The organism is Zhongshania marina, assembly GCF_002915595.1.
In the GTDB taxonomy this organism is placed as follows: domain Bacteria; phylum Pseudomonadota; class Gammaproteobacteria; order Pseudomonadales; family Spongiibacteraceae; genus Spongiibacter; species Spongiibacter marinus_B.
In genome coordinates, this window is record NZ_PQGG01000002.1 from 1 (window position 1) to 115,343 (window position 115,343).

At 49.0% G+C, this 115,343-nt stretch carries 101 protein-coding genes (1 of these 101 running past the window's edge); 57 read left to right on the plus strand and 44 right to left on the minus strand.

Annotated elements, in window-relative coordinates; all coding sequences use genetic code 11:
• Nucleotides 1-139: 139 nt before the first annotated feature.
• Nucleotides 140-1,279, plus strand: coding sequence for an epoxide hydrolase family protein (locus C0068_RS00055; protein WP_103682566.1), 1,140 nt, complete (start codon nucleotides 140-142; stop codon nucleotides 1,277-1,279).
• Between the two features lie 37 nt (nucleotides 1,280-1,316).
• On the opposite strand, the gene C0068_RS00060 is transcribed toward C0068_RS00055, so the two are convergent.
• The gene (locus C0068_RS00060) at nucleotides 1,317-2,231 is read right to left on the minus strand and encodes an alpha/beta hydrolase (protein WP_103682450.1); all 915 of its coding nucleotides are present in this window, start codon (nucleotides 2,229-2,231) and stop codon (nucleotides 1,317-1,319) included.
• Between the two features lie 86 nt (nucleotides 2,232-2,317).
• Complete coding sequence (locus C0068_RS00065) at nucleotides 2,318-2,950, minus strand: TetR/AcrR family transcriptional regulator (protein ID WP_233208693.1); 633 nt, start codon at nucleotides 2,948-2,950, stop codon at nucleotides 2,318-2,320.
• Between the two features lie 309 nt (nucleotides 2,951-3,259).
• On the opposite strand from C0068_RS00065, the gene arfB reads away from it, so the two are divergent.
• A complete protein-coding gene (arfB, locus tag C0068_RS00070; RefSeq protein WP_103682452.1) occupies nucleotides 3,260-3,673 on the plus strand; it encodes an alternative ribosome rescue aminoacyl-tRNA hydrolase ArfB in 414 nt (137 codons plus the stop codon).
• 14 nt (nucleotides 3,674-3,687) lie between these two features.
• On the opposite strand, the gene C0068_RS00075 is transcribed toward arfB, so the two are convergent.
• On the minus strand, nucleotides 3,688-4,449 hold the full coding sequence (locus C0068_RS00075; protein ID WP_103682453.1) for a sulfite exporter TauE/SafE family protein: 762 nt from the start codon (nucleotides 4,447-4,449) through the stop codon (nucleotides 3,688-3,690).
• A 558-nt stretch (nucleotides 4,450-5,007) separates the two neighbouring features.
• Here C0068_RS00075 and C0068_RS00080 point away from each other — a divergent pair.
• The 4 genes from C0068_RS00080 (at nucleotide 5,008) to C0068_RS00095 (ending at nucleotide 9,914) form a co-directional block, all read left to right on the plus strand.
• On the plus strand, nucleotides 5,008-5,358 hold the full coding sequence (locus C0068_RS00080; protein WP_103682454.1) for an Hpt domain-containing protein: 351 nt from the start codon (nucleotides 5,008-5,010) through the stop codon (nucleotides 5,356-5,358).
• Nucleotides 5,359-5,362: 4 nt separating this feature from the next.
• Nucleotides 5,363-6,253 (plus strand): diguanylate cyclase, encoded by an 891-nt coding sequence (locus C0068_RS00085; protein ID WP_103682455.1) that lies wholly within the window; start codon nucleotides 5,363-5,365, stop codon nucleotides 6,251-6,253.
• Nucleotides 6,254-6,330: 77 nt separating this feature from the next.
• Nucleotides 6,331-7,077 (plus strand): alpha/beta hydrolase family protein, encoded by a 747-nt coding sequence (locus C0068_RS00090; protein ID WP_103682456.1) that lies wholly within the window; start codon nucleotides 6,331-6,333, stop codon nucleotides 7,075-7,077.
• A 296-nt stretch (nucleotides 7,078-7,373) separates the two neighbouring features.
• Nucleotides 7,374-9,914, plus strand: a complete 2,541-nt coding sequence (locus C0068_RS00095; RefSeq protein ID WP_103682457.1) for a TonB-dependent receptor — start codon at nucleotides 7,374-7,376, stop codon at nucleotides 9,912-9,914.
• Nucleotides 9,915-10,002: 88 nt separating this feature from the next.
• On the opposite strand, the gene C0068_RS00100 is transcribed toward C0068_RS00095, so the two are convergent.
• Genes C0068_RS00100 through C0068_RS00110 form a run of 3 tightly spaced genes read right to left on the minus strand, consistent with a single transcriptional unit; the run spans nucleotide 10,003 to nucleotide 11,671 of the window.
• Nucleotides 10,003-10,683: a ChrR family anti-sigma-E factor gene (locus C0068_RS00100; protein ID WP_103682458.1), complete on the minus strand. Its 681-nt coding sequence runs from the start codon at nucleotides 10,681-10,683 to the stop codon at nucleotides 10,003-10,005.
• On the minus strand, nucleotides 10,680-11,243 hold the full coding sequence (locus C0068_RS00105) for a sigma-70 family RNA polymerase sigma factor (RefSeq protein ID WP_103682459.1): 564 nt from the start codon (nucleotides 11,241-11,243) through the stop codon (nucleotides 10,680-10,682). The genes C0068_RS00100 and C0068_RS00105 overlap by 4 nt, the downstream gene beginning before the upstream one ends.
• Before the next feature lie 23 nt (nucleotides 11,244-11,266).
• Nucleotides 11,267-11,671: a DoxX family protein gene (locus C0068_RS00110; protein ID WP_103682460.1), complete on the minus strand. Its 405-nt coding sequence runs from the start codon at nucleotides 11,669-11,671 to the stop codon at nucleotides 11,267-11,269.
• Nucleotides 11,672-11,861: 190 nt separating this feature from the next.
• Here C0068_RS00110 and C0068_RS00115 point away from each other — a divergent pair, with 190 nt between their 5' ends.
• The 5 genes from C0068_RS00115 (at nucleotide 11,862) to C0068_RS00135 (ending at nucleotide 16,379) form a co-directional block, all read left to right on the plus strand.
• Complete coding sequence (locus C0068_RS00115; RefSeq protein WP_103682461.1) at nucleotides 11,862-12,872, plus strand: cysteine synthase A; 1,011 nt, start codon at nucleotides 11,862-11,864, stop codon at nucleotides 12,870-12,872.
• 77 nt (nucleotides 12,873-12,949) lie between these two features.
• Complete coding sequence (locus tag C0068_RS00120) at nucleotides 12,950-14,197, plus strand: cytochrome P450 (RefSeq protein WP_103682462.1); 1,248 nt, start codon at nucleotides 12,950-12,952, stop codon at nucleotides 14,195-14,197.
• A 66-nt stretch (nucleotides 14,198-14,263) separates the two neighbouring features.
• The gene (locus C0068_RS00125; RefSeq protein WP_103682463.1) at nucleotides 14,264-14,836 is read left to right on the plus strand and encodes a LemA family protein; all 573 of its coding nucleotides are present in this window, start codon (nucleotides 14,264-14,266) and stop codon (nucleotides 14,834-14,836) included.
• A complete protein-coding gene (locus C0068_RS00130; protein WP_103682464.1) occupies nucleotides 14,837-15,709 on the plus strand; it encodes a GIDE domain-containing protein in 873 nt (290 codons plus the stop codon).
• Between the two features lie 64 nt (nucleotides 15,710-15,773).
• A complete protein-coding gene (locus tag C0068_RS00135) occupies nucleotides 15,774-16,379 on the plus strand; it encodes a TetR/AcrR family transcriptional regulator (RefSeq protein ID WP_103682465.1) in 606 nt (201 codons plus the stop codon).
• Between the two features lie 8 nt (nucleotides 16,380-16,387).
• On the opposite strand, the gene C0068_RS00140 is transcribed toward C0068_RS00135, so the two are convergent.
• On the minus strand, nucleotides 16,388-16,840 hold the full coding sequence (locus tag C0068_RS00140) for a DUF2489 domain-containing protein (protein ID WP_103682466.1): 453 nt from the start codon (nucleotides 16,838-16,840) through the stop codon (nucleotides 16,388-16,390).
• Nucleotides 16,841-16,976: 136 nt separating this feature from the next.
• On the opposite strand from C0068_RS00140, the gene mtnA reads away from it, so the two are divergent.
• Genes mtnA through mtnC form a run of 4 tightly spaced genes read left to right on the plus strand, consistent with a single transcriptional unit; the run spans nucleotide 16,977 to nucleotide 19,926 of the window.
• The gene (mtnA, locus tag C0068_RS00145; RefSeq protein WP_103682467.1) at nucleotides 16,977-18,026 is read left to right on the plus strand and encodes an S-methyl-5-thioribose-1-phosphate isomerase; all 1,050 of its coding nucleotides are present in this window, start codon (nucleotides 16,977-16,979) and stop codon (nucleotides 18,024-18,026) included.
• 11 nt (nucleotides 18,027-18,037) lie between these two features.
• The gene (locus C0068_RS00150) at nucleotides 18,038-18,661 is read left to right on the plus strand and encodes a methylthioribulose 1-phosphate dehydratase (RefSeq protein ID WP_103682468.1); all 624 of its coding nucleotides are present in this window, start codon (nucleotides 18,038-18,040) and stop codon (nucleotides 18,659-18,661) included.
• A gap of 10 nt (nucleotides 18,662-18,671) precedes the next feature.
• On the plus strand, nucleotides 18,672-19,217 hold the full coding sequence (locus C0068_RS00155) for a 1,2-dihydroxy-3-keto-5-methylthiopentene dioxygenase (protein ID WP_103682469.1): 546 nt from the start codon (nucleotides 18,672-18,674) through the stop codon (nucleotides 19,215-19,217).
• Nucleotides 19,218-19,239: 22 nt separating this feature from the next.
• Complete coding sequence (mtnC, locus tag C0068_RS00160) at nucleotides 19,240-19,926, plus strand: acireductone synthase (protein WP_103682470.1); 687 nt, start codon at nucleotides 19,240-19,242, stop codon at nucleotides 19,924-19,926.
• Nucleotides 19,927-19,948: 22 nt separating this feature from the next.
• Here mtnC and C0068_RS00165 read toward each other — a convergent pair whose 3' ends face one another.
• Both C0068_RS00165 and C0068_RS00170 read right to left on the minus strand, forming a co-directional pair.
• Nucleotides 19,949-20,338 (minus strand): DUF6491 family protein, encoded by a 390-nt coding sequence (locus tag C0068_RS00165; protein WP_103682471.1) that lies wholly within the window; start codon nucleotides 20,336-20,338, stop codon nucleotides 19,949-19,951.
• Between the two features lie 93 nt (nucleotides 20,339-20,431).
• Nucleotides 20,432-22,867 carry an ATP-dependent helicase gene (locus C0068_RS00170; protein WP_103682472.1) on the minus strand — a complete coding sequence of 812 codons (2,436 nt, stop codon included), beginning with the start codon at nucleotides 22,865-22,867 and terminating at the stop codon, nucleotides 20,432-20,434.
• Between the two features lie 241 nt (nucleotides 22,868-23,108).
• On the opposite strand from C0068_RS00170, the gene C0068_RS00175 reads away from it, so the two are divergent.
• Nucleotides 23,109-23,702 carry a TetR/AcrR family transcriptional regulator gene (locus C0068_RS00175; RefSeq protein WP_103682473.1) on the plus strand — a complete coding sequence of 198 codons (594 nt, stop codon included), beginning with the start codon at nucleotides 23,109-23,111 and terminating at the stop codon, nucleotides 23,700-23,702.
• Between the two features lie 91 nt (nucleotides 23,703-23,793).
• Here C0068_RS00175 and C0068_RS00180 read toward each other — a convergent pair whose 3' ends face one another.
• From C0068_RS00180 to C0068_RS00190, 3 genes are all read right to left on the minus strand, one after another.
• Nucleotides 23,794-24,978 carry an acyl-CoA dehydrogenase family protein gene (locus C0068_RS00180; protein ID WP_103682474.1) on the minus strand — a complete coding sequence of 395 codons (1,185 nt, stop codon included), beginning with the start codon at nucleotides 24,976-24,978 and terminating at the stop codon, nucleotides 23,794-23,796.
• Between the two features lie 36 nt (nucleotides 24,979-25,014).
• Nucleotides 25,015-26,448: an aldehyde dehydrogenase family protein gene (locus C0068_RS00185; protein WP_103682475.1), complete on the minus strand. Its 1,434-nt coding sequence runs from the start codon at nucleotides 26,446-26,448 to the stop codon at nucleotides 25,015-25,017.
• 68 nt (nucleotides 26,449-26,516) lie between these two features.
• Entirely contained in the window at nucleotides 26,517-28,040 is a 1,524-nt protein-coding gene (locus C0068_RS00190) for a class I adenylate-forming enzyme family protein (RefSeq protein ID WP_158249880.1), read from the minus strand.
• Between the two features lie 325 nt (nucleotides 28,041-28,365).
• Between C0068_RS00190 and C0068_RS00195 the strand changes: the two genes are divergently transcribed.
• Entirely contained in the window at nucleotides 28,366-29,592 is a 1,227-nt protein-coding gene (locus C0068_RS00195) for an acyl-CoA dehydrogenase family protein (RefSeq protein ID WP_103682477.1), read from the plus strand.
• Nucleotides 29,593-29,639: 47 nt separating this feature from the next.
• On the opposite strand, the gene C0068_RS00200 is transcribed toward C0068_RS00195, so the two are convergent.
• The 4 genes from C0068_RS00200 to C0068_RS00215 form a co-directional block, all read right to left on the minus strand.
• A complete protein-coding gene (locus C0068_RS00200) occupies nucleotides 29,640-31,070 on the minus strand; it encodes an aldehyde dehydrogenase family protein (RefSeq protein ID WP_103682478.1) in 1,431 nt (476 codons plus the stop codon).
• A 35-nt stretch (nucleotides 31,071-31,105) separates the two neighbouring features.
• Entirely contained in the window at nucleotides 31,106-32,239 is a 1,134-nt protein-coding gene (locus C0068_RS00205; RefSeq protein WP_103682479.1) for an acyl-CoA dehydrogenase family protein, read from the minus strand.
• 60 nt (nucleotides 32,240-32,299) lie between these two features.
• Nucleotides 32,300-33,904 (minus strand): GMC family oxidoreductase, encoded by a 1,605-nt coding sequence (locus C0068_RS00210; protein ID WP_103682480.1) that lies wholly within the window; start codon nucleotides 33,902-33,904, stop codon nucleotides 32,300-32,302.
• A 105-nt stretch (nucleotides 33,905-34,009) separates the two neighbouring features.
• The gene (locus tag C0068_RS00215; protein ID WP_158249881.1) at nucleotides 34,010-35,188 is read right to left on the minus strand and encodes an aromatic ring-hydroxylating oxygenase subunit alpha; all 1,179 of its coding nucleotides are present in this window, start codon (nucleotides 35,186-35,188) and stop codon (nucleotides 34,010-34,012) included.
• 371 nt (nucleotides 35,189-35,559) lie between these two features.
• Here C0068_RS00215 and C0068_RS00220 point away from each other — a divergent pair, with 371 nt between their 5' ends.
• Nucleotides 35,560-36,759, plus strand: coding sequence for a cytochrome P450 (locus tag C0068_RS00220; RefSeq protein ID WP_103682482.1), 1,200 nt, complete (start codon nucleotides 35,560-35,562; stop codon nucleotides 36,757-36,759).
• A 53-nt stretch (nucleotides 36,760-36,812) separates the two neighbouring features.
• Here C0068_RS00220 and C0068_RS00225 read toward each other — a convergent pair whose 3' ends face one another.
• Nucleotides 36,813-37,421 carry a glutathione S-transferase family protein gene (locus C0068_RS00225; RefSeq protein ID WP_103682483.1) on the minus strand — a complete coding sequence of 203 codons (609 nt, stop codon included), beginning with the start codon at nucleotides 37,419-37,421 and terminating at the stop codon, nucleotides 36,813-36,815.
• A gap of 262 nt (nucleotides 37,422-37,683) precedes the next feature.
• Here C0068_RS00225 and C0068_RS00230 point away from each other — a divergent pair, with 262 nt between their 5' ends.
• The 7 genes from C0068_RS00230 (at nucleotide 37,684) to C0068_RS00260 (ending at nucleotide 43,633) form a co-directional block, all read left to right on the plus strand.
• Entirely contained in the window at nucleotides 37,684-38,124 is a 441-nt protein-coding gene (locus C0068_RS00230) for a Zn-ribbon domain-containing OB-fold protein (RefSeq protein WP_146047810.1), read from the plus strand.
• Nucleotides 38,121-39,284: a thiolase C-terminal domain-containing protein gene (locus C0068_RS00235; RefSeq protein ID WP_103682485.1), complete on the plus strand. Its 1,164-nt coding sequence runs from the start codon at nucleotides 38,121-38,123 to the stop codon at nucleotides 39,282-39,284. Before C0068_RS00230 ends, C0068_RS00235 begins: the two co-directional genes overlap by 4 nt.
• A 142-nt stretch (nucleotides 39,285-39,426) precedes the next feature.
• Complete coding sequence (locus C0068_RS00240; RefSeq protein ID WP_103682486.1) at nucleotides 39,427-40,224, plus strand: enoyl-CoA hydratase-related protein; 798 nt, start codon at nucleotides 39,427-39,429, stop codon at nucleotides 40,222-40,224.
• A 27-nt stretch (nucleotides 40,225-40,251) separates the two neighbouring features.
• On the plus strand, nucleotides 40,252-41,139 hold the full coding sequence (locus C0068_RS00245) for a crotonase/enoyl-CoA hydratase family protein (protein WP_103682487.1): 888 nt from the start codon (nucleotides 40,252-40,254) through the stop codon (nucleotides 41,137-41,139).
• 73 nt (nucleotides 41,140-41,212) lie between these two features.
• Nucleotides 41,213-42,433, plus strand: coding sequence for an NAD(P)/FAD-dependent oxidoreductase (locus tag C0068_RS00250; protein ID WP_103682488.1), 1,221 nt, complete (start codon nucleotides 41,213-41,215; stop codon nucleotides 42,431-42,433).
• Nucleotides 42,434-42,456: 23 nt separating this feature from the next.
• Nucleotides 42,457-42,777 carry a 2Fe-2S iron-sulfur cluster-binding protein gene (locus C0068_RS00255; RefSeq protein ID WP_103682489.1) on the plus strand — a complete coding sequence of 107 codons (321 nt, stop codon included), beginning with the start codon at nucleotides 42,457-42,459 and terminating at the stop codon, nucleotides 42,775-42,777.
• Between the two features lie 190 nt (nucleotides 42,778-42,967).
• Nucleotides 42,968-43,633, plus strand: coding sequence for a TetR family transcriptional regulator (locus tag C0068_RS00260; protein ID WP_103682490.1), 666 nt, complete (start codon nucleotides 42,968-42,970; stop codon nucleotides 43,631-43,633).
• A gap of 271 nt (nucleotides 43,634-43,904) precedes the next feature.
• Here the strand turns inward: C0068_RS00260 and C0068_RS00265 are convergent, their stop codons facing one another.
• The gene (locus tag C0068_RS00265) at nucleotides 43,905-44,624 is read right to left on the minus strand and encodes an SDR family NAD(P)-dependent oxidoreductase (RefSeq protein WP_199176069.1); all 720 of its coding nucleotides are present in this window, start codon (nucleotides 44,622-44,624) and stop codon (nucleotides 43,905-43,907) included.
• Between the two features lie 232 nt (nucleotides 44,625-44,856).
• Between C0068_RS00265 and ppa the strand changes: the two genes are divergently transcribed.
• Nucleotides 44,857-45,384: an inorganic diphosphatase gene (ppa, locus tag C0068_RS00270; RefSeq protein ID WP_103682492.1), complete on the plus strand. Its 528-nt coding sequence runs from the start codon at nucleotides 44,857-44,859 to the stop codon at nucleotides 45,382-45,384.
• A 146-nt stretch (nucleotides 45,385-45,530) separates the two neighbouring features.
• Here the strand turns inward: ppa and C0068_RS00275 are convergent, their stop codons facing one another.
• The 3 genes from C0068_RS00275 to C0068_RS00285 all read right to left on the minus strand — a co-directional run bounded on the left by C0068_RS00275 (nucleotide 45,531) and on the right by C0068_RS00285 (nucleotide 47,632).
• Entirely contained in the window at nucleotides 45,531-46,007 is a 477-nt protein-coding gene (locus C0068_RS00275) for a hypothetical protein (protein ID WP_103682493.1), read from the minus strand.
• Between the two features lie 87 nt (nucleotides 46,008-46,094).
• The gene (gene cysE / locus C0068_RS00280; protein WP_103682494.1) at nucleotides 46,095-46,886 is read right to left on the minus strand and encodes a serine O-acetyltransferase; all 792 of its coding nucleotides are present in this window, start codon (nucleotides 46,884-46,886) and stop codon (nucleotides 46,095-46,097) included.
• Nucleotides 46,883-47,632, minus strand: a complete 750-nt coding sequence (locus C0068_RS00285; protein ID WP_103682495.1) for a M15 family metallopeptidase — start codon at nucleotides 47,630-47,632, stop codon at nucleotides 46,883-46,885. The genes cysE and C0068_RS00285 overlap by 4 nt, the downstream gene beginning before the upstream one ends.
• Before the next feature lie 97 nt (nucleotides 47,633-47,729).
• Between C0068_RS00285 and C0068_RS00290 the strand changes: the two genes are divergently transcribed.
• A complete protein-coding gene (locus tag C0068_RS00290) occupies nucleotides 47,730-48,773 on the plus strand; it encodes a patatin-like phospholipase family protein (RefSeq protein ID WP_199176070.1) in 1,044 nt (347 codons plus the stop codon).
• Between the two features lie 5 nt (nucleotides 48,774-48,778).
• A complete protein-coding gene (locus tag C0068_RS00295; protein WP_103682496.1) occupies nucleotides 48,779-49,111 on the plus strand; it encodes a Rieske (2Fe-2S) protein in 333 nt (110 codons plus the stop codon).
• 18 nt (nucleotides 49,112-49,129) lie between these two features.
• Here the strand turns inward: C0068_RS00295 and sfsA are convergent, their stop codons facing one another.
• Nucleotides 49,130-49,840 carry a DNA/RNA nuclease SfsA gene (gene sfsA, locus C0068_RS00300; protein ID WP_103682497.1) on the minus strand — a complete coding sequence of 237 codons (711 nt, stop codon included), beginning with the start codon at nucleotides 49,838-49,840 and terminating at the stop codon, nucleotides 49,130-49,132.
• Between the two features lie 255 nt (nucleotides 49,841-50,095).
• Here sfsA and C0068_RS00305 point away from each other — a divergent pair, with 255 nt between their 5' ends.
• Nucleotides 50,096-52,783, plus strand: coding sequence for an AsmA family protein (locus tag C0068_RS00305; protein WP_103682498.1), 2,688 nt, complete (start codon nucleotides 50,096-50,098; stop codon nucleotides 52,781-52,783).
• 8 nt (nucleotides 52,784-52,791) lie between these two features.
• On the opposite strand, the gene C0068_RS00310 is transcribed toward C0068_RS00305, so the two are convergent.
• The 4 genes from C0068_RS00310 to C0068_RS00325 form a co-directional block, all read right to left on the minus strand.
• The gene (locus C0068_RS00310; RefSeq protein ID WP_103682499.1) at nucleotides 52,792-53,868 is read right to left on the minus strand and encodes a class I SAM-dependent methyltransferase; all 1,077 of its coding nucleotides are present in this window, start codon (nucleotides 53,866-53,868) and stop codon (nucleotides 52,792-52,794) included.
• Between the two features lie 88 nt (nucleotides 53,869-53,956).
• The gene (gene rsuA, locus C0068_RS00315; RefSeq protein ID WP_233208694.1) at nucleotides 53,957-54,673 is read right to left on the minus strand and encodes a 16S rRNA pseudouridine(516) synthase RsuA; all 717 of its coding nucleotides are present in this window, start codon (nucleotides 54,671-54,673) and stop codon (nucleotides 53,957-53,959) included.
• Nucleotides 54,674-54,780: 107 nt separating this feature from the next.
• The gene (locus C0068_RS00320; RefSeq protein WP_103682500.1) at nucleotides 54,781-55,260 is read right to left on the minus strand and encodes a hypothetical protein; all 480 of its coding nucleotides are present in this window, start codon (nucleotides 55,258-55,260) and stop codon (nucleotides 54,781-54,783) included.
• A 152-nt stretch (nucleotides 55,261-55,412) separates the two neighbouring features.
• Nucleotides 55,413-56,999, minus strand: a complete 1,587-nt coding sequence (locus C0068_RS00325) for a peptide chain release factor 3 (protein ID WP_103682501.1) — start codon at nucleotides 56,997-56,999, stop codon at nucleotides 55,413-55,415.
• A gap of 363 nt (nucleotides 57,000-57,362) precedes the next feature.
• Between C0068_RS00325 and C0068_RS00330 the strand changes: the two genes are divergently transcribed.
• From C0068_RS00330 to C0068_RS00350, 5 genes are all read left to right on the plus strand, one after another.
• Nucleotides 57,363-57,944, plus strand: a complete 582-nt coding sequence (locus C0068_RS00330) for a DUF3015 family protein (RefSeq protein WP_233208695.1) — start codon at nucleotides 57,363-57,365, stop codon at nucleotides 57,942-57,944.
• An 88-nt stretch (nucleotides 57,945-58,032) separates the two neighbouring features.
• Nucleotides 58,033-59,892, plus strand: coding sequence for an Lnb N-terminal periplasmic domain-containing protein (locus C0068_RS00335; RefSeq protein WP_103682502.1), 1,860 nt, complete (start codon nucleotides 58,033-58,035; stop codon nucleotides 59,890-59,892).
• Complete coding sequence (locus C0068_RS00340) at nucleotides 59,858-60,295, plus strand: hypothetical protein (protein ID WP_103682503.1); 438 nt, start codon at nucleotides 59,858-59,860, stop codon at nucleotides 60,293-60,295. The genes C0068_RS00335 and C0068_RS00340 overlap by 35 nt, the downstream gene beginning before the upstream one ends.
• Before the next feature lie 232 nt (nucleotides 60,296-60,527).
• On the plus strand, nucleotides 60,528-61,838 hold the full coding sequence (locus C0068_RS00345; RefSeq protein ID WP_103682504.1) for a DEAD/DEAH box helicase: 1,311 nt from the start codon (nucleotides 60,528-60,530) through the stop codon (nucleotides 61,836-61,838).
• A 158-nt stretch (nucleotides 61,839-61,996) separates the two neighbouring features.
• Nucleotides 61,997-62,491: a TIGR00645 family protein gene (locus C0068_RS00350; RefSeq protein WP_103682505.1), complete on the plus strand. Its 495-nt coding sequence runs from the start codon at nucleotides 61,997-61,999 to the stop codon at nucleotides 62,489-62,491.
• Between the two features lie 11 nt (nucleotides 62,492-62,502).
• Here the strand turns inward: C0068_RS00350 and C0068_RS00355 are convergent, their stop codons facing one another.
• From C0068_RS00355 to C0068_RS00375, 5 genes are all read right to left on the minus strand, one after another.
• On the minus strand, nucleotides 62,503-63,021 hold the full coding sequence (locus tag C0068_RS00355) for an AAA family ATPase (RefSeq protein WP_103682506.1): 519 nt from the start codon (nucleotides 63,019-63,021) through the stop codon (nucleotides 62,503-62,505).
• Between the two features lie 60 nt (nucleotides 63,022-63,081).
• The gene (gene dbpA, locus C0068_RS00360; RefSeq protein WP_103682507.1) at nucleotides 63,082-64,470 is read right to left on the minus strand and encodes an ATP-dependent RNA helicase DbpA; all 1,389 of its coding nucleotides are present in this window, start codon (nucleotides 64,468-64,470) and stop codon (nucleotides 63,082-63,084) included.
• A 166-nt stretch (nucleotides 64,471-64,636) separates the two neighbouring features.
• Entirely contained in the window at nucleotides 64,637-64,843 is a 207-nt protein-coding gene (locus C0068_RS00365) for a cold-shock protein (protein WP_008251819.1), read from the minus strand.
• 249 nt (nucleotides 64,844-65,092) lie between these two features.
• A complete protein-coding gene (gtfA, locus tag C0068_RS00370; protein WP_103682508.1) occupies nucleotides 65,093-66,535 on the minus strand; it encodes a sucrose phosphorylase in 1,443 nt (480 codons plus the stop codon).
• A gap of 77 nt (nucleotides 66,536-66,612) precedes the next feature.
• Nucleotides 66,613-67,623, minus strand: coding sequence for a GlxA family transcriptional regulator (locus C0068_RS00375; protein WP_103682509.1), 1,011 nt, complete (start codon nucleotides 67,621-67,623; stop codon nucleotides 66,613-66,615).
• 192 nt (nucleotides 67,624-67,815) lie between these two features.
• Here C0068_RS00375 and C0068_RS19620 point away from each other — a divergent pair, with 192 nt between their 5' ends.
• Both C0068_RS19620 and C0068_RS00385 read left to right on the plus strand, forming a co-directional pair.
• Entirely contained in the window at nucleotides 67,816-68,004 is a 189-nt protein-coding gene (locus C0068_RS19620; RefSeq protein ID WP_103682510.1) for a hypothetical protein, read from the plus strand.
• Between the two features lies 1 nt (nucleotide 68,005).
• Nucleotides 68,006-68,407, plus strand: a complete 402-nt coding sequence (locus tag C0068_RS00385) for a hypothetical protein (protein WP_103682511.1) — start codon at nucleotides 68,006-68,008, stop codon at nucleotides 68,405-68,407.
• Here C0068_RS00385 and C0068_RS00390 read toward each other — a convergent pair.
• Both C0068_RS00390 and C0068_RS00395 read right to left on the minus strand, forming a co-directional pair.
• The gene (locus C0068_RS00390) at nucleotides 68,376-69,413 is read right to left on the minus strand and encodes an AraC family transcriptional regulator (RefSeq protein WP_103682512.1); all 1,038 of its coding nucleotides are present in this window, start codon (nucleotides 69,411-69,413) and stop codon (nucleotides 68,376-68,378) included. The two genes, C0068_RS00385 and C0068_RS00390, sit on opposite strands and share 32 nt — an antisense overlap.
• Nucleotides 69,403-70,365, minus strand: coding sequence for a GGDEF domain-containing protein (locus C0068_RS00395; RefSeq protein WP_103682513.1), 963 nt, complete (start codon nucleotides 70,363-70,365; stop codon nucleotides 69,403-69,405). Before C0068_RS00395 ends, C0068_RS00390 begins: the two co-directional genes overlap by 11 nt.
• A gap of 254 nt (nucleotides 70,366-70,619) precedes the next feature.
• Here C0068_RS00395 and C0068_RS00400 point away from each other — a divergent pair, with 254 nt between their 5' ends.
• Both C0068_RS00400 and C0068_RS00405 read left to right on the plus strand, forming a co-directional pair.
• The gene (locus C0068_RS00400) at nucleotides 70,620-72,833 is read left to right on the plus strand and encodes a TonB-dependent receptor plug domain-containing protein (RefSeq protein WP_103682514.1); all 2,214 of its coding nucleotides are present in this window, start codon (nucleotides 70,620-70,622) and stop codon (nucleotides 72,831-72,833) included.
• Between the two features lie 72 nt (nucleotides 72,834-72,905).
• Nucleotides 72,906-74,459, plus strand: coding sequence for a phytase (locus C0068_RS00405; RefSeq protein ID WP_103682515.1), 1,554 nt, complete (start codon nucleotides 72,906-72,908; stop codon nucleotides 74,457-74,459).
• 109 nt (nucleotides 74,460-74,568) lie between these two features.
• On the opposite strand, the gene C0068_RS00410 is transcribed toward C0068_RS00405, so the two are convergent.
• The 3 genes from C0068_RS00410 to roxB all read right to left on the minus strand — a co-directional run bounded on the left by C0068_RS00410 (nucleotide 74,569) and on the right by roxB (nucleotide 80,462).
• Nucleotides 74,569-75,810, minus strand: a complete 1,242-nt coding sequence (locus tag C0068_RS00410; RefSeq protein ID WP_103682516.1) for a cytochrome P450 — start codon at nucleotides 75,808-75,810, stop codon at nucleotides 74,569-74,571.
• A gap of 16 nt (nucleotides 75,811-75,826) precedes the next feature.
• Nucleotides 75,827-78,253, minus strand: a complete 2,427-nt coding sequence (locus C0068_RS00415) for a TonB-dependent receptor (RefSeq protein ID WP_103682517.1) — start codon at nucleotides 78,251-78,253, stop codon at nucleotides 75,827-75,829.
• A 112-nt stretch (nucleotides 78,254-78,365) separates the two neighbouring features.
• The gene (gene roxB, locus C0068_RS00420) at nucleotides 78,366-80,462 is read right to left on the minus strand and encodes a rubber dioxygenase RoxB (RefSeq protein ID WP_103682518.1); all 2,097 of its coding nucleotides are present in this window, start codon (nucleotides 80,460-80,462) and stop codon (nucleotides 78,366-78,368) included.
• Nucleotides 80,463-80,583: 121 nt separating this feature from the next.
• On the opposite strand from roxB, the gene C0068_RS00425 reads away from it, so the two are divergent.
• A complete protein-coding gene (locus tag C0068_RS00425; protein WP_103682519.1) occupies nucleotides 80,584-81,222 on the plus strand; it encodes a TetR/AcrR family transcriptional regulator in 639 nt (212 codons plus the stop codon).
• Between the two features lie 13 nt (nucleotides 81,223-81,235).
• Here the strand turns inward: C0068_RS00425 and ggpS are convergent, their stop codons facing one another.
• Nucleotides 81,236-83,509 carry a glucosylglycerol-phosphate synthase gene (gene ggpS / locus C0068_RS00430; RefSeq protein WP_103682520.1) on the minus strand — a complete coding sequence of 758 codons (2,274 nt, stop codon included), beginning with the start codon at nucleotides 83,507-83,509 and terminating at the stop codon, nucleotides 81,236-81,238.
• Nucleotides 83,510-83,902: 393 nt separating this feature from the next.
• Between ggpS and doeB2 the strand changes: the two genes are divergently transcribed.
• The 4 genes from doeB2 to C0068_RS00450 are packed head-to-tail and all read left to right on the plus strand — an operon-like array spanning nucleotide 83,903 to nucleotide 89,073.
• Nucleotides 83,903-85,096, plus strand: a complete 1,194-nt coding sequence (gene doeB2 / locus C0068_RS00435) for a N(2)-acetyl-L-2,4-diaminobutanoate deacetylase DoeB2 (protein ID WP_103682521.1) — start codon at nucleotides 83,903-83,905, stop codon at nucleotides 85,094-85,096.
• Nucleotides 85,097-85,149: 53 nt separating this feature from the next.
• Nucleotides 85,150-86,388: an aspartate aminotransferase family protein gene (locus C0068_RS00440; protein ID WP_103682522.1), complete on the plus strand. Its 1,239-nt coding sequence runs from the start codon at nucleotides 85,150-85,152 to the stop codon at nucleotides 86,386-86,388.
• Nucleotides 86,385-87,656, plus strand: coding sequence for an ectoine hydrolase (gene doeA, locus C0068_RS00445; protein WP_103682523.1), 1,272 nt, complete (start codon nucleotides 86,385-86,387; stop codon nucleotides 87,654-87,656). The genes C0068_RS00440 and doeA overlap by 4 nt, the downstream gene beginning before the upstream one ends.
• Before the next feature lie 55 nt (nucleotides 87,657-87,711).
• Nucleotides 87,712-89,073, plus strand: coding sequence for an NAD-dependent succinate-semialdehyde dehydrogenase (locus tag C0068_RS00450; protein ID WP_103682524.1), 1,362 nt, complete (start codon nucleotides 87,712-87,714; stop codon nucleotides 89,071-89,073).
• A 107-nt stretch (nucleotides 89,074-89,180) separates the two neighbouring features.
• Here C0068_RS00450 and C0068_RS00455 read toward each other — a convergent pair whose 3' ends face one another.
• Complete coding sequence (locus C0068_RS00455; protein ID WP_103682525.1) at nucleotides 89,181-89,546, minus strand: carboxymuconolactone decarboxylase family protein; 366 nt, start codon at nucleotides 89,544-89,546, stop codon at nucleotides 89,181-89,183.
• 198 nt (nucleotides 89,547-89,744) lie between these two features.
• Here C0068_RS00455 and C0068_RS00460 point away from each other — a divergent pair, with 198 nt between their 5' ends.
• The 5 genes from C0068_RS00460 to C0068_RS00480 all read left to right on the plus strand — a co-directional run bounded on the left by C0068_RS00460 (nucleotide 89,745) and on the right by C0068_RS00480 (nucleotide 96,751).
• A complete protein-coding gene (locus C0068_RS00460; protein WP_103682526.1) occupies nucleotides 89,745-90,158 on the plus strand; it encodes a MerR family transcriptional regulator in 414 nt (137 codons plus the stop codon).
• 38 nt (nucleotides 90,159-90,196) lie between these two features.
• Complete coding sequence (locus tag C0068_RS00465) at nucleotides 90,197-91,366, plus strand: isovaleryl-CoA dehydrogenase (RefSeq protein ID WP_103682527.1); 1,170 nt, start codon at nucleotides 90,197-90,199, stop codon at nucleotides 91,364-91,366.
• A 114-nt stretch (nucleotides 91,367-91,480) separates the two neighbouring features.
• Nucleotides 91,481-93,088 (plus strand): carboxyl transferase domain-containing protein, encoded by a 1,608-nt coding sequence (locus tag C0068_RS00470; protein ID WP_103682528.1) that lies wholly within the window; start codon nucleotides 91,481-91,483, stop codon nucleotides 93,086-93,088.
• Nucleotides 93,089-93,174: 86 nt separating this feature from the next.
• Nucleotides 93,175-95,193: an acetyl-CoA carboxylase biotin carboxylase subunit gene (locus C0068_RS00475; RefSeq protein WP_103682529.1), complete on the plus strand. Its 2,019-nt coding sequence runs from the start codon at nucleotides 93,175-93,177 to the stop codon at nucleotides 95,191-95,193.
• Between the two features lie 484 nt (nucleotides 95,194-95,677).
• Nucleotides 95,678-96,751 (plus strand): hypothetical protein, encoded by a 1,074-nt coding sequence (locus C0068_RS00480; RefSeq protein ID WP_103682530.1) that lies wholly within the window; start codon nucleotides 95,678-95,680, stop codon nucleotides 96,749-96,751.
• A gap of 85 nt (nucleotides 96,752-96,836) precedes the next feature.
• On the opposite strand, the gene C0068_RS00485 is transcribed toward C0068_RS00480, so the two are convergent.
• The gene (locus C0068_RS00485; protein ID WP_103682531.1) at nucleotides 96,837-97,940 is read right to left on the minus strand and encodes an NAD(P)H-dependent amine dehydrogenase family protein; all 1,104 of its coding nucleotides are present in this window, start codon (nucleotides 97,938-97,940) and stop codon (nucleotides 96,837-96,839) included.
• A 127-nt stretch (nucleotides 97,941-98,067) separates the two neighbouring features.
• Here C0068_RS00485 and C0068_RS00490 point away from each other — a divergent pair, with 127 nt between their 5' ends.
• A complete protein-coding gene (locus tag C0068_RS00490; RefSeq protein ID WP_103682532.1) occupies nucleotides 98,068-99,000 on the plus strand; it encodes a LysR family transcriptional regulator in 933 nt (310 codons plus the stop codon).
• Between the two features lie 22 nt (nucleotides 99,001-99,022).
• On the opposite strand, the gene C0068_RS00495 is transcribed toward C0068_RS00490, so the two are convergent.
• Both C0068_RS00495 and C0068_RS00500 read right to left on the minus strand, forming a co-directional pair.
• Nucleotides 99,023-100,510 carry a DUF3336 domain-containing protein gene (locus C0068_RS00495; protein ID WP_158249882.1) on the minus strand — a complete coding sequence of 496 codons (1,488 nt, stop codon included), beginning with the start codon at nucleotides 100,508-100,510 and terminating at the stop codon, nucleotides 99,023-99,025.
• Nucleotides 100,511-100,557: 47 nt separating this feature from the next.
• A complete protein-coding gene (locus tag C0068_RS00500; RefSeq protein WP_103682534.1) occupies nucleotides 100,558-101,754 on the minus strand; it encodes an alpha/beta hydrolase in 1,197 nt (398 codons plus the stop codon).
• Between the two features lie 318 nt (nucleotides 101,755-102,072).
• Here C0068_RS00500 and C0068_RS00505 point away from each other — a divergent pair, with 318 nt between their 5' ends.
• The 7 genes from C0068_RS00505 to C0068_RS00535 all read left to right on the plus strand — a co-directional run bounded on the left by C0068_RS00505 (nucleotide 102,073) and on the right by C0068_RS00535 (nucleotide 111,077).
• Complete coding sequence (locus tag C0068_RS00505; protein WP_103682535.1) at nucleotides 102,073-103,380, plus strand: amidohydrolase family protein; 1,308 nt, start codon at nucleotides 102,073-102,075, stop codon at nucleotides 103,378-103,380.
• Nucleotides 103,381-103,486: 106 nt separating this feature from the next.
• Nucleotides 103,487-104,350 carry an SDR family NAD(P)-dependent oxidoreductase gene (locus C0068_RS00510; protein ID WP_103682570.1) on the plus strand — a complete coding sequence of 288 codons (864 nt, stop codon included), beginning with the start codon at nucleotides 103,487-103,489 and terminating at the stop codon, nucleotides 104,348-104,350.
• Between the two features lie 60 nt (nucleotides 104,351-104,410).
• The gene (locus C0068_RS00515; protein WP_103682536.1) at nucleotides 104,411-105,592 is read left to right on the plus strand and encodes a lipid-transfer protein; all 1,182 of its coding nucleotides are present in this window, start codon (nucleotides 104,411-104,413) and stop codon (nucleotides 105,590-105,592) included.
• A gap of 37 nt (nucleotides 105,593-105,629) precedes the next feature.
• The gene (locus C0068_RS00520) at nucleotides 105,630-106,316 is read left to right on the plus strand and encodes an SDR family NAD(P)-dependent oxidoreductase (protein WP_103682537.1); all 687 of its coding nucleotides are present in this window, start codon (nucleotides 105,630-105,632) and stop codon (nucleotides 106,314-106,316) included.
• A 33-nt stretch (nucleotides 106,317-106,349) separates the two neighbouring features.
• Nucleotides 106,350-107,930: a GMC family oxidoreductase gene (locus C0068_RS00525; RefSeq protein ID WP_103682538.1), complete on the plus strand. Its 1,581-nt coding sequence runs from the start codon at nucleotides 106,350-106,352 to the stop codon at nucleotides 107,928-107,930.
• Between the two features lie 33 nt (nucleotides 107,931-107,963).
• The gene (locus C0068_RS00530) at nucleotides 107,964-110,309 is read left to right on the plus strand and encodes a TonB-dependent receptor (protein WP_103682539.1); all 2,346 of its coding nucleotides are present in this window, start codon (nucleotides 107,964-107,966) and stop codon (nucleotides 110,307-110,309) included.
• Nucleotides 110,310-110,372: 63 nt separating this feature from the next.
• Nucleotides 110,373-111,077: a spirocyclase AveC family protein gene (locus C0068_RS00535; RefSeq protein ID WP_103682540.1), complete on the plus strand. Its 705-nt coding sequence runs from the start codon at nucleotides 110,373-110,375 to the stop codon at nucleotides 111,075-111,077.
• Between the two features lie 91 nt (nucleotides 111,078-111,168).
• Here C0068_RS00535 and C0068_RS00540 read toward each other — a convergent pair whose 3' ends face one another.
• A complete protein-coding gene (locus tag C0068_RS00540; RefSeq protein WP_103682541.1) occupies nucleotides 111,169-112,773 on the minus strand; it encodes an aldehyde dehydrogenase family protein in 1,605 nt (534 codons plus the stop codon).
• Nucleotides 112,774-113,271: 498 nt separating this feature from the next.
• Between C0068_RS00540 and C0068_RS00545 the strand changes: the two genes are divergently transcribed.
• Nucleotides 113,272-113,682, plus strand: a complete 411-nt coding sequence (locus tag C0068_RS00545) for a hypothetical protein (protein ID WP_103682542.1) — start codon at nucleotides 113,272-113,274, stop codon at nucleotides 113,680-113,682.
• Nucleotides 113,683-113,738: 56 nt separating this feature from the next.
• Here the strand turns inward: C0068_RS00545 and C0068_RS00550 are convergent, their stop codons facing one another.
• Nucleotides 113,739-115,139 carry a WS/DGAT/MGAT family O-acyltransferase gene (locus C0068_RS00550; RefSeq protein ID WP_103682543.1) on the minus strand — a complete coding sequence of 467 codons (1,401 nt, stop codon included), beginning with the start codon at nucleotides 115,137-115,139 and terminating at the stop codon, nucleotides 113,739-113,741.
• A 52-nt stretch (nucleotides 115,140-115,191) separates the two neighbouring features.
• Nucleotides 115,192-115,343: the final stretch of a DHA2 family efflux MFS transporter permease subunit gene (locus C0068_RS00555; RefSeq protein ID WP_103682544.1), read on the minus strand. 1,396 nt of this gene lie beyond the right edge of the window; 152 of the gene's 1,548 nt are visible here — the last part of the coding sequence; its start codon lies beyond the right edge, outside the window — the gene reads right to left on this strand; the stop codon is at nucleotides 115,192-115,194.

Sequence of the window (115,343 nt, forward strand, 5' to 3'; positions counted from 1 at the left end):
ACTAATGATAACCTCTTTATGAGGGTGAGTAACTTACCTCCTTCCTAAATGCACTACGGGTTCTAGATATGTTTAAATGGTATTAAGCATGCGTACCAAAGCCGACGCTACTTTTTACGATAGCCAAAGAGTGGAATTTATGAAGCAATCAATAAACCCTTTTAAAATCGACATTCCGCAAGCGCAGCTTGATGACCTCAAAGCCAGGCTGGCCAATACCCGCTGGCCAAATGCTGAACCCGTTGACGACTGGAGTCAGGGAACACCACTTAATGCAGTGCAGGCACTTTGCGAATACTGGCAACACAGCTATGACTGGCGTCGCTGCGAGCGCGAATTAAACAGCTATCCGCAGTTCACCACGGAAATTGACGGATTAGACATTCACTTTCTACACATCCTCTCTCCCCACGACGACGCCATGCCTATGATCATGACCCACGGCTGGCCCGGATCGATACTGGAGTTTATGCGCGTTATCGAACCACTCACCAATCCCACCGCCCACGGCGGCAGCGCCAGCGATGCCTTCCATCTCGTCATTCCATCACTTCCCGGCTACGGCTTTTCAGGAAAGCCAACATGCACCGGCTGGGGTCTGGAACGTATTGCCAAAGCCTGGATCGCGCTCATGGCAAAATTGGGATATACAAAATATGTCGCGCAAGGCGGGGACTGGGGGTCAGGGGTAACCAGTGCGATAGGCTATATCAAGCCACCCGAATGCCTAGCAATCCACGTTAATATGGCGCTGGCACAACCGTCAGCCGAAGACATGGAGACCCTTACTGAGCGCGATCAAAAAGCCTTGGCGGATATTAAATATTATTTCGACTCGGACTCAGGCTACGCCATGATCCAAAAAACACGGCCACAGTCATTAGGTTATGGCCTAGCAGACTCTCCGGCTGCGCAGGCCGCGTGGATATATGAAAAATTCCATCGCTGGACCGACAATAACGGCCGCCCAGAAGACGCCCTCACTCTTGACCAAATGTTGGACGACATCAGCATGTATTGGCTGACCAATAGCGGCGCCTCATCTGCTCGCCTGTACTGGGAAAGCTTCGACAGTATTTTTGCCGAAGCAATGACTATTCCCTGCGGTATTTCAGTATTTCCAAAGGAGTTATTCCGTCCGGCACGCCAATGGGCTGAACGTATATATCAAAACCTAATTCATTGGAACGAACTAGAAAAGGGAGGACACTTTGCGGCCTTTGAGCAGCCCGAACTATTTGTAAACGAAGTGCGAACTTGCTTTGCGAGTATTCGCTAACTCGCCCCGCGTGGGGTTAGCAATAGCCCTGCGCAAACTACCAATGCTTGGCGATAAACTCACAAAGCTTATTAAGCGCAATTTTACTTTCTGGCAAAAAGGAGATGATCTGCATATCGTGACACTGGCCTGGCCAAATATCCAACTCCACAGACACACCTGCGGCGCGGGCTTTTTCCGCCCCCTCCACCGCCACGTCGCGCAGTAACTCGGTACTACTCGCGGTAAAATACATCGGTGGATAGCCATCAAATGGCGCCAGTAACGGTGATACGGCCGGATCACTAGCCTTATACCCAGCCAAATATAAACTGCGAAAAAACAAAAAGGAACTAAGGCGAAACATAGGATCGCGGCCTTCGTTCTCAAATAAAGACCTACCCGATAGGGTCCAATCACCCGCTGGCGAAAACAAACTCGCCGAGCTCGGCATGGGCAGCGCTGCAGCTCGAATTTTATCGAGAATAGACAGTACCAGACCACCGCCGGCGGAATCCCCAAGAAGCGCTATATGATGTGCTGGCACGCCCTTTTCAATAAGTGATTTATAACTTTCAAAGCAATCGTCAATCGCCGCAGGGTGCGGATGCTCTGGCGCCAAACGGTAATCTGGAAGCACACCTATCGCGCCTAAATTACTACAAATACCTGCGAGCATGGCACGGTATGTATTAGGCGAGCGCAGACAGTAAGCACCGCCATGAAAGAACAGAATATGCTTTGCGCCAATGAGATCGTCGCTAAATTCCAAGGGTTGCAGAATATCGGCCTGACAATGCGACAAGTCAATTTGACTAATACGGCACAGTAAATCGGCCTTGCCAATTGCCCGCGCATCGAGCTTGGCAAAACGTGCTCTGAGCGCCTTCAGCTGCCCCAAATTCCATATGGGACGTCTAAGCAGTTTTAGAAAAAAATTTAATATGCGGCTGCGAAAACTTTGCTTCATCATTATGTCCCTATAGGTATAAAGCGACGTCGATTTTACCCGTGCCGCTACGCGCCCCCTCAACAAACAAGCAAAACGCCATCATGATTCTATGGCGCAATATACTCTGCTACAAAAGAATTAATGGTTTTCTGCGCGGTTTTTGAGGTCGCGCCGCAGAACCGCATATGGGCTATGGTATGGGCCATACCCAAAATAGTTCGCGCCGCGTCAGCTGCTTGCAAGCTAGCCTTAATTGAATTATCGGCCCGCCCTTCTAGCAATAGTTTGCGCAAGGCAACCGTTGTTGCGGTATAGAACTCTTTATAGAGCTCCCAAATATGCCCCTTCGTCGAACCGCTCCACTCCAGCCATACCGTTACATAGTTCTTATCGGTATCCACCGCCTTGGCAAAGGATGACAACATATCTTCAACACGGACATGGACTGGCGCATCAACGTCAGTTCTCACAATAACAAAGCCTTCCAGCAGAAACCGGCGCACTTCCTTAATAACCGCTTCCTGCAAATCGTCAATCGTCGGGAAATAATGAAATACGGTGGGACTGGCAACACCAGCAAGTTTAGCAATATCCGCATGCGTTGCCTTTTCAATACCCTGTGAAGCAAACACATCAACGGCACACATTAAAATTTGATGCCGGCGCGCCTCAGGCGACATACGCTTTGCCCGCACTTTTGTTGGCGTCGTGTTATTCGCTGATTTTTTTGCCCCTGCCACGCGTCTACCTCTTCCAGTTTCTAACATACCCTTGTACTGCGCCTCCCTTGCTGGGAGCATCGAATATCGCAATATTAAGATACAAAACAATAACCACAGATTCTATAGCATAAACAAGGGTTTACACAGCTATGAATCGAACTATTCTCAAGCGATGGAAAGCCCAAATCATACCCCTTTTTTAAGGGGCTTGTCGCGTCTGTTACAATACTGGGCCGACGCCCGCTCTCAATATAGTCATGACTGTATTATTGAATGCTCAGGCAATGCGATTAACTTACAGACTATTATTTAAAAGGCAGATTACTCATGTTTTGCATCTCGCCGTCCGTAGCCATCCCCGACGACGAAATTGAGCTAAGTGCAATTCGCGCTCAGGGCTCAGGCGGGCAAAATGTCAATAAGGTATCGTCAGCCATCCACCTGCGCTTTGATATCCACGCATCCTCGCTGCCAGAATTCTACAAACAGAGACTATTGGATCGAAATGATCAGCGAATAAGTAAAGAAGGCGTCATTATCATTAAAGCCCAGCAGTTTAGAACCCAAGAAAAAAATCGCGAAGATGCCCTGTCTAGGCTGCTTGAGCTGATCAAAGATGCCACTAAAACTCTGCCACCCAGACGCCCCACCAAACCCACAAAAGGGTCCCAAAAGCGTCGCATGGACAGCAAATCCCAGCGCGGCAAGATTAAAGCGCTGCGCGGTCGTGTAGACGACTAAAAACCAAAAAAGCCTTAGCCCTTTAACAAGGCCGCGGTACTAGCGACAAGCGTCATAACAAACAAAAACCATTTAAGGCCTTTAGGGCTGGCTTTTATCGCTATACGCACACCAATTTTTGCACCAATGATGGTACCCACTGCCAGAATTAATCCCGGCACCCACGCCACCAAATCCTGCCAGATAAAAACCGCCAAGGCGGCTACGGTCAGCGCTGCCGTGCATACCATCTTTATCGCATTAGTTTTTACCAGGTCATATCGCAAACTGCCGGCAAGCGCCGCAATTAAAATAAACCCCACCCCCGCCTGCACAAAGCCCCCGTAGACGCCTGCCAGAAAAAGAGTCCAACGCGCATAGGGCGCTTCCTTCATAGACAGCGCCTGGGTCCCTAACGGTGGTGCGACAACATTAGGGCGAACCAAAATAATAAACGCCATCGATACCATCGCCAGCAACAAAGCGGGTTTAAGCCATTCACTTGGCGCAAATGCGGCAATGACTGCACCCAGTAGTGAACCAAGTAACGTGGGCTTTAAAATACCAAAGAGATCTTGACGTGCTAACTGGCCATGACTATCAAAGTCCTTGGCGGCGGTCACCGATTGCATTAATACACCAACACGATTTGTTGCGTTTGCAACGTCGGCGGGCAATCCCATCAGCATCAACGCCGGCAAGGTCAAATTTGATCCGCCTCCTGCTAGGGTATTAATAATCCCCGCAATCAAACCAACAATAAGCAATAAAGCGATTAATTCTGGACTTTGATACATTACACCCAATTTAATTACCCCAACAAATCAAGCTATATTTCTCGACCAACAGCTACTGTCATATGCCTTGTATTCGGCCTATTACCAAGTTAAATAAGTACATCTTCGCATCAAACAGCCCGCTTTTTAGCGCTACTATTGCTCAACATCCAGTCGTTTGATTCTTACGTAAATAGCCTGTTGATATTATCAATACTGCGGAGAATAAAATGACAAACGCTAAAGCCATAAATATAAATATCCCTATAATCGCAAATATTGTGCTATTGGGTGCATCAATTGCCATAACACAAGCTAGCATCGGAATACTGGCTGCTACCGCTCTTGCCCTCGCATTATTACTCAGCGCGACAGCACTTAGTAGCTAAACCAAGGGCTCGTACTACAATTCTTATCAAAGAACGACGGCGAGAGTATTGATACAAAATGCGGACGAGTTTGATTTTTCACCAACAGCTACCACTCATTACGATACGTGTACTATTCTTGTAACTAGGCAGCGAAAATGCGAATTGGTAGTTGCAATCGATTAACCGCAGTAGAAAATGAAGGGGCGATATGATACTGGACGAAGCCCGAGTTCAGGACATGACTCGGAACAATACGAAGTTAATTGCCTCTATATCACAACTGTTTCTAAATGAACTTCCTGATATGATCGCCAATATTGAGCGAGCTTATAATCAAAATGACTGTAGTGCCCTAGCAAACGCAGTGCACCGTTTAAAAAGCGCGCTTGGGAATTTCGCAAGTAAAAGTTACTACGATGAGTTCTCACAGCTAGAGTCTTTGGCTCTCAATGCTTCTACTGAAGGCAGCTCACTAGCGGAATGGTTCGCCGCGTGGACTGTAGCAAAACTGAAACTTGAGCAAATGGTCAACGAGCTAAAAAGCATGGCAGGTATCTAAATCCGTGGACGTTCTCATTGTCGACGACGACGCAATAACTCGCTTCGCTCTCTCTGCTGCAGTAGAAGAGTGGGGATTCGTACCCGTGCTTGCGGAAAACGCCGACCAAGCTCTTAAAACACTTGCTACCGAAACCACTCCTCACCTACTTATTATTGACTGGTCAATGCCTGGCATGAGTGGGCCAGATTTATGCAAAACCATACGCAAGCGTGAAGATGGTCAATTTTTCTACATTCTTATGCTGACCGGCAAAGAAGGTAACGAGGCCATAATTGAAGCGATGGAAGCCGGCGCCGACGACTTCCTCAGCAAACCCTTTGACCACCGTGTCTTAAAAGTACGGATTGCCGCCGGTAGCCGTATTGTCCGCCTAGAGCAAACCCTCAACCAATTAGCCTCTCGGGACGCACTCACCCAATGCTGGAACCGGCGCATGATCGACGAGCTATTTGCCAATAGCATTGCGGAATCGACCAGAAAGCGTAGTAAATTCTCAGTGATGGTATTAGATATCGATCACTTCAAACGAGTGAATGACACCTTCGGCCACTCTGGCGGTGATGCAGCCTTAAAACACGTAGTAAATATCTTAAATACTAATCTGCGTGAATATGATCAGGTTGGGCGCTACGGCGGTGAAGAGTTTGTCATATTGCTCCCCGCCACTGACCGCAATGAGGCCTGGGGCGTTGCTGAGCGAATTCGCTCTGCTATTCAATTTCAGCCTACAATCCTTAACGACGACCTCAAAATAGAATTAACCGTGAGCATTGGCATCGCAGAATTTGATCGCAGTCGCGACGCCAACCAAAGCGCATTTTTCGAACGTGCCGACAAAGCTCTGTATACAGCTAAGCAGACCGGCAGAAATCGCATTATTTGTTCAGAATAACCGTACTATAGGGTCGATTCAAAATCCGTAATGAATCGAATACGTAAAATAATAAAACCTAACACGGAAGCCAAACTGTGGACGCTATCACCCCACCACCACTGCATCTCTCGCTAAGTGAAACTTGGCGTGCTGGCATCGAAATCACCGAGCTTGCCTGCAAGATCGCCACTTTACAAAATACACCTAAAGGTGACGGGCACCCTGTCATGACCCTGCCGGGCTACGGAGGCGCCGACGGCTGCATGGCTCTCCTGAGATATTTCTTAAAAAGTCGTGGCTACCAGAGCTACGGCTGGGGCCTCGGCCGAAATATGCCACCAAATCGAATCACTAGCCTAGCTGAGATGAATGCGTTTCAAGCTAATTTACTACTACGGCTCAACCGGCAAATCGACACCCTATTTGAAAGCACACAGCAAAAAATCAGCCTTATTGGCTGGAGCCTAGGGGGTAATTACGCCAATTTGCTCGCCCAAAGCCGTCCAGACGCCATTCGCCAAGTCATCACCCTAGGTACACCCTATGGTGACCCAAGAGGAACAAGCGCATGGAAAATTTTAAAATGCCTAAATCGCGGCAAGCAATCTGACGCATCACAAAACACCGAAGCATGGGCTCACACCAATAACGGCCAGCGCGAAGTACCCACCACCGTCATATATAGCCCGATAGACGGAATTGTGTCACCGCAAATTGCCAAATTGAGCACCAAAAATACCGAGAATATCGCCGTCAATTCAAGCCATATCGGCTTCACCGCAAACGCCAAGGTCTATCGGATTATCGCGGAAGTATTGGCTCGCCCCTTGCACCCAATGTAAATTTGGCTCAAATAAGCACCTATAAAAATTGACATAAAAATAAGCACAAAATCGCGCATTACCAAAATATATGAACTATATTCATCATCTATACAAAAAATATAGCCATAAATTTAACGCATAACAAATATTAACAAAAGTTAACAAACATTGAACCCGCTCACAACGAGACGCTGTAAAGACATTCAGCCCAAACTAATTCAAGCGGATTATGCCTGCATTGTCTTTTAGTAGTTAATATGTTTTAACTAATGCAACGCATTAATAACAATAACGATCCTACACGGAGCGCCTAAGTGAAAAAATTAACTCCTATAGTCTCAGGACTGTGTGCTTTCACCGTTTCAATGAGCAGCCCAGTTTTTTCTCAGACCGAGGTTAAAAAATCAGGCTACGCCCTAGAGGAGGTGATTGTTACCGCCCAGAAAAAGGCGGAATCACTGCAAGACACTCCCATATCGCTGACCGCCTTTGGCGAAGAACGCTTAGAAATTGACGGTATAAATAGCCTCAATGATATCGGCTCAAAAGTGCCCAGCTTAACGATTGAGCCATTCCCAATTAATAATGCCACGCTGCGAATCTTTATTCGCGGTATCGGCCTTTCTGATGTACAGGTTACCCAAGACCCACCAGTCGGCATCTATGTAGATGGTGTGTATATTGCCCGCTCTACCGGCACGGCCCTCGATGTTGCAGAGCTGCAACGGATCGAGGTTCTACGTGGACCACAGGGCACTTTGTATGGCCGCAATACTACCGGCGGCGCGATCAACCTCGTCACAAAGCGGCCGACTACCGACGCTTTCGAATTAAAACAAAAATTCACTGTCGGTAATCGCGGTCTATTTACATCGAAAACCTCCGCCAATATTCCTTTAGCAGATACCCTTGCAGCAAAAGTAGCCTATCTCAGCACCAGATCTGACGGCTTTATCGAAAACACTGGCCCCGGCGGCGACTTTGGTGACCGAGAGGTTGAAGGCTATCGCATCGATTTGCGCTGGGACATCAGCGATAGCATGTCACTAGATTATGCCTACGATAATTCCGACTTCGAGTACTACAACTCCATGTACCAGTCGATTAATCCGGCGATACAAAACAAGGGGCAAGCGGAACCTATTCGCGAGTTTGCCGTAAGCGAGTCCAAACATAGCAGAAGCCGCTTTAGCAGCATGGCAACTGCCAGAAAATTTGAAGCTTCAACCACGGAAATCGAAGGTCACTCATTTATTCTGACCAAAGATTTCCAAAACGTACAATTCAAATATATCGGCGCCTTCCGTGAACTTAGAGATGCATCTTACGCAGATTTAGGGGGCGGTCTCGGCTCTGAGGAGTACCGCGTTGACTCACACGAATACTGTGGCGCGGCGGTAACCGCACAAACTGGCTCAGACTGTCTGCCCTTGGTCATACCCGTAATTTCACAAGAGCAGTATTCACATGAGTTTCAACTCAGCGGCTCACTATTCGATGACAGCCTGGACTACATCCTAGGCGCCTATTACTTTGAAGAAGAAGCCACCGAAAATAACTCGCCGCTACACCATCAATTTAGCGCGCGAATCAGTGATGGGATTATCCCCATTCCAGTGCTCGGTGAAATTCTCGGCGGCGTCCTCATCGGCGCAGGTGATGTGCATCTAGTGAATATGCTGTCACAGCGCTACGACATCAAAAACGAAGCGAAAGCAGTATTTGGTCAGTTCACCTGGACGCCAAACCTTTTCGACAAGCGTATGCACCTAACATTTGGCGCCCGCTACTCAGAAGATTCCCGCGAGGCACTCAAAAACCAAATTGATAAAACCTATTTAGAAGTACGCAGCCTGAATATGGCAATTGATACTGAAGACCTCAGCGCCCTATCGCCGGTACTCGCAGCGGCGGGTTTCCTGCTTCCAGGTGACCGTAGTTTTGACAATGTACTCGGTAAAAAAGACTTCGATGACGCCTCATTTAGTTTCATCGGCGAATTTGATCTTACCGATGATATAAACGTCTACGGAAAATTTGTCCAAGCCTATAAGTCAGGCGGCTTTAACACTCGTGATCCACAGCGCGGCGGCACAGGCTTCGCTGCTGGCACCCCCGGCAAAGGCGACGACACAGCAGTAGAAGCGCCCGACGGCAATGTTTACGGTTTCGGCTTTGCAGATGGTTTTGACGAAGAGCGGGTAGCGTCTTTTGAAGCCGGTATTAAAAGTGAGCTAATGGATCGCCGCCTACGTATCAACGCCAATATTTTCTACAGCGAATACACCGACATTCAGCTCAACTTTATCTTGGCAGGCACCGTCGCAGACACCAAAGTAGCTAACGCCGGCGAAGCCGAAATGCGCGGCTTTGAAACCGACATTACCTACCTTGCAAGCGAAAACCTCATGCTAATGCTGAACTATGCATTTCTTGATGCAGAAGTGACCAAGGCCGTTGATGAGTTTGGCAACGACCTAACAGACAGCTTTGGTTTTTATTCTGCGCCTAGCCAGTCTTACACCGCCTCTGCTGACTACACGGTAGGCCAGTATGACTGGGGACAGCTAGCGGTAAACCTAAGCTATAACTTTATGGATAATCGCCGTGGTGGTATTCGCGGTGCCAACTCTAAAAATGTTTACCTCGGCGAATACGGTTTAATAAACGGCCGAGTTAGCTTTAGCGAAATTCAAGTCAGCAAATACGGCACCCTCTACTTCGGTCTATGGGGTAAGAACCTAACTGACAAGGAGTACGAAATTACCGCGGTAGATAACCTTCCCCACAGCGACCGGACGGTGATTTGGGGCGACCCAAGAAGCTACGGCATCGACCTAATCTATCAGTACTAATCGCAGAGCAATAAAAAAGGCAGCTTCGCCTGCCTTTTTTGTTTCCAAGCCCTTCTTATAAAAGACCACTACTACCTTTAACCTAATATTACATTCCAACAAAGGGCTGTATTAATTTAGCTAACCAGCCCTTAAAGGCTAGCGGCGCATCCATCCCCGCCAAACAAATACAATCCATATCATCATCGGCTACCGGTTGGTGCTCAACACTGCCGTCTAAGTCCGCCACATCGCCGGCATTAAACTGACCGAGCTTATCACTGTAACCACCGCGTAAAATCAGCGTTAATTCACTGCCGCGATGACTGTGCACTGGCATCTTTTGCCCAGCAGCAATTCGCAGCAAACGCGCTTGCCCTTCGCCACAATCCAATACAATTTGCTTTAGCCCTGGCGCAATCGTTTTCTTCCACGGCAGCGCATCAAAATCCGCTTCCTTCAACATATTCCGCAATAAAGACGGCATGGTATCCTGTGCAGAATTAGCCTCTGCTGTTTTAAGCGAACCAACAGCCTCAGGCGCCGCACTCTGCGATTCCTGCAAAGCCAAGCGTTCTAACACATTTTCCCGTGCTCTATTAGACAACGCTTTGGGAGTGAGCGCCGACATCAGCTCACCGCCCAAACTTTCACCAGCACGCACCTGCGAACGACAATGCGGGCAAAACTGTATATGGCATCCCACTACCAAGGCCAAGGCAGCCGGCAGCGAGCCCGCCGCGTAGCTTAGCAAGGTGTCTTCATTGGGATGGTGCTCAATCCGGCTCATAAGCCATTTTCTCCAAAATACTGACGAAATGCTTTTATCGCCAGTCGTAAACTCGACTTCACACTACCGAGGGGCATTCCAGTTTCTTCGGCAATTTCACTGTGGCTTTTGCCTTCATAATACGATTTATAAACAACCTGAGCCTGATTCACTGGCAGCGTATCTAAAACCGCCTTTAGTCGCTCACCGTCAACATTTAGACGAACATCCGCGTCAACGGTCTCCTCTAAATTTTCATCTGACTCATACGCTATACCGCGCTGCTTACGTAATTTATCTATCCATAGATTTCTCGCCACCCGAAATAACCAGGTGCTCACTGCCGCCTTTTCGGCATTGTACAAATGCGCCTTATTCCATAATGCGAGTAAGGCCTCCTGAGCGAGGTCCTCCGCAATTGACGACGCCGCTCCCTGCCCCAATAAATAGGCATTCACACGGGGCGAAAAATGGTCAAACAACAACATAAAACTATCTTTATCGCGATTTTCTGCAACGCGGGCCATACAACCAGCCCAAAACTCGCCATTGCGTTCCTGCTCGACGGCATTATCTGCCATTGATAAACCCCTTCATTCGGACCCTATACGCTATCTGTCGACGTGTGGATCAACTTCTGATTATTTTCGCTGGTAGACCATAAAATAGCGGCAATCAAGACAAATTGCAGCGGAATACGTAACCATAGCAACTCTGGAGCAACTGGCCCGCCAAATATTGGCACATCACTGACGGCCTGATAGATATTAGCCGGTAGCACGAGCAAACAATACAGTGCCGCCAACTTTCCGGTGATTGATCGCAAACTCGGTGACAATATGCCGATTACCAGTAAAAACTCTATTATTCCGGTCGCCCAAACAATAACTTTTGGCCAAGGCAAAAAGGGTGGCACTATGCCAACAAAATCGGCAGTGACCACAAAGTGCGCAATACCGCCGAAAAAAAATACCGCACACACCAAAACCCGAACCACAACTTTAAGCATAAACGCCTCTCACCGCGCTCTGCATATCAGGCTGCGGCCTTTTTATTTAGTGACTTACCAGCCAATAGACCCGTAAACCAACGCGCTGTTACACGCAATAAGTAAGATTAGCACAGACAAGACGAATAATTAGCATTGCTGCTACCCGCTCCCAGCTATACCATTAAGACTGAAAAATACGGAGAAAAACATGCTTTTGCCCAGTGCTAAATCAATGCCAGACCTCATCGGCAACACTCCCTTGCTTCACTTAAAGCAAGTATCCGAGCTTACCGGCTGCACCATTCTTGGTAAGGCAGAGTTTCTCAATCCCGGCGGCTCCGTAAAGGATCGCACCGCGCTAGGCATTATTCGCGATGCCGAAAAAAAGGGTACATTAAAACCCGGCGGGACGATTGTTGAAGGCACCGCAGGGAATACAGGTATTGGCCTAACGCTAATCGCTAATGCACTGGGCTATCGCAGCGTGGTTGTCATGCCTCACAGCCAAAGCCGCGAAAAAATTGAACTACTCGATTTATACGGCGCCGATCTGCGCCTAGTTACCGCCACCAGCTACAGCGACCCCAACCACTATATTCACACCGCCCGCCGTTTAGCTGAAAGCCTTAACGAAACCGAGCCAAATGGCGCAATATGGGCTCGCCAATTTGATAATGTCGCCAATTGCGATATACACGAAACCACCACCGGCCAAGAAATTTGGGAGCAAACCGGCGGCAGTATAGATGGCTTTATCTGTGCAGTGGGAACCGGCGGCACCCTCGCCGGAGTAAGCCGCGCACTCAAAGCACACAAACCCGACGTGACCATCGGCATTGCCGACCCTATGGGCTCCTCGCTATACAATTACTTCACCAATGGCGAGCTACGCGGCGAAGGTCGCTCCATTGCCGAGGGAATTGGTATCAGCCTCGTCACCGACAATTTGCGCCGCGCATCCGTTGACGAAGCCTTTGAAATTAGCGATGCCGAAGCACTGCCTTATATATTCGATATTCTTCGTCATGAAGGCCTATGTTTAGGCGGCTCATCGGCCATTAATATTGCCGGTGCAGTTCGTTTGGCTCGCAAACTCGGCCCCGGCCACACCATTGTGACCATTCTATGCGATTACGGCGACCGCTATAAAAGCAAGCTATTTAATCCGGTGTTTTTAGAAAATATGGGCTTGCCCGCCCCCGACTGGACAAGAAACTAAGTTTATCGCGATCCATAATCTGGGCTGTGATTACAGCCCATGCCGGCAACACTCCTGACTACTGAGTTTATCTAGCTATGTCACAATGCCCCTTCGCCAATCTACTAAATCCAGACACCTATGCGCAGGGAATGCCCTACGAGGCACTCAAAGCCATACGCCAACAGGGGTCGGTGGTTAAAATTGACGACCCTATTACCAGCGTCCCCTATTGGGCAGTTGTCGGCCAAGCAGAACTCGATTTTGTCAGTAAAAACCCAGGCTTATTTTCCTCTGCAAAACGCACCGCGTTTCCCATGGAGTTCCCGCAGGACGAAGTTGACTTTATTCACTGTCACACCATTATCAATATGGACCCACCCCGCCATCAGAAAGTGCGGCGAATCGTCCGCGAAGCCTTCACCCCCAAGCGGGTAAACTCCTACGAGCCGGCGTTTCGCGCCCATGCCAAACGGATTCTCGACCGTGTTGTTGATCGTGGCGAATGCGAATTCGTCGAAGAGGTCGCGGCAGAACTCCCCCTAGTCGCAATATTAGAATTGCTCGGCGTGCCAATCGAAGATCGCAAACAATTCTTTGAGTGGACTAACACCATGATGTTTGCCGACGACCCCGATATGGCGGTCAGCGTGGAAGCCGGCCAAATTGCCGCCGGTGAATGTATTAATTACGCCCTCAAACTAGCTGCCTTGCATCGCGAAACGCCCATGAACAATATCACCAGTGCGCTGCTAGACGCCGAGGTAGACGGGCAAGCTATTTCCGAAGAAGACTTTGCTTGGATGTTTATTCTTATCCTCGTTGGCGGCAATGAGTCTACCCGAACGGTTATTTCCCATGGCATGCGTTTGCTGATGGAACACCCCGAGCAACTTGAATACCTTGTTCAACACCCCGACAAAATTACCGCCGCAATTGACGAAATCCTGCGTTACAACACCGCGTTTATTCAAATGCGCCGCACCGCGACGGAAGATATTGAACTAGGCGGCCAGCAAATTGCAGCTGGTGACAAAATTATATTGCACTACCACGCAGTGAATCATTCAGAAGCCGTATTCGGTGATGACGCCATGAGCTTTGACGTGCGCCGCAGTGAGCGCATGCCCAAATTGGGCCAGCAAATTCGCTCCTTCGGTATCGGCCAACATTTTTGTATTGGCTCCCATTTAGCGCGGCTAGAATTGCAAGTTATGTTCGAGGAGATCATTCCACGGCTGCGCAATCCGCGCCTACAAGACAATATTGCCTATACCCGCTCATACTTCGTTAACGGCATCAAAAATATGCATATTCGCTTTGATACGGCGGCCATAGCCGACTAATTCGCTTTTTACTCTGCCTCAAGGTATTTTAACGACGCCGCACAGTACACGGAAAAGGACTCTGTCATGGAAATTGGATTAATTATTAGCCTCTGCCTCCTCGTCTTCGCCATTGCCTATGTCGTGATGCTTTACAACGGCCTCGTCAACCTCAAACACAATGTCGCCAAACACCTTGCCAATATTGACGTTCTGTTAAAACAGCGCCACGACGAACTGCCCAAACTTATAGAAACCTGCAAACAATATATGCGCCACGAGCAAGACACCCTCACCAAGGTAATTGCCGCAAGACAGCATGTGGCAGATGCCCAATCGACTCATGATATGAAGGCCCTAGGTGCCGCCGAAACCGGATTGCGGGCGTCAATGGGACAGCTCTTTGCGCTGGCAGAAAATTACCCAGAACTCAAAGCAGATCGCACCTTCACAACATTGCAGGAGCGCATATCTGCACTTGAAAACGCCATCGCTGACCGCCGCGAGGTCTACAACGAGGCGGTTAACAATAACAATGTCCGCATAGAGCAGTTTCCAGATGTCATTATCGCCCGCTGGTTTAAGTTCGGAGCCTTTGACTTACTGCAATTCAAAAAAGAAGAGCTTAGCGACGTTGATGTGAAATCACTGTTTAGCTAAATGGAAACCGATTATTTTGCCCTAGCGATTTGCGCCCTCATCTCCCTCGTCAGCGCGGTAGGTAGCATTAGCCGCCTGAAAACCGCGAGGGTCATTGAAGACACCCCCACCTCTAAAATTCGCTCGGCCCATCAAGGTTATGTCGAACTCGTCGGCTTTGCCAAAGCCGGCCCCGAACAATTGTTGTTAAGCGGGCTAAGTCAAACCCCCTGTCTGTGGTATCGCTACAAAATTGAACGCTATGAGTCCTCAGGCAAAAACAGCAGCTGGCGAAGTATTGAGAGTAAAACCAGTGAGCAGGCGTTTATCATTAACGACGGCAGTGGTGACTGCTATGTCATGCCCAATCGCGCCGAGGTAAGCACGATCCGCAAACGAAGCTGGCAGGGCAACTCGCGTCACCCCAGTAAAACAAGCGGCATTAGACTATTTGGCCAACGTTATCGATATACTGAAGAATTGCTCTGCGCCGACGACCTGCTTTATGTCATTGGTCTCTTTGAAACCCGTCACCCACCCAGCCCCACCGCTGTGCGCGACGCTGAAATGACTAAAATTCTTACGGAATGGAAGCAAGATTACGATAAACTTACTGACCGCTTTGACCGCAATGGCGATGGAGAAATTGACCTGCAGGAATGGGAGCTAGTAAGAGCCGAGGCATTACGTAAGGCAGAGCGCCAACAGCGCGCGGCGGGGCCAATTAACCCAGTACACACCATCAGCTATTCGCCCAGCCGCAGACAACCCTATATTATTGCCAGCTCAGAACCCGAGTCGCTCAGCCGCCGCTACCGATGGCAGGCCTTGGCACTCTTGCTTGTCAGCGTGATCAGCGCTTCAATATTAATTTGGATGCTAAGATCGCACTAGCGAAAAAGCAGAGCAAAAATGAATAACGACAGAATGACAAAAATAGAGAAACAGGAACAACACTATGGCTAACCGCCGCAATACCAAAGAGCGCATTCTTGATATCGCCGAAGACCTCTTCGCCCAGCAAGGTTTTGGTGCCACGTCGGTAAGTGAAATTGCGGCGCTGGTCGGCATTAGCAGCCCTGGTATCTACAAGCACTTTAGCAATAAGCTCGACATCTACGAGCAGGTCTGCCAGCGCTTGTTTGAGCCCCTAGCAGAGGCTACCCGCGGCATGGCTGCCGACGCAGATTTTGCAGAAACCCGTCAGCAAATCCATCAAGTAATGTCGCTGCTGGCGAACAAGCCCAACACCGCCAGAATTGTTCAGCATGCCACCCTCGCCAGAGATGAAACGCTGGATCTACTGAGTGACCGCTGGTATCGAAAGTTTTTTTCCACCATCAGTGACCCCGCCAGCAACCCCGACAAAGAGTGGATTAATGTGCCCACCGCAATGGCCTTCCACTGCATGATACTGGGCTACGTCACCCTAGCGCCGCTGCACAAATCCATCTTTGGTGTAGACCCGCTCTTACCGGAGCAGCTCGAAGCGCAACTGCAATTCCAGCAAGACATGGTTGATGGTTTAAGTAGCTTGGTGCAGCGTCCAATCAAGAAAAAATAGCGCCGCGCCTACTCTACTATGGCTGTGGCCGCCGCTCGTATTTGCTCGCTGTACTTCCCTTCCAGCAAGGCCATTTCGGTGCTGTATTTTGCACGCTGCTCGGCCGATAAACTTTTCCAAGCCTGATGCGTTGGAATGTGGGCCAACGCGGCGGCCATCTCACTAAATACCGCCGTGTCCTTTAGATAATTTCTATCTCGTCTCGCGGTCTCTGCTAATACCGCAATACGCAAGGCCAATTCACTACCACCTACTTGCCCTCCCAAATAACAGCGCGCCAAAACTTCTATACCCTGCTGCGCATCAATTTGTTCCGCCAAGGACTCCTGTTCTGCCTGCTGTAAAGCCGCTTTCTCGGCCTGTGTTTGCAAACGCAAACGCCATAGCAAATTCCCTGCAACAGCGGCTAACACAGCAATAATAAATGCAGCCAGAATCAACCACAGCACATAATTCGACATTCAAATCCCCTTTCAAACAAATACAAAGCCCACCTCAGCGTCATCTTCTTTCGCAAGCAGGAACTTAGCGGCGACAAACCTAGGAGCAAAGCCCTCACTGCCTTATAATTACGGCCCCAAAAACTGGAGGTAATCAGTGGCTACTCCTAGCGCTATCATTTGGTCAAACAATCAACTGCAATTGCTGGATCAGCGTATTCTGCCTGTGCAATGCGAATACCTCCACTACCAAGACCCCTTTGCGGTTGCCGATGCCATCCGAGCGATGGTGGTTCGCGGCGCACCCGCCATCGGTATTACCGCCGCTTACGGCATGGTGCTAGCAGCCCAGCAAATCACCAACACACCCGCCAGTGTCGCCGCATGGTGCAGCGCCCTAGCACCGGCAAGAGAAGCCCTAGCCAACTCCCGCCCCACCGCGGTGAATTTATTCTGGGCACTAGACCGCTGCGACCGCGTGATTGAAGAACAAGGTAATGGCGGCAAGCTACTGCAGGCGCTGACCGAACTCGCCGTGCAAATCCATGCCGAAGATATTCAAATTAATCAGCGCATTGGCGACTTTGGCGCTAGCTTAATTCCCGCCGACAGCATTGTGTACACCCACTGCAACGCCGGCGCACTCGCAACCGGTGGCTACGGCACCGCCTTAGGGGTTATCCGCTCAGCCCACCGCGACGCTAAAATTCGCGGTGTTTTTGCTGGCGAAACCCGCCCCTGGCTGCAGGGTGCCAGACTAACAAGCTGGGAGCTAATGCAGGACGGCATCCCCGTCACATTGGCCATCGAAGGCGCTGCCGCCCATATCATGCGCGAACACCAACCAAGCTGGATTATTGTTGGCGCAGACCGCGTGGCAGCCAACGGCGATGCCGCCAATAAAATTGGCACCTACAACCTCGCCATTATTGCCAAACACCACGGCGCTAAAGTCATGGTCGCAGCGCCGACCAGCACCTTTGACGCCAATATCGACGGCCCACAAATCCCCATTGAGCAACGCCCAGCTGAGGAGATCACCCACAGCTTTGGTAAGCGGATTGCTCCAGAGGGCGTGGTGACAAGCAACCCTGCCTTCGATGTCACACCCGCGCAACTCATCGATGCTATCGTTACTGAACACGGCATTATTCATCAGCCAAATCGCGACAAGGTTCTCGCACACCTTGCGGCCGCGCAAAAATAGCAGGTAAGCACATGATTGATAGTAAATATTTTTATCAACAGGCCATTGCCCTCGCCGCCGCTGGCGAAGATTTATATCAACGTGGTTGGGTTCCCGCTACCAGTGGCAATTTTTCTGCACGGCTCGACGCCTCCTCCGCGATTGTCACCGCCTCGGGTAAGCACAAGGGCCGACTAAGCCCCACCGATTTCATTGCCGTGGATTTACAGGCCAACCCAATTAGTGAAGGCAAGCCCTCAGCCGAAACCGAACTGCACACCCAACTGTACGCGCGCTTTCCCGAGATTGCTGCAGTCTTGCACTGCCATTCACCCAAGGTAACGGTAATTTCAAAAGCGAAGCCAAATACAAAAGCCATCCACTTAGAAGACTATGAGCTTCTCAAAGCCTTTGACGGCGTTGACACCCACGCCACCCGCGTCGATATTCCGATCTTCGACAATACCCAAGATATCAGCGCACTCGCCGCCGAGGTAGACACTTATTTAGCTCTTCACCCGACGTGCCCCGCCTATCTAATTCGCGGCCACGGTGTGTATTGCTGGGGAAAAGATATCGACAGCTGTATGCGCAATCTTGAAGCCTTAGATTTTCTTATAGAATGTGAATTAGAACTGATGCGCCTTGCGCACTAGGAGTAACGCCATGAGCCAACTCACTATTTTTTCAGACGGCAATGCCAAACAAGCGCTGTCTAGCAGCCGCGACCCACAGCAAATTAGCGAGCAACTCAAAGCGGTAGGTGTTCGCTTTGAACAATGGCAGACCCGCAACGACATCGTTGCCGGCGACAGCCAAGAAGCTGTGCTGCGCGCCTACGATAACGACGTAAAACGACTTATCGCGGAGCAGGGTTATCAAAGCGTCGATGTCATCAGCATTGCCAGCGACAATCCACAAAAGGACGCGCTGCGCCTAAAGTTTTTAGACGAACACACCCACAGCGAAGACGAGGTTCGTTTTTTTGTACAGGGCCAAGGATTGTTCGCCCTGCACATTGGCGACAAAGTCTTTGAAGTTTGGTGCGAGAAAGGCGACCTATTAAGCGTACCTGCCAATACCACCCATTGGTTTGACCTTGGGCCACAACCCGACCTAGTCGCGATTCGTTTCTTCAATAATCCCGACGGCTGGATTGCAAACTACACGGGCGATGACATCGCCAGTCGCTATTCGCGGCTCGATGCCTAGTTCAGCCTAAAAGGAATATTTTGTGATCAAAGCTATCGTTACCGACATCGAAGGCACTACTAGCTCGATTCAATTTGTGCATCAGGTGCTCTTCCCCTATGCCGCAAAAAATCTGCCTGAGTTTGTTCGTCAGCATCGCGGTGACGACGCCGTTGAAGCCGCCTTAAATGAAGTCGCAGACCAAGCTAAACTCGACATCGACAATACCGAGCAATTAATTCAGCAGTTACTCGAGTGGATCGCCGAGGACAAAAAAGTCACCGCGCTAAAAGCGCTACAGGGACTCATTTGGGATCACGGCTACCGCAACGGCGACTACCAAGCCCACATTTATCCAGACGCGCTTGATGCACTAACAGAGTGGCATAAGCAGGGCATCGCGTTATATGTGTATTCATCTGGCTCTATTCACGCCCAGAAGTTATTTTTTGGATTTAATGAAGGTGGCGATCTTCAATATTTATTTAAAGATTACTTCGACACCACCACCGGCCCCAAACGCGAGGCCGCGTCCTACAGCTTAATACAAAAGGCTATAAACCTAGCGGCGGAAAACATTCTGTTTTTGTCAGATATTCGCGAAGAAGTGGATGCAGCAGCAGAAGTCGGCATGCATACCGCGTGGGTACAACGCGACACCGCCGCTCTGGTTTCAGACCCGCAGCATCAGTGTGTCGGTAGTTTTGCCGATCTACAACTACCGAGCTAAGACTAAGTTTGTATCGCGCAGATTATTCAGCGCGATCCAGCTTAGAAATTGATTCAATACTGCAACGTTTAGACACGCCCGCTTCTGGCACAATAATCTCATCAAATTTGGTAAGCGTATTGGTTCGGGTTTTAAACACTAATGCTTCAGTACTACGCAGCTGATCACAGCGGTTTTTTAAGCTAATTAGGTAATGCTCAGAAATACCATTGCTAAACATAAAATGCCGATTGTCTAAATACGTCCAGTCGCTGATTCGATACGATTGAATTTGATCAATATTTTCACCTGGACGAAAGCCGTAGTCAGCCAAGCGTTCGTCTAGACCCTTGGCATCCTCTTTTACACCGCCACACGCCAGCAAAGAAAAAGCCATCAATATCAGAAGATTAGGTTTTATTATCGTGCTCATATTCACCTCCAGATGAATGTTCGCCACATTAGCGCTGTGTTTATCAGACTCTGTATTCGCTATTAGGTTCGTCCCGCAACAACACCGCCACTACTATTTATTGGCGGCGATACGTGTAGCGCGAAACAAATCTCGCCGAAAAGTTTTACTGCCATCACGAAACCGAATATGGATAAATCGCGAATCAATATCTGTGACCACGCCGCGACCAAATTTACTGTGCGCCAAAATATCACCCGCCGCGAACCCACCCAACTCCTGCAATGCCGGCAACACATCGTCTGGAGGTAGATCAATAACACTCAGCGCTTCATCAAGCACTAAAGACGAAAAATACACCTGCTTGCCGTTAAACTGGACCACCACGCCGTACTCATCGACCCCGACGATTCGACCGCGACCATGAAGTTTGTGCACAAACCCTACACCTAGATCGTATTTCTTCTGCCAAGGGATATCAGTGGCAAAATCACCGTCGATTTCCAAAGCGCTAAGATAGCGCCTAGCGATGTCGCCGAGACCGATATCAGACTCAATAGCGCCTGCTGCCAAAGAATTGCCCAGCCGAATTGATTGGGTGAGATTCATTTCCTGTAAAAATGGACTTGGCAGTACATTTAATTCAGGCCGCACGCCGCCGTTAAAGCCGTTTATGCAATCCAAATTTGGCGAAAATAAATACAGCGCGTCAATTGCGCGGGTCATGGCAACATACATCAAGCGCCGTTCAGATTCCTGCTGTTCAGCGTCGGGGCGTCGCCTTTTCCCCGCTTGGTAAGGCATATAATATGCGCTCAAATTTGGCAAAATAACCACCGGCCATTCCAAACCTTTACTGCGATGCATGGTGGTAATCGTTACCGCATCGGTGGCTAATTGACTGGTCTTGGCATTCGACTCCGCGCCGCCAAAACCTAAGCCCTCGACCATGTCGATAATCGCCGCCGGCGTCTGATCTTGCTGCATAGCGACAAAGCTCACAAATGCACTAATCGTTGCCGCTCGGTTTTCCCCGTCTTCACTATTTAAGGCGTTTTCACGAATCGATTTCAACAAATCTAAATCGGCTAAAAAGGTGGCCAATCCATTGCCGGCAAGGCGGGATTTTTCAACACCCTCAAGCGCAGCCGCCACCCGCGATAATCGCTGCTCCTGATATACCGTCAAGCCCTGTGCAGACATCCGCAGCGCATTAAAGCCGATGCCGTCGCTGAGAATGCGCCGCGCATAGCCACGCAGGTCCTCATGCTTAATTTTGAGTTCGCAGAATCGCAAACAATCGAATAATTGCTGCTCGCAATCAGATGAAGATTGCTCATAAAAACGCCCCGCCATTATCCGCAACAAGACAATCAATACCTTGGTCTCTCTGCGCTCCAATACCCGACTACCACCGCTAATGCGATTGGGTATGCCACGCTGCAACAGTACTAATTCCACCGGCGCCGCCTGCGCCCAGGTCCGACATAAAAACACCATATCTCGAAAAGGCCGACCCGCTGCGTGCTCTGCTAAGCACACCTCCGCTAAGCACAAGCCGTCTGCGGATTGAGCGCGCAATTCTATTTTGGTGGTCGGGGCATTCTCAGCGCTGATACACAATACCGGCTCGCGGCGTTGATTATGTGAAATCAGGTGGGCCGCCGCTAAAGCCAAACAGTGGCCGTAACGGAAGGTACGCGACATTTGATAATTAATATGGGGATAACTCGCACCAAAGTGTTCGAGCATATACTCGGGGCGAGCACCGCGAAATTCATAAATACACTGATCGCTATCACCCACCACATGTAAGCGGGCACGATCACCGGCGAGGGTTTTTAAAAGAAAAAACTGGATATCATTTATATCTTGGAATTCATCAACAACAAATAACTCGACGCGATTTGCGAGAAAATCTGCCAAGTCGGGCTTGGCCGCAATCATCATACAGGGGTCATAAAGATAGTCAGAGAAGGTCACCCTGCCAGCGGCCTTCCGCCACTGTTCAAATCGCGCAAAGGCTTCAATAAACAATTGATATTGATCTGGATAGTAAGCGGCATAGAAAGTAGTTTCTGGCGTTTGCAAACTAGATTTAGCCAAATCGACAAAGCCCGCAAAGGCATCCAACCACTGCTGCTGCTCATCGCGAATGGCCTCACGCTGGGCAGAGGTACCCGCCGACGCCTGCAAGGCCCGCAACATTTCAAGAGCTGCCTGTGCGTCTCCTAGTGGAGTGGGATCAAAAGCCGGCAAATGCCCTTCCTTTGCCAAGGCCAATGCTAAATTTCGGCCCATTGCGTGAAAGGTTCTTACCGGCGGCAAGCCCATCGCCGTACCGGCGACACCTAGTAATTTATGGCTAAAATCCTCCTGCGCCGCTTTATTAAACATGACTACACGCACTAAGCGCGGGTCCATGCCGGCCTTGAGGCGCTCGAGCACGTAACGCACCATCGTCGTGGTCTTACCCGCGCCGGCAACTGCGGTCACCCTTGCGTGGCCACGAGTATGACTGGCGACTATGCGCTGCTCTTCTGTCAGCATGACAAACTTACTTGATAGATCATGATGGGAATATTGTGAGGATTTCCAATAATTAGCTGGCGGGGAAGGATATCAAGATTTGCCTTATTAATCTGAATTAGCACCTCAATGCCCCGTATAGGCAACTCTCATTTCGATATCACGTAGTCATTTGTTACAATTTACGCCACACTAGACAATCTCATTCCGTTCATCCCAGCAGAGTAGTCTTTACTGCTAGTTTAACCATTAAGGAATACCCTTGGGCAGACCATCCAAACCAATTATTTCGAAGGAGCTCGCGGCGCGGGCTGCACTGACCGTTATTGATAAGCTTGGGGTAGACGGCATGAGTCTACAACTGGTTGCCAAGGAACTTGGCGTAAAGGCGCCTTCGCTGTATTACCACTTCAAAAATAAGGCGGAAATGCTTGCTGAAGTGGCCAGAATTATCTTGATCGACGCCTCATCAAACAAGCCGCATATTGATGCCGATTGGCGCGAGGCCCAGATCGAACTTGCTATCGCCACCCGCCGCTCGATTCTTCGCCATCCTCGGGCCGCACCACTGATGCTGCAATTTTTCCCTCGCCATCTCATGCTAAAGCCCTACGACCATTGGAGCCATAAATTTGATGTGCCGCCAGAGCTGCAGCTATTAGTGATTGAGGGAGTAGAGAAACTTACCTTTGGGTCGGCTTTACTCGGTGCAATGAGTCGCGCAACAGGTACTCAACCGATGCCAGAGTTTGACGCAGAAGACTACCCCCATCTCGATATCGCAATGCAAGCAAATACCCTTGATGAAGAAGGCATGTTTGTTGAAACGCTTCGCCGGTTTTTAGCCTCGTTCTAAATCTCAAACGTCGAATACAAAAAAGGCGCCCTCAAAGTGGCGCCTTTTTTGTATCCTCAGATTTTAAAAATCATCTGAGTCATAGCTAAAACTAGCGACTTAAAGACTTCCAAATAATGGTGCGCTGAATTTCGCTGGTACCGCCATAAATAGTTTGAGCTCGCTCAAACAAATATGCGTCTGCAGAGAGGCTACCGTAGCTAGGTGTACTCAAGAGCGACTGCTGCCAATTCGGCAAATTCATGTCTGGAAACGCCAAGCCATGTCTCGCACTTAACAACATAAATAACTCGGTTATACGCTGAGCGCATTCCGTGCATTGAATTTTTAAGGACGACATCGCAGCGGGAGCCAACTCCCCCACCAAAGCCCGTAACACCGACACTTCCAAGGCGGCTAGCTCGATCTCTAGCGCCGCTAGCTGAGCAGCAAACAAAGGATCATCTATTAACTTCTCGGCCCTATCACCCGACACGTCTGATGCCAGTTTTCGCAATTTAGCAAGGTCCGCCTTTTTACGACCAATATGCGCGTAAGAAAGACGCTCGGTACTCAGTAATACATTTGCGTAATGCCAACCCTGTCCTTCTTCGCCAATGCGATTGGCAACGGGAACACGTACGTTTTCAAAGCTAATACGATTCAGCTCCCAAGCACCGTTCATAGTAATAATGGGATGAACTTCAATACCTTCGGAATGCATATCTACGCAAACAAATGAAATCCCTTCTTGCTTACGTTCACCTTTAGACGAGCGTACTAAACAAAAAATCCAATCAGCCCAGTGGCCTAATGTTGTCCAAACTTTATTGCCATTAAGAATATATTCGTCGCCGTCACGATCCGCCCGCATACCCAAACTGGCGAGATCAGAGCCTGATTCCGGCTCTGAATATCCTTGGGCCCACATACTCTTGGATGACAATATATCTGGCAACCAACGCTGTTTTTGTTCAGCGCCGCCAAATTCGACAATAATCGGTCCGACGTATATGACGGCCATCGGAATAATATTCGGCGCGCCGATACGCTCTAATTCAGACTCAAAAATATAGCGCTGAATTTCCGTCCAACCTGGCCCACCGTGCGTTTTTGGCCAAGCGATACCCAACCATTGCTTTGACTGCAAAGCCGCCTGCGATACGCAGTGATCTTCGCGGCTGAGGCGATCCCCCCGACGCACTTTTTCTAAAATATGCTGGGGATAATCGCACTCAAAAAATTGGCGTACCTCCTGTTGAAATGCGCTTTCGCTAGCGCTTAATTGCAAATTCATTTCACTAATCTGCTTTGGCGCATTGTCTGCTCCGTATTATTTTGCCGCTTTTTTCGGAATATAAATTGCTTTCGGCTGAGTAAATTCCATCAGCCCCGCCATGCCATTTTCTACACCAAAGCCAGACTGTTTGTGACCGCCCAAAGGTGTCACTGGTGTCGATTGCAAATTTTGATTAATCCACACCGTGCCGGTATCAAGGCGCTTTGCCACCGCCAAAGCTTTATCAATATCTGACGACCACACCGCACCAGCTAAACCGTATTCGCTGTTATTCGCCCGCTCAATAACCTCATCTAAATCGCTGTATCGCAGCAAGGGTAATATCGGCCCAAATGCCTCTTCAGTTACGACTCGTGAATCTTCTGGCGGATTATCAACCAAAGTTAAGGGTAAAAAATAGCCACTACCTTGGGGTACCGCGCGCCCCTCTAACAAGGTCAATCCGTCTGCCCGCGCCTCGTCCATCAGGGCTTTGACACGCAAATACTGGGGTTTGTTTTGCACTGGACCAAATACTGTATCGGGCTCCATACCATCTCCTACTTTTAAGAATTTGGCTAGGCCATGTAGCTTATCCCGCAGCGCATCGTATATATCATCGTGAACATACATGCGCTTGGTCGCGATACAAATCTGCGCAGTGTTATAGAACGCCCCCATGAATAATTCCTGGGCGACCTTGTCGACATCGACATCTGGAAGAATGATTGCCGCATCATTGCCACCTAATTCCAGTGTTAGACGCTTAAGATCTTGTGCCGCCGAAGCCATAATACGTTTACCGGTTGCGGTTGAACCAGTAAACGATATTTTTGCAAAACCGGGATGCGCAGTCATTAAAGGCCCGAGAGCATCGCCGCCAGTAATAATATTCAGCACCCCCGCCGGAAATACATCGCGCAGAATTTCGCCAATTTTCAACATCGCCAGTGGCGTATACGGAGATGGTTTTAATACCATCACATTACCAGTAAGCAAGGCGTGGGAAATTTTCCAGAACGCTAATAATACTGGGAAATTCCACGGCACAATTGCACACACCACACCCAGGGGTTCGTGATGCACCTCTACTCGACGGGTTTCAGAGTCTTCAGTGATATCCACGGGTATGTCGAACTTGGCCATGCTCATTAGCCAATGGCTGGCACCCAGTATTTCTTCCTTAGCAAATTTAAGAGGACGCCCCTGTTCCAGGGTAAATATTTCAGCTAATTCGTCGGCGTGTGCAGCAATTACTTTTGCTGCATTTATTGCCGCCGCTGCGCGCTCTTTGTGCGGTGTTGCACGCCATTTCGGAAACGCAGCCGCCGCCGCGCTAACCGCCATATCAAGCTCAGCAGCCCCCGCAACCGGCGCCTGCGCAAACACCTCACCGGATGCAGGATTTACCACACCCATTGTCTCTACGCCGGCAACACCTTTGCCGTTGATCGTCATCGTATAGGGTGTGGCTCGTAACTGACTCATATCAACCTCATAAAAAAATAGCCGACATGATCACTTGTCGGCGAAATAAAATCGTCCACAAATTTGCTTTAACGCACTTTACTTAATTCCACGTGGGCATTGGCGTATTTAACCCGCAGTGCGGGTTTCGCGATTTTGCCCGTTGCCAAACGGGGCAATGCCTCGCCTTCCAAGACCACATAACGCGGAACTTTAAATGCGCTCAAATGGGTATTGCAGTGCTGAATAACAGTCTCAATGGTGAGATCGTCGCGGCCATAAATAATCGCTAGCGGGGTTTCACCAAAGCCGTCGTCTTTAGCTGCAATGACCGCCACCTCATTCACGCCGTCTATCTCAGAAATAACGCGCTCCAACTCCGCAGCTGAAATATTTATACCGCCAGAGATAATAATATCCTTGAGGCGATCTAACATGGTGAGCAGACCATTCTCATCTACCATGCCCAAATCGCCGGTGTGCAGCCATCCATTCACCAGCGTCTTCGCTGTCGCCTCTGGATCGTTCCAGTAGCGGGTCATTATGCCCGCCCCTTTAATCACGATTTCACCTGGCGTATTTGGCCCGCAGAATTCGCCTTTATCGTCCACAATAGCAATCCGCGTAAACGCTGAGCCACGACCACATTTTTCTGGATCGCTGAGTGCCGCAGACCTTGAGTTGACTGTCGCCTGCCCTCCCGCTTCTGTCTGGCCGTAGAGCTGACGTAGCGTAACGCCCTTCTCCAACCACGTGTCTAGCAATTGATTAGAAACCCTCGCGCCGCCAACCAGACAGTAACGCAAGCTAGCAAGATCCGCCGCCGCAAAACTCTCGCTGGCCGCCATCCGCTCGAAGAATATAGGCGCGCCCATCATTACGGTAATACCGTGCTCCTGAATCATTTGAATAGCGCGCAGCGGCTCAAAAGCCTCTTCAACAAAGATCGTGCCGCCGTAAGCCAAATATTGCGTTGTAACCACGTAACCCGCAGAGGTGCACAGCGGGCCAAACAACAGCACTTTTGCCTTATCAATTGAGTATGGTTCGGCAATGGCGGTTTCCGACACATAGGAACTTAAGGTGCGATGGGAATACACCACGCCCTTGGGGTGCCCAGTTGATCCACTGGTTGGAATAATAACGACTTCGTCATCGAGACCAATTTCCGGACGCGGAGCGCTATTAGCGCTGGCCCCGTTTCTAAATTGATCAATCACACTGATATCAAACACCGTGCAGCCTTCCACTTTGGCCTGCGTAGCATTCGCCAGCTCGGCGCGTGCGGCGTCGTGAAAAATAAACTTCGACTGGTAGCGTTCACCAACCATATAGGCGACTTCGCTTACCGTAAAACGGGGATTCACCGGCGCCAAAATACCGCCAGACAACATCACCGCCTGCGACAGCACTATCCATTCCATGCTGTTGGTGGCCAAAATCGTAACGCGCTCGCCGCGCTGTAAACCTTCAGCTATAAGCCAGTCCGCAATCGCCTCGGCCCAGCAGTTAAGCTCACTGTATGTGATTTGATCCTTTGCAGTGACAATTGCGGCAGTGTCTTTACGATCAACTGCCCACCACTTAAAAATGTCTATTAGCGTACTGCTCACGACTTCCTCCAACGGGCCAACCCTTGGTTATATTCTTTATATTTATGACTAAAGACGGCCATTCACCCGAAAATACTGCAGGGGGAAATATCACGCCTTCAATATAGCTCTTTTACGCGCGCCAAGATTATCCTCCAACGCCAATTTTCTCAGTAAGCTCCACCAATATGAGTAATTACAAGGTAGATTAAAACTGAGTAAAACCAAGTCTTGCAGCGCACAACAAGATAATCTAATCTAATTAGATTAATAGCTGCCGTCAACAACTACGTCATGTCACGCTCGGCAAATTGACTCACTAAACGATACAACGCAGGACTCAGCAATGAATATTGAATGGACCGCCGACGAACTAAAATTCCGCGACGAAGTGCGCGATTTCTTCAAACTGGAATTAAGTGAGGACATTCGAGCCGCTGGAAAATTAATGACCAGCGTGTATTCAGACCATGAACTGTCGATGAAATGGCAGCACAAATTAGTCGCCAAGGGCTGGGCCGCCCCCTCTTGGCCTGTGGAATACGGCGGTTGCGACTGGACGGTTGCACAGCATTATATTTTCGCCCGCGAGCGCGCACTTGCCGGCGCACCACCATTATCGCCAATGGGCATACAGATGTGTGCACCCGCCATTATTTGCTTCGGCACCCCTGAACAAAAAGACTTCTTCCTCCCCCGTATGCTTAGCGGCGAACACTTTTGGTGTCAGGGTTACTCGGAACCCGGTTCCGGCTCAGACCTGGCCTCATTGCAAATGCCTGCAATAGACGACGGCGATCATTTTATTTGCAATGGTTCAAAAATATGGACCACCCACGCCGATGAAGCTAACTGGATTTTTTGCCTAGTACGCACCACCAAAGCAAGTAAACCTCAGCTAGGCATTACATTTTTAGTGATCGACATGAACACCCCCGGCATTGAAGTGAAACCGATTATTTCACTCACCGGTGAGCACATTCAAAACGAAGTATTTTTCCAAGATGTACGCGTACCAAAAACCAATGTTATTGGTAAGGTCGATGAAGGTTGGACCGTGGCCAAATACCTGCTCGAATTTGAGCGCGGTGGCGCAGCGTATGCGCCGCTCATGCAAATTCGCTTAGAGGAAATACGTGAATTTGCCGCGACCGTTCCCGGCGATAGCTGCCCGCGCCTTATCGACGACCCACTCTTTGCCGCTAAACTAGCCCAAGCAGAGATAAAAGCTGCCACCTTAGAAATGTATGAATTACGAACGATGTCGGCTATATCTGCCGGCGGCTCACCAGGAACATCGGCGTCGGTAATGAAAATTCTGGGCACTGAATTGCAACAATTGGTAAGCGAGGTCGCCTTGGAAGCTAGCGCGGGCTATGGCAATAGCTACCAGCCCCAAGCCTGCGCCCCCGGCGGTGCAACTATTTACCCCCATCAAGAATCGGGCTTAGAAGGCCCCCTCGACGCAGCACTGGCTCCGCTGCGCTACTTTAATGAGCGAGCAGGTAGTATTTATGCAGGTTCGAATGAAATCCAAAGAAATATTTTAGCGAAGGCTGCACTGGGGCTTTAACACCCCTTTGTGCAGCGTATAAAAAAAATATAAAAATAGCGCTTTTACTAGCGGGTTTTCTTTAGCTGCATTTTCAGCATTTTATCAATGGTGTTTCCGTACGGCGGATCCATCATCGCGCCGAGCTTTTTATACCAACCTTGTTCAAAAACTGATTTGGCGTGTGAAAATCGTTTAAAGCCAGCGCCGCCACCCCAGTAACTGCCCATGCCACTATGTCCTACACCACCAAAGGGAAGATCAGACATCATAAGCTGCATCATGACTTCGTTAATCGCTAATCCACCAGAACTGGTTTGACTTAGGATCGTTGCTTTTTCTTGCTCATTATCACCGAAAAAATATAGCGCCAACGGGCACTCGCCCTTGTTGACGTAATCAACAGCGTCTTGGAATGTTTTATAGGTTTTAATAACCAAAATCGGCCCGAAGATTTCCTCCTGCATTAGGCGGCTATCCTCCGGTGGATCCACTACAATCGCGGGCGTAAATTGACGGCGCGCATCGGTGGCGCCCACATCAACTGTAATAATATTACAGGACTTGGCTTGTGCATCAGCTATTAGCTCATGCATGCGCTTGTAATGAGCATCGGTGGCGATCGATGCATAATCTGCCGCAGCCTTGTCTAGCGGGTACATTTTAGTCACCGCAGCCTTAGCCTGCTCAATAAACTCATCGAGCTGCGCGTCGGGAAGCAAAACATAATCAGGGGTAATACAGCCCTGCCCAGAGTTAATGAGACGACCACTCATGGTTCTCGATGCGGTATAGGCGATGTCAGCACCGGCACCAATAATCACCGGAGACTTACCACCCAACTCCAGCGTGACCGGCACTAAATTGCGCGCGGCTGCAGCCATAATATGTTTAGCGGTACCGGCACTGCCGGTATACATCAAATGATTAAAGGGAAGTTCAGCAAATGCGCGGGAAACCTCAACTTCACCGGTAACAATCGCCAACTCACTCACATCAAAATATTCAGGCAGTTTCGTCGCCAGCAAGTCGGCAGCGTGGGGCGAAAACTCCGACACCTTAACCATTACCCGATTCCCGGCACAAAAGGCATCCATACTGGCAACTATCGCCATTGCCAAGGGCCCGTTCCAGGGCACCATAACACCGACCACACCGAGAGCTTGATATTTTATATAGGTTTTCGCACCCATAAGGTTAAAGGGAAAATCCGGTTTACGAACCTCATCCTTCATCCAGTTTTTTAAATTCTTTTTTATTGATTTAGCGTGATTGATAACGGGAATAATTTCTACCGCTTTAATAAAAGAATCTGGCTTGTGGATCCAATCCTTTTTAGTGGCTTCAACAATGGCATCTTGATTATCGATTAAAAAGTCCACACAGCGTTCAACACGATCTATACGCGTCTGAATACTCGCGTCTCCCTCCTGCATAAAACTTTCGCGCTGAATACGCAAAATGTCGCCTAGCGATTCTGGACTATTTGCCGCCATCATATTTTTATACTCCCCAATTATTGTATGGCCTGAAATTAGCTCGCGCGCAAAGCCGCGTGGCGCATAAGGTGATAATCTGCACTGCCAAATTCTGATTCAATAAGCGTCGCGCGCTTAAAGTAGTGACTTATCGCCAGCTCGTCAGTCATGCCCATACCGCCGTGAAGCTGTACCGCATTTTGACCAACAAAACGGCAGGCTTTACTGATGGTAACTTTGGCAGCAGAGGCAGCAACAGCTCGCTCATTTACTGAAGAAGATAAATTCAAGGTCACCAAATAGGCCGCCGAACGAGCCATTTCGATTTCCATATACATGTCGACCATACGATGCTGTAGGGCCTGAAAATTTGATATTGGCTGACCAAATTGTTTACGCTGCTTGGTGTAGGCAACCGTGTCTTCATGCAGCACCGACATCAACCCTACCGACTCTGCAGAGAGTGCCGCGATTGCTTCATCGCCGGCTTGCTCTATGTTAGCTAGCGCTTCTCCGACCTCGCCGATAAGCGCCTCGGCACCTATTTGCACATTATTAAATTCAACATCCGCAGCACGCCGACCATCAATTGTGGGGTACTCACTCATGCGAATGCCGCTGCTAGCTTTATCGAGCAAAAATAAAGAAATACCACTGCTATCGCCGGGCTTGCCGCTGGTGCGCGCCGTCACTAATAAATGGGAGGCCCACGGCGCCGCCATCACCACCGATTTTTTGCCGTTTAGCAGCCAACCCTTACCATTGGCAGTAGCAGTGCTCGCAAGCGATTTAAAATCGTAGCGCGCATTAGGTTCACCCCATGCAAATGCCACAATCCGGTCACCAGCAGCAATATTGGCAAGCATCTCGTCGGCGGTAGCGCCACCAGCACGTGCCAATATGCCACCACAAATAACGACGGTTTCCAGATATGGCTCTAATACCAAACTGCGTCCGAACTCTTCCATAACCAGCATGGTGCTTACGGCATCCATACCCATACCGCCAACTCGCTCTGGCAAGGTCATCGCGGTAATTCCTAAGTCCTCTGCAAAAGCCTTCCAAATGTCGGGACGCCAGCCATCGGCCAAACTCGCTTGGCGGCGCGCTTCAAATTGGTAATTAGCTTGCAAATAACTTTGCAGACTTTGGCGGATGAGGTTTTGTTCTTCGGTGAAAGAGAAATCCATAAAATCTTGTTCCGCTAATAAAACCAAATAATGTCAAAATATCTTTGCGAACCGCCGGCTTTAAGCATCGCGCAAAATAATATCCGCCGCGCGCCACGCCATTGCCATGGTCGGTCCGTTGGTATTGCCCGACGGTATTTGCGGCATAATCGATGTGTCCATCACCCGCAGACCAGACACGCCTCTTACCCGTAACGCTGGGTCAACCACCGAATCTGCATCCTGCCCCATACGGCAACTACCCACCGCATGATAACCACAGCTACCGTAGCGGTCGTATGCGGCGATAATGTCGTCGTCAGAGACACACTGCGGCCCCGGATAGGTTTCTTCGGCGATTAATTCTTTCAAGGGCTGCTGAGCAGCATAGCGACGCGCAATATTCACTGTTTCTATCATTAAAGCGCGATCTTCCTCGGTACTGCGATAGTTCGGCTTCAAACTCGGCATCGCATTTGGGTCACGGCTATTGATATGTATCTCCCCTTTTGACGTTGGGCGCAGCGGATAACCGACGATCCCCATACCGGGAAAGGTTTCTAATTTTTCGCGGTTGGTTTCGAAATCAAAACTAAAGGGCGCAACGAGAAACTGAATATCAGGCCGAGGGACTGACTTGCTAGATTTAAACCACGCACCCACTTCATAGGCACCAGAAGACATCGGGCCAGTCTTCTTTATAAAGTACTGAAAAACGTTTTTAAGCAAACGCCAGCCGCTGTATTCGACGTTTTCAGATAGGGGCTGATTTAGTTTCCATTGAGCAATAATGCCCCGATGTTCAAGTAAGTTTTTGCCAACTTCAGGGCTGTTGTGAACCACCGGAATATTCAAGCTATTCAATAAATCTGCAGGGCCAACACCGGAGCGCTGCAAAATACCCGGCGACGCCATAGCGCCACCGGCAATAATAATTTCTTTGTTTGCAGAGTAACTGCGTTTCTCTGCGCCTTTTCCGACCAGCGCATCAACACTCACTGCGCGTTTGCCTTCAAACTGCACCTTGTCTACCAAGGCTTTTGTCACAATCGTTAAATTGGGGCGATCTCTAACCGGATCGATAAACGCCTTTGATGCGCTCTGGCGCTTTCCATCCCAGATTGTGCGCGAGGCGTAACCAACACACTCGGCGTCAGTTGGTGCATTAACGTCTTCAACCCGCGGCAAACCCATTGCCGCAGCAGCATCAATCATCGCCTCGGTCAAACGGTTGCGACGATTAGCTAAACTGACTTTTTGCGGGCCTTTGCCACCTCTGGTTTCGCCCTCACCCAACTCGTGACACTCCAGGGCTTTATAGGCTGCGCCAATATGCTCCCAAGACCAATCTTCGCTTGATTGCGCAGCAATTTCGTTAAAATCAGAGGGTTGGCCGCGAACATACATTAGGCCGTTCATTGAGCTAGAACCGCCCATCACTTTGCCGCGCGCCCACACTTCTTCTTTGAAACCATTGCCTGCCTCGGGGTCAGCCGGATACGCCCAAATATGATTTGGATCAGTCATCAACTTGCCCAAACCCTTAGGCATATGCACAAGCGGGTGGCTATCTTCGCCACCCGCCTCTAACAGCAAAACGCTATTCTTTGGATTTTCCGAAAGTCGGTTAGCCAGTACACAACCAGCAGCGCCTGCGCCAACCACAATATAGTCAAAGCTATTCATTTATTATTGTCCCCACAAGCCACTGAACTTGCTCAGAATCCGCAGCGGTCATCTTTTAGCCGCAGCGGAACTTGGTGTTTTTATTACCGCGATAATTGTCGGCGTCTAGCGATCTTCTGGCGCCAAATACGATTCGATAGAGTCGTGGAACGGCCCAATCATTTCTTCAAGACCGCCAAAAAACACCTCTTTAATCGCGCCAGAGTTCATGCCTTCTTGTTGCAATTCCGCCGCCCTAAAATCTTCGCCACCAAAGACTTCATCAATAAGCGCAAAGGACTTCGCATACAACGCTTCTGCTTTTTCACTATCTGCAGGGCCTTTTACCAACATGTAATAATCGACTACGGTACGATCCTTCGCGCGCGGCATTAAAATCATAACGCTGAAATAATACGGACTGGTGATGACCACGGTATTTGGGAATACCAAATAGGCGTGGGTAACAAATTTGTGAAGGTTGTCCACCTCCTCTTGCAGCATCTCTGGCTTAAAGTTCGCCTTACCCGAGGTTTGGCGCTGGTGATCGCCAAGATGGGTATACACACTCGGCACATCCACAAACATGCTGGCGATGGAGTTCGCGTGTAATCTTTGTATGTGATATGCCTCTAAGAATGGCTCCATCACAAACTTCCAATTGGTTTTTAAATCGTAAAGGCGACGCCCGTAGACGTGCATTTTATCTAACCCAAATGATTCCAAATCTTCAGCGACTTGATCGGTTCCCTCAATTTGTTCAGGCGCATAATCGGGATCAAGCCCTACCCAAATAAAACCACCTGATTCATAACAGGTTAAGCTGACCAAGCCTAAATCGCACTTCTTGGCGCTAGGAAAAGTTTCTTGACGGGGAATACCCACCAAAGCGCCATCCATACCGTAGGTCCATGCATGGTATGGGCAAGACACCCGCCCCGCTTTTACCGGCTTATCGCCTTCCACTAATTTTGAGCCACGGTGCCGACAGGCATTGATAAATGCGTGGGCAACGCCATTGCGGTCGCGGGTTAGCAGCAGCGGAACACCGTAGCAGTCCTGCGGCAACGACATGCCCGGCTCGGGCAAATACGCCGAAGGAGCGGCGACCACAGGCACCTTTTTAAAGAGATCGCGCATTTCTGCCTCAAAGCGCGCCTCACTTAAATAAACAGAGGTCGGTCGACTCGCTTCTGTAGTCGGTATGTGAGCATCTTCTGGCGCACGCAATTTTGAAATAGCATCCCACTGACTGGCCGTCAGACCTAGGGGAACCTTCTCTGCCACTTTGCTGCTCTGCTCCATAATCATTCCTCTCTTATTCGTATGCGGCCAAGCTAATCCCAGCCCAAAGCTGCATTAAACTTAGCTTTAAAACAGCGGGGTGAACTCACAAGCATCGTAAAAATGCCGATTACTCATTATGCATCCAGACTAAAAGAGCATTTATCTAATGTCAATAGTTTTAAGTGTATATTCAAGTGCGCTTACAAAGCCTTTACAAAACTAATAACGATAGATAATATGATTTGAACGATGCTGCTAAGTGCCCATATTGCTTGCCGCATCAGCGCGACTAGACTGACTGACAGCAAGGCCTCGTCGTATCCGACGACGCCATCTAGACCCAAAATAATTGAATATACTCAAGCCACGACTTGAGAGGGATTATCGTCATGCATAGCAAAGTAAGCATTCCAGACCACATACCACCGCATCTTGTATTTGATTACGACTACCACGGTGACGCCAGAGTTAACGCCGAGGTTCACACCAGCTTAGAAACACTCCATGACGACGCTCCCGATGTATTCTTTACACCGTACAACGGCGGTCACTGGGTAGTTACCCGCCACGATACGATCTCTGAGGTTGTTCGCGATCCAGAACATTTTTCCGCGAGCGAAATGCAGATACCCCGTATCGAAAATCCACCGATGTTTATTCCACTGAACCTCGATCCACCAAACAACATTCCCTATCGGCAAGCGCTGATGCCCGCATTCTCGCCCAAGGCAATAAAGGCGCTAGAAGGCAAAATTCGGTACTGGGCGGGCAAGATTATCGACGACGCTATTGCTGGCGGCGAATGTGATTTTATAAAAGATATCTCTTCGGTATTCCCCGTTACCGTATTTATGGAATTAATGGGCATGCCTTTAGATCGCCTGCGTGAATTCCGTGCCCTATCCGACGCTTTTTTCAGCACCAACTCGCAAGAAGAAATACACCAACTTTCTATGCAAATTATTGGTGTTATGACTGAGATTGTTGAACAAAAACGTGCCAACCCCGCTGATGATTTAATTAGCCATATTCTCACCGTAAAAATTAACGGCGAGCCTATTAGCATGGAAGAAATTCAAAACATGTGCTTCCTGCTCTTTTTGGGTGGCATGGACACCGTAACCAATGTTACCGGCTTTACATTTAGACAGCTGGCGAATGAGCCCGCACTCCAAAAACGCCTAGTAGATAATCCTGCTGACATTACTAAATTTGTCGACGAAGGGATTCGCAGCTTTGGTGTAATTAGTACCCCGCGCCTAGTCGCTAAAGATTGCGAAAAATTCGGCGCAAACTTTAAAGCCGGCGAAATGGTATTGTGCCTGTTGCCGATATCAGGTCGGGATGACCGCAAAAACAGCAATCCAAATACCTTTAACATAGATCGGGAAAAAGACGACAACCACACCCTGACCTTCTCAATCGGCCCCCACCTTTGCATTGGTCATTTATTGGCTCGCACTGAGATTCGAGTACTAACAGAAGAATGGGTGAAGCGTATTCCAAGCTTTAAAATAAAAGATGGCACCACACTCGACTTCCGAATGGGCTTTGCGCTGGCACTTACCGGCCTACCCCTAACTTGGTAAGCAAAACACCATGCATACAGGCTCACTGAGCCTGTATGCATAAAGTGTGAACTTTAACTTTTTGCCCTTGCCGCTTGATACGCCGAACGACTTTGCAAACGATCAAAATAAACCGTGATAGCCGGCGTAAAATATTTTTGATATCCAAACAAGCTGCTCAACAATAAAGCATAGCCCACTGAAATATCCGCCGCCGTAAATCGCTCACCGCACAAATAAGTTTTGCCTTGCAAACCTGCATCCAGCACCTTTAAGCGCTCCTGCAAGAAAACACTAAGGTCTTCGCCCACCACCGGCAGACGTTGTGGCTTAGGTAGAAACAGGGTGTAGCGCAAAATTGTGGCCTGAATATTCGCCAATGAAGCCTCGCCAAAATGCATCCAGTTCAACCAGCTACCGTAGTCTGCTTCATCGGGTGTAAGCCGCAGCTCACCACCGTCGTAGCGATTAAGCAGATACTCTAATATGGCAACAGATTCACTCATTTTGGTATCGCCATCGACCAAATACGGCAAAGTACCAAGAGGGTTAACCGCCAAAAACTCCGGGGCCTTTACCCGCGGAGGGAACGGCACAACATCTAAATCGTAAGACACGCCCAACTCTTCCAGTAACCACACGCAGCGCAAAGAGCGGGTATCAACACTATGGTATAGCTTCATTTTTTATTCCTGTAATGACAATGAGAACGCGAAATCATCAAGCTAGCAGCATGAATCAAAAATAATCTAATGACAATAGATTGTAGAGTTTGTAAGCTTAGCAGGCAGAAAAGCAGTGCAGCGACTAAGATTTTCATAAGCTTTAATTGCTAAAAAACGCATAAGCCAAAATCAACGCGAACATGGGGTACTCATCTTATATCCGCTCCCCCAGCGCAATCTAAAAAGCAATAATTTGAACACAAGGTGTCAGGAGAATCGTGTGAAAGGTATCGGAGCAGACGAAGCATATTGGCAGGCACTCAGTGCTGGCGAACTCAAACTACCGCAATGTAGCGCATGTGGCAAAACACATTGGCCCGCAGTATGGCGCTGTGGCGAGTGCGGCAGCTGGGAGCACGAATGGAAGTCTTTTGAGTTCAGCGGCACTATTTTTAGCTGGGCACGCACTTGGCATGAATTCGGTGCGGCCAAAGAATTCGGCCTCCCCTATGTGAGTGTCGTAGTCGAGATCGATAACGCTAATGGCAGACGTTTATTAGGCACCATCGCTGGCAATGCGGAAAACATCCGCATTGGTGATCGCGTGCGCGGTGAAGTCATTAGCGTCAATATTGAAGACGAAGTCATACCCGCACTGCGCTGGCATTTAGACGACAAGCCCTCTACCGCTACAAAATTCAACTCGGGAGCAACACTATGAACCGCGCATCCCAAGCTAAAGTCGCCGTCGCCGGCGTCGGACTACGACAGTACAAACGCGGCGGCGCAACGCTGCCAGAGCAAGGCATATTAATCAGAGCAATTATCGATGCCTGTGAGGATGCAGGATTTAATCCAGCAGATGTAGATGGCTTTGTCTCCTACGGCGACGACAAAAATGAACCCGTCAGGCTGATGCCAGACTTAGGAACCAAAGAGTTACGCTGGAATTCCCAGGTTTGGGGCGGTGGCGGTGGCGGTATTGCAGCGGCCTTCGGCCAAGCGGCAGCAGCAATTATTAGCGGCCAAGCCAATGCCGTCATCGTATTTAGAGCCCTCGCCCAAGGCAATAGTGGGCGCATGTCCGCCGCAGTTATGCGCCACCACCTGAATGACCATATCATGGGTGCTGGGCTTATTGCGCCAGCCCAAATTTGTGCTCTGCGCGCCCAACGGATGTTCGAATATCACCAAGTACCACACTCGGTTACTGAAGAATTGGTAAAGGCTTCTTACTACCACGGCGCCAAAAATCCCGAGGCCAGCTCCTTCGGCAAGGAACTCGATCTAGAAGCCTATCGCACTGGTCGCTGGGTCACGGAGCCGTTCAGATTATTCGACTGCTCTAGGGAAAACGACGGCGCCGGCGCACTCCTGCTAGTTTCTACCGAACAGGCCCGCGACCTTAAAAAGCCGCCCATAACGCTTTTGGGGGTGGCCAACGGTGCAAGCCAAGGCTGGGGAGACCTGATCGAAAACGATACCGATTACGCCTCTGCCGGTTTCAAACCCGTCGCAGATCGGCTGTGGGAACAAACCGGCTTGCAACCAAAAGATATAGACGTTGTTCAGCTATACGAAAACTTCAGCGCCCAAGGTATCGCCTCATTAATTGATCACGGCTTTTGCACCTATGAGAACGTCGCTGAGTTCGTGAAATTTGAAAACCTCATTGCAGATGGTGGCAAATTGCCGGTAAACACCTCCGGCGGCAACTTTGCCCAAGGCTTTATTCACGGCATAGGGACTCCCATAGAAGCTATTCGAGTATTACGTGGCGAATCGGCAAACAACGTCGCCAATGCCAAAACCTGCTTACTCGCCGGCGGCCCAGGAGCCCCCACCGTTAGCTCGGCCATTTTTAGCGTAGATGATCGTTAATTCGTGCTCATTACCGTTTGAGCATGGCGCATCATATCTAAGGCATGCAAAATACGGCCTACGTAATTTCCAGCTCCAGCGAGTAATTCAAGCCGCGCACAGCGCGGCACTCCTAGGCGCTGCCATATAAGGATGATAGAAAATGAATTTTCAAGAAATCACCGTTGAGATTCGCGAATCCGTCGGCATTCTCACCCTCAACGCACCGGAAACCCTCAATGCGCTGACACCGATTATGGTAGGCGAAATCACCGAGGCAATTGACTATATTGCCAACAATGCACGCGCAATGATCCTCTGCGGCTCAGGTCGCGGATTTTGCTCAGGCGCCTCGCTAAACCCAGCCAACCCCCTTACACCCATGTCAGCAGATCGCAGCCAGCGCGATATCGGTATTATTTTAGAGAAGTTTCTAAACCCAATAATGACCAAGCTCAAAAACCTGCCCATTCCTTGGATTAGCGCCGTTCGCGGCAGTGCCGCTGGTTTTGGCGCCTCGCTTGCACTTGCCGGCGACATGATCCTTGCCAGCGAAAACGCCACTTTTATACAAATCTTCTCAAAAATCGGCCTTGTTCCCGACGGCGGCGCCACCCACTTACTTAGCCGCACAATCGGCCGCGCCCGCACCATGGAATTAATGCTAACAGGAGATCGCTTAAGCGCAGAAAAAGCCCTGGACTGGGCGCTGGTCAACCGTGTTGTTACAGACGACACCTTAGAGGAAGAGGCCTTCAATACCGCCCTAGCCCTTGCCAAGGGCCCAACCGTCGCCCTAAGCCTAATTCGCAAAGCGGTTTGGACCGCCGTCGACTCAAATTGGGAAACCAGCTTACAAACCGAGCGTGAATTGCAGAAAGTAGCGGGACAAACCGCCGACTTTGACGAAGGTGTTGCCGCCTTTGTAGAAAAACGCGCAGCCAAATTCACCGGTCAATAATTTACTAATGTATCAGGACGGCTTTTGATGAACTTCCAATATCTACTTTATAAACTTGAAGACGGCATTGCGACGATCACCATTAACCGTCCGGACAAACTTAACGCCTTCACCCCCGCAATGGCGGATGATTTAATCTCGGTGATAGATCACATCGACGCAGACGACGATGTCAAAGCCGTGGTGATTACCGGCGCCGGCCGCGCTTTCTGCGCAGGAGCTGACTTATCATCCGGCAAAGATACCTTTAATGGTGAAGGCGACGGTGAATCTGCGGTACGTGCAGGCGATACGGTAGATTACAGCGACGAGTCTGTTCGAGATATCGGCGGTCTTGTCACCCTGCGACTCTATCGCTGCCTTAAACCAATTATTGCCGCCATCAACGGCCCTGCGGTGGGTGTTGGCATTACCATGACCCTGGCGATGGACATTCGACTCGCCAGTGAAAATGCCAAGGTTGGCTTTGTTTTTGCTCGCCGCGGCATTGCGCCAGAAGCGGCCTCCTCGTTCTTTCTTCCCCGCATTGTAGGGATATCTCGCGCACTAGAATGGTGCTTTAGCGGCCGTGTTTACCCAATTTCCGAGATCAAAGACAGTGGATTGATCAGAAAAGTGTGTTCTGAGCAAGAATTACTTCCTGAAGCCTATGCAATTGCACGCGAAATCGTAGACAATACGGCTCCGGTTTCTGTAGCCCTGATCAGACAAATGTTGTGGCGGGGGCTGGAAATGAACCACCCTATGGATGCCCACAAGCTAGACAGCAGGGTAATACTTAGCCGGGGTCGCAGCAGCGATGCCGCCGAAGGTGTTGTATCATTCATAGAAAAGCGTCCACCGGAATTTAAAAATCAGGTGTCGAAAGACATGCCAGATTTTTACCCGTGGTGGGACGAACCAAAGTACCTATAAAATATAATCCATGAGTCTTACGGCAGCCCGCAAGACAACATGAAACTGAACAAGAGCCTCCTGGAAATGACTTATGAGTGAACACTGCATTATTATTGGAGCCAGCCACGCCGCTGCCCAATTAGTATCCAGCCTCCGCCAAGAGGGCTGGGAAGGGAAAATCTCGCTAATCGGCGACGAACCTAATTTACCCTACCACCGTCCGCCCTTGTCAAAAGCCTTTTTTGTCGGCGAGAAAACCGAAGACGAGCTATTAATTCGCGCGGCGGATTTTTACGAAAAAAATAAGGTTGATCTACTTTTAGGCTCACGCGTGACCGTCATTGATCGCGACGCCAAGAAAATCACCCTAGAAGACGGCGCCGAAATTTCTTATACCAAACTGGCCCTCACCACCGGCGCTCGAGTTCGCAAAATCCCCTTCACCGGCAGTGAACTCGCCGGCGTGTTCTATATGCGCGATCTTAACGATGTTAAGCAAACCCACAAATTTACTGGCCCAGGCAAATCAGCAGTTATAATTGGTGGTGGCTATATCGGCTTAGAAACCGCCGCCTCGCTGCGTAAAATTGGCATGAAGGTAACGGTTATCGAAGCCATGTCGCGGGTATTACAGCGTGTAACAGCCCCCGAAGTGTCGGCATTTTACACCCGTGTACACACCGAGGAAGGTGTTGATATCCGCACCGAAGCCGGTGTCGATGCCATAGTCGGTGAAAAACATGTAGAAGGCGTTCGCCTCGCAGATGGCAGCACCGTAGCTGCTGACCTTGTGATCATTGGCGTGGGTGTTATCCCTAACATCGAGCTTGCTGAATCGGCTGGCCTCACCATAGACAACGGTATTGCAGTAAACGAGTTTGCCACCACCAACGACCCAGATATTGTGGCTGCGGGCGACTGCACCAATCACTACAACCCAATTTATGACCGTAAACTCCGCTTGGAATCGGTACAAAACGCTACTGATCAAGCTAAAATTGCGGCCAAAAGCATTTGCGGTAAACCAGAGGAGTATAATGCGCTTCCGTGGTTCTGGTCAGATCAATACGATTTGAAACTTCAAATTGCTGGACTCTCACAGGGATTTGACGAGGTCATTATCCGTGGTGACAGTGAGCAAGGCCGTAGTTTTGCTGCATTCTATTTCAGTGAAGGTCGTTTTATTGCAGTAGATGCGATTAACCGGCCAAAAGAGTTCATGATGAGCAAGCGAGCCTTAACCGCAGGGCAAACCGCTGACCCACTGAAACTTGCCGACGAGTCTATTGAAATCAAAGACGCCTTTAACTAATTCAAAGTACGAGAACACATACAATGCCTTTAATTATTTATAAATCTCACGATGGCAGCACCCAAGAAGTTCATGCGGAAGCTGGCACGAGCATTATGCAAGCCGCTGTAGACAACGGTATCGACGGCATTCTCGGTGAATGTGGCGGCTGCTGCAGCTGCGCTACTTGTCACTGCTATGTTGACCCAGCTTGGGTTGCCAAAGCTGGCGAGCCAGACAGCACCGAAAAAGACATGCTGGACTGCGTGCTAGAGCCTCAGGAAACAAGCCGCTTGAGCTGCCAAATTATTATTACTGACGAAATGGACGGCATGATTATCGCTATGCCCGAGTCTCAGTACTAATATCGAGACCTTTGGATAGGGCTTACATCTAAGCCCTATCTAGCCATCCCCCCATTTAGCTGCCTTTCTTCACCTCTAATATAGCTAAGCAAACAAAAACTAAGCGATCAGTTAAATTTATGCTAGGATCTGCATAAACCAGCCAACTTTTTGTTAATCACCGCTATTTATATTGGAAAAACAGGCCGATATGACCGTTGCCGTAAGCAAGCCCAAGCGTAAAACCGCCAAAAAACGAAATAACTCCAAAGACCAACTACTCAACGCCGCGAGCACCATACTCACCGAGCGCAATGCGATCGACATATCACTCAGTGATATCGCGGAGGCGTCAGGACTCAACTCGGCCCTAATCAAATACCATTTTGGCAATAAAGAAGGCCTGCTACTGGCGCTGGTTGAACGAGATGCCGCGTCAACACTTGGTTTGCTTGATCAACTGCTGGCTATGGATGTATCGCCCATACAAAAAGTGCGTTTACACGTTGCTGGCGTTGTTAAAACTTATGCCAAAGTCCCCTATTTAAACCGCCTTATTCACACCCTGATGGACAGCAAGGATCCCATTGTTGCCGAAGAAATGGTGAATTTTTTTGTGAAGCCCCTGCTCGAATCCCAAACCAAAATACTCGACGAGGGTTTGCAAGCCGGCATTTTTCATAAAATAGACCCGATGATGTTTTATTATTCCGTTATCGGCGCCTGCGACTATATTTTTTACGCCCGCCACTCACGCAAAATTGTCACCGGAAATTCCGAACTCACGCCAGAAATCCGCGACAAATATATTAATTTTGTCGCCGATACCATCCTCAAAACCCTTTGCATAGATTCAAATACAAGCATTAAGACCTAGGGAGCCTCTGCACAAGCGGGTAATATCTCAGCGGAGTCTTTGGGGCGTACTGGCAAGGCGACGCGCGAGGATCAAGGCTGGTTGTCCTTGATGAGTGCGGCAACGCCGTCCAGTGCGCTCCAAAGGCCCGCCCTCCGGGGCTTTACCTTAAAGCGCTCAGCTGCGTTGAAATTACTTGAAAGGCAACCAGCCTTCCTGCATAACGCCGCCTTGCTGAGCGCTTTAAGGCAAAGCCTGAGGTATCAACCGCTTGTGCAGAGGCTCCCCAGCGCTAACGCAACATCAAACCACCATCTACCACGATGCTCTGGCCGGTGATGTAGGCAGCTTCCGGAGAAGCTAAAAACATCACCGTTGCGGCGACCTCATCAGGCTTCCCCCATCGCCCAGCAGGTATCGAGCGTAAAATCTCGGCCTGCCGTGCTGTGTCACTTTTTGCCCAATCAATTATTTTTGTATCAATAAATCCCGGAGCCACCAAATTCACCCTTACGCCGCGGCTCACCCACTTATCGGCTATCGCTCGTGTGAAGCCCAATAAACCAGATTTACTGGCGGTATACGCAGGATAGTCCCGCAAGGCAATAAAACTCGCACTGGAACCAACATTGATGATCGCCCCCTTACGCTCGCACAGACGTTCATAAAAGCGATAACAGAGATCAACCACACTGTTTAAATTCACCTCAATGGTCCTTAAATACGTGCGATAATCGTACTCACCAAGCTCAGCGGAACCGGCGTTGTTTACCAATATATCGAGTGTCGAAAACGCCTCTGTAAGCCGCTGCCGACCCACATCTTCGGCCAAGTCTAATTGATGATAAACAAAATCAGATAAATCATTTCCATAATCCGCCGTACTAGCCCGCGTGCCGGTAATGTGGACCTCGGCACCTGCCTCAGCAAAGCCCCGCGCTATGGCGTAGCCAATACCCTGACTGCCACCAGTAACAAGCACTATTTTCTGGCTAAAATCGAACGTAATCACAACACACCTCGCTATAGAAAACCGCTCAAACGCGCAATGTATTGTAGTTTGTTTAATCGAACGATTAAACAAACTTAGCACCAAGCCATGCCACCACATTTATAGAATTAGCACAGCAAGTACACACCCCACCAGATTGAGCTGCGCCTGCCTTTGGTAATCCGCCACTACACAGTTTATAATCTGCGCAGATTTATCAACCCCAAAACACAATCTGAAACGGAAGCCCACAATGAGCTACAACCAAATTCCAGCTGGCAAAGATCTGCCAAACGACATCTACGTTGCCATCGAAATCCCTGCCAACAGCAGCCCAATCAAGTACGAAATCGAAAAAGAATTCGACGCACTGATGGTAGACCGCTTCATGGCAACCCCCATGTTCTACCCAGCTAATTATGGCTATATTCCAAACACCCTATCTGAAGACGGCGACGCACTGGATGTACTTGTTGTAACCCCATACCCAGTAGTACCAGGTTCAGTTATCCGCGCACGCCCTATCGGCATTTTGAACATGAGCGATGAAGCGGGTAAAGACGCTAAATTACTGGCAGTGCCACACGATAAATTGACCGTGTTATACCAAGACGTGAAAGAACCTTCTGACCTGCCTGAATTGCTAATCAAGCAAATTGAACATTTCTTTGAAAACTACAAAGATCTAGAGAAAGGCAAGTGGGTTAAAGTTGATGGCTGGGCTGGCAGCGAAGAAGCCAAAGCAGAAATCATGAAAGCAGCTGCGGCCTACAAAGGCTAAGCTACTTAGGCGGAGTCGTATTCACGACTCCGCCACCCTCCTCAAGCGCACCGTAAACCAACCTTAATATTTACTTTCAGGCATAAAAAAACGGCGCCTTTTCAGACCCCGTCTTTTACAATCCGCAGCTAAAAGCAGTAATTTGCCTAGGAAACCTTGGGCATCGCCTTTAGTAAGCGCTGATACAACTTAGTATTTTTACGAATCGATTTATGCTTAGCATAAGCCTCAACCGCTCGGTTCCACGCGTCGTCACTACCGTGGGCATTTAAAGAAAAACTGGTACACACGGTTTTGTTTTCAACTTTTGACGCCACACCAACTTGAAAAATAGGCGTTAAATTCCCGCTCTTCTCAGTTTTCAATAAATAGCTAATACCCCGCACAGTGCCGTCACTTTTAAAGCAGCGATCCTCTTTGGTTTCATCTAAATAACGCTGCTGTTCAGCTTCTAACACCGCGTCGCGGGCCAGCGCCTCTTTCTCAACGTCATTTTTCTGCTTACCTTCAAGGCGCGCGCCGCCGGTTTTCAGCGAGAAATACTCCTGATACAACTTGCCCGCCACGGTACGGCGCACCCTATACCCATAGAATGCTTTGTTATCCAGTAGTTTAACGCTCACACTAACCTCGCTTTATATAGTTCCGTCACTATAGCTCAAAATATAACATATGTAACACAATAAATCTGACGCAATAACCTAGCTGCGCTAACTTTCGTCACTGATGTTCTGATCCATATTTAATGCCGGAAGTTCCGCAGACAATGCACCTACCTGCTTCGCCGGAACACCCGCCACTGTGGAGTGTGCAGCCACATCACTGACCACCACACTTCCGGCCGCAATTTTTGCACCGTCACCCACTACAATTGGTCCAAGAACCTTTGCCCCGGCACTGATCAGCACCCCGTCACAAATACGCGGATGACGCGGCCCCTGCCCACTCCCGCAACCACCCAAGGTCACCGAGTGCAGCATAGAGACATTGTTACCCACCACCGCCGTTTCGCCGATAACCAAACCAGTGGCGTGATCCACCATAACCCCGCTACCAATTACCGCGGCGGGATGAATATCGACATCAAACACACTGGCAATACGATTCTGCAAAAACAAAGCCAGTGATTCGCGGCCTTGTAGCCACAGCCAGTGGGCTATTCTATATGCTTGAATTGCCTGAAAACCCTTAAAGTACAAAAACGGCATACCGTAGTGATCACAGGCTGGGTCGCGCTCAAAATGGGCGCAGATATCCCGCGCCGCCGCATTAACAATGCTGTCATCGCTGGCAAACGCTTCATTAAACACATCTCTGATCAACATTGCCGGTACTGAATCACAATCTAGCTTAGCTGCGATGTGAAAACTTAAAGCACCGGCAAAACTCGTGTGATTTAAAATACTGGCGTGATAGAAACTTGCCAATACCGGCTCATTACGGCCGTATTCCCGAGCTTCGGCGGTCATTGCTGACCAAAGTTCGCTTACAGATAAACTCATAACGGCTCCCGACCGTTTAGGGCTTGCGCATGAGCCGGCGGATAGCAACTCGTCGGCACTGCGATATAGCGCTGATAAATATTAGGCAATTCTTTTAAGACGACATCTCTCAAACGTAGATCCGCTTGCTGCTGCAATGCTTCGTGAAGTAGCTCGGCCTGCATCGCAACGTCGCACTCAGCCGCCAAGGGCGCATAGCTTAAATGCCAGCGTTCTGGTGCAATCCCACCGCGATCAACATTATAAGGCCTAAAAAACCCTTCGCCGCGCCCCGCCGCAAACTCGCCATCTAGCCACTTATGCATGGGGCCAAATACCCCCGCATCCGCCACCTCCTCAGGGGTCAATTGCACACGGTAATCCGCAGGCACAGCGGCGGCGTCATATACATCAACATCGCTACCCCAATGATGACGAGAGGCACCGGGTAAGGCCGACCAACGCAATATTGCGGCAATTAATTCTGGCTCAGACAAACTAGCCCAATCTAATACCTGCCCCGCATCATCTAAAAGCTGGCGCTGCCCCGCCGCCTTGGCATTCCAAATAGCTAGCTGGCGATCAAAACTGCGAAAACCACTCCCTACTCTAAGATCAAAACCCGCTTTGGCCGCAGATGCCTTAAGCGCGGTTAAGGGGGCGACAATCTCCTGATGAACTGGCACTCCGTCCAATGAGCTCATCACCAACTCGTCTCGGCCCAGCAGTAAATCTCTGCTGATATTGTAGCGATTAGTGTTTAACATTTTTTAGGTACAAATTATTCCTGCGGTTGAGTTGTCACCAGTCGTGGCATCATACTACCGACAATTGATCGACGTTGAAATTCCGGAGTAACACAAGTTGGAAGACGCCTCACTAGGTAACAAGAAAATCGCCTTGGCGCTAGGTAGCGGCTCAGCACGAGGCATGGCCCACATTGGCGTTATTCAGCGCCTCGGTGAATTAGGTATTCAACCGGACATTATTTGCGGCACCTCAATTGGCTCCGTTATCGCCGGATGCTACCTCACCGGTAAATTAGAGCATTTCACCGATTGGATACAATCACTCAGCACCACCCAAGTGCTGCACTATATGAGCGTTAGCCTCACAGCAACAGGTGGTGTTGCCCACGCAACGCGCCTAATCGAATTCTTTATCAACGAATACGGCAACCCCGATATCGAAGATTTAAACATGCCCTTCGCCGCCGTCGCCACCGACTTAATGCGGGGTCGCGAAGTATGGCTGCAACGCGGCCCCCTATGGGACGCGGTTCGCGCCTCAATGGCAATACCTGGCATTCTCACACCGGTTGCCTTTGGCAACTCATGGTTGGTTGACGGCGGCTTAGTAAACCCTGTTCCTGTATCTGTATGTCGCGCTCTTGGCGCCGACATCATTATCGGCGTTGACCTTAATAGCGACCTAGTGGGACGTCAAAAGGTCCTCACCGATGCCAAAGCACCGGCGAATGAGGAAACCATCGAAGAAGAGGAATCTGAAGACGAGGAGCTACTGCCAGAAGAGGCCGAAGACGACCCCTTTTTAGGCGCCGCATTCAGCCGCTTTGCAAATTCAATAAAAGAAGCGGCGAGTAATTTCCGTAGCAGCGACACCGAGAAAAAGCCCGAACCGCCAGGCACTATGAGCGTCATGATGAGTGCTATCAATATTATGCAGGACCGTATTACCCGCAGCCGACTCGCCGGCGAACCCGCCGACATTATGCTGTGGCCGCGCCTTGGTCATATTGGCTTATTGGAATTCAGCAGCGCCGCAGAGGCCATTGTTGAGGGCCGTGATGCAGTTGACCGGATGTTGCCTGCGATTCGCCACGCTTTCATGAGCGAGGGCGACGACCGGATGCTAAACGCGATACCTCAAACACCGCCAATTACTTAGATTTTATGCTGACACTTTGCTCACTAAACGACATCCCCGAGCCCGGTTCCAAGGGCTTTAAATTTCCGGACAAATCACTCTTTGCCGTGCGTGCAAGGGGTGAGGTTTTTGTTTACCAAAACAGCTGCCCTCACCTTGGTATTGAATTGAACTGGCAGGAAGATCAATTTCTCGATTACGACGACTCCCTCATTCAATGCGCTACCCATGGCGCACTATTCATTATTGAATCGGGGGAGTGCATTGCTGGCCCCTGTCACGGTAAGGCCCTAAAAAAACTCGGCAGCAAAATAGAAAATGGTTATGTGGTACTCACAGAGGAACAAGTGCAAAACTAATCGCCTACGAGCGCGAACTCATACCACCACGGGAATCCGATCAGCTAGCACAAGCTCTTTCTCACTAATCTGCGCCTTGTAGGCGAGTACTTCCAAACCCTCATTTACCGCATTTTTTAAGGCCTGCGCGTACCGTGGGTCAATCTCAGATGCCGGTCGAACGCGTCTAATATCCTCGTGAAGCACCGCAAACAATAACACCACCCTCGCGCCATCCCGCTTGAGTTGCAGTAACTCGTCTATATGTTTGAGTGCCCGTGCGCTAACCGCATCGGGAAAAGCACCAAGGCCATCGCCACAATGCAGGGTCACAGACTTAACCTCTACATAGCAGTCGGGCTCAGCTTCACGGCTATCTGTCAGGAAAAAATCAATTCTGCTACCAGAGGCTAAGCGCTTCTCAGCTTGGCACTCAGCATAGCTTGCCAGCGGGGCTATTCGCGATGTCGCCAATGCCTCGTTAACTAAGGCATTGGCGCGGGCCGAATGAATACAAATCATCCCACCAAGTTCACTTTCCACTAGCTCCCATGTATAAGCATACTTACGCTTGGGATTGTGGTTATTCAACAGCCATACTCGGCTATCTGGCAGTGCGCAACCGGTCATCGCACCGGTATTAGGGCAATGCACGGTAATTTCCTCACCACTCTCCAGAAGCACATCGGCCAAAAAGCGTTTATATCGTTTTAACAATCGCCCACGCTGTAAATTTTCAGGCCACTTCACACAGTACTCCAGCAAACATCATCATTATCTTTTACCTGTAAAAACCGCAGTATTATCGCGCCCTATCATACCCCATACCGCCGCCTTCGAATGGCCGTCTACCCCCCACAAGCGGTACCATCTCTAGCCCAGCAATGTTAATGTAAGGCCATTCGTCATCTGCAATCCGCCGCGCAATCAAGCACTAAGATTTAAGCGGTATTCAGGCAACACCCTAGCGCCGTGACAATACGGAGCCGGAAAAGAGTATTCATTGTGATCAAGAAGTTTTTACTAGGCCTAGGCCTAATTATTGGCATTATTGTATTGGTGATCAGCATTGCCCTTATTCAACCGCATTTACTTCGTGGATTGATAGGCACTGGCGCCCAACGCTTTGCCGGCTTAGATATAGAAATTTCTGACATCCAATCACACCTCAATCCACTACGCTTTGAAATTAGTGGCCTGCAAATTAATAATCCCGAGTGGCCACAGCCAGAGCTGCTCGCCCTTGGCGATATCACCATCGCCCTAACAGAAAGCCCCTTCAGCCATAAAGCTTTTTGGGAATTAAGTGCTAAAAAATTAGTTATTAATGTTGCGCAAAATGAGGCCGGCGAACTGAACTGGATTAGCAGTAAATTAAAATCCGCAGAAGAAATGCCCAGCCCAGAAGAAATCGACAAGGGGCCAATACTCCCCGGCGATTTTAATTTTAATCGCATCGCCATTAACGAAGTTACCTTGAACTGGCGCGACAAAAAAGATAATGAAAGCCAAATTTATCTGCCGGAGCTAAGGGCAGAGCGCATCGAAGCCGGCAATGGCGACTTCTATATTGGCCTCGATTATCTCGAACAACATATCGAACTACACAGCGCGATCACGCTATTCGATCCGCTGCAAGGCATACTTGCTTACGACCTATCACTGCACCACAAAGACGTAGACATCAAAAGTAAGGGCAAGCTGTATCTTAGTCCGAACTTAGCCGGCAGTACGCTATCCTTAAATCTCGATCTACGTAGCGCCGACGCCCTTGGCAAACTGGCGAATACCGAACTTCCAGAACTACCCATCACAAAGCTATCTACAAATATCGCTATCACACCGAACTACGAACTAAGCGACATCGTTCTTGAACTCAACGACAGTAAAATAAAAGGCGATATTAAGATCGACGCGGAGACCTCCGCGGTAAAAGCAACACTGCGCTCAGCCAATTTAGATATCGATAGCCTCTTACCCGCAAAAAGCGAATCCGAGACAGACGATACAAGCAAAGCAACAGGCGCAAGCAGCACGACAAAGGAGAGCAAAGACGAAGATGCCATAGACTGGGCCTGGCTCAACGACACCGACGTACAAGTCAATCTCGACATTAAAAAACTTAGCCTTATGGGCTGGGAGTTAAATGGCCTGAAGTCAGATATCGCCGTTAAAAATCCCATCAAACTCACATTAAGTGCCACCCAAATTGTCGAGCTAGCAAGCAAACGTGAAATCACGGATTTCTCCACAGATATTAGCCTAGAGCCCCTCGCGGAAAGCACCAGCGGCAGCGACGCCAAGGTGTCAATCACAGCCAAGCAGCAAGGCATTAGCGCCGAGGCTTCTGGCACGGTTAATTTAAACGGGATTGCGGATACAGAATTTGACCTTAAAGCCGATGCGGAAAAAAGTCTGGAGGTCTGGAAACTAGCGCTACTTCCCTGGCAAGAGGCCGGCCCTCTAGCAATTAACGTAGCCATAAAAACCACTGCAGACAGCTATGCCGTAAAGGGTAGTAGCCGCCTCGGGGAGCAAAGTACGGACTTAGATCTTAATTTTACCCCCGCCAACACCCCAGACGACATATCGAATTTGAAGGGCACACTATCGCTGCGGAAAATTGATTTAGCCTTTCTCAACCCGCCCGCCGATGCATCCAAAACGGAAGAAAAACCTAAGCCCACCAAATCATCCAAGAAAAAGCTCATCAGCGACGAGCCCATCGCTTTTGACTCGCTAAAGTCCGTTAACGCTGAGTTACAAATTCAACTTGAAGACATCGACACCGGCTACAACCGCATAAGCAAAGCGAAATTCAAACCAACCGTAAAAAATGGCCTGCTTAAACTCAAAGACACGACCGTGAATTTTGACGGCGGTGAAGCCAAAATCGCCCTCACTTTAGATGCGGCCAAAGCTATCCCTGAGTTGGATATAAAATTCAGCGTCGATGCCGATGACTACGGCAAGCTTGGTCTAGACAAGGCGGCGGGGATCAATCAAGGCACAGGGCGCATTCGTTTTGACGCCGACAGCAAAGGCCTAAGCCCCCATCAATTTGCCGCCAATATGAATGCAACATTAGATATAAAAATTACTGATTTAGTCGCACAGGGCAATGCGCTGAATCTCATTGGCTCCGACGTGCTTAGTGAAACCATAGACAAACTCAATCCCTTTTCCGAAAAGAAAACCCGCACCGATATCGAATGTGTTGCCGTTCACTTCAAAGGTAGCGAGGGCAAGTTTGTCAGTAATGACGGTATCGCTTTAGAAACCGAACAAACTAAAATTATCGGCACCGGAAATATTGATATCGGCAAGGAAGAATTTTTACTCGGCGTATCCCCCATTGCCCGTACCGGCGTGGGAATAAATGTTGGCGCAGCAGCCAGCTTAGTAAGGCTTGGGGGAAGCTTTAGCAAACCCAAAATAGTCGCCGATCCAGCGGGAATGTTTACCTCAGGCTTGTCTACCGGCGCCGCGATTTATACCGGCGGCTTATCGCTATTAGCACAGGGCTTACTCAAACGCGCCATTTATGCCGGCAGTGCCTGCGACGGCGATATTGACGACATCCCAACCGTTGAGGAATTACCTGAAGAGATCCTCAACCCTGTCGCGCCAGATGGTCAAATACCTCAGCAAAATACGCCCGCGCCGACTACACAAATACCTACAAGTAACTAAAGCTAGGATTATTTCTGTAAGCACAGGACCTTAAAGCCGTCCTGCTCACACAGCAGTTCGCAGGCCTGAAACAGGCCTTGGGCTTTACGCTCAAGGGGTATAAATTGATTCACGACAAACAGCGCTCGCCCCTTTTTAGCTAGCAGGCGGTGGCTTGCCGCCAAAAAGCGATCTGTCAGCGATCCCGCCACCGCAAAGCCTTGATGAAATGGTGGATTGCATAAGACCGCATCAACAGGGCCTTGTATACCAGCAGCGCAATCTGCCAATACTAACTCTGCATTTAAGCCGTGTACGTCACAGTTCTTGCGCGCGGCCAATATCGCACTGGCATTATTGTCGGTTAGCAACCACTCCGCATCAGCTAACTGCTGTGCCGCCATGACCGAGATATATCCATAACCACAGCCTAAGTCCGCAACACGGCTTGGCTGAGTTTCAAACATGTTTAAAAATGTGTGCAAATGTTCAATAAGTAGCGCACTTCCGCGATCTTGTTTTTGCCAACCAAACACGCCCGGTTTGCTAAATAATTGCGGGGCTTGGGCGATCTCTCTAATCAGCGTGTATTGGCTATCGTCCAGCAAGCTACTGGGTTCCTGCTGTTTAATAATTGTTGCGAGGTAGGCGCCACCGTCCTGCTTTTTAATATCGGCGTTAGTGCCTAACAGCGCGGCGGCCTTTTTTGCGTAGTTATGTAGGCCATCATTTTTATGGCCACTGAGTAGCAAGCTGCCCCCTGTTGGCAGGGCTTGCAGGGCCTGATTAATGAGGTAGTGGACAATGGCTTTTTCTTTAGACACGCGATAACACACCGTGCTCGGCTGCACGGCATCGACGGGAATATCAAAATCTCCCAGCTCCACGTTAAAACCGCCGGCGCGCAGCTGATCCGCAATATCACAGCGATTAGTGAAGCTTTGCCAATCTGACTGTGCATGGGGGAGTGGCATATCCGCTATATGTTCGTCTGCAAACCACCATACCGGCGACACCAAAGATGAAAACTGCCGATACAGCGCAGTTAAGGCGGTATCTGTCGCAGCCCCCTCTCCCGCGCTGGCGCCAACTCGTGATTTAGGCATAGTTCTTTTTTTCCTGCTTGGCAATGTTTAACAAGGCACCCATTGCATATGTTGATTCTTGGGTCAGCAAACCCGTATCGTTTTTAAGCTAGTGCCCAACGCTGGCAATTTCGTCGGCGCTTAAGGCGCGATACTCACCTTCAGCCAAGCTGCTGTCTAGGCTGATCTCGCCAATCGCTTCGCGGTGTAAGCGGGTCACTGCATTGCCCTCAGCGCCAAACATGCGTTTCACTTGGTGGTAGCGCCCCTCACAGATTTTAAGCCGCGCACGACAATCGTCGATGATGCTCAGCTCAGCGGGCAGGGTTCGCGCCTTATCATCTTTTAAAAACACGCCACGAGCGAAGTGCTCAATGCAACGCTCGGCAATCGGCTCTGCCGTTTCTACATAATAGGTTTTCCAGCATTTGCGCTGAGGTGAGGTAATAGCATGCGACCAATTCCCGTCGTCTGTCAGCAACACCAGCCCTGTGGTATCAATATCTAGCCGCCCTGCCACATGCAAACGCTCCGGATTATCTTCATCCATTAGATCCAGCACCGTCGAATGCCGACGATCGCGGGCCGCACAAACATAGCCCTGCGGCTTATTTAACATTAAATAGCGCGGCCCTATAGCCCGCAAGCTCGCCCCCATAAGGGTGACATCTGCGGTGGCGGGAATTAGCTGCGAAGGGTCTGTTACCGCACGGCCATCGACGGCAATATCGCCTGATTTAATCAGTTTTTTTGCGTCGCTGCGGGAATAGTCAGTCACGCTGGCCAAATAGCGATCCAGACGGATGGGCTTACTGGGGGTATTCACAAATCCAAGCACTCTTAAACAATGCCGGTATTGTCGGGTAAGTGCTTCAAGCAGGCAATAAAAAAGGGCCGATAAGGCCCTTTCCTTTAGCGTTGCAAACCTCAGTTTTACTGAGCTTCTGCACCCGCTTCAACATTTGCATTAACCTTAATATTGGTCAGGCTACGCAGTGCTGATTTTTTCTCTTCTAGTTTAGCTTTTGCTTCTGCTTTAGCCGCTGCGCGCTCTTCAGCACGAGCTTCTGCGTCTGCTTTAGCCTGAGCCTCACGCTCTGCTTTAGCCGCTTTGCGCTCTGCTTTTTCAGCTTCGGCTTTTGCCTTCATCTCTTCGCGCTTAGCTTTTGCTTCGGCTTTTTTCTCGTCCAGGTCAGCCTTCATAGACTCGCGCTTGGCGTCAGCATTTGCTTTTGCTTCCGCTGCTTTCTCGTCGATGTTGGTGTCAACACTAACATTGGCTTCCGCTTTTGCTTCTGACTTAGAGTCACCGCCACCCAAGCCCAGACGGCTTAAGAAACTACCTTCAGCAGCCATAACACTGCCACTTAAGCCAACTAATGTCGCCGCAATTACGATGTCTTTCATTTTCATGGTGTTTTATTCCCCGTTTGAATTGTCGTACCTGTTATGTGCTATCCATTGTAGGGAAGCATTCTTCTGTGACAAGTATTCAATCACGTAATTTTCACCGCAACTTTTTGAAATAATCACGGTCGTGTTCAGCTTAGAGTCAGCTTTGCCGCCTAATGCTCTCGGGTTGCTCTAAAGCGTACTTCTGGGTGACGCTCCTCGGTAAGGGCTAAATTAACTCGGGTTGGAGCCAGGTAGGTTAAATGCCCACCGCCGTCCAATGCCAAGTTCTCAGCGCACTTACGCTTAAATTCCTCAAATTTCTTAGGATCTTCACAGTCTACCCAGCGCGCGGTATACACATTAATGGGCTCGTACAGGGCCTCCACCTTGTATTCATCCTTTAGGCGATAGGCAACCACGTCAAACTGCAGGGTTCCGACCGCACCAACAATCAGGTCGCTATTGCGCTGGGGCATAAATACCTGTGTAGAGCCCTCTTCTGAAAGCTGCTGCAAGCCCTTTTGCAATTGTTTTGACTTTAAGGGGTCGCGCAGGCGAATGCGGCGGAACAGCTCCGGCGCAAAATGAGGAATACCAGTGAATTTGAGATCCTCACCTTCGGTAAAGGTGTCGCCGATCTGAATAGTGCCGTGATTGTGCAAACCGATTATATCGCCCGACACCGCCTCGTCGAGCAGCTCTCGATCACCGGCGAGAAAGCTCACTGCGTCGGCAATTTTAATGTCTTTGCCAATCCGCACGTGACGCATTTTCATGCCCTTGCGATAGGTACCCGAGCAGACCCGCATAAAGGCAATGCGGTCACGATGCTTAGGGTCCATATTGGCTTGAATCTTAAAAATAAATCCCGCAAACACGTCTTCCTTGGCGTCTACTTCGCGCTGATCCGTCGCCCTATTTAGTGGCGCAGGTGCCCATTCGACAAAACCGTCGAGCATTTCGCGAACACCGAAATTAGACAGTGCGGTACCAAAATACACCGGCGTCATTTTGCCGTTCAAATACTCCTCAAGATTAAATTCGTGGCTAGCACCGCGCACTAACTCAATCTCGTCTAAATAATTCTCGTACTCGTCATCCAACAAGGCCTTCGCTTCAGCGCTTTCTAAGCCCTGAATCTGTATATCTTCCGCCACTACCGAACCCTTGCCGGCTTGGAATACATGAATGACATCGGTGTAAAGATTATAGACACCCTTAAACTCCCGCCCCATGCCAATCGGCCAGTTGATCGGCGCGGCGGCAATACCTAAGACGCTTTCGACCTCATCAAGCAGTTCTATAGGGTCGCGAATATCCCTATCCATTTTGTTCACAAAGCTAAGAATCGGAGTATCCCGCAGGCGACACACATTCATTAATTTTATGGTTCGATCCTCGACACCCTTCGCACCGTCGATAATCATCAGCGCCGAGTCCACCGCCGTCAGTGTGCGGTAAGTATCCTCAGAGAAATCCTCGTGACCGGGGGTATCCAACAAGTTCACGACCCGACCTTTATAGGGAAACTGCATCACCGACGAAGTAACCGAAATACCGCGCTCCTTTTCCAGACTCATCCAGTCTGAGGTTGCAGCGCGGTCGTTTTTCTTGCCTTTAACCGTACCCGCCACCTGTATCAACTGCCCCAGCAGAATCAACTTCTCGGTAATTGTGGTTTTACCAGCATCGGGGTGGGAAATAATCGCAAAGGTTCTGCGCTTGGCGATTTCCTGCTTTAAAGGTGAAATAGACATTGGTGTGGGTCTTCTAACTAAGCTAATTTATGCAGCACCAAGATGGCCGCAACTGTACGAGGCGTGAGTTTAAAGGAGTTGGGCGGTGCTTGCACTACCGGACGGTGGAAAGCGAGCAAATACAGCCGGAAATCAATAATCAACATTTAAACACCTCAAAGCGCTAGTATTTACTGATAAATGACTGGAAGCGTCATCAAAATAGCCATGCCATAAGGCCGGCGCCAAGCTTAAAAAGAGGATGATATCTGACCACCTCTGTCGAATAATTAAAAAACGTGGAAACCCACAACCCCACTATTGCACCACTTCGATTTAGAAGATTTAGCGGCGCCTAACACATCAACTTTAGCGAATAAATGCTTGACCACTGATAAAATATTACGCTTTAATCCATCAGGTAAAACGGAATTAACTAAAAAATCAAAACATAAAGGGAACAACGTGAATAAGACTATCCTAAGCTCTGCACTAACATCTATCTTACTAATTTCGTCCTCACTCACAGTCGCTCAAGACAAAGTAGCTGGTTCTGGCCCAAACCCATTTTCTGATTGTGGTATTGGTGCCGCTCTTTTTACCAAGACCAAATGGGCTGCAGTAAGCTCTAACATCATCTGGGATATAGGAATTACGGCAGTTACTTCAGCAACAGCTAGCCCAGAGACGTGCAGCGGTAAGACCATTGAAACTGCTCAATTAATTCACAGAACGTACGATGAATTACTTGAAGAGACAGCACGTGGAAACGGCTCACATCTGACCTCAATGTTAAACATGATGGGATGCGAAAATAGCAACCATGCAGCTGCAACCAGTGATATTCGTATCAAGTTATCCACTGAAATCACGAATCCAAATTACCAATTAAAAACCGCGCAAGAGAAATCTTCAGCATACTACGACGCGATGAATAGCGCAGTGACAGAAAACTGCGGCAGCTAAATACAAATACTCAAAGCACATCCCAAAATCAGTCCCTAGGTACTGCTGCACCTAGGGACTGGCTCTACAACTGAAAAAAGCCTGAGCTATGAATTCTAACTTGGCATTTGCAATTGCCTTTGTATTGCTTTGGCTGCCGTCATTTAGTCTTGGAACCACGGCAATACCCATTGAAACCGCATCAGAAAACATATTTAACGACAAAACATGGTTAAAGCTACTTCACTACCAACGCCATGCTGGAATGACTGATGAATATAAAAGCACAATCACCTCGCCACAGTTTTTCTTATCGGAGAAAGGTAGGGCTAGCCCAAAAGATGAGCTATTAGCCACATTACAGGCAATTTATTTGCCCGCAAATGATAATCCAAACTTGCACGCGCAATGTCGATTTAGAGCACGGTATTTATGGCTGAAAGACAAATACAATCTCAGTAGTGAACCAAAAATACACTGCTCAGATTATTTAAAATTTACAAGCAACGAAGGCATAAAGTCTCTTAGCTTAGTACTTGCTACAGGGTATCTCGGAAATCCGGCCTCATACTATGGTCACCTTCTAATAAAACTAAACACGAATGCGGATAGCTCACAGAACAGCCTTATTGAGCAATCCATTAACTATGGTGCAGTGTTACCGAGAAAAATCGCGCCAATACCCTATGTATTAAAAGGTCTATTTGGCGGTTTTCAAGGAAGCTTCACCAATATTCAATATTATTTCCATAATCACCAATATGGAGAGAATGAACTTCGTGATCTCTGGGAGTACGAACTTAAACTTCCGCAAAAGGATGTGAAACTGATTTCAGCACACACATGGGAATTACTAGGAATTAACTTCCAGTACTTTTTTATAAATAAAAACTGCGCATACCAAATGGCTGACCTTTTGACACTATCGGACAAGGTAGAAATCCCTGCTCTATATTCTATTTATGCCATACCCCAAGTATTACCCCAAAAATTAAACGAACTTGGTCTTGTACAAAAAGTCAAATATCACCCATCACGACAGTCACGATTCTATAGCACATACAGCAAGCTCAGCACCAAGGCAAAACTATTCTTAAAGAAATCCAGTGCGAATCCAGATATTCCAGGAAGCTTCACATACTCGAAACTCAACGCGGATGAACGTCGCAACTTAATTGATACAACGATTAATTATTACCAATTTCTGAAATTGAAAAATCACAACACTACTTTACCTACTGCTTACTATGACGCTCTTGCAGCCAGCCTAAATGAGCCCCCTGTAACTGCGGATAAGGAGCCGAGGGTCAAACTTGGACCAGAATCCGGTCGCAAGCCAAGTTCTATCAGGATTAGCGCCGTATCATCTTCAAATAACTTCGATGGAATAGGAATTAACATACGCCCAGCCTACTATGACACATTAGATGCTGACGCAGGTCATCGTCAAAACGGTCGCCTCGGCATGCTCGAAATCAATGCACGACTTACTAAAGATCGGCTAATTCTAAACTCCTTTGATTTATTCTCTATCGAAAGTAACGTCGAAACAGAAACAAACCTACCGGGAGATGGTGGGCTTTCTTGGAAATTAAGGGGAGGCTCTGAACGGCAAAACTTTACATGTGATAATTGTAGCGTCGCTAGAGTTCAAGGAGATATCGGAAAAAGCTACAAAATAAATAGCTATCATTTTATAAATGGATATATCGGCGGGGCGATACATGAAAATAAGAATGGACAAGGCCACTCGTTTGTTCGCGCGAGCATTACTGACACGCTAATTCTTAATAAATTTTCAGCCCGAATAGCTTTTGAACAAAGGTTACATGACAACAATCAACTCAAATCAGAACAAAGTTACGCGATAAGTGCTCGCTACCAAATTGATAAGAACATAGAATTTCGGACGGAATTCCGAAAGAACATAGCCTATGAATCAGAAATTGGATTCGGATGGTATTGGTAACCAAAATAGGATGAATATATTTATGAAGACAAAATATACTTTGCTCGCTTTGCTAATATCTTTAAGCGCTCAAGCTCAAGTGGAAACACACTTCGCAATACCTGCAAGTGTCTTAGACAAAAACAGTACCGGCATTTTTCGATCGTTCTGCGTGGAAACAAGACTCTTCGTCGCCTTCAACGGTAAAAGTGGCTTTTCGTCCGTAACAAATGTGAAAAATGGCAACAACACCCCAGTCTATTGTGAACACACTGAATTTGTAGTGCTTAGCGAAGAACAAGTCCCTGCCCTACCGCTAGACAAAAAGAGCTCTGGAATTGGCCGCATCCTTACGCTCGGGAATAATAAATTTATGTTGTACACGAGCCGCAGTGGCGCCAACGACCTAAGCCAGTTTTTCTGAAACTAGCCCATTACGAAAATAGTCGTACACGAGCATGGTGATTTTATAAATATCACATCGGGTACGGCCATTAACTTTACTATTCCTATGCCAGTTCTCAACTCCGGTATTCCGTCGCACTAACGGTAAGTGCTATAGCGAAAAATCGGCTTTTCCAGTAAGCTGCACGCCGCTGTCACCTTGGCTGCGACCATCACGCCGCGACACGCGACATTTTTGAGAAGATCTATTTATGAGTTTTACCTCCCTGGGCTTATCTGCCCCGATTTTGGCGGCCGTTGCCGAGCAAGGTTACGACACCCCATCCCCCATTCAAGCACAAGCCATACCCGCAGTATTAGAAGGCCGTGACGTTATGGCCGCCGCGCAAACCGGCACTGGCAAAACCGCTGGGTTTACACTGCCTATATTAGAATTGCTGTCCCGTGGCGAACGCGCACAAGCCAACCAAGCCCGCGTATTAATCCTCACCCCCACCCGCGAGTTAGCTGCCCAGGTTGGCGAAAGCGTTGCGACGTACGGCAAGCATCTGCCGCTTCGCTCCGCTGTGGTGTTTGGTGGCGTTAAGATAAACCCGCAAATGATTAAATTGCGCCGCGGTGTAGACGTACTGGTCGCCACCCCCGGCCGCTTATTAGATTTGTACAATCAAAACGCGGTCAAATTTAAGCAGCTAGAAATTCTCGTGTTGGACGAAGCTGACCGCATGCTCGACATGGGCTTTATCCATGACATTCGTAAAATTTTGGCGGTACTACCAAAGCAACGCCAAAACCTGATGTTCTCGGCGACCTTCTCCGGTGATATTCGCGAGCTTGCAAAAGGCATCGTAAACAATCCAGTTGAAATTTCTGTTAGCCCAGAAAACACCACCGCCAAAAGCGTAAGCCAGTGCATTTATCCGGTAGACAAAAGCCAGAAGCCTAGCCTGCTAACCCATTTAATTCACAGCAATGATTGGCAGCAGGTGCTTATTTTCTCTAAAACCAAGCACGGCGCTAATCGCCTTGCAGCGCATTTAGAAAAAGCCGGTATTGGCGCCGCTGCGATTCACGGTAATAAAAGCCAAGGCGCGCGAACTAAAGCCTTAGCTGATTTTAAAAGCGGCGCAGTTCGCGCCTTGGTTGCAACGGATATCGCGGCACGGGGCTTAGATATTGACCAACTGCCGCAGGTCGTTAATTTTGATTTGCCAAATGTGCCGGAAGACTATGTACACCGTATTGGTCGCACCGGTCGCGCTGGCGCTACCGGCAATGCGGTGTCATTGGTGTGTGCAGACGACTTTAAATTACTGGCGGATATTGAGCGCCTAATTCAAGAAATTCTGCCACGTGAAATATTAGCGGGTTTTGAGCCTAGCCATGCACTGCCAGAGTCGCGCTTAAACCAGCGCCCCGCCCGTAAGCCAAGACCAAAAAATCGCAGCGAACACCGCGACGGCCAGCGCCCCGCAGGTAATCCCGCCAACCGTAATAACAGAAGTGCACGACCTGGCGGAAACCGCAGCGCCAATACGGGACGAAGTGCTCCCAAGGCCTAAGCGATTACCGGCGCAACAATCATTTGCGATTGTTGCGCCTTATTTTTCCACCATGCCTCTAGCTATTTTAAAAATTTCACTCAAATACTTTGCCTTCCCTGTCCGCGCCACTAAAATGCCGAGCAGAAAATCTTCATGCCGCCACTAAGGTCTTTCACATGCTTGAAAAAGTTTTTGAACGTATTTTGTATTCAGCGCGCTGGCTGCTCGCCCCCATTTATCTTGGCCTCAGCTTTGCCCTCTTGGCACTCGCCATCAAGTTTTTCCAAGAACTATTTCATGTGCTACCGCATATATTTGAAACCTCAGAAATGGATTTGGTATTGCTGGTATTGTCGCTCATCGACATTTCGCTGGTGGGTGGCCTACTTGTGATGGTGATGTTTTCTGGCTATGAAAACTTCGTCTCGCAAATAGACTTAGATGACAACGATCACAAGCTAACGTGGCTGGGAAAACTCGACACCGGAAGCCTAAAGAACAAGGTTGCCGCGTCTATTGTTGCGATATCGTCTATTCACTTATTAAAAGTGTTTATGAACGCAGACAAAATCGATGATGGAAAACTCATGTGGTATGTGATCATCCACCTCACCTTTGTGGTCTCCGCCTTTGCAATGGGCATGCTAGACAAGCTCACTAGACACGATTAGGTCTAGCGCATTTATAGCTCAAGACTATCGAGATCGGTATTTTCAGTGAAGATAGTTTTACGCCCGTGAAAACCGGCGTAAAACTCACGGTGAGCGGCGTAGGAAAATTCATCTTCTCGGCTGCTGTACTGAGCAATCCATGCAATCAGCATTTCAAGATTGGCATCCTGCGCAGCCTTAGTGGGGTATTTATGTGGTTCCCAGGGGCGTGCCTTAGCATTGGCAATACACGCCTCCACCGGCAAGTCCATAAACACAATATGATCGGCGCTGGCACTGAGCAACTCCAATAAATCGGTATAACAGCCCTCTACCACCCATCCGCAATTATTCGCGGTATTGTCTTTAACAAAGTCTCGTAGCTCGGCGTCAACGGCCTCGAGAGGCGCTCGCTGTGGTGGCGAGCTTGGCAGCCAAGCTAGAGTATCTAAATCAAGATGAGCAAAACCTCGGCTCGCCGCTAATGCGCGTGCCAAGGTCGATTTTCCGGAACCTGAGTTACCAAATATAAGAATATGCTGAGACGGCATTATTTATATTTCCCCCATTAAAACGCCGCTCAAACGCCATCAAACCAATCGTTGATAGACCTAACCGCGAATCCGACGCACTCTAAAATTGCGGCCCTTCAATTTTCCTTCGGTGAGCTTTCGCAAACCATCTGCCGCGACATCATTGCGCACGGCAACATAGGCGGTATTATCAAAAACGTGGATTTTGCCCACATCTGTTCCCGCAATGCCATTTTCGCCCGTCAGCGCGCCGACAATGTCACCAGGACGAATTTTCTGTTTCTTGCCACCATCTATCTGCAGGCAGGCCATTGGTGGTCTGAAGGTCGGTTTGTCGAGATGATTAATATCCGGCAGCGCTTCCGGCACCACCTTATTACCGCGCATTTCTTCAATGCGGGCAATTTTCGCACTCTCGCGATCCGTGTAAAGGCTGCAGGCAATACCCTTACCACCGGCGCGGCCAGTACGACCAATACGGTGAATATGCACTTCGGCGTCGCGGGCAATATGGTAGTTAATCACTGCATCTAGGGCATCGATGTCCAAGCCCCGCGCGGCAACGTCGGTGGCCACCAATACCGATACGCTTTTATTCGCAAAGCGCACCAGAGTTTGGTCACGCATTTTTTGATCAAGATCACCGTGCAAAGCCTGCACGCTAAACCCCGCTTCGCGCAAATCATCACAGACTTGCTGGGTTTCATGGCGAGTATTACAAAAGATAACCGTCGAATCGGGGCGGTATCTAAGCAGCAGTAATTTCACCGCCACAATGCGCTGGGTATTATCAGCCACTTTAAAAAAGTGTTGGGCAATGCTGTTGTTGTCGTGGGTAGATTCTACTTTCACCAACAAGGGGCGCTGCATAATTCGGGTTGCGATGTCTTGAATCTCATCGGGGTACGTCGCACTAAATAGTAGGCTCTGCCGCTCTTTAGGAATATAGCCAATAATGGTGTCCAGTGAATCTTGGAAACCCATTTCCAGCATGCGATCTGCTTCGTCCAAAACCAAGGTATTCACATTGTCTAGTTTAAGCGTGCCTTTACGCACATGCTCTTCAATACGTCCCGGCGTGCCGACCACAATATGCGCGCCATGTTCTAGCGAGCCAATTTGTGGGCCAAATGGCATACCGCCACACAGGGTTAAAACTTTAATATTGTGGATAGTCCGCGCTAACTTACGCAGCTCCTTGGCAACTTGGTCCGCCAACTCTCGGGTCGGGCACAACACCAGAGACTGTACGCAGAAGCGTTTAACATCGAGCTTTTGCAACTGGGTTAAACCAAATACGGCAGTTTTCCCTGAGCCGGTTTTTCCCTGTGCAATCACGTCTTTGCCGTGCAGAGTGTGCGGCAGGGCCTTGGCCTGAATCGGGGTCATTTCGGTGTAACCCAAGGAATTCAGGTTGTCTAATAAAGCGGGATTTAAGGGAAGGGTAGAAAATTCTAGCTGGCTCACGGTGTTTTTCCTGTAATACCGCCAGATTTAATACGCGGCGGTGGCGCAAATACAAATAATGTTGCTGAAAAGAAAAAAGGGCAAGACCCGTAGGTCCTGCCCCTTTAGCATTCAATCCACAAGGGTTTGAAGCTGGCTGTAACCCGAAGGCCCAGCCCATAGCAAATTACAGTGCTACGATGTTCTCTGCTTGAGGACCTTTTTGTCCTTGAGTAACAGTGAACTGTACGCGCTGGCCTTCAACCAAAGTTTTGAAGCCTGAACCAGAGATAGCGCTGAAGTGAGCGAAAACGTCTGGGCCAGATTCTTGCTCGATGAAGCCAAAGCCTTTAGATTCGTTGAACCATTTTACTGTGCCAGTAGTAGTAGACATAATTTTATTCCTGAAATATTCAAAGGTAATTTTGACCTGAAATCAGATCGGTTAGGCTGGAAGTGATTCTATTACTTATGAAGTACAGGACGAAAACTACAGACAGGACTTCGAAATGGTGTACATAAATATAGGTCGAACTTTCTAGCTGCGACTGAGTATATAGACATTTCCGTGCTTGTCTACCCCTTATTACTACCAAATCCCAGTGTAAACCCCTTATAAATATGGGGTTTACACAAGGGGGCGTTAACATTGTAAGCGGCACTCCGCTAAAGACTCCTCATCAAGATAGCTTACCGTAGCGGTATTAAAATTGAGGTCAACAAACAGGTGGCAGTAAAACTCACCATGACGCCAGGCCATCGCCACACTGGAGTCATTGGAGTAACCCAGCTCAAAGTGCCCATCAAAGGCCGGATAATTACTCCTAAACCGCATAAGAGCCAGTAAACGCTGCACGATTGGCTGTTCAACCGCCTCGTCAACTTCCTCCATGCTGTAGAAATGGCGGTTAATATCGCGCAGTTCGCCAGTCGCCTCCATTAGCTCATTATCATTACAGCCGGCCAATAAGCCCACGTAGTAAACCTGTGGTATTCCGGGCGTGAAAAACTGGATCGCGCGGGCTGCCAAATAGGCATCGTCATTGCGCATTAGGGCGTCGTAGAAAGTGCAGGTTAATTGGTAGATGGCACCAACACTGTGAATATTGGCGGCGGAGCGGCGCAAAATGGGATCAGCACTGCGGCTCGATATATTGTCGATTAGGGCTCGAATCTTTTCTTCGGACAAGACTCCTTCCACATCGGGAATACAAATGCCGTCGTGGGTATCCAGTACCGTGACCATATTGCGCGGGCACATCCGCAGCCAATTTTTCAGATAAACGCTATTGGCGTCCAATAAAGAGAATAATAAGAGTGGCGGTAATGCAAAACCATAAGGATGCATATTGCGACGACTAATGGCGTACTGATAACTGCTATGGTCGTGCACCTCTGGCAACACCTCGGCACCGTGTAGCTGAGCAACCCCGTTGATCCAATCGAGATTGCGATACACGTCGGGCTCTACCAAAAAGCAGCTAGTACCAATGCGCTTGGTGGTGTACCCGAAGGCATCTAGCCGAAACAGCTTCACCCCACGCTGAGCCAAAAAGCCGATGTAATTTTCCATTAATTGGTAAGTAAGCTCAGACTCGTAATTTAAGTCTATTTGGTGCTCGGTAAAGGTGCACCACACGCGGCCAGTTCCGCCATCCGCAAAGTCGACCCGTCGAAACGGCTCCTTCTCTTTGCGGATATGAATCTTCGCCAAATCGTCAGCGCTTATCTCGCCAAACTTATCAACATGAACAAATAGGTCGGCATATTCGGACTCGTAGCCCTTGGCCACAAAGTCTTTAAACTCCTCCGACTCATCTGAAATATGGTTTACCGTAACATCACAGCAAAGATCGTATTTTGACGAGATACGCTCGATATCCTCCCAAGTACCGTACTCAGGATCGACTTCTTTGTGGGTCAGCGGCGAAAAACCCGCGTCGGCATTGGAGGGAAAAAACGGCAGAATATGCACACCACCGATCGCATCGGAAAAATGCCGCTCGATCACGGTGTGTAAATCTTTCAGGTTGTTACCAAGACGATTGGGATAACAAATCATCTGCACAGCATTGCGTAAGGCCATACGACGGCTCCGGTCTGTGAGTGATGCTTAACCATAACCACTGCTCACCACGCATGCAAACCGCAGGCGACGCTAAATCACCGTTTTATTTCATGTAGCTCCGGCGAACGGACAAATCGCTGCCGATATTCTCGCGGTGTCATTTGGCAATAACGCTTAAATAACCGCCTAAATGCACTTTCGTCTTGGTAGCCACAACGCTGCACAATTTCTGAAAAACGCAGCTGAGTGGTTTCTAATAATATTTTACTGCGCTCTATTCGCAACTTTTGAGTAAGGCCCTGAGGTGACTCACCAATGGCATTATTAAAACGGCGAATTAAGGTCCGCGGGCTCACCGCCACACTTGCCGCCAAATCCTCAATCTTAAAATCGCGCGCCAAATTTGCCCGAATCCACTGTTCAGATCTATTCACCACCTCATCGCTGCTATCGAACAAAGACAAAATGGCATACGGCGCCTGAGTTAGCCGCTGACTGTCCAACATCATGTATTTTGCCAGCAAACGCGCAAATGGCTTGCCGGCGTATTTCTCGATCACGCTCAAGCCAACATCTAAATAGGAACTAGACCCCGCCCCCGTAAGCACATTGCCCGAATACACACATACTGCATCCCGGTCTACCTGAATATTAGGGTAGCGACGCTGCATTTCACTTTGCAACCACCATGCCGTGGTCACACGGCCACCCTCTAACAAGCCCGCCTCCGCCACCGCATAGCTGCCACTACAATTGGTGGCAATAAGATCTAAATCCTTGCCATGCGCACTCAACCAATTAATCAGCGTTCGCCACTGCAGCAGATTCTCGCCAACGCTAGCGGCGTTAGGAATCATAAACGCGGGGCTAAACAGCGTATCGCCAGCGCCAATATCAGCAATACTGCCATCCACCTCCATACGACAGCCGTTTACGCACTCGATAGCTTCGCCGTCCATCGACACAAAACGCACATCAAACAAAGGCCCTGCACTCTTTGCCGTGTTTTTGGCGATCATATTCGCAACCATAAACAAATCACGATTGCCCACCAAACTGCTCGCCATCGCGCCATCAACAGCAAGAATAAATATCCGCCTACTCATACCGCCTCCATTATCACAACTTATTTAACACACTAAATGCCATATACGCCACATTAGCGATTAATTAGCGCAGCGCAAGGTAAATTCTCTCAATCGGCGTAAATAGCATTTTATATGTCATATAAGACACTGTAGCGACCCTTACGCTCCATCTAAACTAATTCCAAGTTAAAGCAGCAGGAGAACTTCCCAGTGAAAACACTGAATAGACGGCGTTTCTTAGCGAATCTTGGCATCGCCTTAAGCGCAGCTGGCCTCAGCGCGCTAGGTCTCAGCGCGTGCAGCACTATTCCTCCCCAGCCTTTCCATTTAGGCAAAGTGGTTAAGCCACCACTGGGCTGCCAAGAATTATTGGCTCGAGACCAACGTGGAGATTGCTGAGATGAGCGCACTTAAAAATGAACTGCAATATATTCACCACACCGTGAGCAAGCACTTTGTACAGGCCAATGACGAAGGCGAAAGCTGGGATATGCCACCAGAGGGTTATAACGGCCGCCAGTGGCTGCGGGACGATTGCGACGGTTTTTGCCTAGCCTGCCGTGTATTGTTACGAGAAAGGGGGATTCCAAGCAGACTCGTCTACTGCGAGCTAGGGCGCAGCGGCCACCTCGTCGTAGAGGTACAAGGCTGGATTTTAGACTTACGCCAAAGTGGTGTCGTCGCCAATACCCTACTCCCCAATTACCGATGGCTGAGAATATCCGGATACGAAGCAGGGGAACCCTGGCGAGAGATTGTTAATAGCGGCACTACTTTACAAGTGGCGGCATTAAATCATTAAAATTTGCTTTCATCAGACTCGGACTCAATCCCGTCCAGCGTTTGAATGCGCGCCGAAAATTACTGCTGTCATGAAAATTTAGGCGTGCGGCGGCGTCATCCACAGAGGTTCGTTTTAACAATAATTCAATCAGGGCTAACTCAAGTTGGTATTGATCCAACTGCTGCTGAAAGGATAAGCCGTGCTCACGCAGGCGACGCTTCAGCGTGGCTTGGCTAATACCAAGTTTTACTGAGCAGGCAGAAAGATCACTGTGTCCCCCACCCTCGCTAGCGAGTATTTTTTGCAAACGCTCGCTTAAATACGGCGCATTCGGCAACAAGGCCTTACAGTCGGCAATCGCAACTTGGCTACGCACACTATTCGATACAGATTCTTTTTCAGTGTCATCGACAAGCAGGCGCACACCATCAAATGGTGCTGAAAAACAGCAGCTGCCATTCAAATGCGCGATGAAATGCTCGCGGTGTTCACCGACGGACGATCGGAAAAAATAACGCGCCTCGCGCAGCCCAGAAAACCGCTTAATAATGCTGGCCAAGGTGGTTATTGCCGCTACCAAAGCCAGCCCATCGACACTGACAAACGCAGATGGCTTAAACATAATGAGTATTTCATTCGGCGCTGGCCTCACTAAGCGCATAGCCAAAGCCGGAGACAGCAACACCGAATAGTCACAGAGCAATGTTAAAACCGTCGACAGCTCAGAATAGCTATCCACCAGCGCACTTATCGGCCCTAAGCCATGTTGTAATAACTGATGACCTAACTGAAACGGAAAATCTGCACCTGGCCAAAGACGGTTGGCATTGCGCAGTAATTGCTGAAACTGAAGCAAACTAATATATCGCCCCGTAAACGGCAAATCACTCGCAAACAAAGCCGTATTGAGCAAAAGTTCATGGGTGTCTATTCCCCTAGCTGCGCACAAATCCAATATCGCAACCGGTTGCAACCATGCAGGAATAACTTTATCGCTAGCGACAAGATAGCAACTAGTCTTCATTGTCGATGCGCTTCATAGCCAAAATATCTGAGTTCGCGCGGGCCAACAATTCATCCGCATTTTCTCCGCTGTGCGATTCAACGACCGCCAAGCGCACTGCAATATCAAAACTGTCGCCAGTCTGATTATATAAAGCTAGCTGTATCGCTTCACTCAACAAACGCCCTAAAGCTCCTTGCAGTCCGGGTCGCTGGGGATTGTTTGCCATTACGGCAAAACGATCGCCACCGTAACGACACACCAATGCCCCCTCCGGCGCTGCCGCCACCAAGGTTGCGGCGACGCGATTTAGCACAGCATCACCGCAGGCAAAACCGTAATACCGATTCACCGCACTAAAATTATCTAAATCGATTAACCATAACGTCGCGGTTTTGGAATTCGACAGTGCTGCATCAAGCGCTCGACGACAATACGCACCGCTGTACAAATCCGTTACCGGATCGATATCACGATGGTCGCGAATACCGGCCTCTCTGCGTCTCTGCTGACGCGCCAATACCCGCTGCTCCTGACTTAAGGCCAATACCGCATAGGTTATTAGCAACACCGCCAATGGCGTTACTACCGATTCTAATGAGGCGCCCCAACCTGCCCCGCCCAAACGGATAAACTCGTCTAGCACATCAAGATAAAAGCCAAAGCCAAGGCAGCCAAAGCCTGCTAGCAAACACTGTGTCACCGGCCCCGGTGGCCGCCACTGTAATAAAAAATGCAGCCAACTTAGAGCCGCAATGACGACCAAACCTTCGCCACCCACGTCCAACCAGTCAATCTCGGCCCAGGTTTTTAACTCCCCACCTAAGGAAGCCGCCAAGGCAAATAGAGCGAATACCAAAGCCATCAGCCCGTATACCCGCCCATAGCGATAACGACTCGCGGAATGTAGCGCCGGCACCTTGCGATGCAGGGCGGGCCAGTCAGAAAAGCTCAGCGAATTTTGTTTTTTCATTCATTTATCCATTTAAGCGCAGGCCATATCGCCCGCAAACGCCCACTCACAGCGTGCAGAACCATCAAATTAGCCATTAGTGTACCCAGCAAAGGTTTCAGAAAAAGGTCATATCAGCTCAGCACCCCCGTAAACCCCGCCAATATCGCAAGATCCCGCCCTCCGTCAGAGCCGCTGTCAACGAACTGTCACACAGCATCTTTAACGTGCTCAGTCATTACGCAACTCAACACCTATTTGCAGAGGAATAGTTCATGAAGGCCACCACCCAACAGCGTTTTCAGCCACTAACAATGGCCGCCATTGCATTCGTACTTGGCAGCCCCAGCCTACTCGCCCAAGAGCAGGCGACGGCGAAAATGGAAAACGTACAGGTCATTGCAAAGCGCGTGGTAAAACGTAATCACGTGAATAGCCCTTCGCCAAAATTGGTGTACGACGCCGATTTCTTCCAACTCTTTGAACCGATTTCTGTTGGTGACATGCTCAAGCGGGTTCCCGGTGTTAGTTTTAATAGTGATGTTGGTGAATACGATCTTCCCCGCCTGCGCGGCTTAGATTCTCGCTACACTCAGGTGCTTATCAATGGCCGCCGCCTCCCAGGTGAAGAAAACAGCGGCGCGATTGCGGTAGATCGAATTCCCGCAGAGATGGTCGAAAAAATAGAAATCATCCGCAGCCCCAGCAGTGACATCAGCAGCCAAGGTATTGGTGGCACCCTAAATATTATTCTCAAGGACGGCGCCCGACACGAAGGCGGAATCTGGCGCGTAGGCGTTGTTAATATGGAAGAAAATCGCGGTAGCGGTTTTGTCGGTATGTCCGGTGTTAGCGATAAAATCGAATACGGTTTTTCAGTCAACATTCAAGAGCGCTACAACCCAAAGAGCAAGACCTCCAGCGAACAAGAGGAAGATGAGCGCGAAGACATTATTGAAAGTGATGTGCGCGACAGCCGCGATGTCGCCTTTGCTGCCGATGTTGCGTTTCAGTTAGGCGAGAAAAGTAAATTACGCCTAAATCTTCTGCACATTGATACCGAGCGTGAAGAAAAAGAAAATACTCGAGTCACCGCACTTGAACGCGCCGATAGTTCATCGCCATTCGCGATTGATGAAATTGCTCTAGAGAATCAGTTAGAAGACATCGACCAAAGCAACACCAGTCTCGGCATAGATTACGAACTTGCCACAGCCAGCGGCGAATTAAACGTCTACGCCAGCACGCATCAATTTAAGCAAGACAAACGCGAAACAAATTTTGAAGCAGACTTAGGGGACCCACTCGAATTAGACGCACAAGAATTAACTGATATCGACGACACCGAAGACCGCATTGGCTTTAGCTGGAAACGTGAATCAGCTAATAGTGAATCTAAGCTGGGCTTAGAATACGTCAGCAAAACCCGTGATTTTAATCTTAAGGCGTTGGATGACAACGGCGATCTTGATGAGGAAAATGACGAATTCGCCGATTTTAGCGTCGATGATAAAGGCTTTAACGCATTCGCCAGTAACAGCTGGAAACTGCGTGAAGATTTAGAATTAGAGCTCGGCCTGCGCGCAGAGTATCGCGACGTAGACATAGTCGGCAGAGACTTCGATGGCAATATTAGTCGCAGCAATAATGACAGCATCGACTACAACCCCTCAGCGCATATTCGCTGGCACCTAAACGAGAACGAGCAATTTCGCGCCAGTATTGCCCGCACCCTTCGCCGCCCACAGTTCGACCAACTCAATCCCGTCGAACTGACCATAGACGATGAGAAATTTCGTGGAAATAGCGATTTAGATCCAGAGAGCGCCATCGGTATCGACCTTGGCTACGATCACTTCATTGCCGACAGCGGTGTGATCGGCATTAACTTTTTCTATCGCGAAGTGGAGGATTTAATTGAGTATCGCCAAACCGACATTACCGTTGGCGGAACAGATTTTGAACTGCGTCAAGCAATCAACAATCGCAACACCGGCAAGGTTATGGGTGTTGAATTGGATTTCAGCGCGCCAATGACGCTAATAAACCTGCCATCTGCACAGGCGTTTTTCAATCTCACACTATTGGATTCTGAAGTTGAAGACGACTATTTTGAAGGTGTGAAAAGACGATTCAGCGGACAAGCAAAATATGTTTACAACCTAGGCTTTGAACACGAACTTGCAGCGCTACAAGCTAGCTACGGCCTCAGCTATCAAAAGCAAGGTGACAGCGAGGAATTTGAAGGTAATGAAATTAATCGCATACGCTACGACGGCAATTTAGAAGTATTTATTGAAAAGCGCTTTGATAATGGCAACTACGCGCTGCGTCTGTCTGGTCAAAATTTGCTAGACGCCGAAAAGAATGAGCTTATTCGCAAATACGATGACACCGCAGCACTGCGCGCTGGACAGTTCGAATCAACAGAGACCGAAATCGAACACACCTCGCCAGCTATTTTGCTCACACTGCGCGGTAGCTTTTAAGCAAGCCTATTCTGAATTGCAATGGCAGGCTGATTGAGCAGCCTGCGACATTTACTCTATTTTGGAATTTTTATGAATACATTTGGAAAATTTATACTCGCCGGCACGCTACTCGCTACTAGCGCCTGCTCCCAGCTAAGCAGCGTAAAAAACATCAATACAAATATGCTAAGTTTTAATAAGCAGCATATTTTTGACACTGACAAAACCATTTATAGCAGCCAAAACGAGATTGAAGCCGCCGCAAAATCCGGCGATTGGCTGATTTGGGTAGAAGACCCACGGCGTGAATTATGGATGGCCTCGCTAAGCTACAACGAGCTTGCTCCAAAAAAAATCGCCACCCTAGAGCATGGTGTAGACGGCCTTTGCGCTGCGCCGTTATCTGACTCTGCGTTAGACCTGTTTATTAGTGATGGTGATGGCGGCATGCACCACTACTGGCTGAATCCACAAAGCGGACAATTTCACTCTGTACGCAGCCTTACGATCAATCCCGATGTAGAACGCTGCCTACTGAATGAATCCTCATTAATCTATTTGGATCCATACCTAGGTGCGATGAGTATCGACCGCGACCCTGAAACCGATACGGTAATTCGCACCGCCAATATTACGGCTAACCGCGAACTTATCGGCCAGCTTTCAGCTGCAGCTGAATCCCAAATACTTGAATACGCTGTTTCCGCCCCGCGAGCGCCATTCCCACTGATTAGTGCCGATCTAGAAACTGACTCGGTTGACCGCGCCGGCGACGCTGCCGACGACCCTGCCATTATGATTTCTCATAAAGGCACATTGTGGATTGCTGGCACAGACAAGCAGCAAGGCCTTCGCGTGTACGACGCCCAAGGGAAGCAAATTCACTTTCTTAATCGCGGTCGCTTAAATAATGTCGATAGTCTTGCCTTAACGAGCGAGCGATTTTTACTCTCTGCTACCAATCGCACAAGCCACAGTATTGATTTATTTATTGCCGAGCCAGATAAGAATCGTATCGAGTTCATCTCTGCTATACCGCTGACTATGGATGACCCCTATGGTTTGTGCATGGCGAAAGACGCCAGCGGCAAAGTCGCCATTTTTGCCGGTGATTCAGAAGGTCTGGTGCAATACTGGCAGTTAAATAGCGATTATCTCGGCGGCAAAATGTTGTCGGAATACCGCTTTGATTCACAAACCGAAGGCTGTGTTTACAACACCCTAGATCACCACCTCTACGTTGGCCAAGAAGATAACGGTATTTGGAAAATCGATCCGAGTAATGGCAACAGAGAGCTAATCGAGGCGATAAGCCAAGGCAATCTTATTGCCGATGTTGAAGGATTAGATATTTACTACGGCGAACAAAGCTACTTAATCGCCTCTAGCCAGGGTGACGACAGCTATGTGGTTTACCAACTTGCCCCGTGGAAGATGCTAAGTAAATTTCGTATTGGCCCCAATACCGACAAGGGGCTAGACGGCGCATCGGAAACCGACGGCCTCGCGGTAAGCTCGCAAGCAATAGGCGCTTACCCCCAGGGCATATTAGTCGTACAAGATGGCCGGAACAGGAGCCCAGCGGCGAATCAAAATTTTAAACTTATTGACTGGCGTAAAGTTGAAAACTTACTAAAAAATTAGCTCGCGTCACGCTAATAAAAAAGCACATCAGCATTTGTTGATGTGCTTTTTTTACTTCGCCTTTTCACAGATCATTGCCTTGGCTAGCTAATACGGCACTCTGCGTAACTCAATCCTTAAATTTATATTTAATCGGCAGTGAATTTAAGCCACTCACAAAATGGCTGGGGATGTAAGTCGGTTCACCGTTAAACTCAATACCTTGCAACTGGGGTAGGAGCAAGCGGAAAAACGTTTCTATCTCCATTCTCGCTAAGTGCATACCCAGGCAGTTATGACGCCCGTGGCCAAAGGCCAGATGTTTGCTACCCTTACGGCTCACGTCAAACACCTCTGGTCGATCAATTGCCGAGGCATCGCGGTTCGCAGATTCAAAGAACATAGCAACGGTATCGCCCTTTTTAAGACTCACACCACTTAATTCAGTATCCGCAAGTACGGTGCGGGCAAAATGCTTAACTGGCGTTACCCAGCGAATGCATTCGTCTGCAGCTGTCGCGTATAGCGTCGGGTCATCAAGCAAGGCGTTACGCTGCTCAGGAAATTGAATAAGTGCCTGCAGGCCACCGGCAATACTGGCACTGGTCGTATCGTGCCCCGCAGTAGCGAGCAGTACGAAATAGGATGTAAGCGTAAAGGGGTCTATCAATTCGCCATTAAGTTTGGCATTGGCTAGCACACTGGCAATATCATCTTTTGGCGTGGCTCTGCGACCCTCAGCTAATGCAGTAAAGTAGTCTGCCATTGCCTGCACACATTCCATAAACACCGTCATCGCGTCTTTTTCTTCCGTCGCGAAACCTTCTGGCGCAAACAGCTGCTGGGTTAATTGCAGAATATGCGCTTCGTCTTGTTCTGGTATACCAATAAGCTGCAAAATAACTCGCAGCGGATACCAAAATGCAATGTCACTTGCAAAGTCGCACTCGCCGCCCTTGTCTTTCATACGCGTAATAAAACTTTCTGCTAGCTCCGCAACATGGCCGCGCATTTTGGCAATATTGGCGGGCATAAACCAATCACGGGTAATTTTACGCAGCGCCATATGTTGTTCACCGTCCATGTGAACAAGGGTTTTTACCCCCATAATATCGCCGAAGCGGGCCTGATTCATTTCTTCTAAGGCTTGTAAAATTAACACCGCGCGAGGCTCGGCACTAAACAACTCGGGTGTCGATTCTATATAGCGAATATCCTCATAGCGGCTAATCGCCCAGAATGGCCGAACATCGTCGGGTTCAATCAGGCAAATTGGCCTATGCTCTCGCAACTCCGCAAGCTTGGCGCTAATGTCTGCGGGCCTTGTATATGACATGGCGTCGCTAAGAATTGAGTCACTGATATTGCTCATAATTATTTCCTTTGAACTACAAATTCGCTTTTATGCTTAAGCCTAATTGCCGTGGCTCGTTTAAGTAAGCGTTAAAGGACCCCTTCTGCACCGGCATAGCAAAATAGATGGTTCGGTAGCTCACATCGCTACAGTTTTTACAGAAAAAACTAACATCAATTTCTTTGTCACCAAAGTAACGCAATCCAAACGATAAGTCCCACAAAGTATACGGTCCTTGGGTGGGTTCATCTGGCGTGTCTGGACTGGCCCAATGCTCACCGCTATAAGAAGCAGAGATACGTCCATAACCACCCAGCGTCGGAGTAATTGGCTGCTCGTAGGTGGCAATGGCAACCGCTGATAGATCTGGTGCCCTCGGTGTTTGGCGACCATCTAAGTGACGCACCGCTTCCGGCGCATCACCTAAGTCTGAAAACTCGGCCTCTAACCACGTAACACTCAACTCGGTACGCAGACGATCGGTGACCTGCACGGTATTTTCAATCTCAATACCACGGGAGGTCGCTTCACCGGTATTTTGAGTGAAGAAGTTAAATCCATTAAAAAAGTTAATCTGCAAATTTTCGTAAAGGGTATCGAAAACTGCAATATTCGTTTGCGCGCGATTATCCCAATAGCGCGTTTTTAAACCTAGCTCCCAGCTCGTTGCGTACTCGGGGTCGTAGGTGGTGTTTTGCAGGTTTGCGGCTTCTTGAAACAAATTTACCGCACCGGCTTTATAGCCCTTACTAAAGGTGACATAGCCCATAATGTCGTCATTGAATTCGTATTGACCCGACACCGTACTGGTCAAAACGCTGCTTGAATACTTGTCATAAAAGCTCGGAGAATTATAAATAGTGTTTAAATCCAGCGCGTTTCTCGGCGTGCTTAAATCTCCTGTTGGCGCTGCCCCAACCAAACCAGAGGCAACAATCAGCTGTGCTAATTCTGAGTTATACCAGTAAATTTGATCGTAGCCACCGTCTTTGCGGTCTTGGCTATAGCGCATGCCGGCAACCAAGGTAAAGCCGTTATCAAAGTGGGTTTGGGTGTGAATAAACGCGGCCGCGCTGCTTGCATCTTGATAGTAGTGATCTTCAATAATTCGCTCACCCGCCGTCGCTGGAAATAGATCAAAGGACTGAATACCCAACGGTGCGCCTATCATGCTCAGCAATGCAGTACATCCCAGCGACATGCCCGGTGGTCTACATACTGGCGCGGTATTTACATTCAAACCGAGCAGCTCAGTAATCGCCTTGGTGGTGAGGAAACTTGCGTAATTATTCGAATCAGTATCTGAAACAAAGCTGCGATCACTTTCATAAGTCTCATGGGAATAATACAAACCAGCAACCACGTCTACCGGGCCAACCGAGGTGCTAAAGTTTAATTCCTGCGACCAAAAATCGATTTTACTGGGCTCGTTAAGTACCAATATATGGGCGGGACCGAAGTCAGCATCGCCATTGCGCTGCTCATCTTTAAACTGTCGCACACCGGTTACCGAGCTGATATCGACACTCTCTAAGGCCCAGTTAAGCTTCCAACTTACACCGATATCCTCGCGAAATTCCTGCGAACGGGCATTGTTATTAGAAAGACGCTGGTCTTCAGCAATATCATCGGTATAAAAATCAAGGCCACGTAGGTTTGCATAGTAAGTCAAATCGTCAGTAAGCGGCCCACTAACAACCTGCACACTACCCCAGCAACAAGCAGCGTCGGATTTGGCGTAATCCAAAATAAGCCAAGACTCCAAATTATCACTTAATTCAGCAAGCCACTGGAATTTTCCGCTAAGGCGATCTGTTTGATTATAGGTGCGATCATCCTGCTGACGACTGCGATAGAAGCCATCCTGACGGTTGCTGACAAGGGATAACCGAATCGCGTTATTATCGTCCAAGGGCATATTAAATGCCGTAGAGAAATACTGCTTATTGTAGCTACCTACAACAATCTCTGAGCTATTACTAAACTCATCAAAGTTTGGTTTCATACTGCTTAAGGACAAAGCCCCCGCCACGGTATTCTTACCAAACAGCGTTCCCTGTGGTCCGCGCAATAACTCTAGGCCGCCTATGTCGTTCATGTCTTGCAAGGCCATTGCCGAACGCGAACGATAAACCCCGTCTACAAATACCCCAACGGCGCCTTCAAAGGTTCGGCCATTGCCGACGGTGCCAATACCACGAATTTTCAAACTGGAATTTTGCGAGCTTTGACCGGTATCAAAACTAATACTTGGGTTGACGTCGGTAAGGTCTGATGCGTCAAACACGCCGGCAGAGCGCATATCCTCTGCAGACATTGCGGTAATCGCAATTGGTACTTCCTGAGCACTTTGGCTACGCTTTTGGGCCGTGACTACGACCTCTTCTAATTCGGCAGATATGACTGGCATGGCATTCAACGCCAATACCATCGCTACAATTCTCTGTGCTCGAAAGCCCATTGTGACGTCCTCTTCTCATTCGGCGACTGCAATATTTGCGCATTATTATTCGTTAAAGCAGGCAGCCTAAGATAGTTAATAGCTGCCTGAATCCGCTTGTAGACGCCAGTCCTTATAAGGTTTTTAAATACTCTATAATTGCGCGCCGCTCGGCGTCAGTCAGCACGCTGGTAAATTCGTGGCCGCTATTTCCCTGGCTATAAAGCTTGGTGTTATAAATTTTCCGCTCTTCAATTTGCTGGTTCGTGGCGATAGGCACATTGATCAAATTCCACGCCAAACCACCATTCCCCCACAGCACTGACAATGCGTCCTGTAGGCTTGCGCCATTTGGATCAAGTGGATTGCAATCTATACCAGGTGTGACCACCCCAATAAGCGGTATAGGTAAACCCGAGCCGCATTCCACCGTGTCGTAACGCCAGCCAATTTTTTCTGCGTCATATCCAGTCTTTAAGCTGTAGTCAAAGCCCATCACGACCTTACCGGCTAAATCTGCTGGTGCATCAATAGAGCGACGACGCCATATTGCCGGCCGCGTGGCTGGATTTAAGACGCTTTCAATATCTGGTACCGAACCATTGTGAAAATACGGCGCAGTTGCCCACACCCCATAGAGTGGCGGCGCTAAATAGCCTAAGTCGCGATCTCCGCGTAGCGACTCATCAGCCCAGTCACCACACAGAGAAACACCATCGTCATTAAAGGGGCCATCTGAATAGGCAAACCAGTTGTTTCTCGAATACTCTGCGACCCGCTGAGAGTTGCCGTTTAAGCGCGCTGGATCGGTATTGATAATATCGATAGGGGTAATATATGCCGCTATACCTTCCAACAAGGGCGAATCTAAGTAAGCACTGTCATTTACATAACGGGGCGAATACGCACCGTGGCAGCTTGCACAAGAGCCATTGCCCCCCTCAGGACGCGCTACCGGATTATTCAAACTCGGTGCCCACAGGTCTTTCGCGTGGAACAACACTGCCCCCGCCTCAGCTAAATTTGTGTCAACCTCACCCAAGGCCGAGGCAGGCCAAACCGGCGATTTTAATGAGCTTATCCACGCGTCACCATCTTGCTGATTGTCTAATACCCACTGCTTTGCCGCCTCAATGTCATTGAAGAAATCAGGAAAATGGAATGACAATTCAATGCGTTTGGAATCGACAACCTGACCGCCGTCATAAAACTTGGCGGTACGACTTCCCACATTCCACCAAACCGGTGGATCTTCGGTGCCGGTTGAGGGCTCGCCCTGTATGGTGAGGTAAGACGGAATAGTTTCGTAATCGGCGAGGGTCAAGACCCCAAAAAGCTGAAAGTTGGTGATATTGCCGGTACCACGCACTTTATTCTGCGAAATAATCGCCAATGCGGCTTGCTGAGGTGCAAGGCGCGTCAGCTCAGAAAACATCACCGTAATATCACTCAAGCTATTGGTGCCATACATCGGCCCCATACCCTCGGCCTCATCGGCCAGCCCGACCGCACCGCCATGACAAATACTGCAGGTCACATTGAGCTGCCCTGTCCACGTTCCATCTGCTTTACGAAGCTGAGTTATACCCATTGGTAGCTGGCCACTGCCGCCATTATTTGCGTTCGGGTCTTCACCAGGCAAAGGGTAGGGATTGCGAACCGTCGACAAGGGCATTCCCCAACGCTGAGCAACTAGCTCGTCGTACTGCGCGGGGCGCTCACTCAAGCCCCACACAGACTTCCACATTTCAGCGTAGGCATCTGCAGGAAAGGAGTAAATCGACTCACTGGCATCGCCAGAAAAGAAACTCGCTGCGCCCGGCCGACCTTCAGCCGCAACCAATGCCAAACCGCGCTCTTCACGCTGACGCAGCTCACCGCAATTTGCGGGTTGATTATCGTCTTGGCAGGTTTGCCACCAGGCATTCATCAACACCGCTTTATTTTCGTTTATCCCCGGCACCACCATTTCACGGGGGTCGTCTGGAACCGGCGTGCTATCGGGTTTATTTTCACAGTAATCGTGCCAGTAATGCCCGCCGCGCCGACTTACCAGTAGTTCCTGCGAGACGGGGTTTGAACCAGAATCCACCCCGCCATTGCTGCCGCCACCATTATTGCCGCCATCTGTTAGTGGTGGTGGCTGCGTAGGGGGATTGCTTGATGAGCCGCCGCAGGCACTCAAAATCAACACGGAACTTGCCGTGATAAGAAATAGGAATTTTTTCATTGCTAGGCGGCCTCTCAGCATTTTTATTGTTATTTTGTCTTTTATAAAATTAATGTACTTTTGTATGTTTTAGTAATTTGTACATTTGTATGTTATCTAAGTCAAGTGCTATGATTCTGTCATGACAGAAATTACCGCTATCTCCTCATCCACCCCCGCCGCGAGATCACCGCAACAAGCCCGTGGTCGCCAGCGTTTTGAACGCATACTCGAAGCAGCCGAAGAACAGCTCATTCAACGCGGTTTGAGCGACTTTTCTATTCCCGAGCTGGCATCGTCATTAACATGCACACGAACCAGCATCTACCATTTTTTTCCAACGCCATACGCCATTCTCAATGAGCTAACGCGTCGGCACTTAATTACGCTGGAAGAAGAAGTAGAAAAGTTGAGCTACACAATAGAAGGGAAACCGTGGCAACAGGTTATTAGTGAGGTCGCCGATATCGTGGCCGATTACTACAACCAGCACCAAGCCGCCCGCATACTCATATTGGGCAGCGTGGCCAGCCACGAAAGTCATCAGGCTTTGCACCTGACTATTTCGCATATTGGTCACCACGTAGATACCTTGATGCGAACTATCGGCGTGATCTTACCTAGCGACAACCCCGACGCGAAAGCACTGGTCGTCGAGCTCGGCACCGCCTGCTTGCGGCTTTCGTATTTTTTACACGGCGAAATCACCCCCGCCTATCGGCGTGAGTGCGCAGTTGCGATGATCGCCTACTTAGAACGCATTATTCAGCAAGAAGAATAAGCCCTTATAAAGACTAGGCCACTTTGCAGGGCAGCTCGCTTAATAATGATTTTTCGCTGTGCCGACACGCACCCACCGCGCTCATAAATTCACCTCCCCACACATTGATGTCGTTGTGCTTAACAATGTCATAGGCTTCACGCATTCGGCTGCGCGCCTCGTCGCGATTAAGGGTTAATGCTAAATAGCAGGTTTTCACTAATTCACTTCGGTCGTGAGGGTTTGCCAAAATTGGGCCACGCAACTCTGCCGCCGCGCCAGCAAATTCCGACAATACCAGTACACCCGAGCCATCGGTCATCCCCTGGGTCGCAATATATTCTTTGGCAACCAGATTCAGACCGTCCCGCAGCGGCGTAATCCACATCACATCCGCCATGCTGTAATAGGCTACCAATTCAGCAAAGGGCAAGCTGCGGAAGAAGAACTGCAGCGGTGTCCAGCCCACCTTGGCAAAACGGCCATTGATTCGCCCTACCGCCTGCTCAATTTGATTTTGTAGGTCACGATATATCGTCATTTCGCTGGCGGCGGGTACACAAACCATCATCAGCGTGACTTTGTCGTGCAAATCTGGGTACTCATCCAATAAGCGCTCATAGGCCTCAAGCTGCTCGATAATGCCTTTGGTGTAATCTAACCTGCCCACCGACAAAATCATTCGGGTGCCGTGCAGCTCTCGCCTAAGTTCTTCCATACGCCGCTGCACCTTTACATCCTTTAAGGCTTTTTCTACCCGTTTTAAATCCAGCCCGACCGGATGGGCGCCTAAGCAAATATGGCGCTCATTCACTTTAATCTCAGTGCTCATTTCATCCAGCCCTACCGCACAGCCATAAGTGAAAAAACGCGGTGCACAGTTCATTTTTGCTGTGACTTCCAAAGGGGTTACGCCTCGGGCCACGTCAACAAAATTTTCTGACTGGCGGGGAATATGAAAGCCGATGTAATCGCACTGCAAAAGACTACCAATGATGTCTCGGCGCCAAGGAATAACATTGAACACATCCGCCGAGGGGAAGTAGGTGTGGTGGAAAAATGCAATAACAACGTCTGGGCGCAACTCGCGCAAATACGCGGGCACCATCCACAAATTGTAGTCGTGTATCCAAACCGTGGCGCCTTCAGCGGCTTCCGCTGCGGCTGCCTCTGCAAATCGCCGGTTCACGTCGAGAAACACTTCCCAGTGATCTTCTCTAAACGTCGCCCGCTCCCAAAAGGTATGCAAGGTTGGCCAAAAGGCTTCTTTAGAAAACTTTTTATAAAAAATATCTACATCGCTTTTGCTCAGAGCCACCCGCGACGCGACAAGATTGGGGTACTGCGCTGTATCGACTTCGGTGTGGGTTTCAAACTTGCCATCGCCCAGTTCGTGAACAGACCACGCCACCCATGAGCCAGCGCGGCCATCAGCAAAAAAGCTCATTAGCGTCGGAATGATGCCATTGGGAGACGTTGGCTTGCGGCGAATAGTCTGACCATTTTCGCGGAACTCTTCGTAGGGAAGCCGGTGATACACAATCACCAGATCAGACTTTCCCGGCACCGCTACATCGCGCTGCTCTGCCTCCATGCCCGCCATGCCCAAAAAGCCAAAGTGCTCAAATGCCTGCAGAATGCCGCCGCAGCCCGGCTGATCAGCGTGATAAACCCGCGCGCGATTCTCTGTCTCGCTCAGTAATGCTGGCTCAGAGTCACCCACGCAAACCCCGATAAAACCATGCTCGTACATAGAGAGGTCATTTAAAGTATCACCGGCGACCAAGACATCCTCATCACTAATACCAAGCACCTCCACCAAGCCTCGTAGCGTAGAGCCCTTATTCACGCCCTTGGGCAAAATATCCAAATACAAATTAGCCGAATACAGAAGATCGCAATCTAATTCACGCACAGCATCGGCAAGCTCGCTGCTAATAGCATCTGCATCGCAAAAGAAAGAAAAGCGCCGCTCCTGTGGAACGTCTTGTCGCTGCAGATTAGGGATGTGTGCCACCGCCTGCTCAACCACGTGTTCACCGGGCCAACGCTTATCAATATCGCCCTGCAGCGGTTGAATTGCTTGCTGAGTATGGCCATCAACGACGGTGCAGCCCACATCGCAAATAATATAGTCAGGCTCAGGAATAGTCGGATCTGCGAGTAAGGGTAGCACCGACTCCAGTCCTCGACCGGTGACAAAGGCCAGTTTGATTTCAGGGTGTGCCGCAATCAACTGATAGAGTTTAAGGCGCTGCTCGGTATCGCCCGCGAGAAATGTGCCGTCTAAATCTGTTGCTAAAAGCATGTTAATACCTGCGTTTGCACGCAGAGCCCAGCTCCCACCAGACTCCGGGTGCTGTTACAAAAATTCATAACACCAATATACGACGCAACCTCATTACTTCAGTATCTAAACCGTATTGGCTGCGTAAAATTGTGCACGCATAATCATGCAGGTATTGTGCCTATCAAAAATCCCAAAACTGCCTAAATTACGCTGAAAATGCCGGCACATGCGGTTCTTACACATTTTTTTAATAATCAAAATTTTATCAAAAAATTTAATATTCTCGTTTTTCAAAATCATTACCTAGCCCACAATATAAAAACGCACCAATGCAGACCAGTCATAAAAATTAAAAAATTTTTGAAAAGTTCGTTTGCTCCAACGCAAAAGCTGTGCCACAGTAAAAACGTAATGACTGATTTCTGGCTGAACACAATAGCCGCCGCGCAAACCCTGCGCCGCGACTTACACGCCCACCCCGAGCCCGGCTGGCAAGAGGTTCGCACCGCTGAAACCGTGCGCAATACCCTCACTCAATTCGCAATACCTTGGCGCAAATGCGCTGGCACCGGCACCATCGCCACCCTGCAAGCAGGAAACCCACAAGCAAACGCAAAACATATCGCCCTGCGCGGTGATATCGACGCCCTTCCGATTATTGAGCAAACAGGCAAGGCTTGGTCGTCTACCCACAAGGGCTGTATGCACGCCTGTGGCCACGACGGTCACACCGCTACTTTGCTAGCCAGCGCCCAATGGCTAAAACACAATGAACGAAGCCTGACTGGTCCTGTCACATTATTATTCCAACCAGCGGAAGAAGGCGGACACGGCGCAAGAGAAATGATTAACGAAGGCGCATTAGACGGTATTGATGAAATTTACGGCTGGCACAACTGGCCAGCGATCCCCTTCGGCAAGCTTGTCTGCCCCGACGATATTGTTATGTGCGGCAACGGCACATTCACCATTACGGTTATTGGCAAAGGTGGCCATGCCAGCCAACCTGAACTCTGCCGCGACCCCGTGCTGGCCGCCAGCGCCATTACCCTAGCACTGCAACAAATCGTTAGCCGTCGCTTAGCGCCACAACAAGCTGCGGTGATCAGCGTCACCTCTTTTATGGCCGAGAGCGGAGCAACTATTATTCCGCAGCAAGCGGTATTAGGCGGCAGCATACGGGTGCCGGATGATGCCACCCGCGAACAAATCAACACGCTCATCAGCGAGGTAAGCCAACAAACTGCACAGAGTTATGGGGTGGAATGCCGTGTGGAGATCACACCGCGCTATAACCCAACTATCAACCATCCCTCACAGGCCCAGCGCGTTCGCCGACTATGGCAGGACAGCTACGGCGCAGAGTCAATCGACCTAAGCACCCGCACGCCTATTATGGCGTCTGAAGACTTTAGTTATTACCTGCGGGAAATCCCTGGCGCATTTGCGCTCATTGGCGCCAACGACGGTGATCAACACCACCAAGTGCCCTGTCACAGCCCGCATTACGACTTTAACGACAAACTCATCCCTCTAGTAAGCACCTTGTTTTCTCGCCTGTGTGGCGTGACGACGCCCGAAAAACCTGCACAACAAACCATCTGAAAATAGTAATAGGTCGACACGTCGACCGACTTTATTTACACGAAGGAGTTCGCATGAGTATTTTTGAGCAACGTGAATCAGACATCCGCGCCTATTGCCGGGTTTACCCAGTGGTATTCGACAAGGCCAGCAATGCTCGCCAAACCGACGAGGACGGTAAACAATACATCGACTTTTTTGCCGGTGCTGGGGTATTAAACTTCGGCCACAATAATCCGCGCATGAAAAAAGCCATGATTCAGTATTTGGAATCAGACGGCGTAACCCACACCCTAGATATGCATTCCACCGCCAAGCGCGCCTTTATGGAACGCTTTGTAAAAACCATTCTTGAACCCCGCAATATGAGCCACAAAATGCAGTTTATGGGGCCAACCGGCACCAATGCGGTAGAAGCTGCCCTTAAAATTGCGCGGCGCGCCACCGGCAGACAGGAAATAGCTGCCTTCACCCACGGCTTTCACGGCATGACATTGGGCTCTCTAGCCTGTACCGCCAACGCCTACTTTAGAGGTGCTGCCGGTGTGCCGCTAAACCATGTCTCTCACCACAAATTTGGCTGTATGGAATACCTCGAACAACTTGCCAAACACTACGCTGACGCCTCTAGCGGCATTACGCCACCCGCCGCCTTTTTAGTCGAAACCATTCAAGCCGAAGGCGGCGTCAACGTCGCCAGCAAACAATGGTTGCAAGGTTTGGCCAAACTTGCCAAAGACGTGGGTGCGCTATTTATTATCGACGACATTCAAGTCGGCTGTGGTCGCACCGGCAATTACTTTAGCTTCGACGATATGGATCTCGATCCCGATGTCGTTTGTCTCGCCAAAGGTGTGGGCGGCATGGGCACGCCAATGGCACTTAATCTTGTTAAACCCGAGATTGATAAGCACTGGTCACCCGGCGAGCATACCGGCACTTTTCGCGGCCAGTCGCTGTCTTTTGTGGCCGGTTCAGAAGCACTCAGTTATTTCGAGAATGATGAACTCATGAATGAGGTGAACAGCAAAGCCGAGCTCATGGCGCGAGCCCTCGCGCCGCTAGAAGAAAACTTTAGCGCCGTTAGCGTTCGCAGCAAGGGCATGATACTGGGCTTAGATGTGGGCACCGGTGAGCAGGCCAAGGCCATTGTAGACAGTTGCTTTGCGGACGGCTTGCTTATCGCTAGCTGCGGCACCGGTGGCCGCGTTGTGAAATTAATTCCACCCCTCACTATTCCCGACGACGATCTGCAACAAGGCTTAGATATTCTTGTGCGCAATACCACCAAAGTGATGGAGGCCGCCGCATGATTCAACGCGATGACATGACCTTTCCCTTTGAAGAATACCAGCGTCGCCTTAGCGAATTGCGACTGCGCATTGCCGATAGACGCTTAGACGCGGTGGTGATTTCTGATCCAGAAAACATCATGTATCTTACCGACTACCAAACCACCGGTTACTCCTTCTTCCAAGCTTTGGTGGTGCCCGTAGACGACGAACCCTTTATGATTACCCGCGCTCTGGAGGAATCCAATATCATCGCCCGCACTTGGGTAGAGCGCACCCGCCCCTACCCCGACACCGGCGATGCTATTCAAATGCTAGTCGATGCACTGCGAGAATTCGGGCTGGCTAATAAGCGCATTGGCTATGAACGCAACAGCTATTTTTTCCCCGCTTATCAGCAGGATCGTATTCACACCACCTTAACTGACGCAAAATTACTCGACTGCTTTGGCATTGTTGAGCAGGGCCGTATTTGTAAATCGCCCGCTGAAATTCAGCTTATGCGCAAAGCGGCGCTGGCCACCGAGGCAGGTATGCAAGCGGGAATAGACGCCTGCAAAGCAGGTGTGACTGAAAATGAAATTGGCGCAGCAATCAGTGCCGCCATGTTCCGTGCCGGCGGCGAGCCACCTGCAGTAATGCCATACGTCACCTCTGGGCCGCGAACCATGATTGGTCACGCCACTTGGGAGGGCCGCGCCGTGCTTCCCGGCGAGCATATATTTTTAGAAGTTGGCGGCTGCTACCGCCGCTACCACACCGCCATGATGCGCACCGTGGTGCTAGGCGAACTCAGCGACTCAATGCATCACGCCCAAGAGCGTATGAAGCACGCTTTGCACGCCGTGCACGAAAAAGTACAACCTGGAATGACAGTCTCTGACGCCGATAATCTGGTGCGAAATATTATTTCTGAAAATGACGTTGGCGCGCGGCTGATTACCCGCTCAGGCTATTCAATTGGCATCGCCTTCCCACCGAGTTGGGACGAGGGCTATATCGTCAGCCTGAAACAGGGCGAATCAACCGTGCTGCAACCCGGCATGACCTTCCATATTATTCCGTGGATGTGGGGTGTAGATGGCGACAAAACCTGCGGTATTTCAGACACCATTTATATCACCGACACCGGCTGTGAATCATTTTTCACAATGAATAGAGATTTCACTGTAAAACCAGAACAGGCAGAACCCGCGCTGCTAGAGTTTGATGAAGCGCGCAAAAACAAACGGGAAGAAGCCGAAGCCAGCAAGAATGACGATAAGGCCAAAGCAAAAAGCGGCGAGTAATGCAGCCATTTATTTAAGCGCTTTTTGACGAAACCAAGATCACGATGAGGTAGCCATGCTGATAGCAACAAATCCTAGTAGCGGTAAAATAATTGCCGAATACCCTACTCTCAATAACACCGAACTCCACGAACGCATCGGCGATGCCTTCCGCGCCGCAGATCAATGGCAGGCACGCAGCTACGAAGAGCGCGGGCAGGTGTTACGGGCAGTGGCCGCTGAACTCAGAAAGCAAAAAGATCATCTAGCGAAACTGATGGCAATGGAGATGGGCAAACCCATCAAAGAAGGTGGACCTGAAGTTGAAAAAGCCGCAGGCTGCGCCGAATATTATGCCGAACACGCTGCAGAGCATTTATCCCCCCAAACCCTGCCATCCGACGCCAGCATCAGCTATGTATGCCATCCGCCGCTGGGTACATTACTCGGCATTTTGCCGTGGAACGCGCCGCTCTGGCTGGCCTTTCGCTATCTAGCGCCGGCATTAATGGCGGGCAACACCTGCGTAATGAAACACGACCCCAATGTGCCAGCCTGCGCCATTGCCATCGCCCAAGTCTTTGCCGATGCCGGAGCGCCAAAAAACATTGTGGTAAATCTGCCAATTGGCAATGAGGCTATTGAAACAGCTATTCGCGACCCGCGCATTGCAGCGGTTTCGTTCACGGGATCAGGAAATGCCGGTCGTATAGTTGCCGCCGTAGCCGGCTCAGAAATCAAACCCACTGTACTGGAATTAGGCGGCTCAGACCCATGTATTGTGCTTGCTGACGCTGATTTAGAAACAGCGGCAGACACCGCCACCCTATCCCGCATGATTAATGCCGGACAATCCTGTATCGCCGCCAAGCGGATTATTGTTGAAGATGCGGTATACGATTTCTTTGTTGAAAAGCTGCAAAGCCGCATGGCTAAATTTACATCCGGCGACCCGCTGCTGACCGACACCGACGTAGGCCCAATCGCCCGCGAAGACCTGCGCCAAAATCTTCATCGCCAAGTCACTGAATCCATCAACGCCGGTGCGAAATGTCTACTCGGAGGCGAACTAAGCGATGCACCAGGTTTCTTCTATCCGCCAACCCTACTCATCGACGTCACAGAAAGCATGTGCGCGTTTAAAGAAGAAACCTTCGGCCCCGTTATGGTTGTGATACGTGCCGCCGACGTAGAAGAAGCCGTGCAGCTCGCCAACGAAACACCCTACGGCCTCGGCGCTGCGGTGTGGACAGCGAACGCCGAACTCGCAACCAGCATTGCCAACCGCCTAGAGGCGGGCCAAGTCGCCATAAACGGCATCGTCAAAACCGACTCACGCCTACCCAGCGGCGGCGTAAAAGCCTCCGGCTACGGCCGTGAACTGGGGCCACACGGGATTCGAGAATTTGTAAATACCAAGCAAATTTGGGTGAAATGACCTAACTATAAATAGAAATAAATTTTTAGTGCCGATCACAAATATTGTGATCGGCAAAAAACTTAACGACATTAAACACGCAAATATTTAAGCAATTTGTTGAAGCTTTATTCTACCAATTCCTTAGCCACCCGCATCGCAGACAAGGCTGCCGGATACCCACAGTAGGCCGCGGCATGCATGATGATTTCTCGAATTTCTTCTGGACTAACACCATTGTTCAGCGCCCCGCGTATATGCCCCTTCAATTCACCGTGCGCCTGTAAAGCAATGAGCATTGAGACTGTTACAATACTGCGTGTCTTGCGATCCAAACCCTCACGAGTCCACACTCCACCCCAAGCATGTTCCATTGCGGCCTCTTGCAGGGGCATATCAAAAGCCGTCGCATTCCCCAAAGATGTATCAACATGGTCGCTGCCCATAACTTCGCGGCGAATAATTTCACCCGCTTTTTGATCTTCAATACTCATAAGATTCCTCTATTCACTCTGCTGCTAAATCAATATTCAGGGTTGATGACCACCACCTTAGCCCAGACAGCATAGTATCCCAGCCTCCACCCCCATCCACGCATCAAACAGCTAAATCTGGCACCAAATACTTACGTTGACGTTAACGTAAACCAAGGGTAGCATAATGCCATTATTAAAAATATCGGACAATGTCTTATGCCAAATCGCAGTTATAGCATCACCGAATTAGCCACCGACTTCGACATCACCACTCGCACCATTCGCTTTTACGAAGAAAAAGGCCTGCTCAATCCACAGCGTAAAGGCCAAACCCGAATATACAGCGCTGCAGACCGAGTGAAATTAAAGCTGATTCTTCGCGGCAAGCGGCTGGGGCTTTCGCTTGAAGACAGTAAAGACATTATCGAGATGTACCACCCCGATCATGACAACAGCCCCCAGCTCATTAAATTAATCAATAAAATTCGAGAGCGCCGGCGCTTAATAAAGGAGCAGTTACGGCAACAACTCCAAGACCTTAACGATATGATTTCAGAATTAGACCAAGCCGAAGAACGCTGCGTAGAAGCGCTTGATGACATTCAAAAGAAACCCAGCAAAACGGCATAAACTGCGTACACAAGATAAATAAAACACAGGTGATTTCCATGAGTTCTAGCTATCCTTCCCTCAATTTTGGCCTCGGCGAAGACATTGATATGTTGCGTGATGCAACTTACCAATTTGCACAAAGTGAAATTGCACCACGCGCCGAACGTATAGACAAAGACAATGCGTTTCCAATGGATTTGTGGCGCAAAATGGGTGACATGGGGCTGCTTGGCATTACCGTTAGCGAAGAGTTTGGCGGCAGTGATATGGGCTACTTAGCCCACGTCATAGCAATGGAAGAAATCAGCCGAGCCTCTGCCTCGGTGGGGCTTTCCTACGGCGCCCACTCCAATCTTTGCGTAAACCAAATTTATAAAAACGGCAACCAAGCCCAAAAGGAAAAGTACCTACCCAAGCTATGTTCTGGTGAGCACGTTGGCGCCTTGGCAATGTCTGAACCCAATGCCGGTTCTGATGTCGTTAGTATGAAATTGAAAGCCGACAAGCAAGGCGACCACTATGTGTTGAACGGCAATAAAATGTGGATCACCAACGGCCCCGATGCCAACACCTACGTGATTTACGCCAAAACCGATGTTAATGCCGGCCCCCGCGGCATGACAGCCTTTATTGTTGAGCGAGATTTTCCCGGCTTTAGCCGCTCCCCCAAACTCGACAAGCTCGGTATGCGTGGCTCTAACACCTGTGAGCTGGTGTTTGATAACTGCAAAGTGCCCGCAGAAAATATTCTTGGCAAAGAAGGTGAAGGCGTCAAAGTATTAATGAGCGGTTTAGATTTTGAGCGCACCGTCTTGTCCGGCGGCCCGACCGGCATCATGCAGGCCTGCATGGACGTTGTTGTTCCCTATCTGCACGACCGCAAACAGTTTGGCCAAAGCATCGGTGAATTCCAACTTATGCAGGGCAAGCTCGCAGATATGTACACAGAACTGAATGCTAGCCGCGCCTATTTGTACGCCGTAGCCCGCGCCTGTGATCGCGGCGAATCCAGCCGCAAAGACGCAGCCGGGGTCATACTTTACACCGCAGAAAAAGCCACCCAAATGGCGCTGCAAGCTATCCAAGTCTTGGGCGGAAATGGTTACACCAATGAGTTCCCCACTGGCCGCCTACTGCGCGACGCCAAACTCTATGAAATTGGCGCCGGCACCTCAGAAATACGCCGCATGCTTATTGGCCGGGAATTGTTTAAAGAGACGCTGTAAACCTCGCCGATGCAATTTAGTTAGGGCCACCCATAAAAAATAAACAATGGGTGGCCAAATTAAGAAGTAATAAATAAGTTTTTGACGATATAAAACGAAGCACAGGCAGCCATCATGACCGTATTGAAATCAAGTATTAATCCCCGCGATGTCGGCTTTCTCGAAAACACCGAGCACATGCAAGCCCAAGTAGAAGACCTTAAAAAGATCGTGGCAAAAATAAAACTTGGCGGAGGCGAAAAATCTCAAAGCCGCCATACCGAGCGCGGTAAATTACTCGTACGAGAAAGAATAAATGCCCTTGTGGATGTAGGCTCACCCTTTTTAGAGCTATCGCAACTTGCAGCCTACGAAGTTTACGAAGAAGACCTCGCCGCCGCTGGTATCATTACCGGCATTGGCCGTGTCTGCGGTCAGGAATGCATGATTATCGCCAACGACGCCACCGTTAAAGGCGGTAGCTATTTTCCACTTACCGTGAAAAAGCACCTGCGCGCGCAGAACATCGCCCAAGAGAATCACTTACCCTGCATTTACTTAGTGGACTCTGGCGGCGCGAACTTACCCCGCCAAGATGATGTATTCCCAGACCGCGAACACTTTGGCCGCTTCTTTTTTAACCAAGCCAATATGTCAGCAATGGGTATTCCCCAAATTGCAGTGGTAATGGGCAGCTGCACGGCAGGTGGCGCGTACATTCCGGCCATGGCGGATGAATCCATTATTGTTAGAGAACAAGGCACTATCTTCCTTGCTGGTCCGCCATTGGTAAAAGCCGCCACCGGCGAAGTGGTCAGCGCCGAAGATCTCGGCGGCGCAGACGTTCACTGCCGCACCTCTGGCGTTGCCGACCACTACGCTCAAAATGACCACCACGCTCTGCAACTGGCCCGCAACGCGGTGAAAAGGTTAAATCGACGTAAAACCATAGAGCTCGATACCGCACCGAGTAAAGAACCGCTCTATCCCGCCACAGACATTTACGGCATTGTGCCTAAAGACAGCCGCAAACCCTATGATGTGCGCGAGATCATTGCCCGTATTGTCGACGCATCTGACTTTGATGAATTCAAAGCATTATACGGCACCACCTTGGTGTGTGGCTTTGCCCGCATTTTTGGTTACCCAATAGGCATTGTCGCCAATAACGGCATTCTGTTTTCTGAATCTGCGCAGAAAGGCGCACACTTTGTTGAGCTTTGCGCCCAGCGCAAAATTCCCCTTATTTTTCTGCAAAACATCACTGGCTTTATGGTTGGCCAACAATACGAGGCCGGCGGCATTGCCAAGCACGGCGCAAAAATGGTGACGGCGGTAGCCTGCGCCAAAGTGCCCAAGCTCACAGTGCTGATTGGCGGCTCCTTTGGCGCCGGTAACTATGGTATGTGCGGCCGCGCCTACGACCCGCGCTTTATGTTTATGTGGCCCAACGCGCGCATTTCAGTCATGGGCGGCGAACAAGCAGCCGGCGTGATGGCGCAAATTAAACGCGACCAATATGAGCGCGACAATAAAGACTGGCCCGCAGAAGAAGAAAAAGCATTTAAGCAGCCCATTCTCGACACCTACGAAAAGCAAGGGCATCCGTATTACGCTTCTGCACGGCTGTGGGACGACGGCGTTATCGACCCTGCAGACACACGCATGGTATTAGGCTTGAGCTTGTCTGCCAGTTTAAACAAGCCAATTGAAGACACAAAATTTGGCGTATTCAGAATGTAGAGTCTTGTATTTTCTATACACATCACTCAAAAAAAATAGTTTTAAAAACTGAATATTCGCTCATTAAAAAATACGGAAGCGCAAACATGTTTACTAAAATTTTGATTGCCAACCGCGGGGAAATCTCCTGTCGCGTTATCAAAACCGCTCGCCAAATGGGCATACGTACCGTCGCGGTATACAGCGATGCCGACCGCAATGCGCTGCACGTTGCTATGGCCGACGAAGCCGTCCACATCGGTGGTTCCGCTGCGCGGGATTCCTATTTAGATATCGATAAAGTCATTGCCGCTGCAAAACAAACCGGCGCACAAGCCATTCACCCCGGCTATGGATTCCTGTCCGAAAACGCCGCATTTTGTCGCCGCTGCGCCGCCGAAAACATTGTGTTTATCGGCCCACCTACCCCAGCCATTAAAGCAATGGGATCTAAATCTGCCGCTAAGCAAATAATGGAAAAAGCCGGCGTACCGCTAGTGCCCGGTTATCACGGCGACGATCAAAACCCAGAGATCATTCGCAAAGCCGCCAATGACATGGGCTACCCAGTATTACTTAAGGCCACTGCCGGCGGCGGTGGTAAAGGTATGCGTCAAGTGTGGAGCGCAGAGGAGTTTGACTCAGCGCTTGACGCCGCCAAACGTGAAGCCATGAATGGCTTTGGCGACGACACCATGCTGGTAGAAAAATATCTAACCCAGCCTCGTCACATCGAAATTCAGGTGTTCTGCGACACGCACGGCAATGCGGTGTACTTATTTGAACGCGACTGCTCTATTCAACGCCGCCACCAAAAAGTCATTGAAGAAGCCCCCGCGCCCGGTATGAGCGAAACCCTGCGCGCAGAAATGGGAGAGGCTGCCGTCCGCGCCGCCCAAGCCATTAATTATGTCGGCGCTGGCACCGTCGAGTTTTTACTCGACGCCGACGGCAGCTTCTACTTTATGGAAATGAACACCCGCCTGCAGGTAGAGCACCCCGTTACCGAAATGATCACCGGTTTAGATTTGGTCGAGTGGCAATTACGAGTTGCCGCAGGCGACGTACTTCCGCTGAAGCAAAACGAATTAAGCATTAATGGTCACGCCATCGAAGTGCGGATTTACGCAGAAGACCCCAGCAATGAATTTTTACCCCAAACTGGCACCATTCGCTTTTTGGAAACCTCGGCAGAATCAGACCATATTCGTATCGACACGGGCGTAACAGAAGGTGATGAAGTCAGTGTATTTTACGACCCCATGATCGCCAAACTCATCGTGTGGGACAGCGACCGTCAACACGCGCTGCGGCGTTTGGGTGGCGCCTTAAAGGAATACCGCTTAAACGGCGTAACCACAAACATCGATTTTCTCTACACACTTTGCCAGCATCCTGACTTCGCCAAGGCCGATTTCGACACTGGCTTTATCGGCAAACATGAAGAGCAGTTACTTAATCCTGATACCTCAGAACTTGGGAACAACATTGCACTGGCCGCGCTCTATCTCGTTTTAAAACAACAGCAAGTCATTGCCAATCGCGCCCGCACCAGCAGCGACGCTGAATCACCATGGAATAACGCCCACAGTTGGCGACTGAATCAAGCTGCTCAGCATCACTTTGAGCTGCAAATTGACGAGGGCATTGTCTCAGTCTGCGTCACAGCTCTCAGCGCGGCAACGAATTCTGAACCCAGCAATTTTATTATTAGCGCTGGCGACAAAGAATACACTGTCTGCGGCAAACTCCATGAGCGAGTTTTACAGGCGAGCATCGACGGTCACCGTCAGCGCGCCAGCTTTGCGGAGTACGAAGGCCATTTTAGTATGTATACCGCCGAGCGCGCTGTGCAATTCAATATAAAACGACCTGACCTAGGCGACAGCAATGGGGACACCTCTGACAAGCAATTGAGCGCGCCCATGAATGGCACCATTGTTAGCCACCTCGTCGCTGCCGGTAGCACTGTCAGTAAAGGTGAGGCCCTGCTAATTATGGAAGCCATGAAAATGGAACACACTATTCGCGCCCCCGCCGACGGAATAGTCAAAGCCTTTTACTACCATGCCGGCGAGTTAGTGAGCGGCGGTGCCGAACTAATTGAATTTGAGAAAGCCGAATAAGCAAACATGAAATATCATACTTGATACCGATAATAGCAACCGGCGACCGCGACAGCCTGCAAAACACAAAGCAATATTTGACCTATTCAGTGATGCAGGTATAACAATATGAGCTTTGCCGTTTTGCAAACCCAATTGAGAGCGACAAATAGCCGCCAAATTGGCCGTATGTCGGTTCATTACACCTGACATCGACACACATTGCGGCATTAGCACCCAAAATTTCCGGCTTTAGTACGCTCTAAAAGATTAGGCAGAGTAGATCTGCTATTTTTGACACACCAACCTTTTTAATCACAAAACAAGTACGCACAGCTGCTAATGCACAGCCAAATGCCTCTATCGCACTTAAATATAAAGATAAAATTCTGAAGACTGAAAAACTGCTTTACTCCTACTAAGCATGCTTTCAATACCAATTTAAAACTGATATATTGTCAGCTACATACAAATGATAATACCACTCACGAAGGAGGCCAATAGAATGGCAGAGATAAAAGCAGTTACAAACGTCACTCTCGCAGACCAATTAAGTTATGTCGAAAAGCTCCCTGCCGGCGTACCCTACATGGAAAACAATGGTTTTATGATTATGGGCGAAACTGACGAGGGAGAGGAAGTCTCATTCGTGTCGTGCATATTTCGTGTGGGCGGTGGTAAAGACGGTCCTTGGCAAGTGGACGATGTCTACAAAGGACAAACTACATTCTTTGCAGGCCCCAAAGACCACAGTGGCGGCATTCGCGACAATCACTTCCTTGGCAACCGTACTTGGGCAACAGACCACTGGGAAAAAGGCAGTGTAGAAGAAGTAGACGGCGCGGTAATCTGGACTCTTGGGAATCGCCAACATATTTGTCGCCCTCCATACTGGGAGATCAAAGGCGAACACATGGGCATAGAATTCGATTTAAAACTCACCGGTATCGGAAATGCGCCCTACCACAAAGGGCCGTTCGCTGATCTTGAAAAGAATAATATTGCCGGTTTTGAACACCCTCTTTGCGCCGAAGGCACCATCACCGCTGAGGGAAAAACGTATCGCCTTAGCAAAGAAAAATCTTTCGGTTGCCAGGAAAAATTCACCCAGCCTGCATGGGATCTTGCTGACATTCTTCGCGGTGAAACTTATTACTGGAACTGGTGGGCAAGTGGAGATGTTCGCGTATTCATTTACTACTATCCATCTGTTGGCAAAACTTTCAGTCACGTCAGCATCGGCGGTGAAGAAATAGAATTTTCTGAAAATGGCCACAGCAATATCACCATGGAAGAAAAAGAATTTTGGATTGACCCTAAAACCCGTATGCGCATACCGGTCAAATGGCACTTCAACTTAGAATCTAAAAACGGCACGATTGATTTTGATATCGAAGCGGCATACCGCACCTACTACAGTTACTTAACAACCTCAGGCGCGACAATGCACTACGGCCTGCATTCACATAGCCAAGGTACTATTAAGCTTACTGATGGTCGCAATATTGAACTCAAAGATATGCGTACTTATATTGAACATGGCTGGACAGCCATTCCGCTTAGATCCCACGCGGAGTAGAAAAAAAGGCTCTGGATAAATCCAGAGCCTTTTTTAGTTATTTTTGTGCCTGCTGTTGCAGGCACAAATCAAAATATTCCCGCTATTACCGTACAATCAACGGACTTTTAAAATTGCGTAGATCTGGAGCATAGTTTGCAAAGTTGAACGGCAATACTATCCCCGGTGTAGCGCCACACACTATTGGAATAGCCTGAATCATTGGCATTGCCGTTGCATAGTAAGCCGGCAAGGTATTATCTCCTTCTCGATGCTCCAAATTTTCTTCTACTGATGCCATTAATTGAAATTGACCTCGCACTGAAACCGGCTCTGCCTCAATTTTAATATTGTAGTAATCACCGCGGTGCAAACCATCAGGCAAATCGCGCTCATCAACATACCAGATCTCTTCAAGAGTGATGAATTTTTTACCATCGACAATCGCATGGTAAAGAAAATTCACGCCATTTCTTTTACCCTTTTTAACAGTAAAAGGAATTAGCCGGGTATCTTCACGCGCAACAAAATATTTCTTCTCTGATTCTATATGATCTAGCTTCACCCCCATCACATGACAAGTCAGCGCCAGCGTTTCTTCATAACCGCGATCACCTACATTTTCAATCCACGGCTTTTCTGACATTTCTGAGCCGTAGCCAAGCCCGCCCATCATATCTGCGCTCTCGATATGACTATTGTCAGAAAGCTCCTGAACGTGAATATGCTTTATTGTGGTAGACGCGCCGGTAAAGGTTGAGATAATTCGCTCATAAAGCCAACCTGGATTAACACCCGTGCCATGCAAGCAACTTCCACCTTTTTTACACGCCGCTTCGAGCTTGTCATGCAGAGCTTGTGAATGATAAGCGGGATACCACCACCCCGCAGAGGTAACCAAACTTTTACCCGACTCCAACAAGCGACAGGCAATATTTGTCGCCTCAGAATCTACATTGAGTTCGGCACTCATATTGACCGAAAACAAGACCACATCAGCCTCCATGGCAATAACAGCCTCTTGATCCGTGGTCATACTAACGCCAACAGCATCCATTCCAAGATACTCACCGACATCAACACCATTCTTGCTCTCGCTGTATGCCAACACCGCAACCAATTCCAGCTCCGGCTTTTTTATCACTTCTTTTAAGCAGGCATTGCCAACAATACCAGGCCCCCAAATGATTACTTTATAGGGTGCACGCATAACTAACTCCTTATCATTTATTTGAATACCTCTCGATTATAGACCTATAGAAATATAATCCAAATGCAAATAATGCTATGTTGCTATGACTTATATGAATATCAAATACTAGGGAACAGCCAGCATTATGAAAACCCTTAATCTGCAAAAGCTGCTACACACGCTAGTGGTTGCTGAGGAGTGCTCTCTGGTCGCGGCCAGTAAACGACTCCACATCACGCAGTCCGCGCTGACCCGAAGCGTTAAATCACTAGAAGACGATTTAGGCATTGCTATATTTCGCCGAAAATCCACAGGTGTTGAGCTAACCAACGAAGGCGAAAGGTTGATGAAGCGCGCCCGCGCTCTGCTAGAACAAGCGGGAGAATTCCGCTCTGAAGCCCGAGCTCTGAGCAGCGGGTCACGCAGCGTCGTATCATTTGGTCTCGACCCAATACTCTCTCATAATCTGCTATCAATTCAGCTGAAAGCGCTTATTTCAGAATCAAGACTGATGCAAATTCAGGTAAAAGTAGAGTCACGCAGCACCTTACTAGCCATGCTGTTAGATAAAAGCATCGATTTTTTTATGGCTGACATCAGCGACTTTAAACCGAGCGATATAAGCAACATCAACATAGAAAACCTACATCAATTGCGCGGCAGCTTTTTTGTTCGCCGTCGGCACCCACTGAGCCAACAACAGCGTGTTTCCCGCACAGATATTTACGACTATCCAATCCTCACCCCAACCAATGTCCATGAATCTATTTGGGATGAACTAAGATGGCACGGGGTCGACGCGGATAAGACCGAGCGCAGGCAACAATTCATTTGTCCCGATATGGCGATATTGAAAGACGTCACAATGAATTCCAACGCGGTACTCGCCACCTCCGACCTATCTGTAGAGAAGGAGTGTCGTCAGGGGAAGCTTGTAAGACTAGATCATCATGTTGCAGATCGCAGCGATTTTCGCGGCATTGGCTTAGTAACGCTAAAGGACGGCAAGCTCGGCATCCATGCCAAAGATATTATGTCGAGTCTAGCAGCCACGCTTCGCGAAATATCGCCTCAATAGGTAAGAGTAGCAGCCGTACTCCTTATAAAATAGGATGATTAAACGCCAACCTAGCACCGTCTCGCTGAATGGCTTCAACTTCAAGCTTTTCAAGACACACGTCAATTTCCTTGCCGATCAAACTAGCCATACGCACTTGCTCTAGCTTCGGCCATGTAGCGGTTAGCCCTGCGCGATAAACCTCTTGTATTTCATCGTCATTGCGATATTGATAAAGCAATTTACGTAGCCGTAGATGCTGTAAATCTAGGGATATATTGATATCGCCAACATAGCTTTGATCGAGAATTTGATAAAACCCTCCCAAGGCAAAGTCTAACGGCCCCAACATGCCTTGATCGCCAGTCCAACGACGAACATTGCGAACCGACTCCTTTAAAACAGTGAAATACACACGCTTCAGCGAGCGAAACAGCGTTTCCTGGTATTTAGGGTTAAGCTCCATCGTGTAAAGCAGCCCCGCAGGATTAATCATGCTGACTATATAATGATTCACACCGTATAAACGCGAGAGCTTTTTAAATGGCAAATCTTCTGCCGTCGATCCATCCACCCAAAGTCGCCCCGGCAGATAGGCCTTAAGCCGTCCTCGGGAGTCTTTCGCCTCTAGTTGAACCGGCGGCGCCAAACCACTTGGTGACGACGACGCTTTTACCGCCGAGCGGATAGTTACATTGGGCGACGTCATCGCGTTCATCAATCGCGATTTTTGATGTTTTTCATGAGGTGCAATAGATATATTAATATGGCGGCCAGTGTGCTCGTAGGCTTCTTCGAAAGTCACATCCCCAACAAACGAGTCAGTCATATCGTCCCGAGCTGAGGCCACTACACCACTAGAGCGCGCTCGCATCAATTCAGCAGCATTAAAAAACCGACCGTCATAACGCTTATTTTTAAAATGCGTGAGTAACTCGTCGTCTTTCAACGTGCCAATTTGCGCACTTACCCAAGAACCCGCACTAGCACCAGAAATAACTTTGGGTAGCAAGCCTGCGTCAAGCAGCGCATCCACGACACCGTGATGAAAATAAATCAAACCGGCGCCACCGCTAAGGCTAAGTGAAGAACGTCCATAGCAGTGGCTGGCGCGGCGAAAGAAATTCAATTTCTGCTCGCGACTGATCTCCGATTCTGGCGCATCTACTACACGATGCAGCGCATTAGCAATCAGCTCAACAAATTCAACTATGAGTTTTTTAGTGCCAAAACGAGCATGACTATAAAGCTTAGCACTACCCATACCGGCCATATTACCGTGGATACCCTCATTCAGAGTAAACAACAATTCCTCGTAATCACCCTTATCCAAACAATCTTTCAAGCGCCGATAGCGCGTCATTATCTGATTAGAATCAAATAGCTCACTGTCATTAAGAGCCTTCCACTGCTCAGCACGGGAAATTAGGTCGTGCTCCATCGCTAGGCTTCGCCACTCGCTGTAATTAGCAGAAACCAGCATGGCTTTTTCAATCCGCGCTAACTTTTTGCTCTTTAGAGGATTGAACATTATGGCATTCCTGCTTTTACTAGCCGCGGCCATTCTTACATGCTGATTCATAGGTGAGACTCCCCTTGCACTTTACAGAAATCGCGATAGCATTTTTCAAAATACATCTGTATCAAGCGATTCACCGCGTCACTTTGCGGGCAATGCCCCAAGTCAAACGCATGTTGCGCCCCAGGCACCAACAGATATTCAAAATCGTTTACCGATAACGCGGCTTGAGCATTCACAAAGGCCTCAGCTTCTTTGTAATCAATCAAGCAATCACTGCTGCCATGCACCATCAAACAAGAGGGCATATGCGGGCCAACATTATCTATTGGCGACGCCTGCCGCCACAGTGCTTCGCCGACCTGTTCCACCGCGCCAGGCATTACTTTGCTCTCGGTAAACTCATCAATTTTAGGGTCATTAATAATGCCAAAACGATCAAGTAAGTCGTAGCGCCCATAGAATGGCGCGACAAGCTGCACGCTAGTATCACCATCAACATATTCTCGCCGTTGAGCTGCCGACATCAGACCCGTCAAAGCAGTCAAATGACCACCAGCAGAACCGCCGGTCACAGCCACAAAATCTCCCCTCCCACCGTATTGCTCTGCGTTGGTTTTTATCCAATGTATCGCCGAAAGCACATCCACAATCATCGCTGGGTAACGGTGCTCAGGGCCAAGCCGATATTCGATATCACACACCAACCAACCTTGCTGCGCCATATCGTGAACTAGCGGCCGCCCCATCTGCCCTTTCTTACCCGTCACCCAGGCGCCACCATGAATATGAATTAAAATAGGTTTTGGTTCACCGTGGCCTGCCAATGCATAAATATCCAATCGCTGCGCTGACAAGTCCCCGTATGCCACGTCACGAATTATGTTTATTCCTCTCCGCTCGCAACGCAAAACCAACAGCCAACGCCAGATATCCTTTAGCGAAAGTGAGTAAGCCCCGTGCTCAACAACGCCGAGTCGCAGTGCCATTTCAGCAGTCAAATTACGCACTTTAAACTGTCTCAGTAACGAGAAAATCGATATAGACAGCGCAACAAAAGCGGGACCTGCTACCCACGCTTCATTTCGCCAAGCTAAGACGATCACCGCCACCACCACCGTAATTGGCACCACAAATAATTGCCCAGCAATACTTAGCGGCCAATATAACGCAGACCACACTTTAAGCTGACGATATCTCAGTGGTAACAAGCCTGAAAGTGACACCACTAAGAGAAAAAAAGCGATACTAGCCATTATCTATACCCGTCAAGCCACAATACAAAGTGTCAATATAAGAAAAATAAGCATTAGTTATAAACGGCTTGGGCACCTAAGCTTGCTGAATAGCAAGCCCATCCATCTAGCTGAAATAGCAGCGCACTAGACTAGCCGTACAAGCGCATTTGATTTACCGGCCAATAACTGACAGTATGTCAATTATTAAGACGAAGTAACACAAAAAGCTTTGACAAATTTCTGCCATATGCGCAAACTATAACTGACTACTAGTTATTTTTACAGACACCAAATAAAAGCGTTGCCAGCTCTGCTGGCCCGAAAGGAGAAGCCAGTATGAATATGAACGATATGGTCCTAATCAGTGTAGACGATCACTTGATTGAACCGCCAAATATGTTTGATCGCCACACCCCAGCAAAATTTAAAGGCCGTATGCCGCACGTTGTGCAAGGCCCGCAGGGCGAAGACATGTGGATGATCGGCAATATGCCAGTTCCAAATATTGCTCTGAACGCCGTAGCTGGTCGCCGCCCAGAGGAATACGGTTTTGAGCCCACCGGCTTTGCCCAACTCAGGAAAGGCACTTACGACGTACACGCGCGCATCGGCGATATGAACGTAAATGGACAATTAGCGGGCTTAAACTTCCCTTCTTTTGTCGGCGTAGGTGGTCAAACCCTAGAAAAAGTACAAGATCGTGAACTGGGTCTAGCCATTGTTCGTGCTTGGAACGATTGGCACATAGATGAATGGTGTGGCGCCTACCCTGGTCGCTTTATTCCGGTTGGTATCATCAGTAATTGGGATCCTATTGCCGCCGCCGAAGAAGTACGACGTATCGCCAAAAAAGGCTGCTACGCTATTTCCTTCCCACCCAACCCGTCCCTGAGCAAATTGCCTAGCTTGCACAACCCAATTTGGGATCCGCTATGGAAGGCATGTAGTGATACTGGCGTGGTTGTGTGTTTGCACATCGCCGACGCATCAAACGCCGTACCGTCAATAGAGTCGCCCGTTGATGTCATGATCGCCAATATGCCGGTCTCTCTTTATGCAACAGCGACAGACCTTACCTTCTCACCAATTTTACGTAAATTCCCCGACATTCGTTTCGCCCTGTCTGAAGGCGGCGTGGGCTGGATTCCTCACTTCTTAGAGCGTATTGACTATGTTCATGAACGCCATGTTTGGACCAACCAAGACTTTGGCGGAATGAAACCCAGTGAGCTATTCTTGAAGCACGTCTATACCTGCTTTATTGACGATAAGGTCGGCATCAAAGTTCGCCACGACGCAGGTCTATCTAAAATGACGTGGGAATGTGATTACCCGCACTCAGATTCAACATGGCCCAAAGCGCCGGAAACACTGTGGCCAAGTATTAAAGACATTCCCGATGAGGAGATCGACATGATCACTCACTTGAATGCCATGAAGGCCTTCCAGTTCGACCCCTTCAAACACATGAAGAAGGAAGACTGCACTGTCGGCGCTCTGCGCGCTCAAGCAGGTGACGTAGACCTAAGCTACACTAACACCGAGGGTAAAGGCGTACCACCTGCCGAGCACAGCGGCCCCGTTACCTTTGGTGACGTCACCGGCCAATTAACCAAAATGATTGATCTCGGTGCAAAAACATAATCAGACGTCAATTTAGTCAGTCTTAAGACCACAAGCCTGTCCGCAAATGCGCGACGGGCTTTACATTAAATTAACAACTGACACTATGTCATTTAATGGAGCAGACATGGCCCTTCTTGAACACAAAGTCGCAATTATCACTGGCGCAGGCCGAGGACTGGGCGAAGCCTATGCAAAGCTGCTTGCCGAGCATGGCGCGGCCGTAATTGTTAACGACCTAGGTAAAGACGAGACCGGACAATTTCTGGCCGAACAAGTCGCTCAAGCTATTGTTTCTAAAGGTGGTAAAGCCGCAGCAAACACCGCTGATATAGCCACTATGGCGGGCGGTGCTTCGCTACTACAAACCGCTTTAGACAATTTTGGCTCAGCAGACATTCTCATTAATAACGCGGGCATTTTACGCGACAAGAGTTTTCTAAAACTGACCGAAAGCGATTGGGACAGTGTACTTGGCGTTAATCTAAAAGGCATGTTTACCGTCACCCAACCGGTATTTGCGTGGATGAAAGAGAACGGCGGCGGCGTTATTGTCAATACCAGCTCTACCTCTGGCTTAGTCGGCAACTTTGGACAATTAAACTACGCGGCAGCCAAAGCTGGTGTATTTGGTATGTCGAATGTACTCACCATTGAAGGCGCTAAAGCAGGCATTCGGGTGTGGACACTCGCCCCCGCAGCAACCTCAGCTTTAACCGCCCCGCTAATGAACGACGAACAAAAGCAACTTCTCGACCCCGCTCACGTCGCCGAAGCCGTGCTGTATATGGTCAGCGAATTGTCAGGCGACAAAACCGGTCACTGCCTGTTTGCATCTGGCCAAAGCATTCGTGAACTAAAGTTGGTTTCTGCCGAGGGCATTCGCGGCAGAGGAGAAAATCGCGATTTAACTGCCGAGGGCATCGCCGCCGCCAGTGACGCAATTTTCCTTGATGCACCGACTATGGTGATCAACGACTTCGCGAAGTAGTTTCGCGTAGCAATGTGATTACAAATTAAATCGGCACCCATATATTTAAAGGCACACATTATGAGCAAAGCATTAATCGCCGGCGTTGGCATGGTGAAATTCACTAAACCGGGAAAAAGCGAGGAGTACGACGTACTCGGCGCCCAAGCCGCTATCGCTGCATTAAAAGATGCTGGCATTGATTACCGCGATGTTCAACAAGCCTACGCCGGTTTTGTATTTGGTGACACCTGCTCAGGCCAAACAGCGCTCTATTCCGTTGGTTTAACTGGTATTCCGGTTATCAACGTCAACAACGCCTGTGCAACAGGTTCTACCGCGCTATTTCTGGCGCGCCAAGCCGTTGAATCTGGCGCCGTTGATGTTGCTTTGGCGGTAGGCTTCGAGCAAATGCCGAGCGGCGCCTTAGCCAGCAATACTAGTGACCGCAAAGCGACCACGGCACGCCTAGATCAAGCAGTAGCCAGTATTCAAGGCTGGGACGACAAAGCCATGCAGGCCGCACAATACTTCGGCGGCGCAGGACGTGAATATATGGAAAAGTACGGCGCAAGTGCCGACTTATTTGGCCGTGTGTCTGTTAAGGCTCGCGACCACGCCCGCCGCAATCCTTTTGCCATGTTTACCGACCCACTTAGTCTTGAACAGGTAATGAGTTCACCAGCTATCTTCGGGCCACTAACACGTTTAATGTGCTGCCCACCAACCTGTGGCGGCGCAGCCGTGCTAGTAGTGTCTGACAGCTATGCTAAAAAGAAAGGTTTAAGTAATTTAATTGAAATTGCTGCGATGTCTTTAACCACAGATACAGAGGCTAGTTTCAACAGCGGCAGCATGATCAATGTTATTGGCGCTGACGCGGCCAGACGCGCCTCCACGTCGGTATACGAACAATCTGGAATTTCTCCAGAAGATGTTGATCTCGTTGAACTTCACGACTGCTTTTCGACGAATGAAATCATCAGCTATGAAGCCTTGGGCCTCTGCCCAGAAGGCGGCGCAGAAAAATTTGTGCACGATGGCGACAACACCTACGGCGGCAAAGTCGTAACCAATCCATCCGGCGGTCTACTCTCTAAAGGACACCCATTAGGAGCCACTGGCTTGGCACAAATCACCGAATTAAGCTGGCATTTACGTGGCACTGCGGGCGAACGCCAAGTGCCCAATGCCAATATTGCCCTGCAACACAATATTGGCCTCGGTGGCGCTTGCGTAGTTTCGGTATTAAAACGCGCTTAAGCACCATTCATAACTGCGAGAATTAAAGGAATTACACATGGCATTACTCGACGGGAAAGTAATTGTTGTAACTGGTGCCAAGGGCAACCTTGGCGCTGCGATGATTAGCACCGCCCTTAGTGAAGGCGCGACCGTGATTGGCCTCGACTACGCGCAAATTGATTTTCAAGCAGACAAATTTGAAGGCTTTAGTGGCGTCGACCTCACCGATGTCGAGGCGACTACGGCAGCGTTCGCCCAGATACACACCAAGTATGGCCGCGTCGACGGCCTCGCCAATATTGCCGGTGGTTTTTGCTGGCAAACCCTCGCCGACGGCGAGCCTAACAGCTGGGACAAGATGTTTCGCATCAATGTGGTCACCGCCAGCAATGCCTGCCGCGCCGCACTGCCCGCACTGATTAAAGCGGCGGGCAAAATTGTTAATATCGGTGCCGCTGGCGCGACCAAAGCGGGCGCGGGCTTTGGCCCCTACGCCGCCTCAAAAGCCGGTGTTGCAAAGCTAACTGAGTCACTGGCCGAAGAATGCAAAACACAGAATGTGTGTGTGAATGCGGTATTGCCCAGTGTCATCGACACCCCGCTCAACCGCAGCGATATGCCAGACGCCGATTTCAGTAGCTGGGTAAGCCCCCAGCAGTTATCCGATGTTTTGTGCTTTTTGTTATCAAGTAAAGCGGATTCAATCACCGGCGCATTACTCCCCGTCACCGGACGAGTCTAAAGTAATACACTAGTAAAGGAACTTATAAAAAGAATGCAAAGTTTCGATTACATCATTGTTGGCGCCGGCTCTGCAGGCAGTGCCTTAGCCTACCGCCTAAGTGCCGATCCAAAATGCTCCGTTCTTCTACTGGAGTACGGAGGCATGGACCGCGATCCGTTTATACACATACCCCGCGGTTTCGCAAAAATTTTGCTCGGCGACAAGCTTATTCACCGCTACCCTATCGACCACAAAGGTTATGAGGGAACGAATGAGGAATGGGTTAGAGGTAAAGTATTAGGCGGCTCAAGCTCAGTCAACGGCCAAGTATATATGCGCGGTTTTGCAGCGGATTACGACGCCCTCGACATACCCGGCTGGGGCTGGAAAGAGATCGGTGGCGCCATGAAAGCAATGGAAGACCACGAACTAGGAGAAGCAGAGTTTCGCGGCATCGGTGGCCCGCTAAAAATCAGCCAACATCCGACACCATCAGCAATTTGCGATGCCTTTATCCACAGTGCGGAAATACTCGGCGCACCGCGCTGCGAAGACTTAAATAGCATTACTGATCAGGGCGCTGGCTACCAACCGCGAACCATTTACAAAGGTCTTAGACAAAGTGCTGCAAAGGCCTTTTTAGGGCCAATTCGCCACCGCAAAAACCTCACTATAAAAACCCATAGCAATGTACAAAAAGTCATTATTGAAGACAAAATTGCAAAGGGTGTGCGTGTGAAAACACGCAAAGGTGAACTGGTAAATTATTTCGCAAATAAAGAAGTTATTTTAAGTGCTGGCACCGTTGCCACACCAAAACTTTTGCAACTCTCTGGTGTTGGTGATGAAGCGCTGCTGCGCTCATTGGGAATTGAAATTAAAGCTCACTCTCCTTTAGTCGGTCAAAACCTCATCGAACAACGCTGCGCGATGCCAAGGTTCGGCGTATCGCATGGCAGCTTAAATCACGACTTGCGACCACTTGGCTTGCTAAAAACCTTGTCAAAGTATATCGCGCTACGTGATGGACCTATCGCATACAGTGCCTTTGAGGTCAGCGCCCTAATCAAAACCGCAGAACACTTGCCACGCGCAAATGCTCAAATAGGTTTTACCCCAGTGTCTGTAGATCGCCACGGCACCTCAATCACCCCTGACAAAGAACCTGGGGTGTTAGCCTGCAGCTATATTCTCAAACCAAAAAGCCGTGGTTACTTACAAATTACTTCCAGCGACCCCGACGCACCAATGTATATCCAGCCTAATTATTTACAACATCCAGATGATCAAAAGGACTCTATTGATTTATTTAGATTAACCAGAAAGCTATTTAAAGCGCCGCCACTGCAGACCTACAACGTCACTGAAATGTCACCGGGGCGGCAAGTTGAAAGTGATGAAGAAATAATAAATTACTACCTAGAGATGGGCAATTCTGCATTACATGCAACCGGCACTTGCCAAATGGGTCGCGATGAAAAGTCTGTACTGAATGAAAAGCTACAGGTACGCGGAATACAAAATTTAAGAGTTGTAGACTTATCAGTTTTCCCCGAAATGACGTCCGGAAATACCAATGCGCCAGCTATGGCTATTGGATGGCGGGCGGCAGATCTAATTCTAAGTAAATAAAAATATATTATTATATAAGCAAGGTGAATTACTATGACTAACAAATATACATTTCATCATCTCCATATGAGAAATAATACCGTCGCAAGATTGCTTCCTGCAGCTATGCTCGCCATTTTCTGTCAAACATCTGCAAACGCCCAAGAAAAAGCGCCAGCAGAACGGCAAAGTCGCAACCGGATGCTAGAAGAGGTGGTGGTCACGGCCACCAAACGGGCAGAAAATTTACAGGATGTGCCGATTTCAGTAGCCGCGTTTAGCGGCGATATGCTGGCAGCAATGGGGGTTGACGACCCAACCGACCTGCAAGCCATCACCCCAGGTCTAACCTACAATTCCGCCACCGGCTTCTCTATAGTATATTTACGTGGTGTCGGCACCGACGCATTTCTTATGGCAGACCCCAGTGTCGCCACCTACATCGACGGCGTTTACTATCCCTTTTCTAGTGGTCTTGCGCAGTCATTCGGACGCGTAGAGCGAATCGAAGTCCTAAAAGGACCCCAAGGTACGCTGTTTGGCCGCAACACCACCGGTGGTGCCATAAGTATCACCACAGAAAAGCCAAATATAGAGGAGTTTTACGGTTCGATCGAAGCCAGCTACGGCAGCTTCGACACCAAAAAAGCCAGCGGGCTTATTAACATCCCCATTACCGATCACTGGGCTACTACCCTTGCTGTTTTTCATAATCTGTCTGACAACTACTACACTTTTGATTCAGACTCTATTCAACAAGGTATCCCTGAAGAAGTGGCCAAAGGCTACCGCCTAAAAACCATGCTGGCTTACGACAATTTCGATATTCTTCTCGCCGCAGTTCGTATTGACCAATCCGGTTTCAATACCGCTTTGGCGCCAAATACCAACCCATCGTCCCTCACCGCATCGCTAGGTGGCGAAAAGCAAGCACGCAACCACACCGCATCCGTAGACGCGCCAATCAATTTCGATATCGACAACGAGGTTTACTTTGCCGAGGCAAACTTCCGTCTAAACTACTTTGATAGCAAGCTAATACTTAGTAAGCAGTCCTTAAATAACCCTAAAAGCCTTACGGATTTTGACGGTACCAACGCACCAATTATAGCTTTTGGCTCACCAACATTTTCAGACGTTAAAACTGCCGAATTGCAATTTATTTCTAATGAAGACAGTTGGGGATCAAGTTGGCTTGAGTGGATAGGTGGATTCTACTACATCGATAGCGTAGCCGGCTTAGATCCGAAATTTTCACTATTTGGCGGTGAACAAGGCGACGTACTCGGCATACCCATTAGCGACGTACTAGCCCTACTTCCCGCACCACTATCGAACCTACTCAATTCCGTACCACTTACCGGCGGAGTCAACTTAGGTCTTCACGGCTTGCTCTCAACTGAATCATCCGCCGCCTTCCTGCAAACCACATTTAAACTAACGGATTGGGCAGAGTTAACACTGGGGGGACGATATCAAGAAGAAGAGCGTATCGTGCTGAAATCAAGTACACAAATACTCAGTGGAAATGACTCAGAAACAACTTTGTTTGACTGGGCCAATGACGGTGTTGGAGACACATCGGTGGAGTCCACCAACTTCTCGCCCAAGGTCGCTTTGAACTTCTATCCCAGCGATGCACTCATGATCTATTTGAGCTGGCAAGAGGGCTACAAAAGCGGAACATTCAACACTATTAATGTCACCGACGACATCGACTATGCAGAACCAGAAGATGTTGTAGCCTACGAGCTAGGCGCGAAGTATTCCAACAGCAATGGATTTACTCTTAACGGTGCCATATTCCAAACTGAAATTGAGAATATCCAAGTACAATTTTCATCGTTACTAAACGGTGGCGCAGTCACCTTTGAAAATGCCGGCGCAGCCCGCATTCGCGGCATTGATTTTGATTCAAAGATATTGGTTTTCCCCAGCTTAGTAGACGACTTGGTTTTCTCTCTAAGCGGCGCCTATCTAGACGCTATTTATACCGACTATAAAAATGGCTCCGGATTCGATGAAGAAACTGGCATATTCGTCGGTGGACAAGACTTTACCGGAAATCGCATGGTGCGCACTCCCGAATACACCGCCACGATGGCAATAAGCAAAACATTTATGTTCAAACCGGGGCCACTTGAAGTGACAGTTGATGGCTATTACAACTCTGGCTATCCCTATCAGGCGCAAAATACCTTATTTTTTGAAGAGGAATACTACTTAATTAATGCCCGCGCCAGCTTCTTGATTGAAGAATGGGATCTACGGATAACCGCCTCAGGAAAGAACCTTAATGACGCCGTCTACGCCTATTCGCAATTTCCCAATGATTTTGGTCGCCTAGAGGCACTGGCACCACCGACTAACTACAGCCTTGCGCTGCAATGGAATTTCTAATTGAGTAGATAACTCGTTGGCAAACGTGACTACGTCCGTTTGCCAAAATAAGGATAAAAATAAATGTCTACCAGCCATTTTGAACTCTTTTGGATTACTGCGGCGCTACTCTTACTTAGCTACAGCATTTACGATTCACACCGCAGCGCTAAACTAAGTCGCCACTTATTATTTTTTATCTGTGGCGGCAGCTTATTTTGGCAAGAATTTTACGCCGATTGGGGGGCATTTTTAATCTGGAATAGTGACTTCCACATGATGCCCTGGGGGAAAACCCTGTGGACTATCGAAAACAAACCCTGGTTCAACATTGCTGCCTACCCAGTCTTTATGTGGGCGGCGTTCACCTGTATTTCAGCATTTCTGAGCAGAGTAAAATGCGCTGATCGCCCCCTGCAATTACTTATTGTTTGCGCAATGGTCGCCGGGCCAACGCTATATGGTTTCAATGTCGTTACCGAGTACCTCGCCGTCGCTAAGGCTGGACTTTGGACTTACACCGACACCATCGGTCCAGCGCTGCGTACCGAAGCCGGTACTATGCCGCTACTTTACCCCGGTATTCCCTTTGCCATGTTTGCAGTTTTACTGGCTTTTTTACAGCACTACCGCAACGCCAAAGGTCAACTCCATATTGAGGAAGTTTTCAGCAAAAAGAATCTAAATGACCGGCCAATAGCAAAAGTATTTTGCTGGATTCTAGTATGGAATAGCTGCTACTGGCTTGCCCTATGCACACCACTTATTTTGATTAGGAATTTCTCGTAAATTGTTAAGAATCGATTTTATGTAAAGCATATCTAATTAAGCAAAACAGGTAGCGGCCGTATTCGGCCGCTACCCCTTCCAGTTACCATATTTAACTGTCTTTACTTTTCGACCGGCGCAAGCGCATTAGGTCTTTTAAACCGCTAAATTTATCTCCCGCTTTTCTGCTATAGACAGTGCGAATAGCCGCACTAGCGGTTTCATAACTATTGGGGTTATTGGGTAGCATACTAAATGCAAACGGAAGCCGAATCCGTTCATCTAATACTGCCTTAGCGTGACACAGCGAGCGCAATCCATCCCGCCCACCGATGCGACCAAAGCCGGACTGCTTTACTCCGCCAAAAGGTAAGTCACCAACGAAATAGGTCATTCCACCCAATTCATTTATAGAGCACATACCCGATTCTACGCGACGTGCAATCGAATTAGCCCGCGCCTTGCTACCGGAAAACACACTGTTTGAAAGTCCAAAAGGCGTGCTATTGGCAATTTCCACTGCTTCATCATCGCTATGAAAACGACATAACACCAAGACTGGCCCGAAGGTTTCTTCCTGCATTATTGGCATTGAGGGATCGACATCGGCAAGAATCGTTGGCGCATAATACTCACCCTGCTCGGTCAAAACACGCTTACCGCCAGTAACCAATCGCGCGCCTGCAGCTATCGAATCATTCACCAATTTTTCAACGAGCGCTAACTGAATAGGTGTATTCATAGCCCCCATATCCGGCCGAGCACCACCGAGCGGATTACTCTGCTGAAACGCGTTTACGGTCTCAGTCGCCAAGGATTCAAATTGTTTATAAATTTTGTCGTGAACCAATATACGCTCAGAAGCGATACAGTTTTGACCGCTGTTAAGAAAGGTTCCGGTAATAGCCGCATATAGCGCCTGATCGATATTGGCATCCTCACAGACAATAAACGCGTCCTTGCCACCAAGTTCCATCGTTACTGGAATTATGCGCTCCGCACTCGCCTCTATGACTCGGCGCCCATTACCACACGAACCGATATAAATAATGCCATCGACCGAGCGCACCAAGGCGTTGCCGGTTGCACCAAAACCTTGGACAATCTGAATAAGATCAATCGGCGCACCTGCCGCCTTCAAGGCATCGTGAAAAATCTTTACAAATTGCTGGCTAGACCAAGCCACCCACTCGCTTGGTTTCAACACGACAGCATTACCAGCGAACAATGCGGGAACCACGGGCATCATCATATTCTGAAAGGGATAATTCCACGGAATGATTCCGCCGATAACGCCTCTGGGATGGTATTCAATGCGGGCATTTTTATGCAGCATAAATCCAGATGAGACTTTCTCGTCACGAAGATAGCGCTCGCCATTTTTGACAGTCCAGCGAATTTTTTCACAGGCGGGTAGCACTTCACCCAGCAAGGCATTTTCACGAGTCTTGCCAGCATCCCTAGCCACCATCTCACAAATTTCATCGCTGTGTTCAAGAATATAATCTAGGATATTTTCAAGAACTTTGCGCCGCTGAGCAAAACTAGAGTGCTTCCATTCACTCTGCGCCTTGCGCGCCCGTGCTACAACCTCTTTAACATCATTCTCAGAATCTACTCGGACTTGACCTAGAACGGCACGCGTTGCTGGTTCAAAACAATCGATAACATCACTATTCGGATTTGGCCCAGTAATAGCGCTTAATTGAACTTCCATATTATTTCTCTTTAAATTTGAATGCCTTATTTACAAACCGGACTGCCTACTAAGCCTCAATCTTTATTACCTAAAATATAACTGATTAACCGTCATTTCTCAATCAATTACACAGTGATTTATAGATTAGAATAGGCTCGATTATCATCGTATACTCGTTGTATTTTCTTCATATAAAAACATGAAATCAGCAAACTCACCCCACAACAAGAAGAAAACATTTCTAACTTCACTTATTATATTAATAACGAATAAAAATCATTTTATATATATTCAAACATTCCGACATGCCGCGCTACAATTCTATAATCCGCCAATACAGCTCAAGATAACTGAATTCAGTTAAACTCAAATAACTTCCCAGCGCGCGCTACATCACAATTTACAAACAAGGCATTCTGGGCTTATTGATACATAATACAAAAACTGATAGTTTATTATTTATAAGTAGTTGACACCTACTCTAATAACATCTCAACTAATAATGGATAAAATAATATGAGCATTAAAAAGTTCGGCCTTGTCAGCACTACCCTGCTCGCTATTTCTATAAGCTCACATGCTCAGGTTCCTGTAATTGGCAACCTTCTGGCTGGCTTCGAAAATGGCACCCTATCTCTTGATTCGTTAGTACTTAATACCTTTCCAGTTCAATTCCTTAGCAACTCACCGCTCAGCTCTCTAAGCGCGCTTACAAGTTTGGGTAGCTCAGTATTGACCAACCCACAAACCTTATTAAACTTAGGCACCACAACTGGACTTCCTATACTTCAGGACCTTATCCCTCCGGTTGACATCCTCACCACAGATCCCACGGCGCTGCCAAACTATTTGTTAAGCGGCGGCACAATATTAGCGCCGGCTTTAGGCGCAACCTTACCCATTCCCGTACTTGTTATTCCGTTATAAATTCATCTGTGGGTAGTTTGCTACATAGCAAGCCACCCACAAATTTAAGACAACTCTTACATGGACACCGCGTCCAACAACTCCTGATAGGACTCTCGAATACATTCAGAGTAAAACGCCGGATCCGGCATAATTTTCCGACACGCAGTAACATTAACGGCCATCTCGCCGCAATAACTGCTGATGACATGAGTTAAGGATATATTCAGTAAAATCGGCCCACCGCCAAACATTTTCACCGCTTTTGCACCGGTAAAATACAAGGGAACTTGCGCACCTGGAACATTGGTAACAATGGTATTACACAGTAAATCGCGCCCCATTTTTTGAGATACCGACAACGCCGTTTTCGCCATATACGCCAGAATTTGCCCTGGCATCACCGTCGACAAACTGGCCAACTCTTTGGCACCAACTGCATTCAAATAGGCCTTGTTATCAAACATCGCGCTACAAATTGCCTGAAGCCGCTGTTGCGGGTTCTCAAGCTCAGTAAATAATTTTGTCGTCTGCGCGCTTATTTCATTCCCACCAGCGCTGCCAGCACTGCGAGTAGATACCGGCACACCGGCAACCAAGGAGCCATCGGGCAATTCATTTTTTGCAAGTAAATAGCGCCGCAGTCCTCCAGAAACAATAGCCAACGCGACGTCATTGACCGTGGCACCTTCAACCAGAGACCGAATTTTTTTAATATCACTCAATGGAAAAAAGCAGGCATCAAACACCCTATAAGGTGATGGCGTTTGATTAAAGCGCGTGTGCGGCACCCGCAGCCCCGAACTACTGCGCTTTTCGATCGACTTGCCGGCACGCAGCGCGGGAAAAATTTTGCGCAACACCTCAAAAGTATGTGTTGGGCGAGTAAGCATTTTCTTGCCCGCACGATAAAGCAATGAATATTGACCTGGCGCAGACTCAGCCTGCCATGGCGGCGCAAGCCGACCACCTGTCGATTCTGGGCTTAAATCTTGCAATACCGACAATAATTCAGCACCAGAAACACCATCCATACAGGCGTGGTGAATTTTGTAAAGTACAGCAAAGGAACCTGGCGGAAGGCCTTCGATGTTATCCAAACCTTCAATAACAATTATTTCCCACGGCGGGCGGCTCAGATCTACTCGCTGGGCGATCAAGCGTGAGATTAATATACAGAACTGGCGCCAATCTCCCGGCTTGGGTAATGCGATGTGACGCACGTGAAACTCTAAATCGAAATGCTCATCATCGACCCAATATGGATCATCCAAACTCAACGGCGGAAATATTAGTTTGCGACGAAAACTCGGCGCCAAATGCAGTCGCGACTCTATATTGTCGAGAATAGCTTTAAATCGAACTACGCCGGTTTCCGTCGAGGAAGGCTCATAAATAATCAATGGGTTTAGTTGATTTGGCGCATTAGGCGATTCGATATATAACATCAAAGCGTCAATAGGGCTTAACTGCTGCATAGAAACTCCCTCATACAATATTTGAACGATAAGGCCCAACGTTGAATCGCGTTTAGTGCACCATTACAGCATTACCTTCATTTACAAATTCGGGCTCTTTAAATAATAGACACAGCGGAGTGATAATAAAAAAGCCAAGTGCCCCCAACCAACAAACATCGCCATGGGCAATCCCCCCAGACTGGATTTTTACCATTCCAGACA

Excerpts from the sequence above, each read along its gene's own strand:
- C0068_RS00055 (WP_103682566.1), top strand. The coding sequence starts at position 140 with ATGAAGCAATCAATAAACCCTTTTAAAATCGACATTCCGCAAGCGCAG.
- C0068_RS00060 (WP_103682450.1), bottom strand. The coding sequence starts at position 2,231 with ATGATGAAGCAAAGTTTTCGCAGCCGCATATTAAATTTTTTTCTAAAA.
- arfB (WP_103682452.1), top strand. The coding sequence starts at position 3,260 with ATGTTTTGCATCTCGCCGTCCGTAGCCATCCCCGACGACGAAATTGAG.
- C0068_RS00075 (WP_103682453.1), bottom strand. The coding sequence starts at position 4,449 with ATGTATCAAAGTCCAGAATTAATCGCTTTATTGCTTATTGTTGGTTTG.
- C0068_RS00080 (WP_103682454.1), top strand. The coding sequence starts at position 5,008 with ATGATACTGGACGAAGCCCGAGTTCAGGACATGACTCGGAACAATACG.
- C0068_RS00100 (WP_103682458.1), bottom strand. The coding sequence starts at position 10,683 with ATGAGCCGGATTGAGCACCATCCCAATGAAGACACCTTGCTAAGCTAC.
- C0068_RS00105 (WP_103682459.1), bottom strand. The coding sequence starts at position 11,243 with ATGGCAGATAATGCCGTCGAGCAGGAACGCAATGGCGAGTTTTGGGCT.
- C0068_RS00110 (WP_103682460.1), bottom strand. The coding sequence starts at position 11,671 with ATGCTTAAAGTTGTGGTTCGGGTTTTGGTGTGTGCGGTATTTTTTTTC.
- C0068_RS00115 (WP_103682461.1), top strand. The coding sequence starts at position 11,862 with ATGCTTTTGCCCAGTGCTAAATCAATGCCAGACCTCATCGGCAACACT.
- C0068_RS00120 (WP_103682462.1), top strand. The coding sequence starts at position 12,950 with ATGTCACAATGCCCCTTCGCCAATCTACTAAATCCAGACACCTATGCG.
- C0068_RS00125 (WP_103682463.1), top strand. The coding sequence starts at position 14,264 with ATGGAAATTGGATTAATTATTAGCCTCTGCCTCCTCGTCTTCGCCATT.
- C0068_RS00130 (WP_103682464.1), top strand. The coding sequence starts at position 14,837 with ATGGAAACCGATTATTTTGCCCTAGCGATTTGCGCCCTCATCTCCCTC.
- C0068_RS00135 (WP_103682465.1), top strand. The coding sequence starts at position 15,774 with ATGGCTAACCGCCGCAATACCAAAGAGCGCATTCTTGATATCGCCGAA.
- C0068_RS00140 (WP_103682466.1), bottom strand. The coding sequence starts at position 16,840 with ATGTCGAATTATGTGCTGTGGTTGATTCTGGCTGCATTTATTATTGCT.
- C0068_RS00150 (WP_103682468.1), top strand. The coding sequence starts at position 18,038 with ATGATTGATAGTAAATATTTTTATCAACAGGCCATTGCCCTCGCCGCC.
- C0068_RS00155 (WP_103682469.1), top strand. The coding sequence starts at position 18,672 with ATGAGCCAACTCACTATTTTTTCAGACGGCAATGCCAAACAAGCGCTG.
- C0068_RS00165 (WP_103682471.1), bottom strand. The coding sequence starts at position 20,338 with ATGAGCACGATAATAAAACCTAATCTTCTGATATTGATGGCTTTTTCT.
- C0068_RS00170 (WP_103682472.1), bottom strand. The coding sequence starts at position 22,867 with ATGCTGACAGAAGAGCAGCGCATAGTCGCCAGTCATACTCGTGGCCAC.
- C0068_RS00180 (WP_103682474.1), bottom strand. The coding sequence starts at position 24,978 with ATGAATTTGCAATTAAGCGCTAGCGAAAGCGCATTTCAACAGGAGGTA.
- C0068_RS00185 (WP_103682475.1), bottom strand. The coding sequence starts at position 26,448 with ATGAGTCAGTTACGAGCCACACCCTATACGATGACGATCAACGGCAAA.
- C0068_RS00195 (WP_103682477.1), top strand. The coding sequence starts at position 28,366 with ATGAATATTGAATGGACCGCCGACGAACTAAAATTCCGCGACGAAGTG.
- C0068_RS00200 (WP_103682478.1), bottom strand. The coding sequence starts at position 31,070 with ATGATGGCGGCAAATAGTCCAGAATCGCTAGGCGACATTTTGCGTATT.
- C0068_RS00205 (WP_103682479.1), bottom strand. The coding sequence starts at position 32,239 with ATGGATTTCTCTTTCACCGAAGAACAAAACCTCATCCGCCAAAGTCTG.
- C0068_RS00210 (WP_103682480.1), bottom strand. The coding sequence starts at position 33,904 with ATGAATAGCTTTGACTATATTGTGGTTGGCGCAGGCGCTGCTGGTTGT.
- C0068_RS00215 (WP_158249881.1), bottom strand. The coding sequence starts at position 35,188 with ATGGAGCAGAGCAGCAAAGTGGCAGAGAAGGTTCCCCTAGGTCTGACG.
- C0068_RS00220 (WP_103682482.1), top strand. The coding sequence starts at position 35,560 with ATGCATAGCAAAGTAAGCATTCCAGACCACATACCACCGCATCTTGTA.
- C0068_RS00225 (WP_103682483.1), bottom strand. The coding sequence starts at position 37,421 with ATGAAGCTATACCATAGTGTTGATACCCGCTCTTTGCGCTGCGTGTGG.
- C0068_RS00235 (WP_103682485.1), top strand. The coding sequence starts at position 38,121 with ATGAACCGCGCATCCCAAGCTAAAGTCGCCGTCGCCGGCGTCGGACTA.
- C0068_RS00240 (WP_103682486.1), top strand. The coding sequence starts at position 39,427 with ATGAATTTTCAAGAAATCACCGTTGAGATTCGCGAATCCGTCGGCATT.
- C0068_RS00245 (WP_103682487.1), top strand. The coding sequence starts at position 40,252 with ATGAACTTCCAATATCTACTTTATAAACTTGAAGACGGCATTGCGACG.
- C0068_RS00250 (WP_103682488.1), top strand. The coding sequence starts at position 41,213 with ATGAGTGAACACTGCATTATTATTGGAGCCAGCCACGCCGCTGCCCAA.
- C0068_RS00255 (WP_103682489.1), top strand. The coding sequence starts at position 42,457 with ATGCCTTTAATTATTTATAAATCTCACGATGGCAGCACCCAAGAAGTT.
- C0068_RS00260 (WP_103682490.1), top strand. The coding sequence starts at position 42,968 with ATGACCGTTGCCGTAAGCAAGCCCAAGCGTAAAACCGCCAAAAAACGA.
- ppa (WP_103682492.1), top strand. The coding sequence starts at position 44,857 with ATGAGCTACAACCAAATTCCAGCTGGCAAAGATCTGCCAAACGACATC.
- cysE (WP_103682494.1), bottom strand. The coding sequence starts at position 46,886 with ATGAGTTTATCTGTAAGCGAACTTTGGTCAGCAATGACCGCCGAAGCT.
- C0068_RS00285 (WP_103682495.1), bottom strand. The coding sequence starts at position 47,632 with ATGTTAAACACTAATCGCTACAATATCAGCAGAGATTTACTGCTGGGC.
- C0068_RS00295 (WP_103682496.1), top strand. The coding sequence starts at position 48,779 with ATGCTGACACTTTGCTCACTAAACGACATCCCCGAGCCCGGTTCCAAG.
- C0068_RS00310 (WP_103682499.1), bottom strand. The coding sequence starts at position 53,868 with ATGCCTAAATCACGAGTTGGCGCCAGCGCGGGAGAGGGGGCTGCGACA.
- C0068_RS00320 (WP_103682500.1), bottom strand. The coding sequence starts at position 55,260 with ATGAAAATGAAAGACATCGTAATTGCGGCGACATTAGTTGGCTTAAGT.
- C0068_RS00325 (WP_103682501.1), bottom strand. The coding sequence starts at position 56,999 with ATGTCTATTTCACCTTTAAAGCAGGAAATCGCCAAGCGCAGAACCTTT.
- C0068_RS00335 (WP_103682502.1), top strand. The coding sequence starts at position 58,033 with ATGAATTCTAACTTGGCATTTGCAATTGCCTTTGTATTGCTTTGGCTG.
- C0068_RS00340 (WP_103682503.1), top strand. The coding sequence starts at position 59,858 with ATGAATCAGAAATTGGATTCGGATGGTATTGGTAACCAAAATAGGATG.
- C0068_RS00345 (WP_103682504.1), top strand. The coding sequence starts at position 60,528 with ATGAGTTTTACCTCCCTGGGCTTATCTGCCCCGATTTTGGCGGCCGTT.
- C0068_RS00350 (WP_103682505.1), top strand. The coding sequence starts at position 61,997 with ATGCTTGAAAAAGTTTTTGAACGTATTTTGTATTCAGCGCGCTGGCTG.
- C0068_RS00355 (WP_103682506.1), bottom strand. The coding sequence starts at position 63,021 with ATGCCGTCTCAGCATATTCTTATATTTGGTAACTCAGGTTCCGGAAAA.
- C0068_RS00365 (WP_008251819.1), bottom strand. The coding sequence starts at position 64,843 with ATGTCTACTACTACTGGCACAGTAAAATGGTTCAACGAATCTAAAGGC.
- gtfA (WP_103682508.1), bottom strand. The coding sequence starts at position 66,535 with ATGGCCTTACGCAATGCTGTGCAGATGATTTGTTATCCCAATCGTCTT.
- C0068_RS00375 (WP_103682509.1), bottom strand. The coding sequence starts at position 67,623 with ATGAGTAGGCGGATATTTATTCTTGCTGTTGATGGCGCGATGGCGAGC.
- C0068_RS00385 (WP_103682511.1), top strand. The coding sequence starts at position 68,006 with ATGAGCGCACTTAAAAATGAACTGCAATATATTCACCACACCGTGAGC.
- C0068_RS00390 (WP_103682512.1), bottom strand. The coding sequence starts at position 69,413 with ATGAAGACTAGTTGCTATCTTGTCGCTAGCGATAAAGTTATTCCTGCA.
- C0068_RS00395 (WP_103682513.1), bottom strand. The coding sequence starts at position 70,365 with ATGAAAAAACAAAATTCGCTGAGCTTTTCTGACTGGCCCGCCCTGCAT.
- C0068_RS00400 (WP_103682514.1), top strand. The coding sequence starts at position 70,620 with ATGAAGGCCACCACCCAACAGCGTTTTCAGCCACTAACAATGGCCGCC.
- C0068_RS00405 (WP_103682515.1), top strand. The coding sequence starts at position 72,906 with ATGAATACATTTGGAAAATTTATACTCGCCGGCACGCTACTCGCTACT.
- C0068_RS00410 (WP_103682516.1), bottom strand. The coding sequence starts at position 75,810 with ATGAGCAATATCAGTGACTCAATTCTTAGCGACGCCATGTCATATACA.
- C0068_RS00415 (WP_103682517.1), bottom strand. The coding sequence starts at position 78,253 with ATGGGCTTTCGAGCACAGAGAATTGTAGCGATGGTATTGGCGTTGAAT.
- roxB (WP_103682518.1), bottom strand. The coding sequence starts at position 80,462 with ATGAAAAAATTCCTATTTCTTATCACGGCAAGTTCCGTGTTGATTTTG.
- C0068_RS00425 (WP_103682519.1), top strand. The coding sequence starts at position 80,584 with ATGACAGAAATTACCGCTATCTCCTCATCCACCCCCGCCGCGAGATCA.
- ggpS (WP_103682520.1), bottom strand. The coding sequence starts at position 83,509 with ATGCTTTTAGCAACAGATTTAGACGGCACATTTCTCGCGGGCGATACC.
- doeB2 (WP_103682521.1), top strand. The coding sequence starts at position 83,903 with ATGACTGATTTCTGGCTGAACACAATAGCCGCCGCGCAAACCCTGCGC.
- C0068_RS00440 (WP_103682522.1), top strand. The coding sequence starts at position 85,150 with ATGAGTATTTTTGAGCAACGTGAATCAGACATCCGCGCCTATTGCCGG.
- doeA (WP_103682523.1), top strand. The coding sequence starts at position 86,385 with ATGATTCAACGCGATGACATGACCTTTCCCTTTGAAGAATACCAGCGT.
- C0068_RS00450 (WP_103682524.1), top strand. The coding sequence starts at position 87,712 with ATGCTGATAGCAACAAATCCTAGTAGCGGTAAAATAATTGCCGAATAC.
- C0068_RS00455 (WP_103682525.1), bottom strand. The coding sequence starts at position 89,546 with ATGAGTATTGAAGATCAAAAAGCGGGTGAAATTATTCGCCGCGAAGTT.
- C0068_RS00460 (WP_103682526.1), top strand. The coding sequence starts at position 89,745 with ATGCCAAATCGCAGTTATAGCATCACCGAATTAGCCACCGACTTCGAC.
- C0068_RS00465 (WP_103682527.1), top strand. The coding sequence starts at position 90,197 with ATGAGTTCTAGCTATCCTTCCCTCAATTTTGGCCTCGGCGAAGACATT.
- C0068_RS00470 (WP_103682528.1), top strand. The coding sequence starts at position 91,481 with ATGACCGTATTGAAATCAAGTATTAATCCCCGCGATGTCGGCTTTCTC.
- C0068_RS00475 (WP_103682529.1), top strand. The coding sequence starts at position 93,175 with ATGTTTACTAAAATTTTGATTGCCAACCGCGGGGAAATCTCCTGTCGC.
- C0068_RS00480 (WP_103682530.1), top strand. The coding sequence starts at position 95,678 with ATGGCAGAGATAAAAGCAGTTACAAACGTCACTCTCGCAGACCAATTA.
- C0068_RS00485 (WP_103682531.1), bottom strand. The coding sequence starts at position 97,940 with ATGCGTGCACCCTATAAAGTAATCATTTGGGGGCCTGGTATTGTTGGC.
- C0068_RS00490 (WP_103682532.1), top strand. The coding sequence starts at position 98,068 with ATGAAAACCCTTAATCTGCAAAAGCTGCTACACACGCTAGTGGTTGCT.
- C0068_RS00495 (WP_158249882.1), bottom strand. The coding sequence starts at position 100,510 with ATGTTCAATCCTCTAAAGAGCAAAAAGTTAGCGCGGATTGAAAAAGCC.
- C0068_RS00500 (WP_103682534.1), bottom strand. The coding sequence starts at position 101,754 with ATGGCTAGTATCGCTTTTTTTCTCTTAGTGGTGTCACTTTCAGGCTTG.
- C0068_RS00505 (WP_103682535.1), top strand. The coding sequence starts at position 102,073 with ATGAATATGAACGATATGGTCCTAATCAGTGTAGACGATCACTTGATT.
- C0068_RS00510 (WP_103682570.1), top strand. The coding sequence starts at position 103,487 with ATGGCCCTTCTTGAACACAAAGTCGCAATTATCACTGGCGCAGGCCGA.
- C0068_RS00515 (WP_103682536.1), top strand. The coding sequence starts at position 104,411 with ATGAGCAAAGCATTAATCGCCGGCGTTGGCATGGTGAAATTCACTAAA.
- C0068_RS00520 (WP_103682537.1), top strand. The coding sequence starts at position 105,630 with ATGGCATTACTCGACGGGAAAGTAATTGTTGTAACTGGTGCCAAGGGC.
- C0068_RS00525 (WP_103682538.1), top strand. The coding sequence starts at position 106,350 with ATGCAAAGTTTCGATTACATCATTGTTGGCGCCGGCTCTGCAGGCAGT.
- C0068_RS00530 (WP_103682539.1), top strand. The coding sequence starts at position 107,964 with ATGACTAACAAATATACATTTCATCATCTCCATATGAGAAATAATACC.
- C0068_RS00535 (WP_103682540.1), top strand. The coding sequence starts at position 110,373 with ATGTCTACCAGCCATTTTGAACTCTTTTGGATTACTGCGGCGCTACTC.
- C0068_RS00540 (WP_103682541.1), bottom strand. The coding sequence starts at position 112,773 with ATGGAAGTTCAATTAAGCGCTATTACTGGGCCAAATCCGAATAGTGAT.
- C0068_RS00545 (WP_103682542.1), top strand. The coding sequence starts at position 113,272 with ATGAGCATTAAAAAGTTCGGCCTTGTCAGCACTACCCTGCTCGCTATT.
- C0068_RS00550 (WP_103682543.1), bottom strand. The coding sequence starts at position 115,139 with ATGCAGCAGTTAAGCCCTATTGACGCTTTGATGTTATATATCGAATCG.